Origin of the sequence: Streptomyces sp. L-9-10, from assembly GCF_004151105.1 — a bacterium.
GTDB lineage: Bacteria > Actinomycetota > Actinomycetes > Streptomycetales > Streptomycetaceae > Streptomyces.
On the sequence record NZ_PHRF01000120.1, the window covers coordinates 1 to 106,038 of the forward strand.

The 106,038-nt window shown below is 70.7% G+C and carries 97 protein-coding genes, 5 pseudogenes and 1 riboswitch; of the genes and pseudogenes, 42 read left to right on the top strand and 60 right to left on the bottom strand.

Features of this window, described 5'->3' with window-relative positions; translation table 11 throughout:
• The 3 genes from CU044_RS28045 to CU044_RS28055 all read right to left on the bottom strand — a co-directional run.
• Window positions 1–252: AMP-binding protein (locus CU044_RS28045; RefSeq protein ID WP_129771560.1), on the bottom strand; the 252-nt coding region annotated here is incomplete at its 3' end.
• A 57-nt stretch (window positions 253–309) separates the two neighbouring features.
• Window positions 310–1,665: a serine hydrolase domain-containing protein gene (locus CU044_RS28050; protein WP_240045888.1), complete on the bottom strand. Its 1,356-nt coding sequence runs from the start codon at window positions 1,663–1,665 to the stop codon at window positions 310–312.
• Between the two features lie 256 nt (window positions 1,666–1,921).
• Window positions 1,922–3,079: a DUF5808 domain-containing protein gene (locus tag CU044_RS28055; protein WP_129771562.1), complete on the bottom strand. Its 1,158-nt coding sequence runs from the start codon at window positions 3,077–3,079 to the stop codon at window positions 1,922–1,924.
• A 291-nt stretch (window positions 3,080–3,370) separates the two neighbouring features.
• Between CU044_RS28055 and CU044_RS28060 the strand changes: the two genes are divergently transcribed.
• Window positions 3,371–4,396, top strand: coding sequence for a winged helix-turn-helix domain-containing protein (locus CU044_RS28060; protein ID WP_129771563.1), 1,026 nt, complete (start codon window positions 3,371–3,373; stop codon window positions 4,394–4,396).
• A gap of 107 nt (window positions 4,397–4,503) precedes the next feature.
• On the opposite strand, the gene CU044_RS28070 is transcribed toward CU044_RS28060, so the two are convergent.
• Entirely contained in the window at window positions 4,504–4,908 is a 405-nt protein-coding gene (locus tag CU044_RS28070) for a GntR family transcriptional regulator (RefSeq protein ID WP_129771564.1), read from the bottom strand.
• A 98-nt stretch (window positions 4,909–5,006) separates the two neighbouring features.
• On the opposite strand from CU044_RS28070, the gene CU044_RS28075 reads away from it, so the two are divergent.
• The 3 genes from CU044_RS28075 to CU044_RS28085 are packed head-to-tail and all read left to right on the top strand — an operon-like array spanning window position 5,007 to window position 7,101.
• Window positions 5,007–5,375 carry a hypothetical protein gene (locus tag CU044_RS28075; RefSeq protein ID WP_129771565.1) on the top strand — a complete coding sequence of 123 codons (369 nt, stop codon included), beginning with the start codon at window positions 5,007–5,009 and terminating at the stop codon, window positions 5,373–5,375.
• Window positions 5,375–6,307: an ABC transporter ATP-binding protein gene (locus tag CU044_RS28080; protein ID WP_129771566.1), complete on the top strand. Its 933-nt coding sequence runs from the start codon at window positions 5,375–5,377 to the stop codon at window positions 6,305–6,307. The genes CU044_RS28075 and CU044_RS28080 overlap by 1 nt, the downstream gene beginning before the upstream one ends.
• The gene (locus CU044_RS28085; RefSeq protein ID WP_129771567.1) at window positions 6,304–7,101 is read left to right on the top strand and encodes an ABC transporter permease; all 798 of its coding nucleotides are present in this window, start codon (window positions 6,304–6,306) and stop codon (window positions 7,099–7,101) included. Before CU044_RS28080 ends, CU044_RS28085 begins: the two co-directional genes overlap by 4 nt.
• A 163-nt stretch (window positions 7,102–7,264) precedes the next feature.
• Here CU044_RS28085 and CU044_RS28090 read toward each other — a convergent pair whose 3' ends face one another.
• The 4 genes from CU044_RS28090 to CU044_RS28105 form a co-directional block, all read right to left on the bottom strand.
• Window positions 7,265–7,510: an MbtH family protein gene (locus tag CU044_RS28090; RefSeq protein WP_129771568.1), complete on the bottom strand. Its 246-nt coding sequence runs from the start codon at window positions 7,508–7,510 to the stop codon at window positions 7,265–7,267.
• Between the two features lie 209 nt (window positions 7,511–7,719).
• Window positions 7,720–8,529, bottom strand: a complete 810-nt coding sequence (locus CU044_RS28095) for an alpha/beta hydrolase (RefSeq protein WP_129771569.1) — start codon at window positions 8,527–8,529, stop codon at window positions 7,720–7,722.
• Between the two features lie 30 nt (window positions 8,530–8,559).
• Window positions 8,560–10,047 (bottom strand): aldehyde dehydrogenase family protein, encoded by a 1,488-nt coding sequence (locus CU044_RS28100; protein ID WP_129771570.1) that lies wholly within the window; start codon window positions 10,045–10,047, stop codon window positions 8,560–8,562.
• Between the two features lie 436 nt (window positions 10,048–10,483).
• On the bottom strand, window positions 10,484–10,885 hold the full coding sequence (locus tag CU044_RS28105; RefSeq protein WP_129771571.1) for a cold shock domain-containing protein: 402 nt from the start codon (window positions 10,883–10,885) through the stop codon (window positions 10,484–10,486).
• A gap of 332 nt (window positions 10,886–11,217) precedes the next feature.
• Here CU044_RS28105 and CU044_RS28110 point away from each other — a divergent pair, with 332 nt between their 5' ends.
• From CU044_RS28110 to CU044_RS28125, 5 genes are all read left to right on the top strand, one after another.
• A complete protein-coding gene (locus CU044_RS28110; protein ID WP_129771572.1) occupies window positions 11,218–12,171 on the top strand; it encodes a winged helix-turn-helix domain-containing protein in 954 nt (317 codons plus the stop codon).
• Window positions 12,172–12,372: 201 nt separating this feature from the next.
• Window positions 12,373–12,549 carry a hypothetical protein gene (locus tag CU044_RS38800; RefSeq protein WP_165371989.1) on the top strand — a complete coding sequence of 59 codons (177 nt, stop codon included), beginning with the start codon at window positions 12,373–12,375 and terminating at the stop codon, window positions 12,547–12,549.
• Window positions 12,546–14,951 (top strand): TOMM precursor leader peptide-binding protein, encoded by a 2,406-nt coding sequence (locus CU044_RS28115; RefSeq protein WP_129771573.1) that lies wholly within the window; start codon window positions 12,546–12,548, stop codon window positions 14,949–14,951. The genes CU044_RS38800 and CU044_RS28115 overlap by 4 nt, the downstream gene beginning before the upstream one ends.
• A 205-nt stretch (window positions 14,952–15,156) precedes the next feature.
• Window positions 15,157–16,338: a histidine kinase gene (locus CU044_RS28120; RefSeq protein ID WP_240045889.1), complete on the top strand. Its 1,182-nt coding sequence runs from the start codon at window positions 15,157–15,159 to the stop codon at window positions 16,336–16,338.
• A 35-nt stretch (window positions 16,339–16,373) separates the two neighbouring features.
• Entirely contained in the window at window positions 16,374–16,985 is a 612-nt protein-coding gene (locus CU044_RS28125) for a response regulator transcription factor (RefSeq protein WP_129771575.1), read from the top strand.
• Between the two features lie 84 nt (window positions 16,986–17,069).
• On the opposite strand, the gene CU044_RS28130 is transcribed toward CU044_RS28125, so the two are convergent.
• On the bottom strand, window positions 17,070–17,684 hold the full coding sequence (locus CU044_RS28130; RefSeq protein ID WP_240045890.1) for an NADH oxidase: 615 nt from the start codon (window positions 17,682–17,684) through the stop codon (window positions 17,070–17,072).
• Window positions 17,685–17,873: 189 nt separating this feature from the next.
• Between CU044_RS28130 and CU044_RS28135 the strand changes: the two genes are divergently transcribed.
• On the top strand, window positions 17,874–18,281 hold the full coding sequence (locus CU044_RS28135) for a CoA-binding protein (protein ID WP_129771577.1): 408 nt from the start codon (window positions 17,874–17,876) through the stop codon (window positions 18,279–18,281).
• 31 nt (window positions 18,282–18,312) lie between these two features.
• Here the strand turns inward: CU044_RS28135 and CU044_RS28140 are convergent, their stop codons facing one another.
• Entirely contained in the window at window positions 18,313–19,185 is an 873-nt protein-coding gene (locus tag CU044_RS28140) for a 2-dehydropantoate 2-reductase N-terminal domain-containing protein (protein WP_129771578.1), read from the bottom strand.
• A 70-nt stretch (window positions 19,186–19,255) separates the two neighbouring features.
• Here CU044_RS28140 and CU044_RS28145 point away from each other — a divergent pair, with 70 nt between their 5' ends.
• Window positions 19,256–19,885, top strand: a complete 630-nt coding sequence (locus CU044_RS28145; RefSeq protein ID WP_129771579.1) for a TetR/AcrR family transcriptional regulator — start codon at window positions 19,256–19,258, stop codon at window positions 19,883–19,885.
• Window positions 19,886–20,126: 241 nt separating this feature from the next.
• Here the strand turns inward: CU044_RS28145 and CU044_RS28150 are convergent, their stop codons facing one another.
• The gene (locus tag CU044_RS28150) at window positions 20,127–20,681 is read right to left on the bottom strand and encodes a YbaK/EbsC family protein (protein ID WP_129771580.1); all 555 of its coding nucleotides are present in this window, start codon (window positions 20,679–20,681) and stop codon (window positions 20,127–20,129) included.
• 44 nt (window positions 20,682–20,725) lie between these two features.
• Entirely contained in the window at window positions 20,726–21,298 is a 573-nt protein-coding gene (locus tag CU044_RS28155) for an XRE family transcriptional regulator (RefSeq protein ID WP_129771644.1), read from the bottom strand.
• A gap of 586 nt (window positions 21,299–21,884) precedes the next feature.
• Here CU044_RS28155 and CU044_RS28160 point away from each other — a divergent pair.
• The 5 genes from CU044_RS28160 to CU044_RS28180 all read left to right on the top strand — a co-directional run bounded on the left by CU044_RS28160 (window position 21,885) and on the right by CU044_RS28180 (window position 26,477).
• Window positions 21,885–23,711: an ATP-binding protein gene (locus CU044_RS28160; RefSeq protein WP_129771581.1), complete on the top strand. Its 1,827-nt coding sequence runs from the start codon at window positions 21,885–21,887 to the stop codon at window positions 23,709–23,711.
• A 118-nt stretch (window positions 23,712–23,829) separates the two neighbouring features.
• The gene (locus CU044_RS28165; RefSeq protein ID WP_129771582.1) at window positions 23,830–24,249 is read left to right on the top strand and encodes a roadblock/LC7 domain-containing protein; all 420 of its coding nucleotides are present in this window, start codon (window positions 23,830–23,832) and stop codon (window positions 24,247–24,249) included.
• Complete coding sequence (locus tag CU044_RS28170; RefSeq protein ID WP_129771583.1) at window positions 24,246–24,605, top strand: DUF742 domain-containing protein; 360 nt, start codon at window positions 24,246–24,248, stop codon at window positions 24,603–24,605. The genes CU044_RS28165 and CU044_RS28170 overlap by 4 nt, the downstream gene beginning before the upstream one ends.
• A complete protein-coding gene (locus CU044_RS28175; RefSeq protein ID WP_129771584.1) occupies window positions 24,586–25,200 on the top strand; it encodes an ATP/GTP-binding protein in 615 nt (204 codons plus the stop codon). The genes CU044_RS28170 and CU044_RS28175 overlap by 20 nt, the downstream gene beginning before the upstream one ends.
• Complete coding sequence (locus CU044_RS28180; protein ID WP_129771585.1) at window positions 25,197–26,477, top strand: cytochrome P450; 1,281 nt, start codon at window positions 25,197–25,199, stop codon at window positions 26,475–26,477. The genes CU044_RS28175 and CU044_RS28180 overlap by 4 nt, the downstream gene beginning before the upstream one ends.
• An 80-nt stretch (window positions 26,478–26,557) precedes the next feature.
• Here the strand turns inward: CU044_RS28180 and CU044_RS28185 are convergent, their stop codons facing one another.
• Window positions 26,558–27,778 (bottom strand): cytochrome P450, encoded by a 1,221-nt coding sequence (locus CU044_RS28185; protein ID WP_129771586.1) that lies wholly within the window; start codon window positions 27,776–27,778, stop codon window positions 26,558–26,560.
• A 161-nt stretch (window positions 27,779–27,939) separates the two neighbouring features.
• On the opposite strand from CU044_RS28185, the gene CU044_RS28190 reads away from it, so the two are divergent.
• Complete coding sequence (locus CU044_RS28190) at window positions 27,940–28,470, top strand: gamma carbonic anhydrase family protein (protein WP_129771587.1); 531 nt, start codon at window positions 27,940–27,942, stop codon at window positions 28,468–28,470.
• Between the two features lie 94 nt (window positions 28,471–28,564).
• On the opposite strand, the gene CU044_RS28195 is transcribed toward CU044_RS28190, so the two are convergent.
• Together CU044_RS28195 and CU044_RS28200 are read right to left on the bottom strand one after the other, a co-directional pair.
• Window positions 28,565–29,218, bottom strand: coding sequence for a DedA family protein (locus CU044_RS28195; RefSeq protein ID WP_129771588.1), 654 nt, complete (start codon window positions 29,216–29,218; stop codon window positions 28,565–28,567).
• A 63-nt stretch (window positions 29,219–29,281) separates the two neighbouring features.
• Window positions 29,282–29,734 carry a DUF4442 domain-containing protein gene (locus CU044_RS28200; RefSeq protein ID WP_240045891.1) on the bottom strand — a complete coding sequence of 151 codons (453 nt, stop codon included), beginning with the start codon at window positions 29,732–29,734 and terminating at the stop codon, window positions 29,282–29,284.
• Window positions 29,735–29,828: 94 nt separating this feature from the next.
• Between CU044_RS28200 and CU044_RS28205 the strand changes: the two genes are divergently transcribed.
• Together CU044_RS28205 and CU044_RS28210 are read left to right on the top strand one after the other, a co-directional pair.
• Window positions 29,829–30,923: a hypothetical protein gene (locus CU044_RS28205; protein ID WP_129771589.1), complete on the top strand. Its 1,095-nt coding sequence runs from the start codon at window positions 29,829–29,831 to the stop codon at window positions 30,921–30,923.
• Window positions 30,924–30,979: 56 nt separating this feature from the next.
• The gene (locus CU044_RS28210) at window positions 30,980–32,320 is read left to right on the top strand and encodes an MFS transporter (protein ID WP_129771590.1); all 1,341 of its coding nucleotides are present in this window, start codon (window positions 30,980–30,982) and stop codon (window positions 32,318–32,320) included.
• Here CU044_RS28210 and CU044_RS28215 read toward each other — a convergent pair.
• Window positions 32,282–33,127 carry a fused MFS/spermidine synthase gene (locus CU044_RS28215; RefSeq protein ID WP_129771591.1) on the bottom strand — a complete coding sequence of 282 codons (846 nt, stop codon included), beginning with the start codon at window positions 33,125–33,127 and terminating at the stop codon, window positions 32,282–32,284. The two genes, CU044_RS28210 and CU044_RS28215, sit on opposite strands and share 39 nt — an antisense overlap.
• A gap of 97 nt (window positions 33,128–33,224) precedes the next feature.
• Window positions 33,225–34,394, bottom strand: coding sequence for an elongation factor Tu (gene tuf, locus CU044_RS28220; RefSeq protein WP_129771592.1), 1,170 nt, complete (start codon window positions 34,392–34,394; stop codon window positions 33,225–33,227).
• A 336-nt stretch (window positions 34,395–34,730) separates the two neighbouring features.
• Between tuf and CU044_RS28225 the strand changes: the two genes are divergently transcribed.
• Entirely contained in the window at window positions 34,731–35,459 is a 729-nt protein-coding gene (locus CU044_RS28225) for a VTT domain-containing protein (RefSeq protein WP_129771593.1), read from the top strand.
• 17 nt (window positions 35,460–35,476) lie between these two features.
• Here the strand turns inward: CU044_RS28225 and CU044_RS28230 are convergent, their stop codons facing one another.
• The 4 genes from CU044_RS28230 to mutA form a co-directional block, all read right to left on the bottom strand.
• Window positions 35,477–36,541 carry an enoyl-CoA hydratase/isomerase family protein gene (locus CU044_RS28230; RefSeq protein WP_129771594.1) on the bottom strand — a complete coding sequence of 355 codons (1,065 nt, stop codon included), beginning with the start codon at window positions 36,539–36,541 and terminating at the stop codon, window positions 35,477–35,479.
• 104 nt (window positions 36,542–36,645) lie between these two features.
• On the bottom strand, window positions 36,646–37,641 hold the full coding sequence (meaB, locus tag CU044_RS28235; protein WP_129771595.1) for a methylmalonyl Co-A mutase-associated GTPase MeaB: 996 nt from the start codon (window positions 37,639–37,641) through the stop codon (window positions 36,646–36,648).
• 4 nt (window positions 37,642–37,645) lie between these two features.
• Entirely contained in the window at window positions 37,646–39,895 is a 2,250-nt protein-coding gene (scpA, locus tag CU044_RS28240; RefSeq protein ID WP_129771596.1) for a methylmalonyl-CoA mutase, read from the bottom strand.
• Window positions 39,895–41,778, bottom strand: coding sequence for a methylmalonyl-CoA mutase small subunit (gene mutA / locus CU044_RS28245; RefSeq protein ID WP_129771597.1), 1,884 nt, complete (start codon window positions 41,776–41,778; stop codon window positions 39,895–39,897). The genes scpA and mutA overlap by 1 nt, the downstream gene beginning before the upstream one ends.
• A 357-nt stretch (window positions 41,779–42,135) precedes the next feature.
• Between mutA and CU044_RS28250 the strand changes: the two genes are divergently transcribed.
• Both CU044_RS28250 and CU044_RS28255 read left to right on the top strand, forming a co-directional pair.
• On the top strand, window positions 42,136–43,008 hold the full coding sequence (locus CU044_RS28250; protein ID WP_129771598.1) for an undecaprenyl-diphosphate phosphatase: 873 nt from the start codon (window positions 42,136–42,138) through the stop codon (window positions 43,006–43,008).
• 106 nt (window positions 43,009–43,114) lie between these two features.
• On the top strand, window positions 43,115–43,294 hold the full coding sequence (locus tag CU044_RS28255; RefSeq protein WP_129771599.1) for a hypothetical protein: 180 nt from the start codon (window positions 43,115–43,117) through the stop codon (window positions 43,292–43,294).
• A 37-nt stretch (window positions 43,295–43,331) separates the two neighbouring features.
• Here the strand turns inward: CU044_RS28255 and CU044_RS38805 are convergent, their stop codons facing one another.
• The 3 genes from CU044_RS38805 to CU044_RS28265 form a co-directional block, all read right to left on the bottom strand.
• A complete protein-coding gene (locus tag CU044_RS38805) occupies window positions 43,332–44,147 on the bottom strand; it encodes a hypothetical protein (protein WP_165371990.1) in 816 nt (271 codons plus the stop codon).
• Window positions 44,051–46,618: a trypsin-like peptidase domain-containing protein gene (locus CU044_RS28260; protein ID WP_129771600.1), complete on the bottom strand. Its 2,568-nt coding sequence runs from the start codon at window positions 46,616–46,618 to the stop codon at window positions 44,051–44,053. The genes CU044_RS38805 and CU044_RS28260 overlap by 97 nt, the downstream gene beginning before the upstream one ends.
• A 166-nt stretch (window positions 46,619–46,784) precedes the next feature.
• A complete protein-coding gene (locus CU044_RS28265; protein ID WP_129771601.1) occupies window positions 46,785–47,417 on the bottom strand; it encodes a TIGR00730 family Rossman fold protein in 633 nt (210 codons plus the stop codon).
• A 370-nt stretch (window positions 47,418–47,787) separates the two neighbouring features.
• Here CU044_RS28265 and CU044_RS28270 point away from each other — a divergent pair, with 370 nt between their 5' ends.
• Both CU044_RS28270 and CU044_RS28275 read left to right on the top strand, forming a co-directional pair.
• On the top strand, window positions 47,788–48,246 hold the full coding sequence (locus tag CU044_RS28270) for a pyridoxamine 5'-phosphate oxidase family protein (protein ID WP_240045892.1): 459 nt from the start codon (window positions 47,788–47,790) through the stop codon (window positions 48,244–48,246).
• A 33-nt stretch (window positions 48,247–48,279) separates the two neighbouring features.
• A complete protein-coding gene (locus CU044_RS28275; protein ID WP_205124117.1) occupies window positions 48,280–51,696 on the top strand; it encodes an amino acid adenylation domain-containing protein in 3,417 nt (1,138 codons plus the stop codon).
• A 94-nt stretch (window positions 51,697–51,790) separates the two neighbouring features.
• On the opposite strand, the gene CU044_RS28280 is transcribed toward CU044_RS28275, so the two are convergent.
• From CU044_RS28280 to CU044_RS28305, 6 genes and pseudogenes are all read right to left on the bottom strand, one after another.
• Entirely contained in the window at window positions 51,791–53,050 is a 1,260-nt protein-coding gene (locus CU044_RS28280) for a cytochrome P450 (RefSeq protein ID WP_129771603.1), read from the bottom strand.
• 157 nt (window positions 53,051–53,207) lie between these two features.
• Window positions 53,208–54,226: pseudogene (locus tag CU044_RS28285) on the bottom strand (proline racemase family protein).
• A gap of 5 nt (window positions 54,227–54,231) precedes the next feature.
• Window positions 54,232–55,173, bottom strand: a complete 942-nt coding sequence (locus CU044_RS28290) for a dihydrodipicolinate synthase family protein (protein ID WP_129771647.1) — start codon at window positions 55,171–55,173, stop codon at window positions 54,232–54,234.
• A 69-nt stretch (window positions 55,174–55,242) separates the two neighbouring features.
• Window positions 55,243–56,742: pseudogene (locus CU044_RS40095) on the bottom strand (FAD/NAD(P)-binding oxidoreductase); the annotation flags it as partial.
• Entirely contained in the window at window positions 56,723–57,022 is a 300-nt protein-coding gene (locus tag CU044_RS28300) for a (2Fe-2S)-binding protein (protein ID WP_129771604.1), read from the bottom strand. The pseudogene CU044_RS40095 and the gene CU044_RS28300, both read right to left, overlap by 20 nt.
• Entirely contained in the window at window positions 57,019–58,200 is a 1,182-nt protein-coding gene (locus tag CU044_RS28305; RefSeq protein ID WP_129771605.1) for an FAD-dependent oxidoreductase, read from the bottom strand. The genes CU044_RS28300 and CU044_RS28305 overlap by 4 nt, the downstream gene beginning before the upstream one ends.
• A gap of 240 nt (window positions 58,201–58,440) precedes the next feature.
• Between CU044_RS28305 and CU044_RS28310 the strand changes: the two genes are divergently transcribed.
• Window positions 58,441–58,899: a nuclear transport factor 2 family protein gene (locus CU044_RS28310; RefSeq protein WP_193564095.1), complete on the top strand. Its 459-nt coding sequence runs from the start codon at window positions 58,441–58,443 to the stop codon at window positions 58,897–58,899.
• A 113-nt stretch (window positions 58,900–59,012) separates the two neighbouring features.
• Window positions 59,013–60,590: an apolipoprotein N-acyltransferase gene (gene lnt / locus CU044_RS28315; RefSeq protein ID WP_129771606.1), complete on the top strand. Its 1,578-nt coding sequence runs from the start codon at window positions 59,013–59,015 to the stop codon at window positions 60,588–60,590.
• Here the strand turns inward: lnt and CU044_RS28320 are convergent.
• Together CU044_RS28320 and CU044_RS39795 are read right to left on the bottom strand one after the other, a co-directional pair.
• Complete coding sequence (locus CU044_RS28320; protein WP_129771607.1) at window positions 60,511–61,419, bottom strand: Gfo/Idh/MocA family oxidoreductase; 909 nt, start codon at window positions 61,417–61,419, stop codon at window positions 60,511–60,513. The two genes, lnt and CU044_RS28320, sit on opposite strands and share 80 nt — an antisense overlap.
• Before the next feature lie 132 nt (window positions 61,420–61,551).
• Window positions 61,552–61,686: pseudogene (locus tag CU044_RS39795) on the bottom strand (monooxygenase); the annotation flags it as partial.
• 31 nt (window positions 61,687–61,717) lie between these two features.
• On the opposite strand from CU044_RS39795, the pseudogene CU044_RS28330 reads away from it, so the two are divergent.
• From CU044_RS28330 to CU044_RS28340, 3 genes and pseudogenes are all read left to right on the top strand, one after another.
• Window positions 61,718–62,074: pseudogene (locus tag CU044_RS28330) on the top strand (TetR/AcrR family transcriptional regulator); the annotation flags it as partial.
• A 32-nt stretch (window positions 62,075–62,106) separates the two neighbouring features.
• A complete protein-coding gene (locus tag CU044_RS28335) occupies window positions 62,107–62,646 on the top strand; it encodes a DinB family protein (RefSeq protein ID WP_129771608.1) in 540 nt (179 codons plus the stop codon).
• 189 nt (window positions 62,647–62,835) lie between these two features.
• Entirely contained in the window at window positions 62,836–63,306 is a 471-nt protein-coding gene (locus tag CU044_RS28340; protein WP_240045893.1) for a hypothetical protein, read from the top strand.
• Window positions 63,307–63,375: 69 nt separating this feature from the next.
• Here the strand turns inward: CU044_RS28340 and CU044_RS28345 are convergent, their stop codons facing one another.
• The 8 genes from CU044_RS28345 to CU044_RS28380 all read right to left on the bottom strand — a co-directional run bounded on the left by CU044_RS28345 (window position 63,376) and on the right by CU044_RS28380 (window position 70,995).
• The gene (locus CU044_RS28345; protein ID WP_240045894.1) at window positions 63,376–63,942 is read right to left on the bottom strand and encodes a hypothetical protein; all 567 of its coding nucleotides are present in this window, start codon (window positions 63,940–63,942) and stop codon (window positions 63,376–63,378) included.
• A gap of 175 nt (window positions 63,943–64,117) precedes the next feature.
• Window positions 64,118–64,810, bottom strand: coding sequence for a uracil-DNA glycosylase (locus tag CU044_RS28350; protein WP_129771611.1), 693 nt, complete (start codon window positions 64,808–64,810; stop codon window positions 64,118–64,120).
• 168 nt (window positions 64,811–64,978) lie between these two features.
• A complete protein-coding gene (locus CU044_RS28355; protein WP_129771612.1) occupies window positions 64,979–66,559 on the bottom strand; it encodes an ABC transporter substrate-binding protein in 1,581 nt (526 codons plus the stop codon).
• Between the two features lie 105 nt (window positions 66,560–66,664).
• A complete protein-coding gene (locus tag CU044_RS28360; RefSeq protein ID WP_129771613.1) occupies window positions 66,665–67,453 on the bottom strand; it encodes an SDR family oxidoreductase in 789 nt (262 codons plus the stop codon).
• A gap of 17 nt (window positions 67,454–67,470) precedes the next feature.
• Window positions 67,471–68,232, bottom strand: coding sequence for a 3-oxoacyl-ACP reductase FabG (gene fabG, locus CU044_RS28365; protein WP_129771614.1), 762 nt, complete (start codon window positions 68,230–68,232; stop codon window positions 67,471–67,473).
• Window positions 68,233–68,462: 230 nt separating this feature from the next.
• Window positions 68,463–68,846: a DUF3037 domain-containing protein gene (locus CU044_RS28370; RefSeq protein WP_193564096.1), complete on the bottom strand. Its 384-nt coding sequence runs from the start codon at window positions 68,844–68,846 to the stop codon at window positions 68,463–68,465.
• Window positions 68,843–69,712 (bottom strand): HipA family kinase, encoded by an 870-nt coding sequence (locus CU044_RS28375; protein WP_129771615.1) that lies wholly within the window; start codon window positions 69,710–69,712, stop codon window positions 68,843–68,845. The genes CU044_RS28370 and CU044_RS28375 overlap by 4 nt, the downstream gene beginning before the upstream one ends.
• Before the next feature lie 149 nt (window positions 69,713–69,861).
• Window positions 69,862–70,995: an NAD(P)/FAD-dependent oxidoreductase gene (locus tag CU044_RS28380; protein ID WP_129771616.1), complete on the bottom strand. Its 1,134-nt coding sequence runs from the start codon at window positions 70,993–70,995 to the stop codon at window positions 69,862–69,864.
• A gap of 302 nt (window positions 70,996–71,297) precedes the next feature.
• On the opposite strand from CU044_RS28380, the gene CU044_RS28385 reads away from it, so the two are divergent.
• From CU044_RS28385 to CU044_RS28405, 4 genes and pseudogenes are all read left to right on the top strand, one after another.
• Complete coding sequence (locus CU044_RS28385; RefSeq protein WP_129771617.1) at window positions 71,298–72,137, top strand: helix-turn-helix transcriptional regulator; 840 nt, start codon at window positions 71,298–71,300, stop codon at window positions 72,135–72,137.
• 94 nt (window positions 72,138–72,231) lie between these two features.
• On the top strand, window positions 72,232–72,924 hold the full coding sequence (locus CU044_RS28390; RefSeq protein WP_129771618.1) for an SDR family oxidoreductase: 693 nt from the start codon (window positions 72,232–72,234) through the stop codon (window positions 72,922–72,924).
• Window positions 72,925–73,573: 649 nt separating this feature from the next.
• Window positions 73,574–73,879: pseudogene (locus CU044_RS28400) on the top strand (prolyl oligopeptidase family serine peptidase); the annotation flags it as partial.
• An 80-nt stretch (window positions 73,880–73,959) separates the two neighbouring features.
• Window positions 73,960–74,445, top strand: coding sequence for a Rieske (2Fe-2S) protein (locus tag CU044_RS28405; protein WP_129771620.1), 486 nt, complete (start codon window positions 73,960–73,962; stop codon window positions 74,443–74,445).
• Window positions 74,446–74,661: 216 nt separating this feature from the next.
• Here CU044_RS28405 and CU044_RS28410 read toward each other — a convergent pair whose 3' ends face one another.
• Complete coding sequence (locus CU044_RS28410; protein WP_129771621.1) at window positions 74,662–75,579, bottom strand: LysR family transcriptional regulator; 918 nt, start codon at window positions 75,577–75,579, stop codon at window positions 74,662–74,664.
• A 73-nt stretch (window positions 75,580–75,652) separates the two neighbouring features.
• Here CU044_RS28410 and CU044_RS28415 point away from each other — a divergent pair, with 73 nt between their 5' ends.
• A complete protein-coding gene (locus tag CU044_RS28415; RefSeq protein ID WP_193564097.1) occupies window positions 75,653–76,660 on the top strand; it encodes a DMT family transporter in 1,008 nt (335 codons plus the stop codon).
• An 87-nt stretch (window positions 76,661–76,747) separates the two neighbouring features.
• Here CU044_RS28415 and CU044_RS28420 read toward each other — a convergent pair whose 3' ends face one another.
• Window positions 76,748–78,079, bottom strand: coding sequence for an aminotransferase class I/II-fold pyridoxal phosphate-dependent enzyme (locus CU044_RS28420; protein ID WP_129771623.1), 1,332 nt, complete (start codon window positions 78,077–78,079; stop codon window positions 76,748–76,750).
• A 35-nt stretch (window positions 78,080–78,114) separates the two neighbouring features.
• Between CU044_RS28420 and CU044_RS28425 the strand changes: the two genes are divergently transcribed.
• Complete coding sequence (locus CU044_RS28425) at window positions 78,115–78,816, top strand: pyridoxamine 5'-phosphate oxidase family protein (protein WP_240045895.1); 702 nt, start codon at window positions 78,115–78,117, stop codon at window positions 78,814–78,816.
• Window positions 78,817–78,916: 100 nt separating this feature from the next.
• On the opposite strand, the gene CU044_RS28430 is transcribed toward CU044_RS28425, so the two are convergent.
• From CU044_RS28430 to CU044_RS28450, 5 genes are all read right to left on the bottom strand, one after another.
• Entirely contained in the window at window positions 78,917–79,882 is a 966-nt protein-coding gene (locus CU044_RS28430) for an EamA family transporter (protein ID WP_240045896.1), read from the bottom strand.
• Window positions 79,883–80,067: 185 nt separating this feature from the next.
• Entirely contained in the window at window positions 80,068–81,051 is a 984-nt protein-coding gene (locus tag CU044_RS28435) for an EamA family transporter (RefSeq protein WP_129771625.1), read from the bottom strand.
• Window positions 81,052–81,157: 106 nt separating this feature from the next.
• Window positions 81,158–81,709 (bottom strand): Clp protease N-terminal domain-containing protein, encoded by a 552-nt coding sequence (locus CU044_RS28440; protein WP_129771626.1) that lies wholly within the window; start codon window positions 81,707–81,709, stop codon window positions 81,158–81,160.
• A gap of 305 nt (window positions 81,710–82,014) precedes the next feature.
• Window positions 82,015–82,641 (bottom strand): PadR family transcriptional regulator, encoded by a 627-nt coding sequence (locus CU044_RS28445; protein ID WP_129771627.1) that lies wholly within the window; start codon window positions 82,639–82,641, stop codon window positions 82,015–82,017.
• A gap of 189 nt (window positions 82,642–82,830) precedes the next feature.
• Window positions 82,831–83,484 carry a class I SAM-dependent methyltransferase gene (locus CU044_RS28450; RefSeq protein WP_129771628.1) on the bottom strand — a complete coding sequence of 218 codons (654 nt, stop codon included), beginning with the start codon at window positions 83,482–83,484 and terminating at the stop codon, window positions 82,831–82,833.
• A gap of 269 nt (window positions 83,485–83,753) precedes the next feature.
• On the opposite strand from CU044_RS28450, the gene CU044_RS28455 reads away from it, so the two are divergent.
• From CU044_RS28455 to CU044_RS28465, 3 genes are all read left to right on the top strand, one after another.
• On the top strand, window positions 83,754–84,128 hold the full coding sequence (locus CU044_RS28455) for a hypothetical protein (RefSeq protein ID WP_129771629.1): 375 nt from the start codon (window positions 83,754–83,756) through the stop codon (window positions 84,126–84,128).
• Window positions 84,129–84,354: 226 nt separating this feature from the next.
• Window positions 84,355–84,972 carry a hypothetical protein gene (locus CU044_RS28460; RefSeq protein ID WP_240045897.1) on the top strand — a complete coding sequence of 206 codons (618 nt, stop codon included), beginning with the start codon at window positions 84,355–84,357 and terminating at the stop codon, window positions 84,970–84,972.
• A 217-nt stretch (window positions 84,973–85,189) separates the two neighbouring features.
• A complete protein-coding gene (locus CU044_RS28465) occupies window positions 85,190–86,011 on the top strand; it encodes a PhzF family phenazine biosynthesis protein (RefSeq protein WP_129771630.1) in 822 nt (273 codons plus the stop codon).
• 98 nt (window positions 86,012–86,109) lie between these two features.
• Here the strand turns inward: CU044_RS28465 and CU044_RS28470 are convergent, their stop codons facing one another.
• Complete coding sequence (locus CU044_RS28470; protein ID WP_129771631.1) at window positions 86,110–86,910, bottom strand: CPBP family intramembrane glutamic endopeptidase; 801 nt, start codon at window positions 86,908–86,910, stop codon at window positions 86,110–86,112.
• A gap of 182 nt (window positions 86,911–87,092) precedes the next feature.
• On the opposite strand from CU044_RS28470, the gene CU044_RS28475 reads away from it, so the two are divergent.
• The gene (locus CU044_RS28475; protein WP_129771632.1) at window positions 87,093–88,895 is read left to right on the top strand and encodes a substrate-binding domain-containing protein; all 1,803 of its coding nucleotides are present in this window, start codon (window positions 87,093–87,095) and stop codon (window positions 88,893–88,895) included.
• 91 nt (window positions 88,896–88,986) lie between these two features.
• Here CU044_RS28475 and CU044_RS28480 read toward each other — a convergent pair whose 3' ends face one another.
• On the bottom strand, window positions 88,987–90,510 hold the full coding sequence (locus CU044_RS28480; protein ID WP_129771633.1) for a glutamate--cysteine ligase: 1,524 nt from the start codon (window positions 90,508–90,510) through the stop codon (window positions 88,987–88,989).
• A gap of 503 nt (window positions 90,511–91,013) precedes the next feature.
• On the opposite strand from CU044_RS28480, the gene CU044_RS28485 reads away from it, so the two are divergent.
• A complete protein-coding gene (locus CU044_RS28485; protein ID WP_129771634.1) occupies window positions 91,014–91,622 on the top strand; it encodes a hypothetical protein in 609 nt (202 codons plus the stop codon).
• Between the two features lie 314 nt (window positions 91,623–91,936).
• Window positions 91,937–92,143, top strand: a complete 207-nt coding sequence (locus CU044_RS28490) for a DUF5999 family protein (RefSeq protein WP_030353035.1) — start codon at window positions 91,937–91,939, stop codon at window positions 92,141–92,143.
• Between the two features lie 131 nt (window positions 92,144–92,274).
• Here CU044_RS28490 and gcvP read toward each other — a convergent pair whose 3' ends face one another.
• Complete coding sequence (gcvP, locus tag CU044_RS28495) at window positions 92,275–95,160, bottom strand: aminomethyl-transferring glycine dehydrogenase (protein WP_129771635.1); 2,886 nt, start codon at window positions 95,158–95,160, stop codon at window positions 92,275–92,277.
• 177 nt (window positions 95,161–95,337) lie between these two features.
• A riboswitch (glycine riboswitch) is annotated at window positions 95,338–95,435 on the bottom strand.
• Between the two features lie 123 nt (window positions 95,436–95,558).
• Between gcvP and CU044_RS28500 the strand changes: the two genes are divergently transcribed.
• Window positions 95,559–95,957 (top strand): PRC-barrel domain-containing protein, encoded by a 399-nt coding sequence (locus CU044_RS28500; protein ID WP_193564098.1) that lies wholly within the window; start codon window positions 95,559–95,561, stop codon window positions 95,955–95,957.
• Here the strand turns inward: CU044_RS28500 and CU044_RS28505 are convergent.
• The 10 genes from CU044_RS28505 to CU044_RS28550 all read right to left on the bottom strand — a co-directional run bounded on the left by CU044_RS28505 (window position 95,852) and on the right by CU044_RS28550 (window position 105,830).
• Window positions 95,852–97,405 (bottom strand): DNA polymerase IV, encoded by a 1,554-nt coding sequence (locus tag CU044_RS28505; protein WP_129771637.1) that lies wholly within the window; start codon window positions 97,403–97,405, stop codon window positions 95,852–95,854. The two genes, CU044_RS28500 and CU044_RS28505, sit on opposite strands and share 106 nt — an antisense overlap.
• Before the next feature lie 47 nt (window positions 97,406–97,452).
• Window positions 97,453–98,022 carry a MerR family transcriptional regulator gene (locus CU044_RS28510; protein ID WP_129771638.1) on the bottom strand — a complete coding sequence of 190 codons (570 nt, stop codon included), beginning with the start codon at window positions 98,020–98,022 and terminating at the stop codon, window positions 97,453–97,455.
• A 179-nt stretch (window positions 98,023–98,201) separates the two neighbouring features.
• On the bottom strand, window positions 98,202–98,675 hold the full coding sequence (locus tag CU044_RS28515; protein ID WP_006123076.1) for a bifunctional nuclease family protein: 474 nt from the start codon (window positions 98,673–98,675) through the stop codon (window positions 98,202–98,204).
• Window positions 98,676–98,728: 53 nt separating this feature from the next.
• The gene (locus tag CU044_RS28520) at window positions 98,729–99,466 is read right to left on the bottom strand and encodes a MerR family transcriptional regulator (protein WP_165371993.1); all 738 of its coding nucleotides are present in this window, start codon (window positions 99,464–99,466) and stop codon (window positions 98,729–98,731) included.
• Window positions 99,467–99,482: 16 nt separating this feature from the next.
• Window positions 99,483–100,367: an FHA domain-containing protein gene (locus CU044_RS28525; protein ID WP_129771639.1), complete on the bottom strand. Its 885-nt coding sequence runs from the start codon at window positions 100,365–100,367 to the stop codon at window positions 99,483–99,485.
• A gap of 82 nt (window positions 100,368–100,449) precedes the next feature.
• The gene (locus CU044_RS28530) at window positions 100,450–101,238 is read right to left on the bottom strand and encodes a DUF881 domain-containing protein (protein ID WP_129771640.1); all 789 of its coding nucleotides are present in this window, start codon (window positions 101,236–101,238) and stop codon (window positions 100,450–100,452) included.
• 5 nt (window positions 101,239–101,243) lie between these two features.
• Window positions 101,244–101,576, bottom strand: a complete 333-nt coding sequence (locus tag CU044_RS28535) for a small basic family protein (protein WP_023543062.1) — start codon at window positions 101,574–101,576, stop codon at window positions 101,244–101,246.
• Window positions 101,573–102,502, bottom strand: a complete 930-nt coding sequence (locus CU044_RS28540) for a DUF881 domain-containing protein (RefSeq protein WP_129771641.1) — start codon at window positions 102,500–102,502, stop codon at window positions 101,573–101,575. Before CU044_RS28540 ends, CU044_RS28535 begins: the two co-directional genes overlap by 4 nt.
• A 110-nt stretch (window positions 102,503–102,612) precedes the next feature.
• The gene (locus CU044_RS28545; RefSeq protein ID WP_129771642.1) at window positions 102,613–105,108 is read right to left on the bottom strand and encodes a mannose-1-phosphate guanyltransferase; all 2,496 of its coding nucleotides are present in this window, start codon (window positions 105,106–105,108) and stop codon (window positions 102,613–102,615) included.
• Between the two features lie 113 nt (window positions 105,109–105,221).
• The gene (locus tag CU044_RS28550; RefSeq protein ID WP_129771643.1) at window positions 105,222–105,830 is read right to left on the bottom strand and encodes a CDP-alcohol phosphatidyltransferase family protein; all 609 of its coding nucleotides are present in this window, start codon (window positions 105,828–105,830) and stop codon (window positions 105,222–105,224) included.
• Window positions 105,831–106,038: the final 208 nt, after the last annotated feature.

Below are 106,038 nucleotides of genomic sequence, written 5' to 3' on the forward strand. Positions count from 1 at the left end.
CACAGCAAGCATCGCCACCACCACATCCACCGACCGCTCCAACAACAACCCCACCCGCGACTCCACACCCACACCACACCCCACCAACACCCGAGCCAACCGACCAGCCCGCTCATCCAACTCCCCATACGTCAACGACACCTCACCACACACCACAGCCACCGACCCCGGCGACTCCGCCAGCCTGTCCCCGAACACACTCACGATCGATACGTGCTGGACTGACGGCATCGACTGCCCACCCTCGAACATTGTTGTTTTCCCCGTATATCTCGTGAATGTGTCGCCGTGGGCGCCGGGCGCCGGCCTTCAGCCCTGGCGTCGCAGGGCCCGGCCGCCGTACTGGAGGCCGGCGACCGGTCCGCCCGCACGCTCCCTGACGAACCGTCCGATGATCGGCAGGGCGTCGTGGACGCGGTCCCGTGCGACGAAGAGGTCGTCCTCGTGGATCGTGAGCAGGTAGTCCGAGTAGTCCTCGCGTGTGAGGAAGAGTTCGCCCGAGCCGTCGGCGACCACCATCAGCAGCAGATCACCGTTCGTATAGCTGCCGAGATAGTCGGCGAGGTCGCCGACCTGCGGGGCCTCGGGATGCGGCAGGCTGTAGTGACCGAGGTCGAGCCCGTTCGCGCGCAGCTCCCCCACCAGGTCCTCCCACAGCTTGGGCCCCGCCGTGGAGTTGGTGGTCACGGCGAGCGCCGTGCTGCTGCCGGGATGGATACGGAGGTTGCAGGTGGCGCCGCCCACCGCTCCGTCGTGGCCGAACCACGCGTCGTCCCCGCTCCTGTGGCACATCAGGCCCAGGCCCCAGGCGTCCGCGAGGCCGAACGGTTCGGCGTCCGGCACGCTCTCGCGCATCTGGAGGATCGCGTCCTCAGGCAGCAGTTGGCGGTGGGCGAAGGTGTCACGGTCGTCGAGGTGCAGCCGGGCGGCGGTGACCAGGTCCCGGGCGCTCCCGGCGAGGCCGCCGGCCGCCGCCAGGGAGAGCGCCGTCATATGGTCGACCGGCTCGGCTTCGTCGCTGCCCGCGCGTATCGCGTGCCCCTCGGCCCTGGTTCTGACCGGTTGGTCCGCCCCGGGCCTGGGGTCGTGCAGGAACACGGGCTCGATGCCCAGCGGGCGCAGCAGGCAACTGTCCATCGCCGTCCACCAGTCCATGCCGGACACGGCTTCGATGACGGAGCCGAGCAGGCAGTATCCGGTGTTGGAGTACGAGAACGCGAGGCCGGGCGGGAAGAGGTTCGGCTCTTCCCCGCAGACGGTCGCGAAGCGCCGGTACGAGGGGCCGCGCATGTCGGCGTACTCGATGCTGTCCGCCAGACCGGCTGTGTGGCTGAGGAGTTGACGGACCGTGCCGGTTCCGATGAGCGGATTGGTCGTGTTCTTCAGCTCGGGCACGAGTCCGGAGAGCGGTTCGTCGAGGTCGAGGTCGCCGTCGGAGACGAACTGCATGGTGAGACCGGCGGTGAAGAACTTCGTCACGGAGCCGAAGGGGAAGGCGGTGTCGGCTGTCACCGGGTTCTTCGTCCGGACGGATTCGACTCCGACCGTGTGCTCCGTCAGGGCGCCGTCGCGGTAGAGGGCCAACTGCGCGCCCGTAACGCGATGTTCGCGCGCGAGCTCGTCGAATATCTCCGCGACGCGGCCCGGTGATCCGCTCGTACCCACTGAAGACTTCCCCCCGCTGTCCGGTGTCTCATCGTCCCCAGGCTCTCCCTCCGGCCCCGCTTCCGCAATCATCTTCGACGGCAGTGGAAACCCCCTGGTCAGAGGGGTTTTACTCATTCAGTGCCAGCCGAAAGGGCCGCCCCGGACAATCCGGGACGGCCCTCCTCGCCACGTACGTTTCCGAGCTGTCCGAGCCATCCGAGCCCTTCCGGCTCCCCGGCTCCCCTCGGCTCCCCCGGCTCTCTCGGCCCTCCCTCTATCGCACGGTGACGGACACGACCGTCGCTCCCGCCGCGATCGCGAGCACCGCCGCGGAGATGATCAGGAACCGCGGATTGCCGACGTTGACGGTCCAGCCCACGCCCACGCGCCGGGGCACGAGGATGGCGGGATCATCGGCGTTGACGTAGACGACGCCGGCTCCGTACCAGTGGCGGTCGTCGTCACGCGGCACCAGCCCGGTTCCCTCGTCCGAGCCGCCGGAGCCGCCCGTACCGCCCGAGCCGTCCCCGTTCTCCAGTGCCAGCCGGCTGCCCCCCGGGCCCATGCGTACGAGCGGAACGGACACGGCGACGGCCGCGAGCGTCGGTACGCCGATGACCAGCGTCAGCACGGCGCCGGAGCGGCTGTCGCTCCACATCATCCCGGACAGCCCGAGCAGCATGAGGTTGAGCAGCGCGGCGACGCCCAGCAGGCTGCGTGCCGTCACGCTGAGGTAGCGGCGGTGCTGGGCGGCGCTGCTCCGGGGCCGTGAGACATCCAGGTCCGCGCGGGCACGCAGTACGGCGGCGACCGTCCCGATGACCGCGGCGGTCAGCAGGATCTGGGCGAAGACGAGGCTGTACGCGGTCCAGAAGGTGGTCGTGATCTCGCGGTACACGGTCCCGCTCGACGAGCGTTCCGGGAGTGCCAGCATCTCGGGCAGCCGCGGGTAGACGATCGCACCGGCGACGGCGGTCACGACGATCACCACGACCGAGGGGATCGTCCAGGCCCAGGGGAGCCGTACGGGGTCGGTGCGCAGGGAGGTGTCCATGACCACGCCCTGCCGTACGTTCTCGTACCAGTTGCCGCGCTCCTTCGCGCGGGCGAGGGCGCGGTGCGCGCTCAGCCACAGCGTGGCGGCGATGACGCAGAGAACGACCGCCGCCACGCCGCCGACCGCGACGCTGTCCAGTACGGCGCCGATGGCGAGAGCGGCCACGGTGACGATGAGGGTGGCAGGCAGTAACAGGGCGCGGTAGCGGCGGCGTTGTTCGCTCACTTCGGGGGCGTCCGCCTTGTCGGGTGGGACCCGTACGCCGAAGGGAACCGCGTGAGGGTTGAGCAGTGGGCTCGGCGCGGCGTAGAGGGCGGCCCCCAGAGCCAGCAGGATCCCGGAATTGACGAGCAGGCTGACAAGCACGGTGTTCACCTAATCCAATTTCTCGCATCGGCCGCCTGTCTTGCAAGCGCCTTCGGCCAGGACTGAAACCCGCAGGTCGAGCGGGCTTCCCCGGGAATTGTCCCGGAATTATTACCGATCGGTATTCGATGCACGGCCATGTGCCCGTCGTGCATCATGGCCATGTGTCACGGCGCACGACTGACCTGGAGTTCCAGGAAAGCGCGAACGGGGGTTCACTCGGGCATGAGGAGAGGGGAGCGCAGAAATGACGGGCCGGCGGGTCACACACAGAGAATTCATTTCACCTTCAAGGACGTAATGAATTTTCGACTGCGGAGACCTCTCGGGCCCGTCCCCGAGTCGCTTTTCGCGCTGGGGGTTCTCCACCGGAATACCGACGACGCGTTCTCCGAATGGCGCAGAGCCGTCAAGGTCAGACAGGGCCGGCGCCTCCATCAGCTGCTGGGTCTGGCCGAGAGCCTTGCCGCCTCCCCCGGTCTGCTGTCGATCACCCTGTCGGCGTCGGGAAAGGTGAGAGTCGACGTCAGCGGCCTTCCGTCCGGCCAGGCGTCCTCCGCCCCAGCGCCCGCGACCGCGGCGCCCACCGCCCAGGCTCCGTCCGCGCAGCCGCCCTCCGGCCAGGCCTCCTCCACCCATCTTCCGGCCTTTCTCCGCGAGTTCGCGGACGAGGCGATCCAGCCGTACTGGCCCCGGATCCACAGTTTTCTGGAGAGCGAGCGCGAGGCGAGCGGCCGGCTCATGTTCACCGGCGGCATGCACGAGCTGTTCCGGGCCGTGGACGGGAGGATCCACTGGCAGCCGCCCGTCCTGACGATCCCGAGCGACCGGGCGCTGCCCGGCGAGGTGCGGCTGCGAGGTGCCGGCCTGCTGCTGGTGCCCTCGCTCTTCCTGTCCGGCCCTCCGCGTCTCTTCCTCAACGAGGCCGCGCCGGAGCGGGCGCCGATCCTGGTCTACCCGGTACATCCCGACCCCATGATGGCCTCCGCCCTGTGGAACCTCACCCAGCCGAAAGAGTCACTGTCCGCTCTTGTCGGGAGCACGCGCTCCGCGGTGCTCCAAGCGCTCACCGAGAGCCGTACGACGACCGAACTCGCCCAGTATGTGGGGGTGTCCGCCGGTTCGGCGAGCCAGCACGCGAGCGTGCTGCGCAACGCCGGGCTGGTGTCGACGACACGGACGCGCAACTACGCCATCCACACGCTCACACCGCTGGGCGAGGCACTGCTGAAGGGTCCGGCGCTCGGGCCGCCCCCACGCCCCTCCTGTTCCCCCGCGCCCCTGCCGACCCGCCGGAGCCTTCCCGGCCCGCCGGAGCCCACCTGACCGACGGACCCGCTGGACCCACACGCCCCACAGGCCCCACTCGGCCTGCCGGACCCGCCGGACGCGCTGTACCTGACGGTCCCGCCGGACCCGATAGGGCTTCCTCATCACCCGCCACCCCCCTCGCCCTGCTTGGCGAACCCCTCCAGGGTCGTCCGTACGTACGTCAAGATCTCCTCCTCGGGAACGCCTCGCACCATCGCTTCGGCCAGGAGCGTGCGCAGCCGCTGCTCCCAGTCGACCCCCACCCGCAGTTCCGCCGTCGCCCTCCACACGTCCGGGTGGACCACCGCCCCGCTCTTGCGGTTGATGCGGATGATGCCCTCGCGGCGCAGCAGGTCGTATGCCTTGTTCACGGTGTGGAAGTTGATCGCCAGGTCGACGGCGAACTGCCTGGTGGAGGGCAGGGACGCGCCGGGCTCCAGCATGCCGTCGGCGATGGCTTCCACCACCCGGTCCCGGATCTGCTGGTAGATCGGGACCTCACTGTCGAGATCGAGTACTAGATGCACAAGCTCACTCTATCTGATATACAACTACTAGAACAGATGGCCACGGCAGGACCGCAGACCGGATCCCGGAGCGGGTCCCAGAGGGAGGGATGGATCTCATGGCAGAGCTGAAGATTTCCGGCGCGGAGCTGACGGTCGAGTTCAGCCGGCGGGAGCAGACCTGGCTCCACCGCAGCTCACTGACCGTTCCGCTGGCGAGTGTGCGCCAGGTGACCCGGGTCGACCGTCCGCTGAGCGTCGCCCACGGCACCCGCAACGGCCTGGTCGTCTCGGGGTTCGCCAAGATCGGCTTCTGGGGCGTCATGGTCGGGCCGCGGCAGCTCGTGGCCGCCTATCGCGGCAGGCCCGGTCTGCATATCCTGCTCGACCGCACGCCCGACGGTGAGAAGGTCGATGAGCTGGTCCTCTCGCTCGACGACGCGGACCAGCTCGCCGAGCACCTCGGACAGCGTATGGGGAAGAGCTGATGAATCAACCGAACTACCGGATCGAAGTGACCGGCCTGACCAAGCGGTTCGGGCCGGTCACGGCTGTGGACAGTCTCGGCTTCTCCGTGGAGCCGGGCGTCATCACCGGATTCCTCGGCCCCAACGGGGCCGGCAAGACCACGACCATGCGCATGATCCTCGGTCTGGTCACGCCGACCGCGGGCACCGCCACCATCGGCGGCAAGCGGTACGGGGAGCTGCACCGGCCCTCCGAGATCGTCGGGGCGGTCCTCGACGCCTCGGCGTTCCATCCCAATCACTCGGCACGCGACCATCTGCGGATCTACCACACCATGGGCGGCCACCCGGCGGGCCGTGTCGAGGAGTTACTCGACCGGCTCGGCCTCGCGCACGCCGCGCACCGCAAGACCCGCACCTTCTCCACCGGCATGAAGCAGCGGCTCAGCCTCGCGACCGCGCTGCTGGGCGATCCCCAGGTGCTGCTGCTCGACGAGCCGAGCAACGGCCTCGATCCCGAGGGCATCGCGTGGCTGCGCCGCTTCCTGCGTGAACTCGCCGACGAGGGCCGCACCGTACTGGTGTCGAGCCATGTGCTCAGCGAGGTCCAGCAGATCGTGGACGACATCGTGATGATCCGGCGCGGCAAGCTGGTCGCGGCCGGCCCGCTGCGGGAGATGGAGCGGTTCAGGCCCTCGACCGTACTGGTCCGCTCCCCCGATGCCGAGGCGCTCAGGAAGCTGCTGCTGCGGGGCACGTCGGACGGGGTGGCCGCGCAGAGCGTCGAGACGGGGCACGACGGCGCACTGCGGGTGCATGGGCTCGCGACCGCGCAGATCGCCGATCTGGCGTCTGCCGCGGGACTTCGGGTGCATGAGCTGCTCACCGAGGACACGAGCCTGGAGCAGTTGTTCTTCGAACTGACCGCAGACCGCGAGGGGGAGGCCCGATGAACGCGTTGATCAAGGCGGAGTTCCGCCGGCTGCTGGCCACGCGCCTGTGGCTGTGGGCGCTGCTGACCGCCGTCGTCCTGGGCGGTGGCATGGTCGGACTGCTGACCGCCGTCGGACCGGAGAATTTCTCGCCGCCCATGCCGGGGCTGGAGACGAAGGACGGCGTCCTGTCCGTCTTCGGGATGCTGGGCTTCACGGTCTTCGTCCCCGCCGCGCTGGGCACCCTGGCCATGACGTCGGAGTACCGGCACCGTACGGCCACCTTCACCTTCCTCTTCGCCCCGCAGCGCTGGCAGGTGCTCACCGCCAAGCTGGTCACCTTCGGAGTGGCCGGTCTGGTGTACGGGCTGGTGCAGACCGGCAGCGCGGGCGTGGGGTTCTTCGGGGCGCTCGCCGCCCGCGGGGTCACTCCCGGGCTGGGTACCGGCACGGTGATCGAGCTGCTGCTCAGACTGGCGCTGACGATGGCGGTCTACACCCTGCTCGGGGTGGCGATGGGAGCGCTGATCCGCAATCAGATCGTGGCTCTCGCCGTGGTGATCGGCTATCTCTACATGGGTGAGCTGATCCTGATGATGATCCCCGGGGTCAATCTGCTCTACCCGCTGCTGCCCGGTGGCGCGACGGCGTCGCTCACCAGCTTCACCTATCTCGCTGATGTTCTGGCGGACGAACTGTCCACGAGTCCGGTGTCGTTGCTGTCACCGGTGGGCGGCGGACTGCTGCTGGCGGGTTACGCTCTCGTCGCGGCGGCCGTGGCCGTACTGGTACCCATGCGACGGGACGTGGTCTGACGGCCGGACCGCGGGTACGGACGATTGCCGGTCTCCCTTCCCCCGGCGATCGCCTGTACACGCAAAGGGCGGGTGCCCCGGACCGCATTCCGGGGCACCCGCGTTGCTCCTGCTCCACTTGTGTGGCCGATGGTGGCCGGGCGCGGCTGTGGCGCCCGACGGGTCAGGCGGGGACGCCGGCCTTTCCGGCCGGTACCGTCTCGCCCTCCATCTCCCGTATGAGGCTGGCGGGCCGCATGTCCGTCCAGTTCTTCTCCACGTAGTCGAGGCAGGCCTGCCGGCCGTCCTCGCCGAAGACGACCGTCCAGCCGTCCGGGACGTTCGCGAAGGTGGGCCACAGCGAGTGCTGGTTCTCGTGATTGACCAGTACGTAGAAGGAGCCGTTGTCGTTGTCGAACGGGTTCTCCATGAGTTTTCCCTTCCCCAAGTCCGGGTTCCGGACTTCCCCCGGCCCCCCGCGGCATGATCTCCCAGCCGCTTCAGCCGGTTCAACTGTTTTGCCTGGGCCCAAAGGGTCCCGGCCGGAACCTGATATTCGATGTGTGCCAATTGGCGGATGGACGGTGCGTGAGTGGTGCGTGGACGGTGCGGTGTCGCGATGTGCCTGACCTCGGCGGATCAGCCGTTCCGCGCGAAGAATTCGAGCAGTGCGGCGTTGACTCCGTCGGGGCGTTCCAGATAGCCGTAGTGACCGGCATCACGGATCTCCGTATAACGGGATCCCGGTATCGCGTCGGCTACTTCACGGCTGAAGTGCGGGGGCAGTATCAGGTCGTCCGAGAAACCGATGACGAGGCAGGGCCTGTCGATTCCCCGGTAGGCGGCGAGCCGGTTGGTGGTGATGTCGATATCGAGCTGGGCACGGTACCCCGGCAGCTGCGACACGGGCGCGAGTTCGAAGATGTCCAGCCAGTCCTGGACCTCCTTGTCCTCGCTCAGGGTCGCGGGCGACAGGTTCTGGAGGGCGCGGAGGGTGGCCCCGTACAGCGGTGTCATCGTGCCACCGTTGTCGTGGAACTCCCGTTCCGCCCGCGCGTGCGCCCGGCGCATGAAGTCCGTGCGCCCCCGTGTCGCCATCAGTACGAGCTGACTGACCAACTCCGGTCGGGCCAGGCAGAGTTCCTGAGCGACATGGGCGCCCAGGGAGGTGCCCACGAGCCGGCAGGGTCCGAGGCCGAGCCGCTCGATGAGCCCCGCCGTGTCGGCGACCAGGTCCTCGATGGTGAAGCCCTCGGCGCAGGCGTCGGTCGGCGGGATGCCCCGGTTGTTGAAGGTGATCACCCGGTAGCCGGCCGCTGTGAGGGCGGGCACCTGGTGGAGGTGCCAGGAACGGCCGCCCGCACCCGAGCCCATCACCATCACCACCGGTTCCCCCTGGCCGGTGTCCTCGAAGCTGAGGTTGATTCCGTTGATGCGGCTGATCGCCACGTACGCTCTCCGTTCTGCCGTGGTTCCGGATCAGGCGTCGGCCACCGACAGGGCGGCCCGTGCCCCTGGGACTCGCGCGTCCGCGTCCCGCGCACCCACCTCACGGGCGTCCGTGTCACGCGCATCCGTGTCACGCGCGCCCTCCCAGTACGCGCCGAAGAGCGCCGCCTCGTCGGGGACGCGTGCGGGGATGGGCCTGGAGACGGTGGTGTGGTTGAGGAAGTGCCGCCAGGTGACGTTGCCCGCGACGCTCGATCCTCCCCAACTCCCGCTGGAGAGCGTGGTGGTGAAAGGTACGCCGCTGGCCAGGCTGCCGGTGTTGGTCATGGTCGACTGGTTCACCACGACACGGCAGTGTGAGACGGCCTCGGCCAGCCGCATGACCCGGTCCGCCCTGGCCGTGTGCACGGCGCAGCTGTGCCCGAGGCCGCAGCGCTCCGAGATGTTCTGCACCAGCCGTACGGCCTCGTCGAAATCGGTGTAGACGGAGACGGTCAGCAGGGGGGACAGTTTCTCCCGCAGCACCGCGGAATCCTGCCAGGGGTCGGCGCAGCGGACGACGAGGACGGTCACCTTCTCCGAGGCGTCGAGGGTGACCCCGGCGGCCCGTGCGATGTCCGCGGCCGGGCGGCCGATCATCTCGCGGTTGAGTGTGCTGCCGTCCGGCCACAGCAGCCGGACGACCCGGACGGCCTCCTCCTCGGTGCAGAGATGGGCGCCGGCGCGTGCCAGTGTCTCCTCGAACGCGGCGGCGATGGAGTGGTGCACGAGCACATTGCTCTCGGACGAGCAGGAGGTGCCGTGGTTGAACCCGGCCCCGTGCTGGATCTTGCCGACGGCGTCCTCGAGGTCCGCGGTCTCGTCCACGATCACGGTCGGGTTGCCGACTCCGGCGCCGATCGCCGGCGTACCACTGCGGTAGGCGCGCCGTACCGTTCCCGCACCGCCTATGGCGACGACGGAGTCGGCGGCGGCCATGAGCTGTTCGCCGGGCTCACGGCCGGTCACGGGCAGGCACTGCATCAGGTCGGGAGGCGCCCCGATCTCCGCGAGCGCGGCGCGCATGACGTCCAGGGTGGCGAGTGCGCTGCGGTGCGCGCGCGGATTGGGGCTGAAGACCGCCGCGTTCCGGGTCTTCAGCATCGGCAGCGCGTTGCAGATGATGCCGGGGGCCGGAGCCGTCGCGGGGCTGGCGACGGCGATCACCCCGAGCGGTTTCGCGATCTTGACAAGCCCCAGATCCGGCTGTTCCTCGACGACACCGACGGTCCGCGCCCCGTGCAGATCGTTGAGGATCCCCAGCACGCGTCTGCGTTGCAGGGTGTACAGGTCTTCGATGTCCCCGAGTCCGGTCTCCTCGTGGCTGAGGCGGGCGAGTCCGCGTGCGGTCTCCTCCCGGTAGCAGTGCCAGCCGACGGCCATGACGGCCCTGTCGGTGTCGGCCTGCGACCATGACGCCACTTCCGCAACCGCCGCTCGGGCTCGGCGTACGGCTTCCTCCACGGATTCGCTGATCACAGCTACTCCCCTACGGCGGTCGCTGAGGCGCGGCCCCTGGAGCACAGTGACGCGCCTTCATCCCGGCAGGTCGTCCAGCAACTCCCGACCTCCCGCAGAGAACTTCACGTTCCTGCCCGGACAACGTAACCACAGAGAAACCGGAGCGGCCACAGTTTCTGTTGACGGCAAATGCCCTGTATTCACGGGCCCGGCGGGACTCCCACCGGACTGTTCATTTTGGGCTCGGCCAAAACTCCCTATGCGGAAGTCAATTCTGTGCGATGCGGAATTCCGCGGAATTCCGGTCCCCGGGGCGGCTGAGCGGAAGAAGCACCGGCCCGCCGGCCGAGGGGGGCGGCCGACGCACCGGTCGACCGACGCACCGGTCGGCCGCACGGGGGCGGCCGACGCTCACCCGTCGGTGAGGACCGGTGCGCGTCGGCCGCCCCGACGGTCAGTGACCGATCCACCCGTGCGTACGGGCCAGTTCGATGATCCGTGCGCGGATCCGCTTGATCTGATCAGCCGTCAGAGTGCCGTCGGCGTCGAGGAGTACGTCGGTCAGCTCGCTCCGGAACCCGGCGGCGCCCGACCGGCCCTCCGCCTCTCCGCCGTCCGCTCCCAGCTGCTCCGGCCTGCGGCCCGAGGGCTGATGGATCAGGCGGATCTCCGACGCCTTCGGGCCCTTCTCGCCCATCTCGACGAAGAACTCGACGTCCCTGCCCGCCTGGTAGAGGTACTTCTCGTCCAGCAGATCGTTCGCGTGCATGAACACGTCCTCACCCCCCTCGTCCGGGTTGATGAATCCGTACCCACGCGTCTCGTCGAACCGCTGGATCTTCCCCGTCTTCAACACAACCGCACCTCCACGACCGCCACAACCAACCATGATTCAGCCCGATCAGGATGCTACGTCGCACGCCGCGGCGCCACCCCTGAAGAATTCATGATCCGGGCAGTGAATCGACCATGACGGTTCAAGGACGCGGACACTGTCTGCACAGCTCAGGCCGTGGCACCGTCGGCGGTGAGTCCCGGTTCCTCCCCCTTGGTGCACGCCATACCGGTGTGACCTCCGGAGGACCGGGCCAGCGATCCGCGCCCGCCGTGCCCACCGCGCACCGGCGAGCGTATTGTCGGCCGCACTGCCGACGCCACGGATTCACCACTTGCTTACGGGGGCGTTACATGCAAAGGATCCATTTCACCGCGGCAGATCTTGCCCGAACCCGGCTGCAGAGCACACTCGGACCTGTCGCCGAGGGGGTCTTCGCGCTCGGTGTGCTCACTCAGTCCCGCAACGCCGACTACGCGCGATGGCGAGGCGACGTACTGGGCCGGCTCCGCGAGACCTCCTCCCTCAACAGACCGCTCGTCCCGCTGCTCCGGGCCCTCAAGGCGCCGGACGACCTGCTGTTCCTGCTCGACTCCTCGCCGGACGCGGACACCTCGGCGCTCGCCGCGCTCTCCCTGACGCGCACGGACGCGACCCGGCTGGCCGTGGACATGTGGCGGGCCGGTGTCGCGCCGTACTGGGACAGCATCCTGGAGCGGCTCGACAGTGAGTGCGACGCGCACGGACGTATCGCCATGACAGGCGGCGTCGAGCAGTTACTCGCCACGCTGCACCCCCGGATCGTGTGGAATCCGCCGGTGCTGGAGATACACGACGGGCTGGAGCTGGACGTCCATCTCAGGGGCCAGGGCCTGCTGCTCAACCCGTCGGCGTTCCTGCCCGGCCTGGTCGGCCGCGTCATCGCCTCCGAACGGGACAGCGACCAGCCCGCGTTGGTCTTCTCCGTACCGCCCGATGTCGCGGGTCTGTTCGCGATCCCGGACGACCCGGAGATCACCGGCGGACAGGCGCTCAGCGCACTCGTCGGGCAGACGCGCGCCGCCGCCCTGCGCGCGCTGACCAACACCTGCACCACCAGCCAGCTCGCCGCACGGCTCGGCGTCTCCCCCGGCAGCGCGAGCCAGCACGCCTCGGTGCTCAGGGAGTCCGGGCTGATCACCACCCGACGGGTACGGAACTGCGCCCTCCATTCGGTGACACCGCTCGGAATGGCGCTCCTGGGCGGCCGGCTGCGGAAATCCCCTTCCACGGGCCGTCTGGGTACGCGCCGGGCCTCCGTGAACTGAGCCGCCGCTCCGGAAGAACGTAGGGTCGATCCGTATTTCATCTCCATATGCTTTGGCTGTCGGTAAACAACCCCGCACCGAACGTGAGAACTTCATATGCTGGCAGTGAATGCGGGACTGTTTACCCGTCACATCGCTGTGCGCAGAATCAATCCCGCATGCCGCACGACAACTGACAGCAATGAAAGGGGAACAATCGCCATGAGCAACGCCATCACCTCCCTCCTCGGTTCCGAAGGACCGGCGGCCGGGGGGCGTCATCTCGTCATCGAGGACCTCGACTCGATGCCCGAGCAGGGCGTCGCGCTGCTGAGTATCTGCATCAACGCCTCTCCCGTCGCCCCGGCGTTCCACGGGCACGAGCAGCACCAGGGATGACAGAGGCGGGGGGGAACGGCTGGTGGCCGTCGGCCGGCGACGGCGCGCGGCTCGGCTTCAAGAGCCATCTGCGCGCGACGATGGTCCCGGGAGAGGCGGCCTATCTGGTGTCCCAGCGCGGTGTCACCGCGCTGTACGGGGATCACAGCGAAGTGCTGGTACCACTGCTCGACGGCAGCCGCAGCCCTGACGAGGTACTGCGTGACGCGGCTCCCGCGCTGACCGCCGAGGAGGCCGCCGCCTCGCTGCGGGCCCTCGACGCGGCGGGACTGCTGCGGCTGCGCCCGGCCACGGCGGAGGGCGCGGCGGCGGTGCCGGACCCGGCGGCGGCGCACGGCTCGGCGGTGGCGCGGGACTCGGCAGCGGTACGGGACCGGGCCGCACCGGAAAACCCCACCGCACCCCCCCGCACCGATCCGGCCGCCGAGGCCTACTGGGATCTGGCCGGGCTGGACGGCGCACGTACGCTGGACACGCTCGCCCGGACGTCGGTACGCCCGGTGGCCCTCACCGACATCGATCTGCGGCAGGTCGGCGCCGCCTGCCGCGCCTCGGGACTGACGCTCGCGCCTCCGGACACGGACGCGGACCTCTCGCTCGTCCTGTGCGACGACTATCTCTCCCCCCGGCTGCGCGAGGTCGATGCCGGGCATCGCGCGGCCGGGACGCCCTGGCTGCTGGTGGGAGTGGGCTCTGCGGCTCCCTGGATCGGGCCGGTCTTCCGTCCCGGCCAGGGCCCGTGCTGGCACTGTCTGGCGACCCGGCTGCGTGGTCACCGCTCCTCCGAACGCCCCCTCCAGCGCGCCCTGGGCCTGGAGGGACCGCCTCAGCGTCCGCACGCCACACTGGCGGCGGGCAGGGCCATCGCCGTACAGCTCGCCGTGCTGGAGGCCGCCAAGTGGCTGGCGGGCGTACGGACGGCCTCCCACGGCTCCGTGAACACACTGGACACACTGGGGCTGCACACCACGGCCCATCCCGTGGTGCGGCTGCCGCAGTGCGCGGCCTGCGGGGATCCAGAGCTGGTGGCCCGGCGGGTCACCGCTCCGTTCACGCCGGTGTCGCGGCCCAAGGCCGTACAGGACCTCAACGGCCACCGGGCTCTGACACCCGGTCAGATGATGAAGCGCTACGGGTCGTTGGTGGATCCCGTGACCGGCATCATCAAGGAGATCCGGCGCGCGCCGGGGAGCCCGGAGTTCGTCAACGCCTTTCTCTCCGGCCAGAATCTGGCCATGCGCAGTGGGACGCTGGCGGGGCTGCGGGCCGGGCTGCGCTCCCTCAGCGGGGGCAAAGGGCTGACGGACGCGGAGGCCCGTACGAGCGCGCTGGGTGAGGCGGTGGAGCGCTACAGCGGGACCCGGCAGGGCGACGAGCCGGTCGTCCACGACTCCCTGCGCGCCCTGGGCGAGGCGGCGATCCACCCCAACTCCTGCCAGTTGTTCGACGAGCGGCAGTTCCGGGACAGGGAGCGGTGGAACGCGGGCGGCAACCGGCTGTACCACGTACCACCGCGCTTCGACGTGCGCCGCCCCACCGACTGGACCCCGGTGTGGTCGCTGACCGGACGGACCCAACGCCTGCTGCCGACCTCCATGCTGTACTTCGGCGAGGAGGAGTCACCGGACGGCCTGAGCGCCGACTCCAACGGCAACGCGGCCGGCAGCAGCCCCGAGGACGCCCTGATCCAGGGGTTCCTGGAACTGGTGGAGCGGGACGCCGTGGCGCTGTGGTGGTACAACCGGACCCGTCAGCCCGGTGTCGATCTCGACGCGTTCGGCGAGCCCTACATCGAGCGGCTGCGCGAGGGCTACCGTACGGTGCGCCGCGAGGTGTGGGCGCTGGACGTGACCTCGGACCTCGGCATTCCGGTGATCGCGGCCCTGTCCCGGCGTACGGACAAGCCCGCCGAGGACATCGTCTTCGGCTTCGGCGCGCACTTCGACCCGCGACTGGCGCTGCGCCGGGCCCTGACGGAGATGGGCCAACTGCTGCCCCTCGTCAGCGAGGTGACGGCCGAGGGCGACGGCTACCGCATCACCGATCCCGAGCCGCAGGACTGGTGGCGTCACTCCACGGCCGCCAACCGCCCGTATCTGCGGGCGGATCGGGGCGTACCGGCCCGGGGGCCGCGCGACTGGGCCTACGTCCCGACCGACGATCTGCGGGAAGACGTCACCGCCATCACGGAGTTGACGCGCTCGCACGGGATGGAACTGCTCGTACTCGACCAGAGCCGACCCGATCTGGAACTCCCTGTTGTGAAGGTGATCGTCCCGGGGCTGCGGCACTTCTGGCCCCGGTACGCGCCCGGCCGCCTGTTCAACACACCGGTGGAGCTGGGGAGATGCGCCGAACCCACGCCATACGGCCGACTGAACCCCATACCACTATTCGTATGACCTCTACTAGCGGACGCGTAAAGTCCGAGTAACGGAACGACGATTTCGTCCCGGCACCGCCCGATCTCAGCACATCCTTCACGACGATCACTTAGGCTCTTCACGTAGTACGGAGGTTCGACGGGGAAGGCTGCGAAGACACACCATCATGCGAAGTCGCGATGACGGATCCACTGAGAAAGTCCGGCCGGGGGAGAAGGACGAGGTGACGCGCGGCCCCACGACGCCACCGGATCTACCGGCTCCTCAACTGGCCCGCGTCATCCTGACGATCGCTCTTCTCGGCTATCTGAGCGTCACCATCATCAATCTCATGGGAGTGGACCACAGTACGTTCTCTCTCACCGCCTCCCTCACGGGCATGCTGCTCATTTTCCTGTTGCAGCTGAGACACTCCAGTCCCGCGGCCCGACGGGCGCCCACCTGGCAGAAGTCGCTCACACTCGGCACCCAGGCGCTGCTCACCTATCTGCCGATCGCGGCCTTCCACTCACAGTGGGGGGCGATGGCCGGTTTCCTCGCGGGATCCCTGCTGCTCCTGCTGCCCGGCCGACGGGCGTGGTTCGCCTACGGCGCCGTGGGGATCAGCATGGTCATCCCCCCGGTCGTGGACCGTCTCCCACTGCGCGAGGCGTTCTATCTGTGCCAGTCGACGCTGCTGACCGGACTGGTCGTGTACGGGCTCTCCCGGATGGCCGAGCTGGTACGGGCGCTGCACGACACCAGAATCGAACTGACCCGGATGGCGGTCACCCAGGAACGCCTGCGTTTCGCACGGGACTTGCACGATCTGCTCGGCTACAGCCTCTCCGCGATCACCCTGAAGAGCGAGCTGATCCACCGGCTGGTCCCGACGCATCCGCGCCGCGCCATGGACGAGATCAGTGAAGTCCTGGCGATCTCACGGCAGTCGCTCGCCGATGTGCGTACGGTCGCCAGCGGGCTGCGGGGGCTCTCGCTGGAACAGGAGCTGGGTTCGGCGCAGTCCCTGCTCGCCGCCGCCGATGTGCGCGTGCGGGCCACCATCCGGCTCGGGAAGATCAGCCAGCAGGTCGACACCGTGCTCGCCGCCGTGCTGCGGGAGGCGATCACCAATCTGCTGCGGCACTCACGCGCGGGTGTCTGTGACATCGAGGCCGTTCAAGAAGGCGGGTGGGTACGGCTGTCCGTGCTCAACGACGGGGTCGACCCGGCGTACCGCGACTCCTCACCGCACAGCGGCAGCGGTCTGGGAAACCTGGAGACACGGCTCCGGGCCGTGTCGGGCCGCCTCTCCGTCGCACGCGGCGCCGACGGCACCTTCCAGCTGATGGCCGAGGCGCCCGCCCATCTGATCAGAGGAGTGCCCGATGTGGACGACGTCTACGCCCAGGACTCCGCGGCCTGAGCGGCCCCACTGGATCCGAGGAGGAGACCCCACGCATGGCGATCCGCATTCTGCTGGCCGAAGACATGAACATGGTCCGCGGAGCGCTGGTGGCTCTGCTGAACCTGGAGAGCGACCTCAAGGTCGTCTGTGAACTGGAGCGCGGCGACCACATCCTGCCTGCCGCGCTGGAACACCGCCCCGATATCGCGATCATCGACATCGATCTGCCGGGGATCGACGGACTGACGGCGGCCGCCCGGCTGCGGGAGTCACTGCCCGAGTGCCGGACACTGATCCTCACCAGCCTGGGCCGGCCGGGAACGCTCCGGCGCGCACTGTCGGCGCATGTCTCCGGCTATCTGCTCAAGGACGCGCCGCCCCAGGAACTGGCCACGGCGGTACGGCGGGTGGTCGCCGGTCACCGGGTGATCGACGCACAGCTCGCGCTCTCGGCGTGGGACGGCGCCGAGTCGCCGCTGACCGAGCGGGAGACGGAGGTGCTGCGGATGGCGGCGGAGGGGTCGGAGGCCAATGAGATCGCCCGGGATCTGCATCTGTCACCCGGGACCGTGCGGAACTATCTGACGACGATCGTGGCCAAGCTCAACGCGCGCAACCGCGTGGACGCGATCAGGATCGCTCAGGAGGCGGACTGGCTGCTGTGAGAGCGTGCCGCTGTGAAAGCGGCACGCCCCCGCGCCGCCGCCCATCGCGCCGCCCATCGCGGCGCCCACTCGCCGCCCCCGCGCTCAGGCGAGGTGGCCGTCGAAGTCATCCACCGGTATGGCCATACCGGCCGCGGCCAGATACTCGATGATTCCCCGGGTCACCGCCCTCGGCAGCGGCAGCGCGTCCGACGCCTGGTCCGGGGTGATGGGCCAGGCCAGCATTCCGGCCACCCACGCCGCCTCGGGGCGGTGCAGCAGCACCCGGTGCGGCGAGCCGACCGACTCCAGCGCGAACCCCGCCGCTTCCAGGGTGAACGACACCCCGCGCGGCATCCGGACGGGGCACTTCGGCGGCAGCGATACGGGGGTGAAGGGAGCGGGCCGGGCGACGGGGAAGACCGAGAGCAGCGGCCCCTTCAGATCGTCCAGACCGAGCGTACGGACCACCAGGTGGGAGAGCCGCTTCAGCACCGGCAGCAGGACCAGATAGGTATGGGCCCGGGGCACGACACTCCCCGGCCGGGGTTCGAGATTCGCGAGGAGCACGGGCCCGAGCTGCATCCGGCGCAGCGCCTCGTGGACGACCGGGTGCGCGTCTCCGATGCGCTCGGTCCCCCACCGCCCGGTCAGGACGAGCGTCTGGCCACCGGCCTCCGTGGCGACGGCGACATCCTCGCTCAGCGACCAGAGGTTCACTGTCCGATGCTCATCCGCCGTTCCCATGCTGCCCCTCGATTTGAAACGGCCAGGTACCGATCAGTATGTGGGGGCCGGCGAGGCCGGGGGGAGCGAGGATGTCACGAATCCGATGTGGAGATTTCACGCGGGGGGCGCGAGAGCGGCGCCTTGCGGAATGACCAGGCGCGGCGGTCCGTTGTCCAGGTCATGTACGCAGACACGGAGACGATCCGGAAGATCCTCACGCGGAGCGGCGACACCTGGGCCGTGGTCGGGCTGTCCGACAACCGGTCCCGCGCGGCCTACGGCGTCGCGGCGGTGCTCCAGCGCTTCGGCAAACGCGTCGTGCCGGTCCACCCGAAGGCCGAGCGGGTCCACGGCGAGCAGGGCTACGCCTCGCTGGCGGACATCCCGTTCCCGGTCGATGTCGTGGACGTCTTCGTCAACAGCGACCTGGCGGGCGCGGTAGCGGACGAGGCGGCGGCGATCGGGGCGAAGGCGGTCTGGTTCCAGCTCGGGGTGATCGACGAACAGGCATACGACCGCACCCGCGCGGCCGGCCTCGACATGGTCATGGACCGATGCCCGGCGATCGAGATCCCGCTGCTCGGCTGATTCCCGGGACGCGAGAACACAAAAAGCCGGCTCAGCGGGCTCCCACAGGGGCACGGAGCTGTTCGGCCAGCCGCTCGAGTTCGGCCGCCGTGGCAGGCGAGGGGTCGTTGAGTCCGCTGTGCACGGCCGTCGGGCTCTTCAGGAAGCGCCGGAGCACGGCCACAAGGAACCCTTGCGGCAGAGCCCGCAACGCGGTGAACGCGCGGGGTACCGGTGGTGTCCCCATCGCGGCGAGGTTCTGCCGCATGAGGTGGAGCATGCCGCGGACCGCGTCCGGGGCGTCGGCCAGCGCCACCGGGCCGCCCGCCGCGTATACCGCCTGACCGAGCGGGACCTCGAACGCGGCGTGCGTCCTGAGCCAGGCACCCATCCGCGGCTCGGCCTTGGCGTTGATCCCGGCGGTACGGAACGTCTCCACGATCCGTACGAGTCGCTGGGTGGTACGGCCGTCGGGCTCACCGATCGGCATCGCGACCCGGCGGGTGATGAGATTGGTCTTGCGGTAGCGGACCACGTCACCGTCCATCGTGCCGCCAGTCGCGGGGAAGCCGAGCAGCACCCGCTCGTGGCCGATCACCGCACCCAGCGTCTCCGGGCCGGCTGCCCAGTTGAGCAGGAACAGCACGTCACCCTGGACGCCGGCGAGTGATTCAAGCACCGCATCCACCTGGTGGGTGCGGACGAAGACGGTGATCAGGTCGTACGCGCCGTCCGGGTGCTCGATCACCGGTACCGGCACCCGCCTGACAGCTGAGTTGTCTTCCTCGGCGAGCTGCACTCCCTGCCGGCGCAGGGCGGTCAGGCGCTCGCCCCGGGCGAGGAGCGAGACGTCGTGGCCGGCCTCGTGCATGCGGGCGGCGAACAGGCTGCCGCAAACTCCGGCGCCGTACACGAGCAGTTTCATGACAGCTCTCTTTCACACGTTCGTTTGAATCATACGTTCGTTTCATTGAAACATATGTAGAGTCCCTCGTGTGGCGACCCCAGACACCCGCACCCAGATCCTCGACGCGGCCGAGCACCTCTTCGCCGAGCACGGATACCGCGGCACCTCGGTCCGCGCGATTACCAAACTCGCCGGAGCGAACCTGGCCGCCGTCGGCTACCACTTCGGCTCGAAGGCGGAGCTGATGGCCGCGGTCGCCCGCCGCGTGAGCGAGCCCGTCAACGCTGCCCAGTGCGCCGGGCTCGACACATTGCTCGCCCGGACCCCCGACCCGTCGGTCGGCGAACTGGTGGAGGCATTCGCGGGGCCGCTGTTCGACGAGATGCCGGCCGGCGACGAGGGCGGCGCCCGGACGTCCCGGCTGATCGTGACGATCCTCAGCGACCCGGCCGAGGAGGCACGCAGCTGGACCGGCCCGGCCGAGGACTCGGTCCGCGAGCGCTACCTCGCGGCCTTCGCGCGCGTACTGCCCGGCCTTTCCCCGGAGGAGCTGTGGTTCCGGATGCGGGGGATCCTTGCCGTGACGGTCGTCGACCGCCTTGAGGCCCACCAGCAGCCCTCCCCTGGCTGCGCGTCCCCGGTAGCGGGCGAGGCGGCCCGGCGATGGGCGATCACGTTCCTGACGGCGGCGGTGAGTGCGCCACCGACCCGAATCTGACGACCCAATACAGACGACCGCGACAGACCATCGCGATGCGTACGTCCTGGGCCGAACTCGTCCATGCAGACGATGACTTCGGGCTCGCCGCGCAGGTTTTTCAGCCCCCGTTCCTCCCGGGGCCCAACGCTTCTGCTCTCCGGGTCCCGCCGTCGGACAGCCGCACGCTTGTCGTCCTCGTCCGACCCTCGATGAGATCCGTCGACGTCAACTGTCAGATCGGCTGCTTCCCGGATCTCGGTCAGACGCCCAGGCCCTCCAGAACCACCGCGCCCGGCAGGCCGCCGAAGATCTTGCCCGGGACGATCAGCTTGCCGCGGCGTCGGCCGCTGCCGATCAGGACCCATTCCGTGTCGAGCACCGCGGAGTCCACCAGCAGCGGCCAGGACGCGGGCAGTCCGATCGGCGTGATGCCTCCGTACTCCATGCCGGTCTCGCCGACGGCGGTGTCCATCGCGGCGAAGGAGGCCTTGCGCGCGCCCAGTTGCCGGCGGACCACGCCGTTGACGTCGACGCGGGTACGGGAGAGGACCACACACGCCGCGAGCGTCGACTCGCCGCCCCGCTTGCCCGCCACGACCACGCAGTTCGCGGACTGGTCGAGGAGTCCGGGGCCGTGGTGCTCGGCGAAGACCGCCGTGTCGGCGATCGCCGGGTCGGTGTCGACGTACACCAGCTGCTCGGCGGGGACGTCGCCACTCCAGGCGCGCACGGCGTCGGCGACGGGCGGCGTCAGTTCTTCGAGGCAGTCAAGGGCCGGTCTGGCGTTGTCGAAGTTTCCCACGGGAGCGCGCATGGACAGTACGCTAACAGCCGTCCCACCAGCACGGACCGGGTGTCTCAGCGTGCGGGCGGGATCGAGACGGACATGATCATTTCGACGGTCTCGGTGCCTTCGTTGCGGTAGATGTGCGGCACGTTCGCCTCGAAGACCGCCGAGGCGCCCGCCGGTACGGTGTGCGCCTCGCCGTCGACGACGAGGGTCAGTGCGCCGGTGGTCACATGCAGCAGTTCGGCGGTTCCCGACGGATGCGGGTCGGAGGAGCTGGAGTCCCCCGGCCGCAGGATCCACTCCCACAGTTCCAGCGGTCCGCGGGCCTCGGTGCCGACGAGCAGCGTGGTCCGGCTGCCCGCGGGCGTGGACCACATCCGGACGGCCTGGCTCTCCGGCACGATCCTGACCTGCGGGCCCTGCTCGTAGTCGAGGAGGGTCGTGATCGAGACACCGAGCGCGTCGGCGAGCTTGACCGTGGTGCCGACGCTGGGGTTGGTACGAGCCTGCTCGATCTGGATGATCATCCCGCGGCTGACCCCCGCCCTGGCCGCCAAGGCGTCGAGGGTGAACCCCCGTTCACCGCGCCAGCGCTTGAGATTGCGGGCGAGCGACTGCGTGAGCTGGTCGAGGTCCGACACGTTCCGTCCAATATTCAATGAGGAAGTGCAATGGGCCGCACTATGGTGTGGTACACCCCACCGTTCATCGCACTGTACTGCGAGGCCCCGCGCGACCGCACCCGCCGCCCTGACCACGCGGCGACACCCCGGAGCGACGTACGGTGAGGCTCACCCCAAAGATGAGTGCCCCCGCGGTCCCCGGAGCGGGCTCAGGGCGGCCAATATGACCGTACGGTTGGCTGAAAGCAGTTGACCACACCGAGCCTCAACGGACCGTCGGCGGGCGTCCGGAGCTCCGAACGGGCATCAGTATCCCGGCTTCGGGCACGGCAGACGCGGATTTCGCGCATATGACAGGGGCTACAGCGGTTCACCGTATCTACCATGCCTCTCCTGGCCGGTGGGTGACTTCGGGACGAACTCCCCCGTTGAGTGGGCTCCAGCCGATCTGTGTGTTCCATGAGCTCGCGGCGTGGTTAGCATGAGCGCCACATGTGGTGCGGAAGATCGCCGTCCCCATCGGTGTCAGATCCCGCCCGTGCGGCCGAAGCGCGCTGGTCGGCCGTCTATATCCCCCGCACTCAAGCACCCGAGGGACCGCGGAATGTCAGTGCCTGTCGCCCCCCGCCCGCGCCGCATACGCAAGGCACGGTCTCTGCCGCTCGCCGTACCCCTGGGTCTGCTGGTGGTGGCCGCCGCGGCGGGAGGCGCCGTGGCCGCGACGGCGCCCGCGGCGGCCCGTACCTGGGTGGCCGCCACCGTCGCCACCGCCTGGCTGTGCCTGGCGGTCACGACCGTCACCTCCGCGCTGCTGCTGCGCCGCGGCCGGCGCGGAACGGCCACCGCCGAGCACGAGACGCGGGCCGCGCAGACACGGCTGACCCAGCTGGGCGCGGAATCGGCGCACCTGCTGAACGTGACGCTGCCCTCGGTGGTCAAGCGGGTCCGGGACGGCGTGGGCGCCGACGAGACGCTGGTGTCCATCCCGGGTCCGTCCGATCCCCAACTGCGGCGCCTGCTGGAGATGTTCACCACCGAGGTCGCCGACTCCGCACGGCGTTCGGCCGACGCGTCGGCCGAACGCGACAGAGCCGTCGCCCAGCTGACGCGGGCCGCCGACGAGCTGGATCTGCTCACCTCCAAGACGCTTCCCGACGCTCTCGGCGGCCTGCGCTCCGGCGGTTCCGCGGACACCGTGCTCGGCACCGTCGAACAGCCCTCCGACCCGCGGCTGCGGGTCCTGCTGGACACGACGGTCCGGGACTTCGCCATCAGTGAGCGACGGGCCGCGGCGGCACAGGCCGCCAGCGCCAAGGCGCTGAGCCGGGTCCAGGCGAAGGCCGTGAGCATGCTCGCGGATCTGCGCGAGATGCAGGACCGCTACGGCGAAGAGGTCTTCGGGGACCTGCTCAAGCTCGACCACAACACCTCGCAGCTCGGACTGCTCACCGACCGGCTCGCCCTGCTGATGGGCGGCCGCGCGAGCCGCGCCTGGAACAAGCCGATCGGCATGGAGAGCATCCTGCGCGGCGCGGTGGGCCGGATCTCCGCGTACCAGCGGGTCAGACTGCACTGTTCGAGCCGCGCCGCGATCGCCGGATTCGCCGCCGAGCCCGTCATGCACCTCCTCGCCGAACTCATGGACAACGCGGCGAACTTCTCCCCGCCGATCGACGAGGTCCATGTCTATGTCGAGGAGCGCACCGCCGGGATCGTGGTGACCATCGAGGACAGCGGGCTGAAGATGGCCGCCGCCGCGATGCGGCGCGCCGAGGAGTCCGTCTCGGGACGGGTCACCGACCTGGCCATGCTCCAGGGCACCCGGCTGGGTCTCGCCGTGGTCGGCCGGCTGGCCGCCAAGTACCACATCAGCGTCAACTACCGGCCGTCGTCCCGTGGCGGTACGGGCGTCGTGGTCCTCTTCCCGCCGCAGCTCATGGCCCAGCAGCGCGGTGTGGCCCCGGAGCAGTCCCTGCGGCGCCCGGCCCCGGCCGCGGAGGCGGCGGCTCCCGCCGCCCCGCCGGTCACTCCGGCTCCCCGGACCCCGGCGGCCCCGCCCCGCTCGTCCGCCCCGTCCGCCCCGTCTGCTCCGGCGGTCTCCCCCGCGCTGCCCGCACCGTCCGCCCCGGTGGACGGCCCCCGCGTGGCGACGCCCAACGGTCTCCCGGTCCGTCCGCCCGGCCGCACCATGGCCGCCGCCGACCGGGGCCGGCCGCAGCCGGAGTCGGAGCGCGAGGCCGTACAGCCGGGCCGTGACGCGGGCTCGCAGTTCGGGGCCTTCCACCGTGCGCGCCGCGCCTCGGAGGACCGGCCGGGCTCCGGCGACGCCACCGGCGGGGCCGGCACCGCCGGCACGTCCGGCGCCGACGACGTGTCCGAAACCGGCGGTACGCGGGGACCTGACGGCACATCCGGGACTCCGGCCGAATAAGGGCCGCCCTCTCCCCGTACGGCGCCCGGGGTCTTGGCGCCCTTCCCCACCCGGAACGCGAGATTGGAGGCACGGGCAGGTGACCGGTCCGCCGGGTACCACCCGCCCCACGCACACCATGCAGACCACTGACAACAGCCTGACCTGGCTCCTCGAGAGCCTGTTGGAACGCACCCCCGGCACCCGGCACGCCCTGGTGCTCTCCCGTGACGGGCTGAAGCTCTGCTGGAGCCGTCATCTCACCCTGGACCAGGCCGACCAGCTGGCGGCCATCTGTTCCGGCATCCAGGCGCTCGCCCAGGGCGCCTCGGTGGAGTTCGGCAACGGCACCGGCGGTGTACGGCACTCGATGACCGAATTCCACGGCGGGCTGCTGTTCATCGTGGAGGCCGGGGACGGAGCGCATCTCGCGGTCGTGGCCGAGGACGGTGCCGACCCGGGTGTGGTGGGCCATCAGATGACCGAGCTGGTCGAGCAGATCGGTGAGCATCTGCGGGCCGAGCCACGCGGGACGGTCCAGGAGAGTTCCCCGTCATGACCCCCCGCCGGCCCGTCGACACCGGGGATCCCGACCGGCTGTACACCGTCACCGGTGGCCGCAGCCGGGTCGACGACGACTCGTTCGATCTGGTCACCCTGATCGTCAGCGAGTGCGAACCGACGTCGGGGATGCAGTCGGAGCACGTCCGGATCCTGGAACTGTGCCGCCATCCCACGGCGGTCGTCGAGATCTCCGCGGAGCTGAAGCTGCCGGTGACGGTGGTACGGATCCTCCTCGGTGATCTCGTCGCGACGGGCCGGATCACCGCCCGGCATCCCCGTGCGGCACGCTCCGCCGAGCTGCCCGACTCCGCCCTTCTGAAGGAGGTGCTCCATGGACTCCGCAACCTCTGAGCTTCCGGCCCGTACCCCGCTGGCCGACGCCGCCGAGACCGGTCTGAAGATCGTCATCGTGGGCGGATTCGGGGTGGGCAAGACCACCCTCGTACGGTCGGTGAGCGAGATCCGGCCGCTCAACACCGAGGAGGTCATGACGCAGGCCGGGATCGGTGTCGACGAGACCGCCGGGCTGACCACCAAGACCACCACGACCGTCGCCTTCGACTTCGGCCGGATCAGCCTCAACGACCGCATGGTGCTCTATCTGTTCGGGGCGCCCGGACAGGAGAGATTCTGGTTCCTCTGGGACCGGCTCTTCTCGGGCACGCTGGGCGCGGTCGTCCTCGTCGACACCCGGCGGATGAGCGAGTCCTGGTACGCGATCGACCGGCTGGAGCACCACAGGACACCGTTCGTCGTCGCGGTCAATCGCTTCGACGACGATGTCTCGGCATTCTCACTGGCGGAGATCAGGCAGGCGCTCTCGCTGCCGGATCACGTCCCGCTGATCGACTGCGACGCACGGGTGCGTTCGTCCGGCAAGAACGTACTGATCACCCTCGTGGACCACCTCTACGAACTGGCCATGGCCCGGGAGATGACCCCATGACCGATTCCGCGGACCCCTCCCCCGACCACGCCGTCCCGCCGCCCGGCTGCCCCGCGCACGCCGGCGTGCAGGACGAGGCCGTGGCGCTGAGCGGCCTGGAGTACCAGCAGACCCCGTCCCAGCTGTACCGCACCCTGCGCAGGGAACACGGCGCGATCGCGCCCGTCGTGCTCGACGGGGGCATCCCCGCCTGGCTGGTGCTCGGCTATACCGAGGTCTCGTATGTGACCAGCCATGACGAGCTGTTCGCCCGTGACTCGCGGCGCTGGAACCAGTGGCCGTCGATCCCGCCCGACTGGCCGCTGATGCCGTTCGTCGGCTATCAGCCGTCGGTCATGTTCGCGGAGGGCCCGGAGCACCAGCGCAGGGCCGGCGTGATCACCGACGCGCTGGAGGCCATCGACCAGTTCGAACTGGCCCATACCTGCCGCGGGATCGCCGAGGGGCTCATCGACGACTTCGCCGGCAGCGGCAACGCCGAGCTGATGACCGCGTTCGCGCACGCGCTGCCGATGCGGGCCGTGGTCCAGCTCTGCGGGATGCCGGCCGACGGCGTCGACACCGACGACCTGGTCCGCGATCTGCGGATCTCGCTGGACGCCGCCGAGGGCGATGACCCCGTCGCCGCCTATGTGCGGGTGATGGAGCGGATGCGGCAACTGGTCAAGGACAAGCGGGACCAGCCGGGTTCCGACCTCACCTCCCGGATGCTCAGCCATCCGGCCGGGCTGACGGACGAGGAGATGGTCGTCGACCTGATCACCGTCATCGCCGCCGCGCAGCAGCCGACGGCCAACTGGATCTGCAACACCCTGCGACTGCTGCTCACCGACGACCGGTTCGCGCTGAACGTGTCCGGCGGCCGGCTCAGTGTGGGGCAGGCGCTGAACGAGGTGCTGTGGCTCGACACCCCGACACAGAACTTCATCGGCCGGTGGGCGGTGCGCGACACGCAGCTCGGCGGCCGGCACATCAAGGCGGGCGACTGTCTGGTCCTGGGGCTGGCCGCGGCCAACACCGATCCGCAGCTCTGGCCGGAGGGCCATATCGGCCAGGAGAACTCCGCGCATCTGTCGTTCAGCAACGGTGAGCACCGCTGCCCCTACCCGGCCCCGCTGCTGGCCGATGTCATCGCGCGCACCGCGGTCGAGACGCTGCTGGAGCGGCTGCCCGACGTGGTGCTCGCGGTCGAGCCGTACGAGCTGACGTGGCGGCCGTCCATCTGGATGCGGGGGCTGACCGCGCTGCCGGTGAGCTTCACCCCGGTCGTGCAGTAGCGAAAGCCGTACCGGCCGTACGCCCGCGGGCGTACGGCCGCCGGGCCCGGTCGTTCCGGGCCCGGCGGAGGCCGTCAGTCCTAGGCAGGGGTGAAGCGCACGGGCAGTGTCCGCGGTCCACGGGTGAACACGCCCTGTTCGACCGGGTCGAACCCGTCGGCGAGACGGATGTCCGGCATGGCGTCGAGCAGTTGGTTGACGCCGGTCTCGACCTCCGCCTTGGCCAGCAGGGCGCCGACGCAGAAGTGCCGTCCGAGCGCGAAGGCCAGGTGGTCGGCCGCCGCGGAGAACGCGGTCGTCGTGGTCAGGTCGTCCCGGAAGATATTGAAGCGGTCCGGCTCCTGGTAGCGCGAGCCGTCACGGTTGGCCGCGCCGATCAGACAGGTGACCGTGGCTCCCGCCGGTATGGTGCCCCCGCTCACCTCCACGTCCTCGGCGGTCTGCCGCATGATCATGTGCACCGGCGGGGTGAACCGGAGCGTCTCCGCGAAGGCCCGGTCGATCAGCGTACGGTCCCGCTGTACGGCCGCCAGCTGGTCGGGGTGGAGCAGCAGATTCGCGAAGACGCTGGCGATCGCCTTGTCGGTGGTCTCACCGCCGGCCGCCAGCAGCAGGCTGCAGAACGCCTTGATGTCCTCGTCGCTCATCCGGACGCCGTCGACCTCGGCGGCGCAGAGCGTGGAGAGCAGATCGTCCCCGAGGTTGTCGCGCCGCTCGCGGATGATCGGCAGCATGTACGCGGCGAACTCGACGCGGGTGCGCTCCCCGGCCGCCGCGACCTCCGCGTCGCCGGAGAGGTTGCCCAGGAAGGCGATGACCGCGGTGTACCAGCCGTGGAACCGGGCGTGGTCGGCCTTGTCGAGGCCCAGCATGTCCGCGATGACGTTGACGGGGAAGCGGGTGGCGTAGTCCGCCACCAGATCGGCGGATCCGGTGTGCCGGAAGGCGTCGATCAGTTCACGGGAGTTGCGCTCGACGACCGGCAGGAACTTCTCGCGCAGATCGCTGCCGCGGAAGGCCGGAGCGACCAGTGCCCGGCGTACGGCGTGTTCCCGGCCGCTCAGCTGGAGGATCGTCTTGCCGTGCACGGGCTCGATCTGCCAGTCGTAGTTGTCGGTGGTGAACTCCGACTCCTTGTCCTTGAAGGCGTGTTCGACGTCCTCGTAGCGCGAGATGATGTAGCTCTTGGTGGCCTCGTGCCAGATGAGCGGTGCGCTCTCGCGCATCGCGCGGTAGGCCGGATACGGATTCGCGGCGAACTCGGGCGACAGAATGTCGGGGACCTGATGTGCGGTGGCCATGGAGCTCCTCGGTCAGTACCTGGCCCGATCGATAACGGGCGACTCAGCCAAGGTTATTGATCAACCGTCATCAGATACAGCCATCGGCGAGCCGGACCTGAGGTCAGTGTGCCTGGAGTGGTCGCTTACGGTGTAACTCCGATCAGCACGGAGGAGACGTCATGACGGAACGGGCACTGATCACCGGAGTGGGCGGGAAGGTCCCCGGCGTCGACCCCGCCGCGTTCACCGCGCCGACGTCCGTGGTGGTCGGCGACGTCACCGTGGCGGCGGGTGCGAGCGTCTGGTACCACACCGTGCTCAGGGCCGACTGCGGGCCGATCGTGGTGGGCGCGGACAGCAACATCCAGGACAACTGCACCCTGCACTGCGATCCCGGTTTCCCGCTCACGGTCGGCGAACGCGTCTCGGTCGGTCACAACGCGGTGCTGCACGGCTGCACGGTCGAGGACGACGTACTGATCGGCATGGGCGCCACGGTTCTCAACGGCGCGCACATCGGCGCGGGGTCACTGGTCGCGGCGCAGTCGCTCGTACCGCAGGGCATGCGGGTGCCGCCGGGCTCGCTGGTCGCGGGGGTGCCCGCCAAGGTCAAGCGCGAGCTGACCGAGGAGGAGCGGGCGGGGATCAGGCTGAACGCGGCGGGCTATCTGGAGCTGGCGAAGGCACACCGCGAGACGCACGGGGACTGACGGGAACGGCAGCGGCTGCCGGAGAAAGGCCGGCCAGAAAGCTCGGGCAGAAAGCTCGGCCGGAAAGGCCGGTCAGCAAGCTCGGCCGGAGAGCTCAGTCCGCGGCGGGTACGGGATCGGGCTCGCCCGCCGAGGGCTCCCGCTCCGCGGCCTTCTTGGCACGGTTCCTGAGGATGAGCATGGACGCGATCCCGATCAGCACCGCGAGCAGCAGGCCGAGCCAGGAGAAGCGCTTGAGCCATGCCTCGGCGACCACGCCCACCGAGTAGACGACGGCGGTCGTACCGCCCGCCCAGACGATGCCGCCCAGCACGTTGGCGATCAGGAACTTCCAGTACGGCATGCGCAGCACTCCCGCGAGCGGCCCGGCGAAGATCCGCAGCAGGGCGACGAAGCGGCCGAAGAAGACGGCCCACATGCCCCACTTCTGGAACGACCGCTCCGCCATGGCGATCTGGGCCTCGCCGAAGTGCTTGGGGAACTTCGCACCGAGCCGGGCGAGCAGCGGCCTGCCGCCCTTGCGGCCGATGGCGTAGCCGATCGAGTCGCCGATGATCGCGCCGGCGGTGGCGCAGGCGCCGAGGATGTACGGGTTGATGTCGCCGTGCTGGGAGGCGAGCAGCGCCGAGCTGACGAGGACGATCTCACCCGGCAGTGGGATACCGAGGCTTTCGAGCCCGATGACCACCCCCACCAGGAGATAGACACTGACCGCGGGAACGGTCTCCAGCCACTCCTGGACGTGCACCGCCGGTTCCTCTCGTTGTTTCCGCTGCCCGGTGGGCGGGTGAGGTGAGGAATCCGGCGGAGGTCAGGAATTCGGGCGAAGGGTCCAGACCACGGTCATCTCTCCGGTGACCGCTCCGTCCTCTCGGGTGAGGGTGACGGCCACCGGGAATTCGGGCCGCTCACCGGCGTCCAGCTCCGCGACGACCTCCGCCGCTGGCCGGCCCAGCGTGGCGGTGGCCGTGACGGTCCCCTTGGCGAGTTTCTTATAGCCGATGTCCGCCTTGACGGCGAGCGGGACCGCGCGCTGGAGCTGGTCGCCGAAGGCGGCGAGCACGATGGCGCCGCTCGCCGACTCGGCGAGGGTGAACATCGCCCCGGCGTGCGGTCCGCCGACGTGGTTGTGGTAGTCGGGCTGGTCGGGCAGCCGGAGGACGGCCCGTTCCCCTGTGGTCTCCAGAAACTCCAGTCCCAGGGTCCTGACCATGGGAACGGTGGCGGCGAGCATCGCGCCGACGGACATCTGATCTGCGGTCATGGAGGGCGATGTTACCTGTGAGTAGGATAGCTTCACCATCCCCTGACAGGGCGGACGTGGCAGCCGCTGCGGGGCCCCTCTATCGTTACTCGCCATGTGGCCAGGACAGCAGCCGCCCGGGGGCGAGCAGAACCCGCAGGACCAGAATCCCAATCCGTACCAGCAGCCGGGGTACCACCAGCCGAATCCCTATCAGCAGCCGGGATATCAGCAGCCGGGCTACCCGCCGCAGCAGCCCGGACAGGAGCAGCCGGGATATCAGCAGCAGCCCGGCTATCCGCAGCAGGGATACCAGCAGCCCAACCCGTATCAGCAGCCGACCGTGCCGCAGTACCCCGTGGCGGGTCAGCCCGGTCCGCCCGGTCCGGGACCGGGCGGGAAGAAGAACACGACGGTCATCGCTGTCGTGGCCGCCGCGGTGGTCGTGATCGCCGCCGCGGGCACCGCGTTCTTCGTGATGGGCGGGGACGACAAGAAGAGCGACAGGGCCGACGACGCCAAGGCGTCCTCCTCCGCGTCCCCGGACGGCGGGCCGTCCGCCGACCCGTCCGCCGACAACCCCCGGGACGGTTCCGTCGCCAAGCCGACGATCGAGGGCTGGAAGGTGGTGACCAACCCGAAGTACGGGACGCAGTTCGATGTTCCGGCCGACTGGGAGGTCGACAAACCGGGCGTGATATCCGGCTTCGAGGACGCCAAGAAGGGCGACGGTTCGCCCGTCGTCACCTTCTCCGCGCCCGCCTTCTACAAGTCCAAGTGGTGCTCCCAGGACACCGACAAGGACGGCAAACTGGAGGACAGCAGCCTCGGCGGCACCGGCACCAAGGGCGGCAGGGGCGCCAAGGACACGGCGACGGGCGCGCGGAGCGAGGCCGGCAGCTGGGTCTGGGCCGCGTTCGCCCAGGAGGAGTCCGAGGCGTCGCTCAAGAAGAACGTCACGGTCAGCGAGTCCGAGGCGTACACCACGACATCAGGGCTCAAAGGCCACTTCGCGACCGCGGCGGCCACCGGCCTCGCCAAGAAGAACAAGTGCGACACCGACGGCAAGTCGATCGCCTTCACCTTCGCCAACGCCAAGGGCGACTTCTCGACCTGGGTGCTCATCGCCAACAAGAACGTGCCGGACGAGATCCCGGACGCGACGATCAAGAAGATCATGAGCACCGTCCGGCTGGCCGGGGCCTCCTGACCGGATCGGCACAAAACCGGTTGGCACGGGGCAGCGGCCACCGGGATAGTCCCGTAGTGACCTCTCCCTCCGATGCCGACGCCGACGCCGGCCCGCGACGCCCCCGCCGTCCTCACCGCCCCGCGTGGGCCGGCCGTAACTACACACTGCTGACCGCCGCGGCGATCGCCACCAATCTGGGCAGCCAGGGCGCGCTGATCGCCTCGGCGTTCGCGGTCCTCGATTCGGGCGGCGACGCGGGCGACGTGGGGCTGGTGGCCGCGGCCCGTACGGTTCCGCTCGTCCTCTTTCTGCTGGTCGGCGGCGCGCTGGCGGACCGGCTGCCCCGGCACCGGGTGATGGTCGCCGCCAATGCCGTCAACTGCGTCTCGCAGGCCACCTTCGCCGCCCTGGTCCTCACGGGCGACCCGCGGCTGTGGCAGATGATGGTGCTGGCCGCGCTGGGCGGTACGGGCCACGCCTTCTTCAGTCCGGCCTCCGAGGGCATGCTGATGGCCAGCGTCAGCGGCGAGCAGGCGGGCCGCGCCTTCGCCCTCTACCGGATGTCGATGCACGGCGCCGGGATCGGCGGCGCCGCCCTGGGCGGGGCGCTCATCGCGGTGATCGGCCCCGGCTGGGTGCTGGCCGTCGACGCCGCCGCCTTCCTGGTGGCCGGGGCGCTGCGCGCCTTCCTCGATGTCAGCCATATCCCGCCGCGCGCGCCGGGCGCCGGGATGGTCAGCGATCTGCGCGACGGCTGGCGGGAGTTCATCGGCAGACCCTGGCTCTGGTCGATCGTCGTCCAGTTCGCGGTGGTCAACGCGGTCGTCGTGGCGGCCGAGGCGGTGTACGGGCCGCTGGTCGCCCGCGACGAACTCGGCGGGGCGGGCCCCTGGGGCCTGGCGCTCGCCGCGTTCGGCGCGGGCACCGTGGGCGGGGCGCTGGTGATGATGCGCTGGAAGCCGCGCCGGCTGCTCCTCGCGGGCACGCTCTGTGTCTTTCCCCTCGCCCTGCCGCCCGCCGGGCTCGCCGTGCCGCTGCCGGCCGCGGGGCTGGTGGTGGTGATGTTCCTGACGGGGCTCTCGATCGAGGTCTTCGGGGTGTCATGGATGACCGCGCTGCATCAGGAGATCCCCGAGGAGAAGCTCTCCCGGGTCTCCGCGTACGACATGCTCGGCTCGATCGGGATGATTCCGGTGGCCACCGCGCTCGCGGGACCGGCGGAGAGCGCGTTCGGGCGCGCGTACGCGCTGTGGGGCTGCTCGGCGCTGGTCGTTCTGCTGACGGCCGCGGTCCTGACCGTGCCGGACGTACGCCGGCTGACGCGCCGCGCCGCCGCACCGGCGGGGACACCGAAGGCCCCCGAGACCTCCGCCGTGTCAGCCGACACTGAAGGCGCCGTCGGGCGGGCGGGGTGACGGTACGGCGCCGCTGTCCCGTACCGGGCTCGCGTCCCCGATGAACCGCCGGAGCGACGCGCCGTGTTCGACCCGGGCGGGGAAGGCGTCGGCGGCGGTACGGCGCGCGAGGGCCGCCGTGTCGATCTCCGTGTGCGAGGCGACCAGGACGGCGTTGCCGAAGCGGCGGCCACGGAGCACCGAGGGCTCCGCGATCAGCGCCAGTTCCCCGAAAGCCGTGGCGAAGGTGGCCAGTTGGGAGCGGAGGAAGCCGAAGGGCGCGCCGTCGGCGAGATTCGCGGCGTAGACCCCGTCCGTGCGCAGCACCCGCGCGGCCTCGCGCGCGTACTCGACCGAGGTGAGATGGGCGGGCACCCGCGAGCCGCCGAAGACATCGCCGACGAGCACGTCCACGGAGCGGTCCTGGGCGGCTTCGAGCCAGTGGCGCGCGTCCGCGCCGTGCACGGTGATGCCGGTGCCGTCCGGTATCGGCAGCAGCTCCGTGACCAGCGCCAGCAGTCCCGTGTCCGCCTCCACCACGCTCTGCGTGGAGCCGGGCCGGGTGGCCGCCACATAGCGGGGCAGGGTGCAGGCCCCGCCGCCGAGGTGGAGCACGGTGAGCGGAGCGCCCTCGTCGCCCGCGCGGTCGACGACGTGGGCGAGGCGCCGTACGTACTCGAACTCCAGATGGGTCGGCTCGTCGAGGTCGACATAGGACTGGGGCGCGCCGTCGACCGTCAGCAGCCAGGCACGCTCCCGGTCCACATCGGGCAGCAGTTTGGCGGTGCCGCTGTCCACGGCGCGCAGGACGGGGATCGCTTCGTTCACGCTCCCATTGTGCGCTCGTACGACGGCCGCGCGCCCGCCTCCCCGGGGTACGGGGAGACGGGCGCCGCCGGAGCGGGTCCGGCCGGGCCGGAGCGGGTCAGAGCAGGGACGTGACCGTGCCGGCGCCGACCGTACGGCCGCCCTCGCGGATCGCGAAGCCGAGCCCCGGCTCCAGCGGGACGTCACGGCCCAGCTCCACGGTCAGGGTGACCGTGTCCCCGGGGCGCGCGACGGCCGTCCCGCCCAGGTCGATGTCACCGACCACATCCGCCGTACGGATGTAGAACTGCGGCCGGTAGCCGCTGGTGACCGGGGTCGTCCGGCCGCCCTCGCGGGCGGAGAGGACGTACACCTGCGCGGTGAAGCGCCTGCTCGGTACGACACTGTCCGGCGCCGCCACCACATGGCCGCGGCGGACCGCGTCGCGCTGCGTACCGCGCAGGAGCAGCGCGACGTTGTCCCCCGCCTCGGCGGATTCCATCGGCTTCCCGAAGGTCTCCAGCCCGGTGACGACCGTCTCGATGCCCGCGCCGAGCACCTCCACCCGGTCGCCGACGCGCACCGTGCCGCGCTCGACGGCGCCGGTGACGACCGTGCCGCGCCCGGTGATGGTGAGGACGTTCTCCACCGGGAGCAGGAACGGCGCGTCCGTGTACCTGACGGGCATCGGCACATACGTGTCGATCGCGTCGAGCAGCGCCTCCACGGCCGCCGTCCAGCGCGGGTCGCCCTCCAGCGCGCGCAGCCCGGAGACCCGGACGACGGGCGCCGCGTCGCCGCCGTACCCGTGCTCGGTGAGCAGTTCGCGCACCTCCAGCTCGACCAGGTCGGTCAGTTCGTCGTCGCCCGCGTCGGCCTTGTTGAGGGCGACGACGATGTGGTTGACGCCGACCTGGCGGGCGAGCAGGACGTGCTCGGCGGTCTGCGGCATGATCCCGTCGAGCGCGGAGACGACGAGGATCGCCCCGTCGAGCTGGGCGGCGCCGGTCACCATGTTCTTGATGTAGTCGGCGTGGCCCGGCATGTCGACATGCGCGTAGTGCCGGGTGTCGGTCTCGTACTCGACGTGCGAGATGTTGATGGTGATCCCGCGGGCGGCCTCCTCCGGGGCCCGGTCGATCCGGTCGAACGGCACGAACGTGCCGGTCCCCCGGTCGCTGAGGACCTTGGTGATGGCGGCGGTCAGCGTGGTCTTGCCGTGGTCGACGTGGCCCATGGTGCCGATGTTCAGGTGCGGCTTGGTGCGCACGTATGCCGTCTTGGGCATGGTTCGCGTGGTTCCTTCCAGGAACTCGAAGCTGAGAGGGACCCCCGGGCCTTGCCGACCCTCCCCCTGCGGGGTCCGCCGGACGATCCGGGAAGGGTCAGCTTCGGGCGCCGCCGAGGGGCGCCACGGGTGCGGGCGCTGCTGCCGCCGCCGCCGCGGCTGCGACTGCCGCGTACGCGAGGGGGAAACCGGCAGCCTCCGGCGCGTCCGCGACTGCGGACGGCGCTGCGGGGAAGGCGTACCGGAACATGTCGCCGATCCTGGCCCATGCCCGCCGTTCACGTCGAATGGTTTTCCCCGCCACGGGAGTTCACGTGGGTCGGTTAGCATCCCCGAATGCTCGACACCGCCCCCAGGCCGGTCCCCAGGCCGGCCCCCGAGCCTTCGCCGGGCCTCGCTGTCCGCTGCTTCCGGGTGCTGCTCTCGCCCTGGTCGCGGTTCGCCCTGCTCATCGCCGTGCTGGCCGCGGCGGGTGCGGCGGTGCTGCTGTACGAGCCGCAGAAGCTGCTGGCCGACGGCTGGCCTCCGCAGTTCAGCGGCGCGACGGCGGTGGTGCTGTTCGCCGTGGCGTACGGGCTGTGCGCCGTCGCGTTCGTACCGCGTCCGCTGCTCAGTCTCGCCGCGGGCGCCCTCTTCGGCTCGGCGTTCGGTCTGCTCGCCGCGGTCGCGGGGAGCGTACTGGCCGGGGCGATCTCCTTCGGGCTCGTCCGCTTCCTCGGGCAGGGGGCGCTGCGGCCTCTGCTGCGGGGCCGCTGGCTGCTGGCGGCCGACGGACAGCTGAGCGAGCACGGCTTCCGGTCGATGATGGCGCTCCGGCTCTTTCCCGGGGTGCCGTTCGCCGCGGCCAACTACTGCGCCGCCGTCTCCCGTATGGGGTGGGCGCCGTTCCTGCTGGCGACCGGGATCGGAACGGTGCCCAACACCGCGGCGTATGTGATCGCGGGCAGCGAGGCGTCGTCCCCGACCTCGCCGATGTTCCTGATCTCGACGGGCTTCATCGTGCTCACGGGAGTGGCCGCGGCGGTCGTCGCCTGGCGTCAGCGACACCGGCTCCGCCGCCGCTGATCCTCTCCCTCACCGGGTCACGGCGTGGCGAGTTCCAGGTCGCCGCCGGGCGGCGGTGCGGAGAAACGCGCCACGTCGGCGTCCGTGACCTCCGCCAGCTCCGTCGGCGACCAGCGGGGCCTGCGGTCCTTGTCGATGACCTGGGCCCGGATGCCCTCCTGGAGATCGGGGAAGGTCAGCGCCGCACACGACGCCCGGTACTCCTGGACGATCACCTGCTCCAGCGTGGCCGTCCGCCGGGCGCGGCGCATCGCGACGAGGGTGGCCTTCAGGGCGGTGGGCGACCGGGTGAGGAGTGTCTCGGCGGCGTCCTTGGCCGCCGGATCCCCGTTGCCACGCAGTCGCTCGATGATCTCCTCCACCGAGCCGGCCGTATAGCAGGCGTCGATCCACTCGCGGTCCGCGTCGAGCCGCCCCTCCGGCGGGGTCGTCGCGTACCGGCGTACGACCTCCCGTACGTCGTCCGCGTCCCGCACCTCGGGCCCGGCGAGCGCGGCGCGCAGTCCGGAGAGCCGGCCGGTGGGTACGAAGTGATCCGCGAGGCCGCACAGCAGGGTGTCGGCCGCGCCGATCGTCTGCCCGGTGAGGGCGAGATGGGTGCCCAGCTCACCGGGGGCCCGGGAGAGCAGGTAGGTCCCGCCGACATCGGGGACCAGCCCGATCGCGGTCTCGGGCATGGCGACGGCGGACCGTTCGGTGACGACACGTACGCCGCCGTGCGCCGAGACCCCGACACCACCGCCCATCACGATGCCGTCCATCAGGGCGACATACGGCTTGGGGTAGCGGGCGATCCGTACGTTGAGCCGGTATTCGTCGCGCCAGAAGGCGTGCGAGGCACCCGCGCCGGTGCGCGCGTCCTCGTGGATCACGCGGATGTCGCCACCTGCGCAGAGCCCGCGGTCACCGGCGCCCGAGATGATCACGGCCGTGACGTCGTCGTCGCTCTCCCACGCGGCCAGTGCCTCGTCGATCGTCCGCACCATGGGGTGGGTGAGGGCGTTGAGGGCGCGGGGCCGGTTGAGGGTGAGGTGGGCGGTGCGGCCCGCGCGGCTGGTCAGCACCGGTTCGTCGTGGGCCATGCTCTCGCTGGTTCCTTCCCTGGGCGGACGCGTCCGTGAGGCCGCGCCCGTCCAGTATGGACACGCCGTCCCGGCGGCTTCCCACCGGTTCCCCCGCGCGGGGATCAGGTACCGGCGGGGCCCGCCAGCGCCTCGATGATCCGCTCCGCGGCGAGCGTCGCGGTCAGTGTCCCGTTCCGCACCTCACGCTCCAGCGCGGGCGCCAGCTCCCGTACGCCCGGGTGTTCGCGCAGCCGGTCCAGAAGGTGGTCGCGAACCATCGTCCACGTCCAGTCGACCTGCTGGTCCCGGCGCTTGCGGTCCAGCCGGCCGTCGGCGCCGAGCACCGCGCGGTGCTGTTCGAGCCGTTCCCACACGGTGTCGAGACCGGTGCCCTCCCGCGCGCTGCAACTGAGCACCGGCGGCGTCCAGGCCGCGTCCGCCGGGTGCATCAGCCGGAGCGCGCCCGCGAGTTCCCGCGCGGCGGAGCGGGCGTCACGTTCGTGCGGGCCGTCGGCCTTGTTGACGGCGATGACGTCGGCCAGTTCGAGGACGCCCTTCTTGATGCCCTGGAGCTGGTCCCCGGTGCGCGCCAGGGAGAGCAGCAGGAAGGAGTCGACCATGTTGGCGACGGTGGTCTCGGACTGGCCGACCCCCACCGTCTCGACGAGCACCACGTCGTAGCCGGCGGCCTCCATGACGATGATGGTCTCGCGGGTCGCCTTGGCCACCCCGCCCAGCGTGCCCGCGGTCGGCGAGGGCCGTACGAACGCGGCCGGGTCCACGGCGAGCCGTTCCATCCGGGTCTTGTCGCCCAGGATGGAGCCTCCCGTCCTGCTGGAGGACGGGTCGACGGCGAGCACCGCGACACGGTGGCCGAGGCCGGTGAGCAGCGTTCCCATCGCGTCGATGAAGGTGGACTTGCCGACGCCGGGGACCCCGCTGATGCCGATCCTGCGGGCTTTCCCGGAGTACGGCAGCAGCTCGGTCAGCAGTTCCTGCGCGAGCCTGCGGTGGTCGGGCCTGGTGGACTCCACGAGGGTGACGGCACGGGCGATGTACGAACGGGAGCCGTCCAGAACGCCCTTGGTGTAGCTGTCGATGTCGATCCGTGGGGGCACGCGCTCACCGCTCTGCGCCGGAGGCGGCGTTCCCGGAAGCGGCGTCCCCGGCCGGAGCCTCGTGCCCCAGCGAGGCCGCCAGCGCGGTCAGCAGATCGCGTGCGGCGTCCGGGATGACCGTGCCGGGCGGGAAGACCGCGGCGGCCCCCGCCCGGTGCAGCTCCTCGATGTCCTGGGGCGGGATCACTCCCCCCACCACGATCATGATGTCCTCGCGGCCCTCCTCGGCGAGCTGTTCGCGCAGCGCCGGTACGAGCGTGAGGTGGCCGGCGGCGAGCGAGGAGACCCCGACGATATGCGCGTCGGCCTCGACGGCCTGCCGCGCCACCTCGGCGGGCGTCTGGAACAGCGGGCCGACGTCCACGTCGAAGCCCAGGTCGGCGAAGGCCGTGGCGATCACCTTCTGGCCGCGGTCATGGCCGTCCTGGCCCATCTTGGCCACCAGGATGCGCGGCCGGCGTCCTTCGGCCCGTTCGAAGTCCTCGACGGCCGCGCGGGTGTGCTCGACGGCCGGGGAACTGCCTGCCTCGTTCCGGTACACACCGGCGATGGTACGGATCTGGCCGGAGTGCCGCCCGTACACCTTCTCCAGTGCGTCGGAGATCTCACCGACGGTGGCCTTGGCGCGGGCCGCGTTCACCGCGAGGCCGAGCAGATTGCCTTCGAGGCCGGGGCGCGAGCCGGCCTCGGCGGCGGCGGTGAGCGCGCGCAGCGCGTCCTGGCAGACGTCCTCGTCGCGTTCGGCGCGCAGCCGCCGCAGCTTCTCGATCTGCTGGGTGCGTACGGAGGAGTTGTCGACCTTGAGCACGTCGATCTTCTCGTCGGTCTCCACCCGGTATTTGTTGACGCCGATGACGGGCTGGCGTCCCGAGTCGATCCGCGCCTGGGTACGGGCCGCGGCCTCCTCCACCCGGAGCTTGGGGATTCCCGCGTCGATGGCCTGTGCCATCCCGCCGGCCGCCTCGACCTCCTCGATGTGCTGCCAGGCGCGCCTGGCGAGGTCGTAGGTCAGCTTCTCGACATACGCGCTGCCGCCCCAGGGGTCGGTCACCCGGCAGGTCCCCGACTCCTGCTGGAGCAGCAGCTGGGTGTTGCGGGCGATACGGGCCGAGAAGTCGGTGGGCAGGGCGAGGGCCTCGTCCAGCGCGTTGGTGTGCAGCGACTGGGTGTGGCCCTGGGTGGCGGCCATCGCCTCGACGCAGGTGCGGGTGACGTTGTTGAAGACGTCCTGCGCGGTGAGCGACCAGCCGGAGGTCTGCGAATGGGTGCGCAGGGAAAGCGACTTGGCGTTCTTGGGGTCGAACTTCTTGACCAGCCGGGCCCAGAGGAGCCGGGCCGCGCGGAGTTTGGCGATCTCCATGAAGAAGTTCATGCCGATGGCCCAGAAGAAGGACAGGCGGGGCGCGAACGCGTCCACATCGAGTCCGGCGCCGAGTCCGGCGCGCAGATACTCCACCCCGTCGGCGAGGGTGTACGCCAGCTCCAGATCGGCCGTCGCGCCCGCTTCCTGGATGTGGTAGCCGGAGATGGAGATGGAGTTGTAGCGCGGCATCTTCTGCGAGCTGTACGCGAAGATGTCGGAGATGATCCGCATCGAGGGTTTCGGCGGATAGATATAGGTGTTGCGGACCATGAACTCCTTGAGGATGTCGTTCTGGATGGTCCCGGCCAGCTTCTCGGGCGGTACGCCCTGTTCCTCGGCGGCCACGATGTAGAGCGCGAGTACCGGCAGCACCGCGCCGTTCATCGTCATCGACACACTCATCTTGTCGAGCGGGATGCCGTCGAACAACTGGCGCATGTCGTAGATCGAGTCGATGGCCACGCCCGCCATGCCGACATCGCCGGTCACCCGGGGGTGGTCGCTGTCGTAGCCGCGGTGGGTCGGCAGATCGAAGGCGACCGAGAGGCCCTTCTGCCCGGCGGCGAGGTTGCGCCGGTAGAAGGCGTTGGACTCCTCGGCGGTGGAGAACCCGGCGTACTGCCGGATGGTCCAGGGCTGGTTGACGTACATCGTGGGGTACGGGCCGCGCAGATACGGCGCGATGCCGGGGTAGGTGCCGAGGAAGTCGAGCCCCGCCACGTCCCGGGCGGTGTAGAGCGGTTTGACGGCGATGCCCTCGGGGGTCTCCCAGAACAGATCGTGATCCGCCCTGCCGGTGTTTTCCTTGACGGCCGTACGCCACTGGTCCTCGGTGATCCCGGCGCTGTCGCCGGGGCCCAGCTCGATCTCGGAGAAGTCCGGGATCCCCATCACGCCACTCCCATCCGGTCGAGGACGGAGGTCAGGACGGCGATCGCGTCGCCGCCCGCGACGACGAAATCGTCGACTCCGGCCCGTACATAGGTCTCACGCTGTTCGCCGGGGCGGCCGGCGAGGAACACCTGGAGCGCGCCCGCCGCCTTGAGGGCCTGCGCGACGGGCGCGGCGCCTTCGGCGTAGAGCGTGTCGCTGGAGCAGATACAGGCGACGGCGGCCCCGCTGCGGGTGAAGGCGTCGGCGGCGGTCGCCGCGTCGACCGTCACCGGGTCATGGACCGGTTCGATGCCGCCTGCCTGGAAGAGGCTGGCGGTGAAGGTGGCGCGGGCGGTGTGCGCGGCGGCCGGGCCGAGGGCGGCCAGGAAGACGCGGGGCCGGGCGCCGGTGGCGGCGAGATGCGCGTCGGAGCGGGCGCGGAGTGCCTCGTACGCCTCGTCGCGGCGTACCACCGGCAGTCCGCCGCCGGGCGGCGCGGGCGCCGGGTCGCGTTCCACCGGGGGCTGTGAGAGCTGCGGGAACTCGCTGACGCCGGTGATGGGTTCGCGCCGCCTGGCCAGCCTGCCCGAGCGCTCCTGCCAGGTGGCCGCGAGCCGCTCGGCGATCAGTCCGTCGTGGAGCGCGGCGCGCTGGCCGCCGGCGCGTTCGATCTCCTGGAACCACTCCCAGGCGGCGTGTGCGAGCTCGTCGGTGAGCCGCTCCACGTACCAGGAGCCGCCCGCGGGGTCGATGACCCGGCCCAGGTGGGACTCCTCCAGGAGGATCGTGGAGGTGTTGCGGGCGATCCTGCGGGCGAAGGCGTCGGGCAGTCCGAGGGCGTGGTCGAAGGGCAGTACGGTCACAGCGTCCGCGCCGCCGACCCCGGCCGCCAGCGAGGCGACCGTGGTGCGCAGCATGTTCACCCAGGGGTCGCGCCGGGTCATCATCACCGGCGAGGTCACGGCGTGCTGGCGCTGCGCCCCGGTGCCGGGCCCCGCGTCGGCGCCGCACACCTCGGCCACCCGGGCCCAGAGCCTGCGCGCGGCCCGGAGTTTGGCGATCGTCAGGAACTGGTCGGCGGTCGCGGCGTACCGGAACTCGATCTGCGCACAGGCGGCTTCGACGGTGAGTCCGGCCGCGGTGAGGTCACGCAGCCAGCCGACGCCGGTGGCGAGGGAGCAGCCCAGTTCCTGCGCGTCGGAGGCGCCGCCCTCGTGGTAGGGCAGCGCGTCGACGGTGATCGCGCGCAGGCCCGGGTACTCCCGGGCGCAGAGCGCGGCGAGTTCGGCGGCCTCTTCCGTAAGGCCCGTCACTTCCCGTCCGGTACGGGCGAGTTCACCCACCGGGTCGGCGCCGAGGGTGCCGCGCGCCGCGTCGCGGGCCACCCCGCGCTCCTCGTACAGCTTCAGCAACTCCCGTGCGGCGGGCCCGAATTCGGCGCCCGCGTCGAGGGCGACCGGCGCGAGGTCGAGATAGACGCCGTCGAGGGCGGCGGCCAGTCCGGACACCGGGATTCCGGCGGAACCCACCGACAGCCAGAGGGAGGTGACCCCGTTCTCCAGGTCGGAGAGCACTGCCTCGTTGGTGCGTACGGGATCGGGGAGCGTATGGCGCTGCCGTACGTCCCAGCCGGAGACCGCGCCCCCTTCGGGTCGGCCGCCTCTGGTGAACGGCGCGAAGCCGGGATAACCGGAGTCCCCGGGCGCGTCGTCGGCGGTGTACAGCGGACGAGTGGTGAATCCGTCCTGGAGCGCGGTGGACAGCGCGTCCTCGGCGGCCGGCCCCGAGAGATCCCGACCCGACTTGCGCAGCACGCCTGCCACCAGGCTCTGCCACTGCTCGCGGGTCGCATCGGGGAACTCGGCGGCCAGGGAAAGCCCGTCGTCAGGGAGGACCGTCATGCCCAGATATTAGGGCAGCCCGGCGAACCAGCAGCAGAGCACAACGCTGTGACCTTGCCCTCGCCCAAATGACTTGAGTGTAGGTCATTCATGGCGCGAGATATGCGCGAGGCGGACCCGAACCGGACGCGACCCGCACCCGGTACGAGCACCCGGGACAAGCAGGGGCCACCCACGTCCCGTCACCCTCAAGACGCTACGCTGCCCACCACCACATCAGCGAAGAGCCGGCATGAGTAGGACTACTCACCCCTCCATATGATCGAACCCGCGTTTCGACCGTCACCCCTCAGTCCGTCACTGCCCCGCTGTTCCGCAGGCCAGTGCTTGATCATCTCTTGGATGGCGTAGTTCCCCATGTCTTGGTTCGAATCTTTCATCCTCGGGCTCGTCCAGGGGCTGACCGAGTTCCTCCCCATCTCCTCCAGCGCGCATCTGCGGCTGACGGCGGCCTTCGCCGGCTGGCACGACCCGGGCGCGGCGTTCACCGCGATCACCCAGATCGGTACGGAGGCGGCGGTCCTCATCTACTTCCGCAAGGACATCGCCCGAATCGTTTCCGCGTGGTGCCGCTCGCTGGTGGACAAGTCGATGCGCGGTGACCACGACGCCCAGATGGGCTGGCTGGTCATCGTCGGCTCGATCCCGATCGGTGTGCTCGGTGTGACGCTGAAGGACCAGATCGACGGGCCGTTCCGCGATCTGCGGCTGATCGCGGTCACGCTGATCGTGATGGGCGTCGTGCTCGGTGTCGCGGACCGGCTCGCGGCCCGTGACGAGACCGGCGGCAAGCACCGCGCGATCAGGGAGCGCAAGTCACTGCGGGACCTGAGTGTCAAGGACGGTCTGATCTTCGGCCTCTGCCAGGCGATGGCGCTGGTGCCCGGCGTCTCGCGCTCGGGCGCCACGATCAGCGGTGGCCTGCTGATGGGGTACACCCGTGAGGCGGCGGCGCGGTACTCGTTCCTGCTCGCGATCCCGGCGGTGCTCGCCTCGGGCGCGTTCGAACTGAAGGACGCCGGCGAGGGACACGTCGCCTGGCCGCCGACCATCTTCGCGACGGTCATCGCCTTCATTGTCGGATATGCCGTTATCGCGTGGTTCATGAAGTTCATCACCACGAAGAGCTTCATGCCGTTCGTGATCTACCGGATCCTGCTCGGCATCGCGCTCTTCGTCCTGGTCGGCACGGACACGCTGAGCCCGCACGCGGGCGAGTCGGCCGGCTGATCCGGGCCGCCGGGGGCGGCCGTGCGGGGAGTGTGTGAGCGAAGTGTGAGCAAGGACGCTCCCCGATCGGCACCGGGAGGTGCCCGCCGCCCCCTACGCTTGCCACATGTCCTCTTCCTCCGCTTCCGCATCCCCGGCATCCGACGCCGTCGCGGCCAATGAGCGCATCCGCGCGCTCGTCGAGGCGGCCGAGACGTCCGACGGGACATGGCCCGCGGAGGCGTACGAGGTCCTGCTGCTGGAGTGGGCCGCGGCCCTCCACGACAGTGTGGACGAGGCCGCCTAGAACGCCTCCTGGAACCCCGTCCGTTTGACCGCCCCGGTCAGGAACAGGGCCGCTGCGACGGGGTTCCCTCCGGCAGCAACTTCCGTTCGGCTTCCGTGTAGTCGCGATCCGCGGCGGCGCACAGGGTGCGGAACTGGGCGCCGGGGCTCAGGTCGAAGGTCTGGCGCAGGCGGCCGGTGTCGACGGTCAGGCGATGGCCGCGCACGAACCCCGAGATCCAGTCCCCGCCCGCGACCGGCAGAGCGCCGACGGCTCCGTCGCCCGTCAGGTCGTAGATCTGGACCTGCTTCTTGTCGAAGAGGTACGTGACGACGCTGTCGCCGGGGCCGAACCCGATCAGGACGTCGTTGCTCGCGCGGGGCACGCTGCGCGTGTGTCGCTTCCCGCGGTCGACGTCCCACACACTCACCTGCCCATCGGTGTTCGCCACGGCGAGACGTGAGCCGTCCGCGTCGAAAGCGAGCGCACCGGCCAGGGAGTCGACGCCGAACGGCACATTGACGGCCGTTCCCGTCAGTGTGTCGACGCGTCGGGGAGTACGGACGTCCCACAGCAGGATCTCGCCGCGCTGGGTTCCCGTCCTGGTGACCGCGGCGACCTGTCCGGGGTGCCCGGGACGGGCGATGAGCCGGCTCTTCGCGAGGATCTCGCTGGTGAGGCCGGTGCCGGCCCAGTTCGGCGCGGGGTGGACGAGGAAGGGCCGGGTGCGCACGGCCGCGTCGGCGGCGTCCACGCGGGCGAGCCTGCCGTCCACGGTCAGCAGAGCGATCTCGCTTCCCTCCAGCGCGGCGACACTGTCCACTTCGCCGCCCCGCAGCTCGTCGACACTGTCGAGTTCCTTCGCCTTCGGCACGATGTCGTCCAGCGGCACGCTGTCGCGCAGGTCCCGCACGGAGTACGACCGGTGGAGGTTGCCGCTCTCGCCCCACACCACGATCCGCTCCGAGTCGCCCGTCCACGTGGGTATCCAGTCCGCCGGGCCGGCGGGTGGCGGCAGTGACACCGACTGGTGGCGGGTTCGGGAGGCGTCGAGCACCTCGAGGCGCCGGTCGGAGACCAGGGCGACGAAGCGCCCGTCCGGCGACACGCTGTACTTTCCCGAGTCGGCCCGGAACCGTTCGCCGCCCACCGGTTCGGCGCGCACCGCCATCGGTGCAGCAGGGCCTGGCCGGTCTTGGCGGTCCGCCTGGTGTTCCAGGCGGCCAGGGCGAGCTGCAGCGCGGTGGCGGGGTCGCTGCCCGGCCGGTCCTCGGCGGCCTGGGCGAGCAGGCCCGCGGCCTGGGTGCGCAGTTGGTCCTCGGCCGTCCTGAGGCTCTGCCAGGTGGAGAGCGCCAGTACGACGGCGAGCACCGTGAGGACGGCCAGCGCCCCGACCGCGGCCTGCCTGAGGCGGGCGCCGCGCCGTGAGTGGCGGCGGCTGAGCAGGATGTAGCCGCGCTCGGCGGCGGAGATGTCCTCGATGTGCCCGGCCAGCCGGTGGCCGGCCTCGGCGAGGTCCGTTCCGCTCAACAGGCGTGCGGGTTCGTGGTGTTGTGTCTGCCATCGCTTCAGATCGGTCCGGAGCTGCTCCTGCCAGGAGCGGAAGTCACGGGAGTCGACGAGCCACTGCCTCAGGCGTGGCCAGAGCGCCGTCAGCGCCTCGTGCGCCAGGTCGACCATCTCCTCGCGCTCGCCGCCGCCCGGGGCCGGGGAGAGCACGACGAGCTTGCCGGGGGCCAGCTCCCGTGCCACGTGCAGGAGTTCGGGCGCGAGGTCGGCGGTGCGTGTGGGGCTGCGGGAGAAGGTGTCACCGCCGGCCGGCCGCGCCAGCTGTACGAACAGCCGCCGGGCACGCTCCTGTTGGTCCCGGGTCAGCTCGGACAGGGCGTCTTCCGCGTAGCCGACGAGGGCGCCCGCGACGCCGCCGAGGTCTCCGTAGGCGGCGTGGGTGAGCATCGAGCGGGAGCGCCGCTTCCACAACTCGGTCAGGGCGAACTGGACCAGCGGCATCCGGCCGGGCTCGTCGCCCGCGTCCGCGACGATCCGCTCCGGCAGCCCCGGCTCGAACCACAGCCCCGGCACGGCGTCGACGGGCGCGGTCACCGCCCGTTCCAGGTTGTCGGCCGCGAGCGGAGCGATGAACTGCACGGCGTCGCTGACGAGGTCGGAGGTGCCGGCCGTCACCAGCACGTCGAGGGAGTCGGGCCGCGTGGTGGCGACGACGCGCGGCACGGCCGTGCCGTCCTTGCCCGCCAGAGCCGCGAACAGTCCGAACAGACGGCGGACGGCGGCGGGTTCGGCAGCGCCCGCGTACTCCTCGAACTGGTCGACGAAGATCACGTGTCCGGCGCTCGCTCCCCGGGCGAGGACCCTGCCGCGCAGCTCGGCGGTCACATCGTCGCCGGAATCGAGGAGCCCGGCCAACTCCTCGGCCTTGACGAGCCGTCCGACCTCGCCGAGGCCCGGCTCCAGGATTCCGGTCAGCGCGCGGGCGAGCACGGCTGCGGCCCGTACCCCGGGCACGGGCCGCAGCTCGGACACACTCATTCCCTCGGCCCGCAGCAAGGGCAGGACCCCCGCCCGTACGAGGGACGACTTGCCGCATCCGGAGGGCCCCGCCACCAGCGTCACCGGCCGCCCGCGCACGGCCTTGTGCACGCGGGCGGTATCACTGTCGCGCCCGTGGAAGAACTCCGCGTCGCCCTCCGTGAACGGCGCGAGCCCCTGGAACGGGCAGACCGGCCGCAGTGTCCGTTCGTCGACCAGCTCGGCCGACGGCAGCAGATACGCGGTGCGCTCGCCCCGGTGTGCGGCGACCGTCATCCCGACGACACCGTTCTGCTGGTCGTCCCAGACCGGCGCCCCGCTGAACCCCTCCGCGATGCGCGGCCCCGGCTCCTGGGCCTCCATCTGCACCCAGCCGGAGCCCTGTCCGGCACGCAGCGTGCCCGAGGCCCATATGCCGTCGTCGGCGCCGGCCGGGTAGCCGAACGCGCGGAACGTGTGCCCCCATACGCCCGTACCGTCGACGAGCGGCACCGGCCTGGCGCCCTCGACCGCCACGTCGAGCCGGAGCAGCGCGACATCCGATCCGCCGCTCCGCCAGGACACCACCGTCGCCCGCGCCCGGGGTCGGCCTCCCAGCAGGGGAAAGTCGAGGTCCACGGGGGTGCCGGGCGCCCGTTCCCCGGCATCCGGCACCCCGAGTGCCCCGGCGACGACATGAGCGCAGGTGCACAGGACGTCGGGGGCGACGAGGAACCCGGCGCCGATCACCTCACCGGCGGCCGAGAGGATCCTTGCCTGCGACGCGTCAAGGACATCGCTCCCCCGTAGCGCGACCATGGTCCCCCTTGCCCGACGTGTCACGTACCACCCGACACGCCAGCATCCCCGGCGCGATCGCCGCGCACAACTCGCCGCGCGGGGAACCCGGTTGACGCGGATCCCGGGTGATCCCCGCGCCCGGCGTCCTTGTCGGTTCCCGTCGCGGACCTGACCGTCGGTTCGGTCAGGTCGCGGCGGTGGGGGCCACCGGGGCCCTGGAGGCCGCCGGCGGGATCGTCGGCCGCTCGGGCCGGGGCTCGGGGCCGACCAGGCAGTCGAGGGCCTCCTCCACCCCGGACGCGACCTGGATGACGAAGCGTTCCTCCTGACTGATGAAGCCGTCGGAGACCATGTTGTCCAGGAGCGTGAGCAGCGGATCGAAGAATCCGCCCCGGTTGACCAGGACAAGTGGCTTGTGATGGATGCCCAGTTGGTTCCAGGTCGCCACTTCGAGCAGCTCGTCGAGCGTGCCGAGGCCGCCCGGAAGCACCGCGAAGCCGACCGCGAGGCGGTACATCAGCGCCTTGCGCTCATGCATCGTCTCCACGACGATCACTTCGGTGCGTGACTCGTCCGGCTGTTCGCGTTCGTACAGCTGACGGGGGATCACACCGGTCACCGGCGCCCCGGCGTCCAGCACGGCATCGGCGACCGCGCCCATGATGCCGACACCGCCCGCGCCGTAGACCAGGCCCGTCCCGCGCTGCGCCAGCGCCTCCCCGAACTCGGTGGCGAGCCTCAGATGCTGGGGGCGGGCGCCCGGCCGGGCGCCGCAGAACACACCGACTCGCTCCACCCGCGACGCTGGCATGGTCATATCCGTCTCCGTCTCTCCAGCCCGGCCTGATCGACACTTCCCGATCGACACTTAACGTATCCGAACGGCTACGTTAAGCGAAGAGGGCCTTTCTCGCCCCCGCTCACCGACGCCCACCCCAGGGCTGATTAATAGCACTAAACCCCCAAAGGGATTACTTACCGGGTCATGTGGCGCAGGCGAGGGCATACCGGTGGGGCGAGACGATTGCTGCGGAGTACGGCGGAAGCGGTACGACCCGCCCGCGGCGTGGCGGCGGGACCTCCCCGGCCGCGGTGAGCCCGGCTCCGCTGCTCTCCCTCTTTACTGCCGGGGCCATGACGGTCCACCGGCCCGGAGCGAGATGTGGAGGCTGTCGATGGTGCCCGCCATGCGGAGTGACGAACGCGAACGGTTCCTGGCCGACACCCATGTGGGTGTCCTGGGAGTCACCGACCCCCGAGGAGTCAGAGCGCCGCTGCTCGTACCGGTCTGGTACCGGTACGAGCCGGGCAAGGACGTCGTGGTACAGACCGGCCGGGCGTCGCTCAAAGCGCGGCTGATGAAGGAGGCCGGGCGGTTCAGTCTGTGCGTCCAGGACGAGACCGCCCCCTATCGCTACGTCAGCGTGGAAGGTCCGGTCACCTCCGTCGCCGATCCGATGGACCCGGCGGAGCGCGAGACCATGGCGCATCGCTATCTGGGGGCCGCCGAGGCACGGGACTACCTCGCGGGGACGCGGGACCAGCTCATCGAGGACATCACGTTCCGGATGCGCCCGGAGCGCTGGCGGAGCGCCGACTTCGCCGCCTTCGCCGCCGAGTTCGCCGGTGCCGACGGCCCGCGCTGATCCGCCCCCGACAGCGCTGGAAGGCAGGACCGCATGACCGACACCGGCCCCCGCACGGACGGTATCGACAGCCACCCCGACCCCACGACCGGCCGCGACGGACCGGCCGTCACGCCTCTCCCCCAGGGCTTCGCGCGTCCGCCGAGCCCCGGCCGTCCACCGGACCTCGGCCGTCGGCCGGACCCCGACCGGGCTCAGGATCCCGGCCGGACACGGGACTCCGGCCCACCGGACCCCGGTTATCCGCGGAACAGCAGCCTCCCGGAGCTGTTCGAAGCGCGTGCCGGGGCCGCCCCCCAGGCCCCGGCGGCCCGCTACCGGGACCGCGTCATGACGTACGGCCTGCTCAGCACCGCCTCCGACCGGCTCGCGGCCCGGCTGGTCGCCGCCGGTGTCGGACCGGGCTCGGCGGTGGGGGTGTGCGGCAGCCGCTCGCTGGAGGCGCTGGTCGCGTTCCTGGGCATCCTCAAGGCCGGTTGCGCGTATGTGCCCCTCGATGAGGACCACCCGCCGGCCCGGCTGCGGGCGATGGCCGAGGACGCGGGCGTCCATGTCGCGGTCGTCCTGCCGGGCAGCACCCGCCGTATCCGCGGTCTGCACACGCGCGTCGAGCTCGGCCGGGTCACCGGCACCGTTCCGCCGGACGCGCCGGACGCACCTGACGCGGCCGATGTCCCGGACACCCCGGACATCCCCCCGCCGCCGTCCCCGGCGGCGACCGACCGCGCCTACGTGATGTTCACCTCCGGCTCCACGGGCAGGCCGAAGCCTGTCGCGATCGCGCACCGCGGGGTGGCCCAGTTGGTGCTGTCGGATCCGCGGCTGCCCCCGCCGGGCCCAGGCGACGGAGTGCTGCACGGCTACGGCCTCTCCTCCGACGCCTCCACGATCGAGATCTGGAGCGGACTGCTCGGCGGCGCCTGTCTCGTCCTGGTGGACCGCGAGGAACTGCTCGCTCCCGCCGTCCTGGAGGAGCGTTTCCGTACGCACGGTGTGACCGTCGCCTACCTCACCACCAGCGTCTTCCACCATCTGGCCAGGACCCGGCCCGGCGCCCTGCGCGGACTGCGGTTCGCCTCCGCCGGCGGGGAGGCGATGGATCCCGGCCTCGCCCACGCCGTACAGACCGCCTGCCCCGGCACGACCGTCGTCAACTTCTACGGACCCACCGAGAACAGCGTGGTGTCCACCGCGTACTTCCTGCCGAAGCTGACCGGTGACGAGACCCGCGTCCCCATCGGCCGTCCGTTCGCCACCTCCACCTGCCGGGTACTGCGCCCGGACGGCACACCCACCGCGCCGGGCGAGGAGGGCGAACTGTACGTCGGCGGGGACGGCCTGGCGCTGGAGTACATCGGCGACGCCGAGCTGACGGCGGAACGGTTCGTCAGCTCGCCTGACGTACCGGGCGGCCGGCTGTACCGGACCGGTGACCGCGTCGTATCGGGGACCGACGGCCTCCTGGAGTACCGGGGGCGGCTGGACCGGCAGGTCAAAGTGCGCGGCCAGCGCATCGAACTCGACGAGGTCGAGGCGCGGCTGCGCTGCCACTCCGAGGTCGGCGAGGCCGTCGTGGAACTCCGCGACGGAGTCCTGGCCGCCTATCTCACCCCCGCGCGGCCCGGCGGCACCGTTCCGGTGGACGCGCTGCGGACGTACTGCGGACTGTGGCTGCCCGCCCAGGCGGTGCCGACCCTCATCGCGCGGGACCGGTTCCCGGTGACCAGCGGCGGCAAGGTCGACCGCACACGCCTGCTGGCCGAGTCACGGCACGGCGAGGTGGGCGCGCCGCGCGGGGAGTCACGAGCGGACGGAGAAGTCGGGAAGTCACGAGCGGACGCCGCGAACGGACCGGGTCGGCGCCGGGAGCCCCGGTCCGGCCCCGGAACGGAGGCGGAGGGTCCGCTGGAGGCGCTGGCCGAGGTGTGGCGGCTGGTGCTGCGCGTACGGCCCGCGCCCACGGACAGCTTCTTCGCCATCGGGGGCGATTCCCTGCTGGCGGCCGAAGTGGTGGCCCGTACGCTCGCGTTGCTGGATCTCGACGCGGCGCTCGGCAGCAGCCTTATCCGGGCCCTGCTCACCGACCCGACGCTGGAGGGTTTCGCGGCCGCCGTCGGCGCCCACCTCGGCCGGCCGGCCGGCGCGCCGCGACCGGACGCCCCGTCGCGGACGCCACGGACGCCAGGGACCCGGCAGGCCCCGGACGCGGAGGTCGACTTCGTACGCGAGACCGCGCTCGGTTTCCCGCTGCCGCCCGCCGGGACGCCGGTCCCGCGGCCCGGCGAGCCCTCGGACGTCCTGCTCACCGGCGCCAGCGGTTTCGTCGGCGCGTTCCTCCTGGACCGGCTGCTGCGCGACACGACGGCCCGTATCCACTGCCCGGTACGTGCCTCGGGCGCGGCCCACGCGGAGCGACGCGTCCTGGCCGCGCTCACCCGTTACGGCCTAGGCGCGGACGACACCGCACGGCGGCGGCTGGTCTGCTTCCCCGCGGACCTCGCGGCTCCCGGACTCGGCCTGTCCCCGGAGCATGCCGCCGGTCTGGCCGGGTGCCTGGATCTGATCGTGCACAACGGCGCACGGGTCAACTTCCTCTATCCCTACAGCGCCCTGCGGGCCGCCAATGTCGAAGGCACCCGCGAGATCATCGGACTGGCGGCCCGCCGCCGCGTGCCGGTGCACTTCCTGTCCACGGTGGCGGTCCTCGCCGGCTTCGGCACCGCCGGTGCGCGGGAGGTCGACGAGGACGTGCGGCTGGACCACGCGGACCGGCTCACCATGGGCTACGCCGAGAGCAAGTGGGTCGCCGAGGGCCTGCTGCGCAACGCGGCGGAGCAGGGGCTTCCGGTCGCCGTCTACCGTCCGTACGAAGTGACCGGGGACCGGCTGCACGGCGCCTGCAACACGGAGACCGCGATCTGCTCGCTGTTCAAGACCATCGCGGAGACGGGGCTCGCCCCCGACATCGCGCTGCCGATGGACTTCGTGCCGGTGGATCATGTGGCGGAGTCCGTGGTGCACATCGCCACCCGGCACCGGGCGAAGGACCGGGTCTACCACCTCACCAATCCCCGCCCGGCCGTGCTGCGCGACGTACTGGACCGGATGCGCGTGGCGGGATGCGAGCTGCGCATGCTGCCGTACGGGGAGTGGGTGGGCGAGCTGGTACGTCATGTCGCGCTCCATCCCACCAGCCCCACCGCGCCCTTCGTGTCCCTCTGTGTGGACCGGGCGAACCAGGGCGACATCTCGGTCAAGGAGATGTATCTGGAGGGCGTCTTTCCCCGGCTGAGCCGCCGTAATACCGAAGCGGCCCTGGCCGGGAGCGGGCTGGACTGTCCGCCGGTGGACGCGGTGATGCTCGACCGCTATCTGGAGTACTTCTTCACGTCGGGCTATATGACGCGTCCCACGGTCGCACCGGCCGGCGCGGCGGCGGTGGTGACGTAGGCGGGACAGGGAGTGGGGCGGGGAGCGGAGTGGGGCGGGGGCGCACTCCCCCGCCCCACCCGCGCCACCGCCCGTCGAGCCGGGGTCCGACCCGTCACCAGCGCACCGGAATCGTCTCCGGGAGCAGTACGGCGTGGTCCTGCCGCCAGCGGATCCGGTCCGGCGCGACGGCCAGCCGCAGCCCGGGGAGGGTGTCGAGCAGGGCACGCAACGCCACTTCGGTCTGCGCCCGGTTCAGCGCGGCGGCCGGACAGAAATGCCGGCCCTGTCCGAACCGGAGATGCGGCGTCGACGGCCGCCTGTCGATGTCGAGCCGATCCGGGGAGTCGAAGACGGCGGGGTCGCGGTTGGCGGCGTCGATGGAGATCAGCACCAGCTCACCGGCGCGAACCGGGACTCCCCCGATCTCGGCGTCCTCCCGTGCGATACGCGCGATGGAATCGCCCAGCATGACGGACCACCGGTACAGCTCCTCCAGAGTGCCGGGCAGCGCCCGCGGCTCCCGCCTCAGCCGGGCGGCCAGCTCCGGGTCGCGTGCCAGCACCAGTCCGCAGAGGGCCAGGAAGCCGGCCGGATTCCCGAGTCCCGACACAAAGAGGAACAGCGCGATCTCCACCATCTCCTGATGGCTCAGCGGATGGCCGGAGGAGCGGTTCAACAGGGCGAGGCGGCCGAGGAGCCCTTCCGTGCCGATGCCCGTCATCCAGTCGTCGAAGCGCCTCAGCGCCTTGGTCCAGTCGGCGAAGAGGTTCTCGTCGGCCATTTCTCCCGTACTGAGCAGACGGAACCAGCCGGCCAGTTCGGGGGCCGCCTCGGTGGGCAGTCCGAGCAGTTCGCAGGTCACGTGGGAGGCCCACGGGAGGGCGAAGTCGACCACCAGATCGCCCGGTTCGGCGCTCTCGTCCGCGTTCCCCTTCCCGTTCCCTCTCCCGCTCCCGTTCCCACTCGCGTTCCCGTTCTCGGCCGCCTTCGCCTTCATCGTGGTGAGCAGCGTGTCGGCGATGTCGCGTACCCGCTCCAGGGAGACATGCGTCTGCCGGGGCCCCATGCCCTTCACGGCCTCGTCCCGCAGCCCCGCCCGCCGCAGCATGGTCATCGTGCCGACGACGCTGAGCGGCGGCGCCGAGCTGTCCTCCTGCGGCATGTCGGGGTCGGCGATCAGACTGCGGCTGAGCCGGGGGTCCTTCAGCGCCTCCCGCGCGGCGGCGTAGCCGGTCACGAGCCAGCCGCGCGCTCCGGCGTTGGTGACCACACGGGTGACGGACTCCTCCACCACGAATCTGCCCAGCTCACTCGCCAGGGCGTCGCCGCGGAAGCTGAAGGGATAGTGCGGGATGTCACCGACAAAGCTCATGACCACCGTCTCCTGTTCGCTGGGCGGGCCGGCCGGAGGACGACAGCCCGAGGAATCCGAAAGGGGCTTTCCGTCATACATTCCCGTGATGGCGGCATACACCCGATATCGGAACAGGAGCGGCGCAAGACCACTCTCAGGGGGAGTGCTCGTGCGGTCAGAGTTCGAAGCCTTCGGGGAACGGGTCGTCCGGGTCGTAGTGGTACTGGGCGGTGCCGGTGATCCAGGCGCGGCCCTCGACGGTGGGAATCACGGTGGTCAGGCCGCGAGTCGCCGCCGGCCCCCCGAGGACGCCCTCTTCGACGAGGCGGCCGGTGAAGTGCGTACCGATGAAGGACTCGTTGTCGAAGTCGGTGTCGAGGGCGAGTTCGCCACGGGCATGCAGCTGGGCCATACGGGCGCTGGTGCCGGTGCCGCAGGGCGAGCGGTCGAACATGCCCGGGTGGATGACCATGGCGTGCCGGGAGTGCCTCGCGTCCGACCCGGGGGCGGCCAGATACACATGGTGGCAGCGTTGATCTCGGGGTTGAGGGGGTGGACGGGGCGGTCCTGGTCGTTGACGGCGGCCATGATGGCGAGGCCCGCGTCGAGGATGCGCCGCTTCTCCGTACGCGCGAACGGGATGCCCAGCTTGTCCAGGTGGACGATGGCGTAGAAGTTGCCGCCGAAGGCGAGGTCGTACGGGACGTCGCCCCAGGGTTCGGCCCGTACCGTGCGGTCGAGGCCGAGCGCGAACGACGGTACGTTGCGCAGGACGACCGACTTCGCCGCTCCGTCCGTGACCCGGACGCGGGCGACGACCAGCCCGGCGGGGGTGTCGAGGCGGATGGTGGTGACCGGTTCCGTGACCTCGACCATGCCGGTCTCCACGAGGACGGTGGCGACACCGATGGTGCCGTGACCGCACATCGGGAGACAGCCGGAGGTCTCGATGTAGAGGACGCCGTAGTCGGCGTCGGGGCGGGTGGGCGGCTGGAGGATGGCCCCGCTCATCGCCGCGTGGCCGCGGGGCTCGTTCATCAGGAACGTACGGATGTGGTCGAGGTGTTCGATGAAGTAGCGGCGCCGGTCGAACATGGTGGCGCCCGGCACCACACCGACACCGCCGGTGATGACCCGGGTGGGCATGCCCTCGGTGTGGGAGTCGACCGCGTGGAAGACCCGGCTGCTGCGCATACGGTTTACCCGAGCCCTTCCGCGAGCGCCTTCTCGGTGGCCCGGCGCACGATCTCCTCGTGCTCCGGGGTGAGCGGAACACGCGGCTGGCGGCAGGGACCGCCGTACCGGCCCACGAGATCCATGCTCGCCTTGATCGCCTGCACGAACTCCGTCCTGGAGTCCCAGCGCAGCAGCGGGTGCAGCGCCCGGTAGAGGGGAAGCGCGGTCTCCAGATCGCCGGCCGAGGCGGCGCGCCACAACGCGACCGAGGCGCGGGGGAACGCGTTGGGATAGCCGGCCACCCAGCCGGGGGAGCCCGCGACGGCCAGTTCCAGCGCGACATCGTCGGCTCCGCACAACACGTCGAGACCGGGGGCGAGTTCGGCGATCCGGTAGATACGGCGGACGTCGCCGGAGAACTCCTTCACCGCGACGATCAGTCCCTCGGCGTGGAGTTCCGCGAGCAGTTCGGGCACCAGATCGACCTTGGTGTCGACGGGGTTGTTGTACGCGACGACCGGCAGGCCGGCCCTGGCGACCTCGCGGTAGTGCGCGACCACGGCGCGCGGATCGGCCCGGTAGGAGTTCGGCGGAAGCAGCATCACGGCGGCGGCGCCCGCCTCGGCGGCCTGCTCGGCCCAGCGGCGGGCTTCGTCGGCGCCGTAGGCGGCCACTCCGGGCATGACCGTGAAGCCCTCGGGGGCGGCCTCGACCGCCGTGGTCACCACACGGGCGCGCTCTTCCGGCGCGAGGGTCTGGTACTCGCCGAGCGAGCCGTTCGGGGTGACGCCGTCGCATCCGTTCCCGGCGAGCCACCTCACATGCTCGGCGTAGCCGTCGTAGTCCACCCCCAGCCGGCCGGCGGAGCCCTCGCGCAGGGGCAGCGCCGTGGCGACCAGCACGCCGTGCCAGGGCTCGCGCCGGGTCGTTCGCTCGTGTGGTCGTCCGGTCGCCGACGCGTTCATCTGACCTCCAGGGGGACTCTGTTGATCCGGTTGGTGCGGCCGGGCGGCGGGTTCCGCACCCGCGGCGAGGGCGCCGAGCGGAAGCGGCTGGGCGATGGGCCTGCTCGCCGTGGAGCGCAGATCGTCCTCGGCCGGTGCGCGTCCGGTGCGCGCGGCGACCAGACAGCTGGTGGCGTAGCCGCAGACCCGCCCCTGGCACAGCCCCATACCGGGGCGTGCGAAGAGCTTCACCGCACGGGAATCGGTGGCGCCCAACTCCTCGACGGCCTCGGTGATCGCCCCCGCCGTGACGTCCTCGCACCGGCACACCACGGTGTCGTCGTCGATCCACCCCGTCCATCCCGGCCGCACCGGATACGCCTTGTGCAGGGCGGTGGCGAAGGAGCGCAGCGTCGCGCGCCGGTGCGAGAGACGGAGCACCGCCGCAGGGTCAGGGGTGGCGCCGGCCGTCGCGTACGCGGCGTGGAGCCCGGCGAGCCGGCCCTCGGTCACGGACAGCTCCGCGCCGCCGACCCCGCAGACCTCCCCGGCGAGATAGACCCCCGGAACCGTGCTGAGCTGCCGGCCGTCCGCCGTGGCGACCAGGCTTCCGTCGATGTCGCGGCGCGTGTCGCAGCCGAGCTGGAGCGGGATCTCGATCTGGGGCGTGAAGCCGTAACCGACGGCGAGCGTGTCGCAGTCGACGCGGCGCTCGCTGCCCGGCACGATCCGCCACCGCGCGTCGAGCGCGGCCACCGTGACCGCGGAGACCTCGTCTTCGCCGTGGGCGGCGACCACGGTCGTACGGGTCCGGTAGGGCACGCGGTGGCACAGCAGCGTACGGAGGAGTCCCGCGCCCTCGGCGAGTCTGCCGGGGTTACGGGCCACGGCGAGCGGATGCCGTACGAAGGCGGTCGGCCGCCCGGCCTCGAAGACCCCGACGATGTCCGCGCCCGCCTCGGCGAGACCGGCGGCGACGGTGAGGAGGAACGGACCGGTGCCGGCGACCGCGATCCGCCGGCCGGCGCGTACGCCCTGTCCCTTCAGCAGCGCCTGCGCGCCGCCCGCGGTGAAGACGCCGGGCAACGTCCAGCCGGGGAAGGGAAGTTGGCGGTCGTAGGCACCGGTGGCGACCAGGACCGTACGGCTGTCGACGACCCGCCCGGCGCCGCCGCGCGGGGTGCGGGCGGCGACGGGGTGCGTGGCTACGGTCTGTGTGGCCACCTTCTGTGTGACGACGGTCTGTGTGGCGACGGTGTGGGTGCGGAACCCGCCGGGGAACTCGTCGGCGGTCCGTTCGACGTGCCAGACGGAGTGTCCCGGCAGGTAGGCGATCCGGTCGGCGTGCTCGCTGAGCCCGTGCAGGAGCCGCCGGAACTCCGGCCGGCCGTGCTGCGAGGCGCCGCTGTCGCCCTGGCGGTGGCGCCAGTACTGGCCGCCTGGACGCGGGCCCGCGTCGATCAGGGCGACGCGGGCCCCGGCGGTGGCGGCCGTGACGGCGGCGGCGAGACCGGCCGGACCGGCACCGAGAACGGCGAGATCGTACCGGTCGCGCCGTGCGGCGGCGGGCTCAGCACGCGAGGTCGTCATGGCCCGCCCCCTCCTGGGTACGGACCTGGTCACCCGGCGCGGCCTCGATCAGGCAAGCCCGTTGATTCGGCTGACCGTTGACGGTGACCAGGCAGTCGAAGCACACGCCGATGCCACAGAACACACCGCGCGGAGCGCCGCCGACGCGGGTACGGCGCCAGGAGCGGTGCCCGGCGGCGATGAGCGCGGCGCCGATGGTCTGGCCGGCCGAGGCGTCGATCGTCAGGTCGTCGAACCGGAAGCGGAAGGGGAATCGGGGGGCCTCGTCCTCCGCGCTCACGCCGCCGCCACCTCCTCCCCGAACCGGTCCGGGCGGAACGGCGTGAGATCCAGGTCGGGTTCGGTACCGGCGATGACCTGCGCGATCAGATGTCCGGTCGCGGCGGACAGCCCGATCCCGGCGCCCTCGTGCCCTCCGGCGTGCAGGAGCCCGGGGGCACGCGGGTCGGCGCCGATGACCGGCAGATGGTCCGGGCAGTAGGGGCGGAATCCCACGTAGCTTCGCAGGAGCCGGACGTCGGCGAGGAAGGGGAAGACGGCGATGGCCTGCGCGGCGAGCGTGCGCAGGACCGGCAGCGACATCGAGCGGTCGAAGCCGACGCGCTCGCGGCTGGCCCCGATCAGTACGGTCCCGGCCCGGGTGCCCTCGACCACGACCGAGCTCTCCAGCCCGGCGTCGCCGCTGGCCACGTTGGCGACGTACTCGGCGGTGTACACCTTGTGCCGGATGACCCGGGGCAGGGGCTCCGTGACCAGGATGAAGCCCCTGCGCGGCAGCACCGGAACCGGCGCGCCCGCGAGTCCGGCGGTCTGTCCGCTCCAGGTACCGGTGGCGTTGACGATCCGGCCGGTGTGGATCACGGGTGTCGTGGGCGAGTCCGTACGGACACCGGTGAGGGTGCCACGGCCGTCGCGTACGAATCCGACGGCCTCCGTCCCCGTCAGTACGGTGGCTCCGCGACCACGGGCGCGCTGGAGCAGCCGGGCCGCCGCCAGCATCGGCTGGACCTGGCAGTCCTGTGGGTAGTACGCGCCGGAGACCACGTCGGGCGTGAGGTGCGGCTCCAGGCCGGCGACGTCGCCGGAGGACACGTCGACCGCGTCGATTCCGGCCGCGCGCTGACGGGCGGTGAGCTGCCTGAGGCCGTCGGCGGTGGCCCGCGAGGCGGCGACCACGACGCCGCCTTTTCTCTGGTACTCCAGTCGCCCGGCGCCCACGTCCTGGGCGACCTCGCTCCAGAGCCGGGAGGAGAGCAGCGCCAGATCGAGTTCGGGTCCCGGCTCCTTGTCGGAGAGCAGGATGTTGCCCTCGCACGCGGCGGTGGTACCCGCGGCGATCGCGCCCCGCTCGATCACGGTGACGCGAAGGCCCGCCGCGGAACAGTAGTAGGCGCAGGCGGCACCGACCATGCCCGCCCCGATGACAACCACGTCGGGAGATCTCTCCGAGCCGCCCATGTCCGTAGCATGCCATGTGGCACCGGGGCGCACCATGGTCCGTCGGCCCACTCGGCGGGCCGTGTCAGCGAGCCTTGTCGGCGGGCCGTATGAGCAGACGTTGTCAGTGGACCCGTTGTCCGGCCGGATCCAGGGGCCCGTCCTCCTGGACGGCGCCGAATGGGCCACGTAGGTGTCCGGAAGTCGATCTGACCACTCATGGCCCTTGGCCTGGGGCTCCCTCTGCCGGAGACTGAACCGATGACACAGCGTGTGGATCTCGCGACCGTGATGGACCGTCTGGCGATCGAAGACGTGATCACCGGCTACGCCGTGGCCATGGACGACGCCGACTGGCCCGGGTTCCGTGCCCTGTTCACCCCGGACGGCCGCGCCGACTACACGGCGGCGGGCGGTATCGAGGGGACGGCCGCCGAGGTCGCCGACTGGCTGGCGGGCACGCTGCGGCCCTTCACCGTCCGTCAGCATCTGATCGTCAACCGGTGGCTGCGCATCCAGGACCTCGGGGGCTATCCGGGCGACCGCGCCGAGCTGCGGGCCGACTATCTCAGCCCCCTGCGGCACGAGTCGGGCGAGGACCTGATGAGCGGCGGCGGCTTCACGTTCGGACTGCTGCGCGGTGAGGACGGCTGGCAGCTGCGCACCGTGGTCGTCCAGGAGAAGTGGCGGCGCTCCTCCGTACCGGCCGGCCTCGGCTGACCTGCGGGAGCCGCGCCGGACGCGCTTGCTCCGTCTCCGCTTCGGTTCCCCCGATCGGGGGAAGGGTCTGCTACGCGGACGGGAGTTCGGGGTGATCGTCGAGGAGGCGCTGTATGCGAACGGCATCGCCGTGGTGGCGCGGCGCGTCCGCCGTGGCCGCCGGCGCGCTCCCGGCCCTCGCTTTTCCCTCCCCCTCTCTCTGGTGGCTGGCGTATGCCGCGCTGGTGCCCTGGATGCTGCTCATACGGTCCGCGCCCACGGGCCGCCGCGCGGCGTTGGACGGCTGGCTGGGCGGTCTCGGATTCGTCATCGCCGTGCACCACTGGCTGATACCGAGCCTGCATGTGTTCATCGTGGTGCTGGCGGCGCTGCTGGGGCTGCTGTGGGCGCCGTGGGGGTGGCTGGTGCGCGCCGTGCTCGGCGGGGCGCCGTCCGCGGGCCGCGCCGCCGTCGCGCTCACCGTGCTCCCGTCGGGCTGGCTGATGGTCGAACTGGCCAGGTCCTGGGAGGGACTTGGCGGGCCGTGGGGGCTGCTCGGCGCCAGCCAGTGGGAGGTCTCCCCCGCGCTGCGGCTCGCCTCGGTGGGCGGGGTGTGGCTGGTGAGTCTGCTGGTGGTCGCGGTGAACACCGCGCTGACCCTGCTGGTCTCGGTGCCCCGGGCACGCGCCGCGGCGGCCCTCGGCATCGTGCTGTGTGCCGTCACCGTGGCGGCGGCGGTGTGGTGGGCCCCGGAGCCGGGGCGGTCGGGCCTGGCGGCGGTCGCGGTGGTCCAGCCGGGCGTGGTCGCCGGCGCGGACTCCGTGGAACGCCGTTTCGCGCGCGGCGAGGAGCTGACCCGCACCCTGGCCGGACAGGATCTCGATCTGGTGGTGTGGGGAGAGAGCAGCGTCGGCGCGGATCTGGCGGCACGGCCCGATCTGGCGGCACGGATCGCCGTACTGTCCCGCACGGTCGGCGCCGAGATCCTGGTCAATGTCGACGCGCGCAGTACGGATCCGGCGGGCCGGGCGGGGATATTCAAGCGCGGTGTGCTGGTGGGGCCGGACGGTCCGACGGGCGATGTGTACGACAAGATGCGGCTGGTGCCCTTCGGCGAGTACATCCCGGCCCGTGCCGCGCTCGGCTGGGTGACCTCGGTGGGCAAGGCGGCCGGTGAGGACCGTATCCGCGGCACCCGCCCGACAGTGATGGTGCTGCCGGGCGAGGGCAGGGGCGGACTGCGTTTCGGTCCGCTGATCTGCTTCGAGTCGGCGTTTCCCGATATGAGCAGGCGGCTGGTGAGGGACGGCGCGCAGGTGCTGGTGGCGCAGTCCTCGACCTCGTCGTTCCAGGGCAGTTGGGCGCCGGAGCAGCATGCCTCGCTGGCGGCACTGCGGGCGGCCGAGACCGGCAGGGCGATGGTGCACGCCACGCTCACGGGCGTCAGCGCGGTGTTCGGCCCCGGGGGTGAACGGGTCTCCGGGGCGATCGGTACGGACCGTTCGGCCGCCGCCGTCTTCGACGTCCCGCTGGCCCGGGGCACGACCCTCTACACGCGCTTCGGCGACTGGGCGGTCCATGGCGCGCTGGTCGTCCTGGCGGCGTTCTTCGCGGTCGAGGGCGCGCGGTCGCTCAGGCGGCGGACTGGTCCAGCGCCTCTCGTACCACCCGCTCGCACAGCTCGTGAGTCAGCAGTGCGTCCCTCGCGCTGAGCGTCTTCCCGGCGCGTACGGCGTCGAGGAACGCCAGGACGCACTGTTCGACACCGCGCTGGCGGGCCACCGGAACCCAGTCGCCGCGCCGCCGGACGCTCGGCTGCCCCTTGTGGTCGATGATCGTCGCGAGATCGTGGACGGCACGCTTGGTGTCCTGTCCCGACACTTCGAGGATCTCCTCGGTGGAGCCGCTCAGCCGGTTCATCACGCCGATCGCGGTGAAGCCGTCGCCGGAGAGCTGGAGCACGACATGGTGCAGCAGTCCGTTCCTGACCCGCGCCCGTACGTCGGTGTGTTCGACCGGTCCCGGAAGCAGGAAGCGCAGCGTGTCCACGACATGGATGAAGTCGTCGAGGACGAAGGTGCGCGGCTCCTCGGGGAGCCCCACCCGGTTCTTCTGGAGGAGGATCAACTCGCGTGGATGCTCCAGACACTGCGCGTACCCGGGCGCGAAGCGGCGGTTGAAGCCGACCGAGAGGCTCACGCCCCGCTCCTCCGCGAGGCGCACGATCCGCTCGGAGTCGGCGAGGTCGTACGCGATCGGTTTGTCGACATAGGTCGGTACGCCCGCCTCCAGGAGCCGGGTGACGATCTCGGCGTGCACTGCGGTCGGGGCGTGCACGAACGCGGCGTCGAGGCCCTGGGCGAGCAGCGAGTCGAGATCGGTGTGGCACCGCTCCGCCGGGATGTGGTGGACCTCGGCGGTACGCGTCAGGGTGGCGGGGGTACGGGTCTGCAGATGCAGCTCGACCCCGGGCAGTGTGGTGAGCACCGGCAGATACGCCTTCCGCGCGATGTCGCCGAGCCCGATGCAGCCGACCTTCACAAGGGCCTCCCCAGCCTGTCCTCACACGTCACACGTCACACGCCGAGGCCCGTCACACGCCGCCGACAGCCGTTGAGAGCCGTTGAGAGCCGTCGGCAGTCGTTGACATGCGGGTTCGCGTGTCCGTCCGCGTTACTGACGCGGTGTCCCGGAAGCATACGTGTGCTCAGGAGGCCGCCAGTCGGCGATCCCGGCGAAGCCGCGCAGGATGAGTCCGGGCCCGAAGCGGGAGACGGCGACGATCAGCGCGTCCCGTACGGCGACGGCGACCGGATTGCCGACGGCCGTCATCGCGCGGCACCGCTATCTGACCGGCCACCCCGAACTGCTCGTCTCCCGTTACGAACTGGCCCTCGAAGCCACTCGCCGACCGGAGCTGCGGGCCTTCTACGACGCGATGGGGCAGCGCTTCCGCGAGCCGATGGTCGCGATGATGACGGCGGCGGGCTCCGCCGAGCCCGAGCGGCACGCGCTGTCGCTGGTGGCCTGGTGCGAGGGGCTGATGTTCTCCTGCGCGGCGGGCTCGTACCACGATTCCGTGCCCTCCCTGGAGGCGCTGCGCCTCGGATTCGGCGAGCTGCTGCGCGGAATGCCCGGAACTCCGGACGAGGACCGGCCCGCCCCTGACGGGTCCCGGTCCGCCCCGGAGGAATAAGCCCTCGCCACATCGGCGGGTCGTCCATGAGGATGTCGGTCATGACACTCACCGAGGCCACGCCCGAACGCACCGAGCCCTCTCCCCTCGCCGGCGAACGCGAGATGCTGGAGGGCTGGCTCGACTACCACCGCGAGACCCTCGCCCAGAAGTGCTCAGGACTGGACGGGAAACAGCTCAAGGAGGCGTCCGTTCCGCCCTCCGATCTGACCCTGCTCGGTCTGGTACGGCACATGGCCGAGGTGGAGCGCGGCTGGTTCCGCAACCGGCTGGCCGACGAGCGAGCCGCGCCGATCTACTTCACCGACGCCGACCCGGACGGCGACTTCCACGCCGGGGAGACCGACACCTGGGAGGAGGCGCACACCACCTGGCGCGCCGAGATCGCCCACGCCCGCGAACTGGCCGCGCCGCACTCCCTCGACGCTCTCGGCGCCGGACCGCCCAGCCGGGACACCGGCGACCCGTTCACCCTCCGCTGGATCTACACCCACATGATCGAGGAGTACGCCCGGCACAACGGCCACGCCGATCTTCTCCGCGAGCGGATCGACGGCGCGACGGGCGACTGACCGATCGCTCAGCCGCTCGGCCGCGCCGTCGGCTGACGGGCCGCTCGGCCGGCTGACCCGGCCGAGCGAGCGGCGAGCGGGCCCGGCGTCACCCGTCCGGGCCAATCCGCGCTCTTCCGCTCCCCAACAGCGCCCCCAACCAGCAGAGTTGCCCGGGTGCACCGAACCAACCGAACGAGAAGCGCGGCGATGATCCTGATGGGGGTGGCGGTCACCGCCGTCTCCGGATGCGTGGCCGTGGAGCCGCATCCCTCGCCCGGTCCCTCGCCGCGCCCGGAGACGAGCAGCGGCATCCAGGGCCCGGGAGCGCCTGAGCCGCTGATCATCGAGGCCCCGGCCAAGGAAGCGCTGGAGGCGGCCGTCCCCCCGCCGGCCCCGGGGGCGGCTCCACGCTCCTCCGCCGGGGCCCGCCCGCCGGCCCAGGACGGATCGGCGGGCCGTGACCGGCCGGCGGGCCAGGACCGGACGAAGGGCCCCGAGCGGCCCCCGGCCGCGTCCCGGCCGGAGCGGCGGGCCCAGGACCACCCCGAGGAACGGCGTCATTCGGCGCCGTCGTCCGCACCGTCCATCGCCGATGTCTGCGCCCTCGGCGAGAGGTACGGCAAGTGGCCGGAGGACAGCCCCCAAGCTCGCATCTGCCGTGACACGTACGGCGATTGAACGGCCCCCATACGCAACCCCGAGGACGCAACCCCGACGCCCGACGCCTACCCCGCGCCGCACCCGCTGTCACCGTCCGCGCAACAGCCGCTCCAGCCGGTCGATCCCTGCCCGGACCCCGTTCACGTCCCCCTCGTGCCCCAAGGCGTCCGCCGCGTCACGCGCCCGGTCCAGATGGAGCCGCGCCGCCTCCGGCCGCTGGAGCTTCAGATAGTCGGCGGCGAGATTGAGGTGGAGCGACGGATAGAAGGCCCGTACGACCGATGAGGCCCCGGGCACCCCCTCCCGGGCCTCAGCCAACCGGTCACCGCCGGTCCCGCCGTCGTCCCCCCGGTCACCGCCGGTCCCACCGTCGTCCGCGCCGTCGTCCCCCCGGTCGCCATCCGCCCGGCCACCCGCCCGGTCACCGGTCGCCGGCTCCTCCCCCAGCCCGGCAGCGGCTGTCAGCGCCCTCAGGTCCCAGGCCAGTTCATCGCCCGGGTCGTCCTGCGTATCCGCCATGTAGTGCGCGAGGGCGCAGCGGTGGAACGCGTCGCCCGCCTCCCCCAGCTCCGTCCAGAGCTCACCGAACCGGTTGCGTGCCTCCTCGCGGTCGCCGCCGTGGAGAAGCATGACCGCCTGCCCGATCCTGGTCATGACGGCGTCCTCCGACGCCTCCTGCCGCTCCCTCACTACCGCCGCCTCCGCATGCCGTCCATGGGCCGCCCACATGCCGTCCAGTACATCCGACGAACATGACGCTATCCGGCATGACGGACATTGGCCTTTCAGGCTCGGGCGGACAGCCCGAGCCTGTCGGCCGTCCCGTGGATCAGGCGCGGTCGTCGAGGTCGGGGATCCGCCAGTCGATCGGGTCGTGCCCCTGCGCGGCGACGGCCTCATTGATCTGCGTGAACGGCCGCGACCCGAAGAACTTCTTCGCGGAGAGCGGCGAGGGGTGCGCGCCCTTCACCACCACATGGCGCTCCGTGTCGATCAGCGGCAGCTTCTTCTGCGCGTAGGCGCCCCACAGGACGAAGACCGCCGGGTCGGGCCGCTCGGCCACGGCGCGGATCACCGCGTCCGTCACCTTTTCCCAGCCCTTGCCCTTGTGGGAGTTGGCCTCACCCGCGCGGACCGTCAGCACCGCGTTGAGCAGCAGCACACCCTGCTCGGCCCACGGCATCAGATAGCCGTTGTCCGGCACCGGGTGGCCCAGCTCCTCCTTCATCTCCTTGTAGATGTTCCGCAGGGAGGGAGGGGTCCTGACACCGGGCCGCACCGAGAAGCACAGGCCGTGTCCCTGCCCCTCCCCGTGGTAAGGGTCCTGGCCCAGGATCAGGACCTTCACCTTGTCGTACGGAGTGGCGTCGAGCGCCGCGAAGACCTCATCGCGGGGCGGGTAGACCGGCCCCTTCGACCGCTCCTCCTCGACGAAATCGGTGAGCTCCTTGAAGTAGGGCTTCTGCAGCTCATCGCCGAGGACGCCGCGCCAGGACTCGGGCAGCATGTCGGTGTCGGTCACGTCAACAACCTCCGGTAAGCGATCACTTGTGCAGCACTGAACCTACCGGGGACCACTGACAACGGCCTCCGGCTGCCGGGAGTCGGCAGCCGGTGACACCACTCCGAACGTCCTGAACACTCTGAACGTCCTCAACGCACTGACCGCCTTGACCGCCCTGAACGCCCCCTACCAGCTGGCCTTCCGGTTCAGCTCCCACATCTGCATGACCGTCTGCGGATCGAGGGCCCGCTCACCGCCGCCGATGTCCTCGGTCGACGCCACGTACAACCTGCCCTGCCACAGCGGGAGGAGCCGTACGTCATCGACGAAGATCTCCTGGGCGCGCTCGAACTCCGCGTTCACCGCCGCGCGGTCGCTCACCCGCCGGGACCGGGGCAGCAGCTTCTGGGTGATCTCCGGGCTCTCGTACGGCGTGCTCAGCGCGTTGTTCGTGCCGACGAAAGGCGCGATGAAGTTGTCCGGGTCCGGGAAGTCGGGGAACCAGCCGCGGCCGAAGACGGGGTACTCCCCCTTCTGGTAGCCGGCCTGGAACTGCTTCCACGGCTTGCTCCGGAGGGTGATCCTGAACAGCCCCGACGCTTCGAGCTGGCGCTTGAGCTCGGTGAACTCCGCGGCCGTCCCCGACCCGTAGCGGTCGGTGGTGTACCAGAAGGTGAGGGGCACGGGCCCGGTGATGCCCGCACCGTTGAGGATCGCCCTCGCCTCGTTCACATCGGGTTCGCCGTACCGGTCGAAGAAGCCGGTGGTGTGCGCGAAGATGCCCTTGGGGACCATCGAGTAGAGCGGCTCGGCCGTGCCCCGGTAGACCTTGGCCACCAGCGCGTCGCGGTCCACGATCTGGGCCACCGCCTGACGTACCGCGAGCTTGCCCGCCGCCGGATCCGCGGGGTTGAACACGAGATAGCGGATATCGGCACCGACGGTCTCGACCAGTTGAAGATCCTTGGTCTCCGGCCCCTTGTGTTCGAGTGCGACGACCTGCTCCGAGGTGAGCCCCCGGTAGATGGCGTCGATCTTCTTCTTCCGCAGAGCGCGGAAGACCGTGTCGGAGTTCTTGAAATACTGGATCGTGACAGCGTCGTTCCGGTGTTCCGCGAATCCGCGGTAGTCCTTGTTCCGGGTCAGCTCCGCCCTGTCCCCGCTGGTGTACGAGTCGAGTACGTACGGCCCCGAGCCGGTGATCCCGCCGTCCTGTCGCAGCCTGTCCCGCGGATACGAGGCCGGCGGGACGAGGGACATCGCGGGCGTGGCGAGGATGAACGGGAAGGTCGCGTCCGGCTTCCGCAGCCGGAAGACGACGGTGTCGTCCCCGCTCGTCTCGACCGTCCGGAGGGATTCCAGCAGACCGGCGGGGCCGCCCGGCACGTTGATCTTCCGGATCCGGTCGAAGGAGTGCTTGACGGCCGCCGCGTCGAGCGGATCGCCGTCGGAAAACGTCAGGCCGTCGCGCAGCACGCACCGGAAGACCTGGTTGGCGGCGTCGGTGAACTGGCATTTCCGCGCCGCGTCGGGCTGCGGATACGAACTGCCGGTCGGAAAGCTCACCAAGGTCTGGAAGACATTGCGGAACATCTCCCAGGAGTTGTCCCAGGACGCCGCCGGGTCGAGCGTGCTCGGCTCACTCGTCGTGCCGACGGTTATCCTTTGTTCGGCCTCCGCGTCATCGTCCGAGAACAGGCCGCATCCCGCGAGCAGGGACATGGCCGCCACGGCCGCGGCGGCCCGCCGAATTGTCCGGTCGAACACGTGCACGCTCCTTTTCAGCCATGGATCGGCAGACCATACCGCAGCGCCCACCGGATCAATACGCCGATCCGGTGGGGCTTTTGGGGAAATTGACGCCGGGAATCGTCACCCCACTCCGGCGTTGAGGAAGATGCCCCCGTCGACGACCAGTGTCTGTCCGGTGATCCAGTCGGACTGGTCGGAGGTGAGGAACGCGGCGGCGCCGCCGATGTCCTCCGGCACCCCGAGCCGTCCCATCGGGTAGGCGGCCGCGGCCTCCGCCTCCCTGCCCTCGTAGAGCGCCTGCGCGAACTTGGTCTTGACCACGGCGGGCGCGATGGCGTTGACCCGTACCGCCGGCGCGAACTCGTGTGCCAGCTGAAGGGTCAGATTGACCATGGCCGCCTTGCTCATGCCGTACGCGCCGATGAAGGGGGACGCCGAGATCCCGGCGACCGACGCGATGTTCACGATCGCGCCGCCGTTCTCCTTCTGCCAGGCCCGCCAGGTCTGCTGGGCGAAGCCGAGCGCCGAGATGACGTTCGTCTCGTACACCTTGCGGGCCACGTTCAGGTCCATCTCGGCCATCGGGCCGAAGACGGGGTTCGTCCCCGCGTTGTTGACCAGGAAGTCGACCCGGCCGAACGCCTCCATGACACGCGCGACGGCCGCCGCCTGGTGCTGCTCGTCGTGCGCCTTGCCCGCCACTCCGATCACCCGGTCGGAACCGAGCCTCTCCACGGCCTCCTTGAGCGCGTCCTCGCCCCGGCCGGTGATGCACACCCGGTCGCCGCGGGCGACGAACGCCTCGGCCACTCCGTATCCGATGCCCCGGCTCGCGCCCGTGATCAGGGCGACCTTCCCGCTGTCCGGCACCTGCCGCTCAGACTCCGGCCGCCGCGTCCGCTCCGTCATGTCCGTTGCCCCCGGCCTCAGTTGAGCGGTCCGCCGGCGACGTACATGACCTGGCCGGAGACGAATCCGGCCTCCTCGCCCGCGAAGAAGGCGATGGCGTTCGCGATGTCCTCCGGCCTGCCGACACGCTGCACCGGGATCTGGCTCGCCGCCGCGGCCTGGAACTCCTCGAAGCCCATGCCGATACGGGCGGCGGTCTGGGCGGTCATCTCGGTGACGACGAAGCCGGGCGCCACCGCGTTCGCCGTGATGCCGAACTTGCCGAGTTCCTTCGCGAGGGTCTTGGTGAAGCCCTGGAGACCGGCCTTGACCGCCGCGTAGTTGGCCTGGCCGCGGTTGCCCAGCGCGGAGCTGGAGGAGAGGCTGACGATACGGCCGAACCCGGCGTCCACCATGTGCTTCTGACACGCCTTGGCCATCAGGAACGCGCCCTTGAGGTGCACGTTCACCACGGTGTCCCAGTCGGACTCGGTCATCTTGAAGAGCAGATTGTCCCGCAGCACACCCGCGTTGTTGACCAGGATCGTCGGCGCCCCCAGCTCGGCCGCGACCCGTGCGACGGCGGCCTCCACCTGCGCGCCGTCGGAGACGTCGCAGCCGACGGCGAGTGCCGTGCCGCCGGCCGAGGTGATCTTCTCGACGGTGTCCTTGCACGCCGCCTCGTCGAGGTCGAGTACGGCGACGGCGCGGCCCTCCGCCGCCAGCCGTACCGCGGTGGCGGCGCCAATACCACGCGCCGCCCCGGTCACGATGGCTACGCGCTGCTCGGTGGTGGACATCCCTGTTCTCCTCGCCCTAGGCTCCTGCGGCTCCCGATCACCAAGACCCCTGAGCAACCGCTTAGTAGGTCCAGCAGAGAGACGCTAGAAGCCACGGCACGTGGTGTCAACGGCCGACCGCGCCGATGGCGGGATCCGGAGCCGACATCACACCGGCACCACACACCACCGGCGGGTCACGTCGCCCGCGTCACCTCGCCCGCGTCACGCCGACCTCGCGAGCGGTTCGTTCAGCGCACCAGCAGATCGAGCAGCCGCTCGGCCTCCGCCCCCGGGTCGTCCGTCAGTCCGGTGTGTACCGGACCGGGCTGTACGACGGTCGAGCGCGGCGCGATCAGCCACCGGAACCGCCTGCCCGCGTCATCGTCCGCCGCCTGCCCGGCCGCGTCGCCGCCGCGGCATACGCTCTCGACCGCGTGCAGCGCCGCCCGTACCCCCACGACATCCGCGTCCGGGTCGAGGATCATCAGCTTGGCCTCGTCCAGATGGGTCCTGGCCGAAACGTAGGACCGGGCGCGGCAGTAGACCAGTACGCCCGCGTTGAAACACTCACCGCGCTCGACGCGCGGCACGACCCGCAGCAGCGCGTACTCATAGACGTCCTTCATGCTCACTGGCCGCCGTCCTTGGCGCTCTTCTCGTCTGCCGTCCGCCGTGTGGTCCGCTCTCCGGGCGTCAGCCGGGCGGCCAGCCAACCGGGCGCCCGTGACGGGCCGTTCGTGGTGGGCGCGTCGAGAATGAGGCGCTCGTGGATCGTGCCGGCCCGCGCGAGCAGAGGCTCCACATACGCGCGGCGCAACGCGTCGGTGGAGTCGAAGCCGGGCTCGTCGACCAGCCACTCGTCCGGTACGTCGGCGGCGACCTCCGTCAGCAACTCCTCGGTGACCAGCGGCGCCAGCTCGGCGGCGGCCGACGCGATGTCGGGGCCGAAGGAGGCGAGCACATGGTCGGAGGCGTTGTACGGCTTCGCCGCGGAAGCCGGCGCGCCGGGCCAGTTGTGGTGCCAGATCATGGTCGCGCCATGGTCGATGAGCCACACGTCACCATGCCAGACGAGCATGTTGGGGTTGCGCCAGGAGCGGTCGACGTTGTTGATGACCGCGTCGAACCAGACGATCCGCCCGGCCTCCACCGGCCCCACCTGGTAGGCCAGCGGATCGAAGCCGATCGATCCCGGCAGATAGTCCATGCCGAGGTTCAGTCCACCGCTCGCCTTCAGCAACTCCTGCACTTCCTGGTCCGGCTCGGAGAGTCCGATGACGGGGTCGAGCCGCATACTCACCAGTTCGGGGATCCTCAGCCCCAGCCTGCGGGCCAGCTGTCCGCAGATCACCTCCGCGACCAGGGTCTTGCGGCCCTGTCCCGCGCCGGTGAATTTCATGACGTACGTACCGAGATCGTCGGCCTCGACAATCCCCGGAAGCGAGCCGCCCTCACGCAAGGGCGTGACATAGCGAGTCGCTGTGACTTCGGTGAGCATTTCCCCAGGTTATACGGCTGGGGTGCCTTATGATCCACGGAATATCGCACAGGGTCCCCATTCCGGCACATCGCCACGATCACCTCCGGGGAGGGTCCGGGGAGTCTCGCCCGCACCGTTTCCTCTCCACAACGGACCTGCGAGGTTCTTCAGTCGAGGCCGGAGAAGGAACGGAAGAGGTGTTCGGCGAAGGCAGGGTCGTGTTGGTTGTCGATCAGGTGCTGGATGTACCCGTTGGGATCCAGGCGCGCTGTGGTCAGGGTGCTTTCGTAGGCCGGGGTGAACTCCTCACGCAGTTGTTGGGCGTATTTCGACAGGGCGGCATCCGCCTGCTGGGTGTCGTCGAGGGGGAAGTCCAGGCGCTCGGCGAGCATTTCGGCCTGGATGAAGGCGTCGGTGATCCCCCGCCCGGGTGTGGGGTCCTTGTTGTGCGCGGCGTCACCGACCAGCGCCCATCCGGGGCCGTGCGGCCGGCGGAAGAAGTTGGGGAGGTCCGAACAGCAGTACAGGCGGTCTTCCTGTTTTCCTTCGGCGAGTTGCCGGTCCAGCTCCGTCGACGACTGCCTGGCCATCTCCCGGTAGGTGTGCTGCCGGTCGTCGTGGGCGGGGATGGTACGGGAGACCTGCACGGATACGAGGGTCAGCCCGTCCTGGGTGGGAATGCAGCCGGCCCCCATGCCGTGTCCGGTGTAGATCTGCACACCGGGGTCGGGGATGCCGCTCCAGTAGGAGTAGTAGACACGGGTGCTGCGGGGATCCTGCCGCACGAAGGGTGCGTGGGCCAGGCGGGCCACGGTGGAGTTCCGGCCGTCGGCGCCGATGACCAGGTGGGCGCGGGCCAGGGTGGTGGAGCCTCGCGGGGTGCCGTGGCGCACGCCGGTCACCTTCCCGTCCTCCCACTGCAGATCCACGACCGTGGTGCGGGGACGGAACTCGGCGCCCGCGCGGATGGCTGCCTGCACCAAGAGGTGGTCCAGGGCGTAACGGCGGGGAGCGCAGCCCCCGGTGATCGTCCCGAGGGCGGGGGCGGGGCCTGTGAAGCGGGCACCGGGAAAGCTGAGGGACAGGCGGGTCAGCAGCGGCGCGCCTGTGGCGAGTACCTCGCCCAGGAGGCCCCACCGTTCCAGGCGGGCCAGTCCGGGCTGGTGGATGTAGAGAGTGGACAGGGTGTCGCTGGGGAAGCGGGCGCGGTCCAGCAACAGGACCCTGCGGCCGGTACGGGCCAGCAGCAGGGCGACGGCTGCTCCGGCACAGCGCGCGCCCACCACGATCACGTCGTACATGTCGGGCCCATCGGGAAGTGGTGCGCCGCGACGGCGGTCGCGGGTCTGGTGTGCCGCCGGCCGAGGTCGGAGAGGATCTCCAGGGGCCAGGTGCCGTTCACGTCGTGCCTCCTCGGGGCGGTCGCCCGGTTCAACGACGGCGGCCGACGGAAGTGCCGTACCGCGCCGAGACGGCACCCCGCGGAACCGCGCCTTCCGCCGCTGGGCCCGTGCACCTGCCCGGGTCGGCCAGGGGGGTCATTTTCTTCCCAGGAAGATCGTGACTCTCCCGTCCATGCGGCGGACCTGGCACCGTGGAGGACATGAAGGGTGCGAAGGAGAATAAAAGCCGCGAGCTTGCCGCGTTCCTGCGTGCTCGCCGCGGTGAGGTCTCCCCCCGGCAGGCCGGGCTGGCCGTGCGTGAACACTCGCGGAAGGTCGCCGGGCTGCGCCGGGAGGAGGTGGCGGGCCGGGCCGGGATCAGCGTGGACTACTACACCCGCCTGGAACAGGGCCGGCTTCCCGCACCGTCCGGGAGCGTCCTGGACGCGCTCGCCCACGCTCTGCTGCTCGACGACGACCAGCGCGACTACCTGCGCCGGCTGGCCGACCTGGCCCCTGCCGCGCGCCACCGGCGCACCCGGCCGCAGCTGGTGCCGGGGCCGGTACGGGCCGTGCTCGCCGATCTGGGCACCACGCCCGCCGTGGTACTGGGACGGTTCACGGACATCCTGGCCTGGAACCCTCTCGCGGCCGAGCTGCTGTGTGATTTCGGCGCCGTCCCCGAAGCGCGGCGCAACTTTCTCTGGCTGACGTTCCTCGACCCGGGCATGCGCGAGCGGCTTCCGGACTGGCATCTGTCGGCCGGGGAATGCGTGGCCTATCTGCGCATGGACGCCGGTCGCCACCCGAGCGATCCCCGTCTCGGCGAACTGGTGGAGCAGCTCAGCACCGCGGACTCGGAGTTCCAGCACTGGTGGGCCACCCACCGGGTCTCCGGCAGGAGCTTCGGCAGCAAGCGGATCCTGCATCCGACGGCCGGCGAGATCCGGCTGGACTGGCAGGTCCTCACCATCGCCCAGGAGCGCGACCAGTTCCTCGTGGTCATGCCCGCCTCCGACGAGGACAGCGGCCAACGGCTCAGGGCCCTGGGCACACCGTAAGAACGCGCATGGCACGACCATGCGCCACACCTCTGGAAGGAGGCCGAGGCGCGAGGCCCCCGAAACGCGCGGGGCCCGGCGCCTCCACAAACCCATGACCACCACACTCATCACCGGAGCCACCCGCGGGCTCGGCCTGGAGACCGCCCGCAGGCTGACCGCGGCCGGGCACACCGTCTACCTCGGCGCACGCGACCTGGAACGCGGCCAGGAAGCCGCCCGGCAGACCGGCGCCCGCGCGATACAACTCGACGTCACCGACGAGGAATCGGTGCGGGCCGCCGCGAAACTGGTCCGCGAGGAAGCCGGAACACTCGACGTCCTCATCAACAACGCAGGTATCGCAGGCACCTGGGATCCACCCGCCGAGATCACCGCCGCCGCCATGGAGACCGTCTACGCCACCAACGTGTTCGGCCTCGTCCGCGTCACCCACGCCTTCCTGCCCCTCCTGGGCACCAGCGGCCACCCCGTCATCGTGAACGTCAGCAGCAGCGGCGGATCCCTCACCCGCTGCGGCGACCCCACCAGCCTCGAAGCGACCTTCCCGATGGTGGCCTACTGCTCGTCCAAGACCGCCGTCAACATGATCACCGTCCAGTACGCCAACGCCTTCCCCCAGATGCGGATCAACGCGGTCCACCCGGGAAGCATCGCCACCGACTTCAACCCGCGCGGCGAGCGGAGCGCCGAAGAGTGCGCCGAGTTCATCGTCCGCATGGCCGCCGTCGGCCCCGACGGCCCCACCGGCGCCTTCCTCGAAGACGACGGCCCCGTCCCCTGGTAGGAGCGGCCGGGCAGTTCCACGCGCTCGCCGTCGATGACAGTCTTGAGGGTGGCGTCCACGGCTGTCACCAACCTCTGTGTCCGGTGCACCCGGACTTCGTTTCGGCCGCGTCCCTGAGCCGGTGCACCCAGTCCTTGAGGCCGGCGTCATCTCCGGTATCCAGGTGGCCCAGCCGCGGCGACGGTGATGACGTGCAAGAGCGGGTGTCGTGTGTGCAGCGAATCCGGCATCGGGTGCTCCTTGGGTGGTGGTGTGACGAGGACCTGGTCCTCGGGCGGGGAAGCGGCGGTGTTCGAGGACTGCGGCGAGGGTGCAGACGGGGTCAGGCGTCACGTTCCGGGGACGATGACGACCTTGCCGAGGACTGTGCGGGACTCGGCGAGCGCGAGCGCCGAGGCGGCGTCGGCCAGCGGAATCTCCGCGGCGATCCGCGGGACCAGGGAAACGGTCGGCCACCAGCCGCAGCACCTGGGCGAGGTCCTCGTTCAGCCGACGCTGCCAGGACTCCCTGCAGCGCTTGCCCGCCCAGTAGTTGTAGAAGTGCGCGCTCTTGCCGTTGGGCAGGGAGTTCCACGCGGCGAGCCGCGCGAACAGCTTCAGCACCGGCAGCCGCGAGTTGCCTTCCTCGTCCTTCGTGGCCGCGGTGCCGTACGACACGTACTGGGAGGAGCGCTATCTCGGCCATCCGGACATCCAGCCGGAGAACTACGACCGCTGTTCGCTGATCCCCTACGCGGACAGGCTGACCCGGCCGCTGATGCTCGTCCACGGGCTCGCCGACGACAATGTGTTCCCCGCCCATACGCTGCGGCTCTCCGCCGCGCTGCTCGCCGCGGGCCGGCCGCACACCGTACTGCCGCTGCCGGGGGCGGGCCATCTCGTCACCCGGGTGGGGCAGGCGGACACACTTCTGCGCCACGAACTCGGCTTTCTCAGGGAGTCTCTCGGTATCTGAACATCGCGGCGGGTATAGCCGTACCTATCGCTGAGCGGCCGACCGGCCGACGCGGAGCCCATCAGGGATCGGAGCTCGGTATGACGGGAACGCAGGGGACCGCACGGATCGTCACACGCCGGACCGTGGTCGCGGCGGCGGGCGCGACGGGGCTGGCGGCGGCGCTGGTCGCGTGCGGCTCGGACGCTCCGGCGGAGTCGGGGGCGGGGACGGAGTCGGGGTCCGCTGCCGGGAAGTCCACCACACCCGACGACAGCGCGGGCAGCGGCGCGGGCCCGGCCGACGCCCTCGCGAAGACCAGCGAGATCCCGGAGGGCGGCGGGATGGTCTTCGCCGACCAGGGCGTGGTGGTCACCCAGCCCACGGCGGGCGAGTTCAAGGCGTTCTCCTCGAAGTGCACCCACGCGGGCTGCGCCGTGAAGGACATCTCCGACGGGATCATCCACTGCCCCTGTCACGGCAGCCAGTTCAGCGCGGCGGACGGCAGTGTGAAGGCCGGACCCGCGACACAGCCGCTGCCGGCGACACCGATCAAGGTCACCGGGGACTCGATCACGCTCGCATGACCTGACGCGTGTCCGGGCGCCCGTGCCACACATGCCCGTGCCACACATGCCCGCACCGCGGATGCCCGTAGCCCGGATGTCCCTACCCCGGGCGTCCGTGGCCCGGACGCCCGCACCCATGACCGGCGGCCGGCGGGCTTCACTTTTCGTCGGCAGAAGGTGAAGCCTCCGGCCGCCCCACCCCGTTCCGTCCTGTTCCGCCTGTTCCGTCCTCGGTCAGCCGCCGACCACCTGGTTCGCGGCCCCGGCCGCTTCCCGCAGCGCCTCGACGGCGGCCCGGATCGACGGACGGCGGTCCGCGTCCGTCCGCCACACGGCGTAGACATGCCGGCGCATCCGCTGCCGTACGGGCACGACCGCCACACCCTCCGGCACGGCGCCGCGTCCCAGCCGGGGCGCGACGCAGACCCCGAGTCCCTCCGCGATCAGCGCGAGCTGGGTGTGGTACTCCCCCGCGAGATGCGCGATCCGCGGCTCGAACCCCTTCGAGCGCAGCGTGAACATCAGCCACTCATAGCAGAATTCGCCTTCCGGCCAGGAGACCCAGGGGTCGTCCGCGAACTCCTCCAGGTCCACTTCCGACCGGTCCGCGAGCGGATGGTCCGCGGGCATGGCCACATCGGGGACGTCGTCGAGCAGATGCGCCGTCGCCAGGCCGCCCGGCACCGGCAGCCGCTTGTTGCTCCAGTCCAGCACCACGGCGAGATCGAGATCGCCCCTGACGACCCCGCGGATCCCGGCCTCCGGCTCCAGCTCCCGCGACCGGACCCGCAGCTCCGGATGGCCCTCGCGCAGCGCGCGGATCGCCAGCGGGAAGAGCCCGCGGGCGGCCGTCGGGAAGGCCGAGATCCGCACTTCCCCGACCACCCGGCCGCGCTGCGCCTCGATGTCCGACTGGGCGACCTCGACCTGGGAGAGGATCCGCGCGGCGTGGTCGGCGAGCAGCCGCCCGGCGTCGGTGAGCCGTACGCCGCGCCCGTTCCTGGCCAGCAGTTGCTGGCCCACCTCACGCTCCAGTTTGGCCATCTGCTGGGAGACGGCGGAGGTGGTGACGTGCAGTCCCTCGGCGGCGCCGCTCACCGAGCCGTGGCGGGCCAGGGCATCCAGCGTGCGCAGGCGCTCCAGATTCAACATGTAAGCAATACTAATCAGAATGGTGGACATAATCTCGCTTGTTCTACGAGATGCTCCACGCCAGGCTGTCCGTATGAGCACCGCCACCCCGCCCCGTCCCGGGCCGGACCCCGCCTCCCCGTCCCTCGCGATTCCGGCCACGTCCGCTGCCGTCGATCCGGCGCTTCCGGGCACCCGCCGCACCTCCCCCGCCGTGGACTGGCGCATCCGGTTCGCGGTGCTCGCGCTCATCTGGGGCTTCAGCTTTCTGCTCATCAAGGTGGGCACGCACGGCTTCGCCCCCTTCCAGGTCACCTTCGGCCGACTGTTCTTCGGTACGGCGGTCCTGGCCGTGGCGATGGCGGTGAAGCGGGACCGCCTGCCGCGCGGGCTGCGCACCTGGGGGCATCTCGCCGTCGCGGCGTTCTTCCTCAACGCGCTGCCGTTCTCGCTGTTCGCCTACTCCGAGCTGACGATTCCCTCGACCCTCGCGGGCATCTGCAACGCCACCTCGCCGCTCTGGGGCATGGCCCTGTCGCTGGTCGCGCTCTCCGAGGACCGGCCGACCCGGCGCCGGGTCGCCGGACTCGGCCTCGGCTTCCTCGGTGTGCTGACCGTGCTGGGCGCCTGGCAGGGCTTCTCCGGTCTGGATGTCACGGGTACGGCGATGGCGCTGCTCGCCTCGCTCAGCTATCCGATCGGCTGGATCTACGTACGCCGCACCCTGGCGGGCGACAGCAGCTCCCATCTCTCCCTGACCGGCGCGCAGCTCTTCCTCGCCACGCTGCAACTCGCGCTCGTGACACCGCTGTTCACCACCATGCCGACCTCGTTCCCGGCGGGACCGCTGCTCGCCGTGCTCGTACTCGGCGCGCTGGGCACCGGTCTGGCGATCCTGCTCCAGTACGGAGTGGTCGCCGAGGTGGGCCCGACGACGGGCCAGATGGTCACGTACTTCATCCCGGTCATCGCCACGGCGGCCGGGGTCACACTCCTCGGCGAACAGCTGAGCTGGAACACCCCCGTCGGCGCCCTGATCGTCCTGGCCGGGGCCGCGCTCACCCAGAGCAGGCCCAGGAAGCGGCCCGCGCCCCGGCCGTAGCCGCACACGCCCCCACCGGGCCTCGGCCATGGACGGACACGCCCCGACCACTTCCCAGCCGTGGCCGCACGCGTCCCCGCTCGCGCCTCAGCCGTAGCTGCGCGCGGGCGCCGGGCCGGCCGCCGATGCCACCGCGTCGGCGACCGGCCCGATGTCGTCACCGGTCATCTCCGACACCGTCAGCCGTACGCCGGGCGGCGTGGCCATCCGGAAGCGCGCTCCCGGCGCGACCGCCCAGCCCGCGTGGAGCAGCCGCGCCACCGCCCCGGTCTCGTCGGCCACCGGCACCCAGACATTCATGCCGCTGCGTCCGTACGCCTCGACGCCCCGCTCCGCCAGGGCCCGTACGAGCGCGTCGCGCCGTGCGCCGTACGACCGCGCCACGGCCGGCACGTCCACGGCGCCCGAGGACCACAGCTCCACGACGGCGCGCTGGAGCAGCCGGCTGACCCAGCCGGGCCCGAGCCGCTGCCGCCCCGCCACCCGGTCCACGGTCAGGGCGTCCCCGGTGAGCACCGCGATCCGCAGATCCGGTCCGTACGCCTTCGCCGTGGAGCGTACGAACACCCAGCTGCTCGTGGTCCCGGCGAGCGGGTGCAGCGGCAGATCGACCATGCCGTGGCCGTGGTCGTCCTCGATGAGCAGCACCTCGGGACGGTCGGCGAGCAGGGCGCGCAGTTCCCTGGCGCGGGCCGCCCCCACCGAGGCGCCGGTGGGGTTCTGCGCGCGGTCGGTGACGATGACCGCGCGGACGCCGGCCCGCAGCGCCCGCGCCAGCCCGGCGGGGAGCGGTCCCTGGTCGTCGACACCCATCGGTTCGGGCCGCAGCCCGAGCGCGGGCACCAGATCCAGCAGCCCGCCCCAGCCCGGGTCCTCGACGGCGACCGCGTCACCCGGGCGCAGATGGGCCGCCAGTACGCGTTCGATCGCGTCCAGCGCTCCGGAGGTCACGGCGAGCGGTCCGGCCGGCACCCCGTCGGCGTCGAACCCCGCGCGGGCGAGCCGGGCGAACTCCGGGTCGACGGGCGCCTGTCCGTAGAGCCCCGGATGTTCCGCGTGGTGCCGCGCGGCGGCGGCGAGGGCGTCGTGCAGCGGAGGCAGCAGCGCCGGATCGGGGTTGCCCTCCGACACATCGCGTACGCCGGGGGGCGCGTCGACCCGGATCGAGCCGCGCGCCGTACTGGCGGGGCGGGCACGCACCCTGCTCCCCCGGCGTCCCGCCGTCTCGATCACCCCGCGCTCCCGCAGGCTCCGGTAGGCGGCGGCGACCGTGTTCGGATTGACGCCCAGCTCCGTCGCCAACTCCCGCATCGGCGGGAGGAGCTGGCCCGGGGCCAGCTCTCCGGAACCCACCGCGCGCTCCACGTCGGCGGAGATTTCCGCCGCGCGCCGACCCGAAACCCGATACTCTCCTAGCACAAAGAGGATTATGCACTAGTGCAATGGAGAACGCAATGCCGGAGAGCACCGCCGCCTACCAGCCCACGCCACGCACCATCCCCACCCGTTCCCGGGAGCGGGCGGCCTACGACCGCGAGCTCGTGCACGGGATACTCGACGAGGCATACGTCTGCCACCTCGGCTTCGTCCGCGACGGCGCTCCGGTCGTCCTGCCGACGCTCTACGCCCGGGTGGACGAGCGGCTGTACGTCCACGGCTCCACCGGTTCGCGTCCGCTGCGCATGACGGCGGCCGGCGGCGGTACGGAGCGCGCGGACGGCGAGAACGGGGCCGACCCCGGCCTCGCCGTCTGCCTGACCGTGACCCATGTCGACGGTCTGGTGCTGGCGCGCTCCGCCTTCCACCACTCGATCAACTACCGCTCCGTCGTGGTCCACGGCGTCGCCCGTCAGGTCACCGACCCCCAGGAACGGCGCACCGCGCTCGACGCGATCGTCGACCATGTCGTACCGGGCCGCTCCCACGACTCACGCCCGGCCAACGCCCGTGAGCTGGCCGCGACCGCCGTGATCCGGCTCGATCTCGACGAGGTCTCCGCCAAGGTCCGCACGGGCGGCCCCAACGACGATCCCGAGGACATGACGCTGCCGCACTGGGCCGGGGTCGTGCCGCTCGCCCGCGGGTACGGCGCGCCCGTCCCGTCCGACGATCTCGACCCGGCCATCGCCCTGCCGGACTATCTCTCCGTGCCCTGAAACGAACCACGGACGAGACCACGGACGGCACCGCGGACGACACCAAGAAGCCGACCAGGAACGAGACCCCGGACGGCACCGCGGAGTGCGGGCGGCGGCGTCAGACGATCGCCGCCGCCCGGCGCCGTACCGCCGCGAGCCGGGCCTCGGCCACCGCGAGACCCGTCACCGCCGCGAGCAGCAGGACCGTACCCAGCAGGGTCGCGGCGGTCAGCCGCTCACCGAGCAGAGCGACCGCGATCACCGCGGCGCTCACCGGTTCGAGCAGCATGATCACCGAGACGGTCGCGGCCCGCACCACCGCGGCCCCGGCGAAATAGAGGGCGTAGGCGAGCGCGGTCGGCACGGCCGCGACGTACACCAGCAGCCAGACCACCCGGGCCGGTTCCACGGTGTGCGGCAGCAGTCCCTCACCCCAGGCGACCGGCAGCAGCAGGACGGCACCGATGGCGAACGCCCAGGCGGTGGTGGCCATCGAGTCGCCACCGCCGCCCTCGCGCCCCAGCCACCGGGTGAGCAGGGTGATCCCCGCGTACCCGGCGGCGGACAGGATCGCGAGCGCCACACCGGCGGGGCGTACGGAGCCGCCCTCACCGCCGAGCACCAGCACTCCGAGCCCGGCGAGGGCGCCCGTCACGGCGACCAGACCGCCGACGCCCAGCCGCTCGCCCATGGTGACGCGGGCGCCGAGCGCGATGAGGACGGGACCGGCGCCGAGGGTGACGACCGTGCCGACCGCGAGACCGGTCGCCTCCACGGCGGCGAAGTAGGCGCTCTGGAAGACGGTGAGGCCGATACCGGTACCGAGGATCCGGAGCAGCCGCCGCCGACGCGGTTCCGCGGGCGCGGGCTCCCGGCGCCGCCGCAGCGCGAGCGCGCCGAGCAGCAGGACGAGACCGCCCAGGCAGCGCCAGAAGGAGAGCGCGAGGGGGCCGAGGTCGCTGACCCGGTAGACCAGCGAGGCGGCGGCGCCCGCGGTCCCCCAGGCGACCCCGGCGACGATCAGGAAGAACAGACTCCGTCCGACGGGCAGGCCGGAAGGAGCGGAGGAAACAGAAGAGGACACGTGACGTCTCCGTGTGAAGAGCGGGATGGTGTGGGTCGCTCAGCTCCGACACGCGGGCAGCGACGAACCGCTCGGGACGGACCGCCGATACGGCGTGTCCTGTCCGAGCCCGGTCTTCGTCAGCGGATGGCCGCCCGCGTTACGACGCGGGAGGCGGAAGAACGGTCAAGTGCATGATCGGCACCCTACGTCGCGGTGTGTCCGGTGGACAACCGCGCCGGGTCGCCCGCCCCCGTACCGCTCGCCATCGGCCCGGAAGGCGCCTTCGGCGTCGACGACTGGGCGATGAACGCGCCGATCAGCACCACGACGCCGCCGATGATCTGCGGCGCGGAGAGATGCTCCCGCAGCAGCACCCAGGCCAGTACGGTCGCGACGACCGCCTCCAGACACGCCACCACCCCCGCCACCTGCGGCGAGAGCCGGCGTACGGAGATCACTCCGGTCACGTACGCGAGCACAGTGGCGATCAGCACGATCCAGCCGAGCAGCAGGGCCGCGGCCACGCTCGATCCGCCCATGTCCGCGCTCCCGCCGAGCAGCGACCAGTCCATGCCCCAGGGCCGGGCGACCACCGTCAGTACGACGGCCCCGACGAGCAGTCCGTACGCGATCACGCCCAGCGGATCGGCCGCGTTCTCCCCGTCGGCGCCCTGGTCGGAGAGGACGAAGTAGCCGACCTGGCAGCAGGCGGCGGCGAGCGCGAGAAGTACGCCCACCGGGTCGAAACCCAGCCCGGCCCAGACCTCGACCACACAGGCGAGTCCGCCGACCGCGAGAACGACCCCGACCGCGGCGGCGCGGGTCACGGGCCGCCGCTGGACGAACCGCACCCAGAGGAGGACGAGCGCGGGGGCCAGATACTCGATGAGCAGCGCGACCCCGACGGGGATACGGGAGATCGCGGCGAAGTAGCAGGCCTGTACGCCCGCGACGGCCAGCAGGCCGAATCCGGCGAGCAGCACGGGCCGTTGCCGTACCAGCGCCCGATGGCGCCAGGCCACCGGAAGCATGACCAGGGCGGCGCCGGTGACCCGTAGCCACACGACATGGAGCGGGTCGAGCCCCGCCTCGATCAGTGGCTTGGCCGCCACGCCCGAACCGCCGAACGCGAACGCCGACGCCAGGGCAAGGCCCAGGCCGGCGCTCCTCCCCTGAGACATGCGCATGACGTCATCATGACAGCCGACGTCAGGAGCGTCACCTTCATGACACCTGTCGAGACAGGTGATGTCCGCCGGGACGGCATGACGCGGCGGGCCGAATCGCCCGTGGTCAGACCGACCGTGACGTACCGGACAGCCGCCCGGACAGCGACCGCGCGTCCACCCCGGCCCGTTCGAGGACATCGACCGCGCGGCACTCCCGGTCGGCGGAGAGCGCGGCGAGCAGATCGAGTCCGCCGGCCCGTGGCTCACCACGCCGCTCGGCGCGTTCCAGCGCGCCCGCCATGGCGGTGACGGCCGGGGGCGACCAGCCCGTCACCGGACGGTCCGGTACCACGGGCACGGCCCCGGAGTCCTCCACGGTTCCCTGCCAGCGCAGCCCGTAGCCGATGCTCCGCTGGACGAGATAGCCCAGCACCCGCGCCAGCTGGCGGCCGCCGCCGAACACGGCCCGTACCTCGGGGTCGGTCTCCAGCAGTGAGTGCAGCAGATGGGCGGTGTCGATCTGCCGGTCACCGTCGCGGAGCGCCCTTCTGCGCGCGCCCGAGACGACGGATGCCAGCTCCGGGGTCAGCCGGGCCTCGACATCGGCGCGTGCGGACGCGGTATCGGGTCGGTTCGGTGCGGACTGTTCCGGCACCCCCGGAGATGGGCTTTGCACCCTCTCACCCCATCAGTCCCAGGCTCCCGGAACATCCCCGGCGGGGAGCATTTCCGCGTCCCACCGGAGTTGGGCACCTCCGGACCGGTCGTCCTCCTTACGAATGAGATCGCCCCCGCATCTCCCCCGGGGAAGCGCGCCGCCTTGCTTCCGCGCGACGGACAGGGGCACGGGCGCGCGACGGACAGGGGCGCCGGGGCGGGGAATCGCCGGGCAGAGACGCGGCGGGCAGGAACACGAAGAGGCCCCGCGGCGCCTCGGGTACAGGCACGGCCGCGGGGCCTCCGCTACGCAGAGAAGCGCGCTCAGTCCTCATCGGCGAGGATCAGATAGAGCTTCTTGCGCGATTCGGTGATGACCGCCAGAGCCTTCTGACGCTGCTCGGGCGTACCGGTCTTCCAGACCTGTCCGAACGCCTCCATCAGCCCGAAGCCGGCCTGACGGATCTCGTTCATCGTGTCCCAGTCGATACCCCGGCCGGCCTCTTCCCACGGGGCCTCGGGCCCCGATTCGGCTTCCGCGCGCCCGGTCTCGGTGAGCGTGAACAGCTTCTTGCCGCCCTCGCTCTGGCTGGTGATCAGCCCCTCGTCCTCCAGCAGCTGGAGCGTCGGGTACACCGAGCCGGGGCTGGGGCGCCAGGCCCCGCCGCTGCGCTCGCCGATCTCCTGGATCATCTCGTATCCGTGCATGGGCCGGTCCTTCAGCAGGGCCAGGATCGACGCGCGCACATCACCGCGCCGCGCCCGTCCCCTGCCGCCGCCGCGCCCGCGGCCACCACCGAAGGGGCCCCCGAAGCCGGGCCCGAACGGACCGAAGGCCCCGCGCCGCCCCTCGAAGTCACCGCGGCCCGGGTGGCCGGGTCCGCAGTTGCCGGGCCCCGGACCGGGTCCGCCCCCGTGCTCGTGTCCATGGTCATGTCCATGTGAACGCATCGCTCTCACTCCCTACATCGTTGATCTGTCGCGATGCGTCAACGATATATCGGAACAGGTCGCTCGGCAAGCAGCAAGCCTGTTCGGTCTCTGTCGATCCGGCCTCTGTCCCAGGTGACCTGGTTCGCCTGCGCGACCGCGCGGCGCGGGTCGGTGTCGGTGTCGGTGTCGGTGTCGCAGCGCGGCTTCTCAGCCGACGGTGACCGGCGGTTCCGCGATGCCGATGAAGTTCCCGGCCATGGGCCGGATGCGGACCGACCACCCCTGAGCCGTGAGGTCGTCCGTGAGCGTCTGGCCGTCGTGGAACACCTTCACGATGCGGTACTGGCTGCCGTCGCCGAGCCGGCGAAGCGCGGTCGGGGTCGGCTGGTCCGCGAGGACTTCCTCGTAGGCGGCTGCGGCGGGGCCGTCGTCGATGAAGACCGCTTTGCCGCCCGGCGCGAGCGCGGTGGCGACGGTGTTCCAGAAGTCGGGCAACCGTGTCGGCGGGACGTGGGAGAGCCAGAAGGCGAAGAACACGGTGTCGTAGCGCCGTGGTGGCTGCCACTGGAACAGGTCGGCCTCAAGGAACTGGACGGTGGGGGATGCGGTGCGCGCACGGGCGAGGGCCAGCACTTCGGGTGACGCGTCGACAGCCGTCACGGACCGCGCCCGCGCGGCGAGCCTCGGGGTCCATTGGCCCGTTCCGCAGGCCAGCTCCAGCGCGTCCCCGGCGATCGGGAGGTCATCGACGGCGGCCAGTAATCGCCGCAGGTCTTCGTACTCCGCGTAGGGCCGGTCGTACTCGTCCGCGCCGGCCTTGTAGTAGGCCATTTGCTCTGCCAGGAGAGCGTCGTCGTTCATGCGGGTTCCTCTCGTCCGGGTTCGGTCGGAGCCAAGTGCGCTCGGCTCACCGGCTTGGTCGCCACTGACACTGTCGGCTTTCACCTCTGAGTAAGGTCAAGTGCCTTGAGGGCATGGGGTCGGGACCGTCAGCAGATGAAGCGGGCCGCTCCACGCGTCGACGACGGCGTGACGGTGGTCCTGTCGGCGAGGTCCAGCCGGACGGCTCGGGGCCGGATCCCTCCGAGATCGATGCCATGCCACCGAAGTTCGACCGCAAGTGAGGGATGATGAGCCGCCGTATAACTCAAGGTGTACTGATCGTCGGCTCGATCGGCGTCTTGATCAACATCGTGGACGCGATCGGGACGGGGAGCCCGGAGCCGCACGATGCCTTCGCCGCGGTGGTCGCGCTCGGTGCGGGGGCTGAACTGCTCAAAGAGCGGCGGCCCAGGGCTGCGAAGGTGTTGTATGCCGTGACGTCGGTGCTGCTGGTAGTAGCCGGATCCTTCGCGGGTGCCCCGGCGTGGGCCTCGCTCTTCAGGGGCACGGCCTATGACTGGCTCGACCTCGTACTCGGGGCGCTGGTCGTGCTTTACGTTGCCGTCGCCGCGGGTCAGCTGCTCGCGCACCTGTCCCGCAGAGCATCGAGGTCCCGGCTGTGACCACACCGGCCGGCACCGCGGATGAAGTCTGGGCGAGGGGCTCGGTGGCGGAGGCAGCAGGACGAGCGCCCCGTCGAACACCGGTGAGAACGGCCCGACTTCACTGAGACGAGCCAGTTTCCCTCCCGGCGATCCGGTTCCCACTAAGGTCATGGCTGCTCCACAGCCCGGCGCCACACGACCGTCGTGCGGCGCTTCGCCGACCCGTTGATTGGACTGGTGTGAAGTGAAGATCGTGTATCGCCATCTGCTCGGCCGTTCCTTAGTGGTGGCGCTCCGGAAGCGGCTCACCGCCGCGATGGGCGTAGTCGCACTGCTGGCGGCCGTCCTCACCGGCACGGCCGCCGGTACGGCCAGTGCGGCGCCCCAGGCGGCGCCGGTCGCCGCCGCCGAGGCGGCCCCCGGGTGGGTCTGCCCCGGTACGCCCATACCGCCGGGTTACGTGATCACCAGCCGCGCGGCGAACGGCTGCAACGGTGCCGGCTCCTGGTACATGCAGCCCGCGCAGGACGGGATCTGGATCTGTGCCACCTCGCCGATCCCTCCCGGCTACGTGCTCACGCTCCACACCGCCAACGGCTGCAACAGCAACATCGACACCTGGTTCATGCAGCTGGCCCGGGACGGCCAGTGGGTCTGTGCGGGCTCGCCGATCCCCACCGGTTACGTGCTCACCGGCTACATCAGCACGGGCTGCGGCAACATCGGCATCTGGTTCCAGCAAGTGGCCCGCGTCGGCCAGTACATCTGTCCCGGCGTGCCCGTGCCGCCCGGCTTCCGTACCGACGCCTACAACGCGAGCATGTGCGGCGGCCGCGGGGGCTGGCTCCTGCTCAGCGCCTGATCCGGACGGATCCGCCGGAGGGCACCGCGTGGTACGCGGTGCCCTCCGGCGTCGCACGCGCGGGTGGAACCCCGCCGGCCCCCGGCGACCAGGGTTCGGTGACCGGGGGTTCGGCGGCTGACGTTCGGCGGCCGAGGTTCGGCGACTGACGTTCGGCGACCCGGGTTCTCCGGGAACACGCCGCTGCCGGTCTTTCCGTACCTTCTACGCTCCGTCCATGCGTATTCGAATCGTCGACGCCTTCGCCGACCGCCCCTTCACGGGCAACCCCGCCGGGGTCCTCCTCCTGGACGCCGCCCGCTTCCCGGACGACGGCTGGCTCCAGCGGGTCGCCGCCGAGGTGAACCTGTCGGAGACCGCCTACGCCCATCCCCTGCCGCCCGGCGGCGACGCCGACTGGGCGCTGCGCTGGTTCACCCCGGCCACCGAGGTGGATCTGTGCGGCCACGCCACCCTGGCCACCGCGCATGTGCTGCGCTCCACCGGACGCGCGAGCGGCGCCCTGCGCTTCGCCACCCGCTCCGGGGTCCTCGGTGCCGTCGCGCACGAGGACGGCTCGCTCACCCTCGACTTCCCGACGTCCGCGCTGACGCCCGTACCGGTCCCGGACGGGCTCGCGGCGGCGCTGGGCGCCGAGCCGGTCGCCGTCCACGACACCTCGGAGCACATCGGCGATCTGCTGGTCGAGCTGGCCGACGAGCGGGCCGTACGCACGCTCACCCCCGACCACGCCTCGCTCGCCGCGCTCTCCCGGCGCGGTGTGATCGCCACCGCCGCCGCCGAGGACCCGGTCCGGGGCTACGACTTCGTCTCCCGCGGCTTCTTCCCCGCTGTCGGGATCGACGAGGACCCGGTGACCGGCAGCGCCCACACGGCGCTCGCCCCGTTCTGGTCGGCGCGACTGGGCCGTACCGAACTGACCGGCCTCCAGGCCTCCGCCCGTACCGGTCTCGTCCACACGTCACTGCGCGGCGAGCGGACCCTGCTCACCGGGCGTGCGGTGACGGTCATCGACGGCGAGCTGCTCAGCTCCCCCTGACAACGGCGAATGGGGCGTACGGACATCCCGTACGCCCCATCCCTCACCACCTCGTCCGCCGGACATCAACGCCCGACGCGAACCACCGCCCCGCGCGGCTACACCGTGGGCAGCCAGCCCACCTTCCCGGCCAGCAGCGCATACCCGACGAACGCCCCGATGTCGAGCAGTGTGTGGGCCACCACCAGCGGCCCGACCCGCCCCCAGCGCCGGTACAGCAGGACGAACACGACGCCCATCACCATGTTGCCGATGAAGCCGCCGATCCCCTGGTACAGGTGGTACGAGCCGCGCAGCACCGAGCTGGCCACCAGCGCGGCCATCGGCGTCCACCCCAGCTGGCCGAGTCTGCGCAGCAGATAGCCGACGACGATGACCTCCTCCAGCACGGAGTTCTGCGCCGCGGAGAGGATCAGCACCGGAAACTTCCACCACACATCCGGCAGCGATTCCGGCTCCACGGTCAGGTTGAAGCCCCCCTCCTGCATCGCCAGATAGAACGCGAGCCCGGCGCTCCCGATACCGGCCGCGATCAGTGTGCCGCGCCCCAGATCGGGCCAGGGCCGCCGGACGTCGAAGCCGATGGCGCGCAGCCCGCTGCCCTCCCGCGTCAGCAGATGCGCGACCAGCAGGACCGGCACCAGCGCCGTACAGATCCCGAAGAGCTGCCAGGTGAGGTCGAGCCACGGCCGGCCGGGGGCCGCCGATGTGTTGAGCTTCGCCGCCTGGTCGCTCAGCGCCTCCGGTCTGGTCAGCGAGCCGATGAAGCTGATCAGCGCCGACACTCCGCTCGCGCCGAGCGAGAGCGCCAGTACGAGTACGGTCTCGGACCGCAACGTCCCGCGTGAGATGGCCTCCCGGGAATGGGAACCGTCCTCCAGGCCCGCCTCCGCCTGCACACCTGCCTCCAGTTGGGTAATCCCGCCTCATGCCCCACGCGGTGCCGCTAGGGTCTCGAATGCAGGTACGAAGATCGCGCGCGACAGGCCGGGGGAGCAATTCGCCGTTCGCGTGGCGAGGCTCGTTCTCGTCCACTCTTCCAGCCCTTGTACACCCTTCATGAAGGAGGGGCGCCACCGTCATGGGACGTCACAGCTTGCCCGATGCGAAGGCGACCGGCACGGGCAGGGCCCGTTCACCGCGCCGTCGCACCGTCTCCATCGCCACCGGGCTGGTCCTGGCCGTGGCGGCGGGGACGGGGGTGGTGGCACAGAGCGGTCTCCTCTCCTTCGCGGACCCCTGCGCGGACGCCCCGGTACGGCTGGACCTGGCGGCCTCCCCCGATATCGCCCCCGCGCTGCGCGCCATCGCGGACCGCGCGCGGCAGGACCGGGTGACGACCGACGGCCACTGTCTCGACGTACGGGTCGAGGCACGCGAGAACTACCAGGTCGCCGCCGCGCTCGCCGACGGCTCCGGGCCACCCGGCTACCAGGTGTGGGTGCCCGACTCCGACGTCTGGGTGGAGCGCGCCAAGGGACTGGGCGACGGCATCTCACTGACCCCGGCCGGTACGGTCGCCCTCTCTCCGGTGACACTGGCCACCGTGCCCACGGCCGCGCGTGCCCTGGGCTGGCCCCGCGAGCGCTATACATGGGCCGAACTGGCCGCGACCGCGACCGGCGACGACGGGCTGCTGCTCGGCTCGGGCGACCCCGCCCGCAGTGCCACGGGACTGCTCGCGCTCAGCAGCATCGCCGAGTCCTCGCGGCAGGAGGGCGCCGACGGCGACACCCGTACCGCCGCCACCGCCGAACTCCTCACACAACGCGTCTCCGACACCGACACGCGGGTGCTGGAGACGCTGGCGCGCGACGACTCAGGCGCGGAGAAGGGCAATCCCCGCCGCAATGAGGCGGTGCTGCTCTCCGAACAGGCCGCGTTCACCCACAACTCGGAAGGCAACGGCTCCGCGGGCCTCCAGCTCTTCTATCCCACGGACGGCGCGCCCGTACTCGACTACCCGTACAGCATCGTCGATGAGACGGAGCTGACCACCGACCAGAGCCGCGCCGCCATGCGGTTCATGGCGCTGCTCGGCGACGAGGCCGCGTACCGCACGCTCCGGGAGCACGGCTTCCGGGTGGCGGACACGGCGCTGGACTCCGCCCTGGTGCGTACGGCGGGCGGCCTCGCGCCCCAGCCGTACGACGGGAAGGACGCGGGACCGCCGTCCTCGGAGGCACTTCAGCGAGCGCTCGGCCTGTGGACGGTGACGGTGCAGAGCGCGCGGCTGACGACGGTCGTGGACACCTCCGGTTCCATGGCGGCGGCCGTGCCCGGCCGGGACGGCCAGAGCCGGATGGATGTCACGAAAGCCTCGCTGCTCCGGGCTCTCGCGGGGTTCACCCCCGAGGACGAGATCGGTCTGTGGGAGTTCTCCACCCGGCTGGACGGTGCCAAGGACTACCGCGAGCTGGAGCGAACGGCCCGGCTGGGCAAACCGGTGAAGGACGGCGGCACCCACCGGGACCGGCTCTCGGACGCCTTCACCGCGCTCAGGCCCGTGCCGGGCGGCGACACCGGCCTGTACGACACGACGCTGGCCGCCTACCGGGAAGCCGTGGCCACATTCGTCGGCGGGAAGTTCAACGCGCTCGTCATCCTCACCGACGGCTCCAACAAGGACGACGACTCGATCTCACGGGCCGAACTGATCAAACGGCTGAAGACCGTCGTGGACCCCCGCCGCCCGGTGCCGCTGATCGCGATCGCGGTGGGCCCCGACGCCGACCGGAACGAGGTCGACACGATCGCCAGGGCCACCGGGGGCGCGGGCTACGAGGTGAGCGATCCCGCCGAGATCCAGACCGTGATGCTCCGGGCGGTCATGCTGTCGGCCGGACTGACCGGCCCCGACACGACGGCGGCCGACCGCCGCTGAGCACGGCTCGCGGGCGGGCCGTGCTCAGCGGTGCACGGCCCGCCGACGGGGCGGCGGGCCGTACGCGGCACGGCCCGGCCGGCCCCGTCGCTCAGCCGATCCCGTCTCCGGAGGGCCCCGGGAACCCCAGTGGCCAGCTGTGCACCGGCTCGCCCTGGTGCATCAGCTCGCAGTAGCGGCGGGTCATGGCCGCCAGCGCGGCGTCCCGCTCAAGACCGGCCTCCAGCGCCCGGTGGAAGGTGTCCACCTGCCACGCGGCCCCGTTCATCCGCCGCTTGCAGCGCTCCTCGATCACCCCGAGATAGAAGTCGCGGTCGGCCGGCTCGATCTGCCACGCGTCCAGACCGGCGGCGGCGAGCGGCAGCAGCTCGTCGCGTACGAGCTTCACCACCGGCACGGTCGTCAGACCGGTGGCCCGGCCGGGGCGCGGCCAGCGCAGCTCCGCGTCGATGCCATGGCGGCAGGCGAGGTCGAAGTTGGCCGCCGCGTCGGCGAAGGACAGCCGGCTCCAGACCGGTCTGGCGTCCTCGGCGAGCGCGCGCACCAGCCCGTAGTAGAAGGCGGTGTTGGCGATCACGTCGGTGACGGTGGGGCCCGCGGGCAGGACGCGGTTCTCCACCCGCAGATGCGGTACGCCGTCGGCGACCTCGTAGACCGGCCGGTTCCAGCGGTAGACCGTGCCATTGTGCAGCGCGAGTTCCTGGAGCTCCGGCACTCCGCCGCCGTCGAGCACCCGCAACGGGTCCTCGTCGTCGCAGATCGGCAGCAGCGGCGGGAAGTAGCGCAGATTCTCCTCGAAGAGGTCATACGCGGATTCGATCCAGCGCTCCCCGAACCAGGTTCTGGGGCGCACCCCCTGGGCCTTCAGCTCCGGCGGCCGGGTGTCGGTGGCCTGTTCGAAGAGCGGCGGCCTGGACTCCCGCCACAGCTCCCGGCCGAACAGGAACGGCGCATTGGCACCGAGTGCCACCTGCACCGATGCCATCGCCTGGGCGGCGTTCCACACATCGGCGAACCGGTCGGGCGTCACCTGGAGATGGAGCTGTACGGAGGTGCAGGCGGCCTCGGGAGTGATCGAAGACGAGGTGCACGTAAGCCGCTCGACCCCTTCGATGTCGAGGGTGAAATCCTCGCCCCTGGCCGCCAGCATCTGTTCGTTGAGCAGGGTGTAGCGGTCGACGTCGGAGAGATTCGCGGACACCACGTCATGCCGGGTGAGGGTCGGGAGAATTCCGATCATCACGATCCCCGCGTCCACCTCACTCGCTTTGCGGTGGGCATATCCGAGGCCGGTACGGAGTTCCTCGGCAAGCTGGTCGAGAACCCGTCCGCCCAGCCGGTGCGGAGCCACGTTCACTTCCATGTTGAACATTCCGAGTTCGGTCTGGAAATCACCGCTCGCGATACGCTTCAGCACCTCGGCATTCATCATCCGGGGCATCCCGTCGGACCCCGCGAGATTCAGCTCGATCTCCAGACCCATCAGATTCTTGGGTCGGTCGAACCCCTCCTCCGCCAGGAGCCGCCCCAGCACCGCCAGGCACTGCTGCAGCTTTCTGCGGTATTTCTGCCGATCGGACAGTCCGGAACCGCCCGCCTCGACCTTCTCACCCATCGAAGTGTCCCTCCTCGATCGAGTGGGCAGCCCGCGGCACCGGGCGCTCGCGTCACGATCGATAATGCCCACACGGAGTGATCCGTAACGTCCCACCGACGCCGCGTACCGGGTACAGTGTGGACATCGGTCGTGCGGCACATTCCTATGGCATGGCGTGGTGTTCTGTATCCACTGCCCGACCGGCCGCGAAAAACGCCGACGAGTTTCGGCCGTCCGCGGCGGATCAAACGCCCCAGGCCAGACGCCTGCGTTCCGCGCTTATCAGCAGAAACTACGCAGGAGATGGACTTAATAGTGCCTTGTCCGCAATATGCAGGACAGCTAGCAGAAACATGACACGAACACGTGTCGTATAAACTCCCGTATACGAGGCAGAGAGTCGGCATCGGCCGTACAGCCATGCGCCCACCTCTGACCCCGCATGCTGACAGCGACGTCCGCACCCGCCCATGCTCCACCTCACGCGTCACCCCTGTCTCCTGAGTGAGAGGCAACCCACCATGCCGCTGCATGTTCCCCCGGCCCCCGCGCCCGCCCTGCGCAGCGTTCTCGCGGCACTCGGTTCCCCTACCGCCGTGCGCGATGCCCGCACCCCCGCCCTGCAGTCCGTCAAGGGACCCCTGAGTCCAGAACTCCCGCTGCCCGTCCATGTGCTCGACCATGTCAGCCCGGCAGCCCGGGCGACCGCTCCGGCGGGACGTACGCCACGCACCAGGCTGGCCGGCTGGCGCTTCCTGATCCGCAGCGGTGACCACGCCGTCGCGGCGGCGGACACGATGCTCACCGCGGACGGCTGGGCCTTCTCGCGCTTCTTCGAGGGGCCGTACGTGACCGCGACGGAGCGGGCCGTACGGCAGGCGGAGTCCCTGGGAATCGCGTACCAGCCCCGGCTGCTCTCGGTGCCCGAGCTCTACATGCTGACGCTCTGGCTGCACGGGGACACGGAAGCGGACGCTTCGACGGGGGCCCCCGCGCCGGCCGACATCCTGGTGCCTCTCGCGCCGGCCCCGCCGGGCATCGCGGCCCACCGTCCGCACCGCGTCGCCGAGTTGCTGCCCATGATCGGACTGCGGCTCGCGCCCGCGCCTCTCCTGCGTACGCCGGCCTGAAACCGGGGCGCGGGCAGCGCGCCCGCGTCGCGCACTCCTCCCGTACCCCGCGGCCGCTATGGTCGCGGGGTACCTTTCTGCTCATCCGGGCTAGCCCGGTCCGGCCACCCCGAACCACCCGAAAAGACAGTCAAGTTGAACTGAACCGTCCGGCTGGGTGACACGTCCTTAAGCAGAAGGAAGCGCTGTCGCGAAATCCCTGCGGATTGCCGTCCGTAGGGCAACACTAGGACTGGACCAGACGAAAACGGGGGGCGGCCTTGACCGAATCGAGCCGCAGGACACTCACTACGACACCGCGAAAGAACTCGCCCATGTGCCAGCACCAACCAGCCTGTCCCACAGCCGACTCCGCCGACCGCGACGCCGCCCGACTGATGGCTCACCATCCGGAGCAGGGCTGGAGTCTGCTGTGCAACGGCGTTCTGCTCTTCGAAGACACCGGTGAGCTGCTGCCCGACGGGAAGATCATCGCCCCGCACCGGCCGCTGCGGACCGAACAGGTGGTGACGGCGGCCTGATGCCGCCCGGTGGCGTCCGAACGCCGCCGGAATGACTGGGGCCGGCCCGGAGACCTTCCTCCGCACCGGCCCCGACGCATGTCCGGCCCCGCGAGCCGACTGCTCCGTGTCTGTCCGACAGGGCCCGGCCGTCAGTTGTCGTACGCGTCCAACGGCGGGCAGGAGCAGACCAGATTGCGGTCCCCGAAGGCACCGTCGATACGGCGCACCGGCGGCCAGTACTTGTCCGCCGCCGAGACCCCGGCGGGGAAGACCGCCTCGTCGCGGCTGTACGCGTGCTCCCACGCTCCGCCCAGCGCGGCGGCCGTGTGCGGGGCGTTGCACAGCGGGTTGTCGTCCGCGGACCACTCACCCGACGCGACCTTCTCGATCTCCGCGCGAATCGCGATCATCGCCTCGCAGAAGCGGTCGATCTCGGTCAGGTCCTCGCTCTCGGTGGGCTCGATCATCAGCGTCCCCGCCACCGGGAACGACATCGTCGGCGCGTGGAAGCCGTAGTCGATCAGCCGCTTCGCGATGTCGTCGACGCTGACGCCGGTCGCCTTGGAGAGCGGCCGCAGATCCACGATGCACTCGTGGGCCACCAGTCCGTTCGGACCGGTGTAGAGCACCGGGTAGTGCGGCTCCAGGCGCTTGGCGATGTAGTTGGCGGCGAGCACGGCCACCTGCGTCGCGCGCTTGAGGCCCTCGCCGCCCATCAGCCGCACATACGCCCAGGAGATCGGCAGAATACCGGCCGAGCCCCACGGAGCCGCCGAGATCGGTCCGACGCCCGTCCCGGGCCCGGCCGCCGGCTGGAGCGGGTGGTTGGGCAGATACGGGGCGAGGTGGGCCCGTACCCCGACCGGGCCGACGCCGGGACCGCCGCCGCCGTGCGGGATGCAGAACGTCTTGTGCAGATTCAGATGCGACACGTCGGAACCGAACCTGCCCGGCTTCGCCAGCCCCACCAGCGCGTTGAGGTTCGCGCCGTCGACGTACACCTGGCCGCCCGCGTCGTGCACGGCCGCGCAGATGTCACCGATGTGCTCCTCGAACACCCCGTGCGTGGACGGGTAGGTGACCATCAGGACGGCCAACTCGGCGCCGTGCCGGGCGATCTTGGCGTGCAGGTCCTCGACGTCGACATCGCCGTCCTCACGGGTCTTGACGACGACGACCTTCATGCCGGCCATCACCGCGCTCGCCGCGTTCGTGCCGTGCGCGGAGGAGGGGATGAGACAGACGGTACGTCCGGTGTCGCCGTTGGCCCGGTGGTACGCCCGTACCGCCAGCAGGCCCGCCAGCTCGCCCTGCGAACCGGCGTTGGGCTGGAGGGAGACCGCGTCGTAGCCGGTGACCTCGGCGAGCCGCTCCTCCAGCTCCCTGATCAGCGTCAGATAGCCCTGCGCCTGGTCGGCCGGCGCGAAGGGGTGCAGCGCGCCGAACTCGGGCCAGGTGACCGGCTCCATCTCGGTCGTCGCGTTCAGCTTCATCGTGCAGGAACCGAGCGGGATCATGCCGCGGTCCAGCGCGTAGTCGCGGTCCGCGAGCCGGCGCAGGTAGCGCAGCATCGCGGTCTCGGAGCGGTACTGGTGGAAGACGGGGTGCGTCAGATAGTCGTCGGTCCGCAGCAGCCCGTCGGGCAGCGCCTCCCCGGTGGCCTCGTCCAGCGCCTCGATGTCCCCGCTCACGCCGAAGGCGGTCCACACGGCGGCCAGTTGCGTACGGCCGGTGGTCTCGTCGCAGGCGATGGAGACATGATCGGCGTCGGCCAGGTGGAGGTTGACCCCGCCCTCACGGGCGGCGGCCACCATCTCGGCGGCGCGGCCCGGGACGCGTACGGTCAGCGTGTCGAAGTACGCGCCGTGCACGATCTCGACGCCGCCGGCGCGCAGCCCCTCGGCGAGCAGCGTGGCGTAGCGGTGGGTGCGGCGCGCGATGGACCGCAGCCCCTCGGGGCCGTGGTACACCGCGTACATCCCGGCCATGACGGCGAGCAGCACCTGCGCGGTGCAGATGTTGCTGGTGGCCTTCTCGCGGCGGATGTGCTGCTCGCGGGTCTGGAGCGCCAGCCGGTACGCCTTGTTGCCGTCGGCGTCCACGGAAACCCCGACGAGCCGGCCCGGCAGGCTGCGCGCGAACTTCTCGCGTACGGCCATGAATCCGGCGTGCGGTCCGCCGAAGCCCATCGGGACCCCGAAGCGCTGGGTGGTGCCGACCGCGATGTCGGCGCCCAGCTCACCCGGTGAGGTGAGGAGCGTCAGCGCGAGCAGATCGGCGGCGACGGTGACGATCGCGCCGAGGCCGTGCGCCTGCTCGACGACGGGCCTGATGTCCCGTACGGCCCCCGAGGCGCCCGGGTACTGGAGCAGCACACCGAAGACCCCGCGCTCGGCCACCTCGGCCGGGATGCCCTCGCTCAGGTCCGCGACGACGACCTCGACACCGGTCGGCTCGGCGCGGGTCTCGATCACGGCGATGGTCTGCGGCAGGGCGTCGGCGTCCACCAGGAAGACGCCGCCCTTGACCTTGCCGACCCGGCGGGCGAGCGCCATGGCCTCCGCCGCCGCGGTGCCCTCGTCCAGCAGCGAGGCGCCCGAGGTCGGCAGACCCGTCAGCTCGGCCACGACCGTCTGGAAGTTGAGCAGCGCCTCGAGCCGGCCCTGGGAGATCTCCGGCTGGTACGGCGTGTACGCGGTGTACCAGGCCGGGTTCTCCATGACGTTGCGCAGGATCACCGACGGCGTGTACGTGCCGTAGTAGCCGAGCCCGATCATCGGCGCGAGCACCTGGTTGCGGTCCGCGAGGGAGCGCAGCTCCGCCAGTACCTCGGCCTCGGTGCGCGCTCCGGGAAGCCGCAGCGCTTCCGTGCTCTTGATGACGTCCGGCACCGCGGCAGCGGTCAGCTCGTCGAGCGAGCCGTAGCCGACCTGCGCCAGCATCTTCGCCTGCGCCGACGCGTCGGGCCCGATGTGGCGCTGCTCGAAGGGGGTGCCTCGCTCCAGCTGGGAGAGCGGAATACGGTTGACGGTCATTGCGGAGGCCTCCTGGTCGACGCGACCTGTGAAGGGCACCGAGACACGGGTGCCCGAACGGCCTCCCCCTCTGTCATCTCGACCTGAGAGCTTCACCGGCCCGCCCGGAGGCAGCCCGGCTTTCACCGTCGGTGAGAGCGGGTGCCGTCCGACGCCCGCCCTGCTTTCCAGAGTGACCTCGTCCGTGCGGTACGGGGGCCTGAGAGATTCCGGGGAGGATTTGCTCCTTCGGCGCCTCCGGCCTTCTCTCCGGAGGACTCTCCCGCACGGGGTCAGCAGCCGCTTGCCAGCCTACCAGCGCGGCCTTCGGCACAACTTTCGAGTGGCCGACGTCCGAGTTCTGCACTTTTGTAGTATTCACAAGCAGTTGCGAGCAGTTGCGACCAGTTGGAGGGACCGTGGAGACCGACATTGATCCGCGCAGTCTGATAGGCCGCAAGGCGTTCGACCGCAACGGCCATAAGCTCGGGACTGTGGACGAGGTGTATCTCGACGACGCCACCGGAATCCCCGAGTGGGCCGCCGTCCGTACCGGACTCTTCAGCCGTGACGCCTTCGTTCCCCTCGCCCCCAGCACCCTGGCCCAGGACGGGCTGCGGATCCCGTTCGAGCGGGCGCTGATCCGGGACGCCCCCGATTTCGGTGTCGGCCGGCATCTCTCCCCCGACCAGGAACTCCAGCTGTACCACCACTACGGCCTGGCCCTCCCGGACCCCGAGTCACCCGAACGGCCCGCGTCGCTGTCCGACCGTGACTCCGAACGCGACTTCGGACGGCTGGCCGGCCAGGACGACTGACCCGCCACCGCCGGCACCAGGGGCAGCGGCTCGGACAGCTCCAGATCGGGGTCGTCGGCCCAGAAGGTCCGCACCCGTCCCGGCGCGGACCCGGGCTCCTCGAACCGTACGGTGACCCTCCGCACCCCGCTGCCCTGCACCCACCCCGCACCGAACTCCCGATGGCGTACGTCGTGTCCCGCCGGGAAACGCCGCTCGGCGGGCGCTTCCGGTACCTCCACGGGCCCGCCGCCGCTCCCGGCCCCTCCGGGCACCGCCGTCCCGACGCCGACCACCCCTCCCGAGGCCGCGCCCGCGGTCCCCGCCGCGCCCGCGCCCACCGGCTCGCGCTCCCGCTCGTCCGCCGGCGCGTGCGGGGCGGCGGCGGACTCTTCGGCCGCCGCCTGGGCGAAGAGGTCCTCCTGCGTGAAGTCCGCGAGCCCGGTCACCCCCACCCCGAGCAGCCGCACCCCGCCCGTGGTGTCCACGGACTCCAGCAGCCGCCCGGCGGCCTCCCGCACCACTCCCGGGTCGTCCGTGGGCCCGCGCAGGGTCTCCGAGCGGGTCAGGGTCGAGAAGTCGTACCGCCGCACCTTGAGGACGACGGTCCGCCCCGAACGTCCGGCCGCCCGCAGCCGCTCGACGCACCGGTCGGCGAGCCGGTCCACTTCCGTGCGCACCCGGACCCGGTCGTGCAGATCGACATCGAAGGTGTCCTCGACCGACACGGACTTGGCATCGCGCTCGGACACCACGGCCCGGTCGTCACGTCCCAGCGCCATCCGGTACAGCGAGGCGCCGTGTGCCTTCCCCAGCAGCCGTACGAGCTCGTCCTCGCCCGCCTCGGCCAGCTCGGCGACCGTGGTCATGCCCGCGCGGCGCAGATGATCCCCGGTCGCGGGCCCGACCCCGGGCAGCGTGCGCACCGGCATGGGTCCCAGCAGCGCGCGCTCCGTACCGGGCTCTATGAGCACGAGGCCGTCCGGCTTGGCCTGCTCGGAGCCGATCTTCGCCAGCATCTTGGACCCCGCCAGCCCCACCGAACCGCTGAGCCCCGTCACCGCCCTGATGTCCCTGCGCAGCCGCTCACCCGCCGCCAGCGCCGAGGCCGTGTCATCGGCCGAGCCGCCCGCCTCCAGATCCACGAACGCCTCGTCCAGGCTCAGCGGCTCCACCAGCGGCGAGAGCCTCCCCAGCAGCTCCATGACCTGCTCGCTGACCGCGCGGTAGAGCGCGAAGCGCGGCACGAGATAGGCGGCGTTCGGCGCCAGACGCCTCGCCTGGGCCATCGGCATCGCCGAGTGCACCCCGAAGCGTCTCGCCTCGTACGAGGCCGTGGAGACCACCCCACGCGGCCCCAGACCGCCGACCACCACCGGCTTTCCGCGCAGACTCGGCTTCGCCGCCTGCTCGGCGGCGGCGAAGAAGGCATCCATGTCCAGATGCAGGATCGTCGGCGCGGATCTCACACCACCGATGTTCCCTCACGCCACTGACAATCGGCCGGAGACGCGGGTCAGACAGCCCGGTCCCGCCGCCGTCTCGCCAGTTCATCGGCGGGGTTGTTGCCGATCAGTGTCTCGCCGGTGTCGATCCGCTCCCCATGGAGCTGGGACAGCGCGGCCTCGACATCCCGCCACACCACACCGACCGCGATCCCGAAGACCCCCTGGCCCCCCTGGAGCAGGCTCACGACCTCGTCGGGCGAGGAGCACTCGTAGACGGTCGCGCCGTCGCTCATGAGCGTCACCCGGTCCAGATCCTGGAAGCCGCCCGCCCGCAGATGCTGGACCGCCGCCCTGATGTTCTGCAGAGCGACCCCGGTGTCCAGGAACCGCTTCACGATCTTGAGGACGACCACGTCCCGGAAGCTGTAGAGCCGCTGGGTGCCCGACCCGTACGCCGGGCGGACACTCGGCTCGACGAGTCCCGTGCGTGCCCAGTAGTCCAACTGGCGGTACGTGATCCCCGCCGCCGCGCACGCGGTCGGACCCCGGTATCCGACCGTCTCCGCACCGGGGTCGGGGGTACTGCCGTGAAGCGGATACGGACCGCCCGCCGCCGTACTGTCGCCGCTGCTTCTCACGCCGACCCTCCGTCCTTGACCTGCCCTGTCGAAGGTAGGCAGTAGCCCGGGGTGCGTCAACGATCGCCACACTCGCCACGCCGAGTGATAATCACCCTGAGTGTGGTTTCCCGTGCCCCTTTTCGGGGAAGGGGTGACCGAATGCGCTGACAGAGCCCGGCGCAGCGCTCACCGGCCGCTCACTGGCTGTTGGTCCCGAAGTCCTCCGGAGAGATCTGGTCGAGAAACTCGCGGAACTTCTCCACCTCGTCCTCCTGCTCGTCCGGGATGGCGATGCCGGCATCGTCCAGAACCCCGTCACTGCCATAGATCGGCGTGCCCGTGCGCAGCGCGAGCGCTATGGCATCGGACGGCCTGGCGCTCACCTCGACCCCGCTCGCGAAGACCAGCTCCGCATAGAAGACCCCTTCACGAAGGTCCGTGATCCGGACCTCGGTGAGCTCCTGGCCCACCGCTTCCAGCACGTCCTTGAAGAGGTCATGGGTCAGCGGCCGGGCCGGGGCCATGCCCTGCTGGGCGAAGGCAATGGCGGTCGCCTCCCCCGGTCCGATCCAAATGGGGAGGTACCGGTCGCCTCCCACTTCACGCAGGAGCACGATCGGTTGGTTGGAGGGCATTTCCACCCGGACACCCACAACGTCGAGCTCGTTCACACAGCAACCCTAGGACGTGCCCGGCAGGTTTGGGTAGTCGGACTCCCCCATGATCAGTCCGGCAGGACCCCGAGGGCGGTCCGGACCAGAGCCGCGTGAAGGCGTGTGGAGAGCGCGGCCAGCTCCTTGGTGGTCGCCTCGGCATGGGCCCTGGTCTGCGGGTTACGGTGCCGGCGCAGCGGCGACACGACCTGTTCGACCAGTCCGGCCTCGCGTTCCGCGGCCGCCTTCATGACCCGCAGATGCCGGGGCTCCAGACCGAATCGTCCGAGATCCGAGACGAGCCGGGCCACGGTGACGGCCCCGGCGTCGTAGCCGCCGTCCGGCAACGGCGTGATGAGACCGTACGATTCCCACTCGTCGAGCAGACTCTCACCGACCCCGGCGGCGGCCAGCAGCTCGTCACGGCCGATTCGCGCGGCGGTCCGAACCCCGGACTCCGCCTCCGGGACGGCGCTCAGCGGCCCGCGCTGCGGGCTCGGCAGCTGGACATGCTCGCCGCGCCCCAGGGCGTCCAGCTGCTCCCTGATGACCTTCAGGGGCAGATAGTGGTCCCGCTGCATCCGCAGCACCCGGGCAAGCCGCTCGACATCCCCGTCACTGAACTTCCGGTAACCGGAGGGTGTCCTGTCCGGCTCGACCAGGCCCTCCGCCTCCAGGAACCGGATCTTGGAGATGGAGATGCCGGGAAACTCGTCCCGCAGCCGGGCGAGCACCGCGCCGATGCTCAGCAGCGGCCCGCCCGTGGGGGCGGTACCGGATCCGGCACCGCCCTTCGGTGTGCGCAGCATGGACCTTCCCTGAGGGTCACACGCCCCGCTGGCTCGCGTAGAAGACCAGCCGGTACTTACCGATCTGGACCTCGTCGCCGTTCGCCAGCAGGACCGAATCGATCCGCTCACGATTGACGTACGTACCGTTCAGACTGCCCACGTCCGAGACGGTGAAGCGGCCGTCGGCACCCCTGCGGAACTCCACATGGCGCCGCGACACGGTCACATCGTCCAGGAAGATGTCGCTCTCCGGATGACGGCCGGCCGTGGTCAGCTCGCCGTCCAGCAGGAAGCGGCTACCCGAATTCGGACCGCGGCGCACCACCAGGAGCGCCGACCCCGTCGGCAGCGCGTCGACCGCCGCCTGCGCCTCCGGTGTGAGCGAGGGAAGCGACGTCTGGCCGGTCACCTCGGAGTCATACGCCTCAAGACCCGAGATGGAGATCGTCGAGGTGGTCTCCGAAGCACGCTCCGCGGGCGCCCCGCCCCGCAGCGGCGCGCCACAGTTGGAGCAGAACCGACTGGCTTCGGCGTTCCGGTGTCCGCACCTCGTGCATACAGGCAAGGCCGACATAGAGGGATCCTCCTGCCGCGACTGCCCCCCGGGGACAGATGAGTCCTCGAAACCTATGCGGCCGGGACCAGCAGGGTCAACAGACGACGCGCCGGACGCCTCGCCACCCACCTGGTCGCGGAAGAGCGGACGCTCGCCGCCCGACTCCTCGCTCTGGCCATGGCGCGACGCGCGATGGCGAGCGGTGCCGCTCTCCTCGCGTGCGCTCTTGCCGAACAACTTCGCAAACAACTTCACGGGCGATTCCCCTTGACCGAAACAGACCCGCCCGTGGGGCAGGACGAACCCTGAATGAACACACCTGCCGACCCGGACATCTTGACAACGTCCGTATCCACCGGACAGTTTCCACCACGCACCACGCTGATCGTGCGCCGACCCCCCGCAACCTCATGCCCGCGTACGGCGGCTGCCATGCACCCCTGCCTCACTGCGACGACGACCGAGCGTAGTCAGGACGCTTCGCCGGTCGCAAGGCGTCCACGATGATCTTCTCAGCACGCGCCACCGTGGCTGTGGCCTGCTCCTTCTCCAGCGTCTGGACCACTCCGCCCGGAATGTTGAGGGCGGGCTCCAGATCCTGCGGCTTACCGATGACCTTGAAGACGTACGGGGCGGCGACTCGGTTGCCATCCACCTGAACGTCACCCCCCGTACCCGAGAAGTATGTATCGGCGACCACCCGCACGTCATTGACCTGGATGGCCTCGGCGCCCGCCGCCCGCAGCTCCTGGATCGCGTCGAGCAGCATGTCCGGCTCGACCGTGCCGCTGGGATCGTCGATGGTCAGCGTGATTCCGGGCCCCTGCGCCGCGACCGTCCCGGCCAGGATGCCCAGCTGCTGCTCCTTCTCCCGCGTCTGCTTGCGCGCCTCCTCCGCCTGGTCCGAGCTGGTCTCCAACTCGGTGCGCTGGGCGTCGAGACGCTGCTTCTCGTCCTCAAGGCGCTGCGTACGGTTGTCGAGTTCGTCGAGGATGCGCACCAGGTCCTCCTGACGGGCGCCCCGCAGCGCGCTGTCGTCGTTGTTCGAGGTGACCTGGATGGCGAGCCCGAGTCCGAGCACGAACAGCAGGACGGCGACGATCAGCTGGGCCCGGGTGACCCTCGGCGGCCACAGCCCCGCGGCCAACCGCTGACGCCCGGTGAGCTGTTGGCTCTCCGGCTCCGACGGGCCGCCCGTACCGTTCTCGTTCCTGGGGTTCTCTCCGCCGTTCATCGGCCTCACGCCCGGAACACATGCCGGCGGATCGCGGCAGCGTTGGAGAAGATGCGGATACCGAACACGACCACCACGCCGGTGGACAACTGCGCGCCCACGCCCAGCTTGTCGCCCAGGAACACGATCAGCGCGGCCACGACCACGTTCGACAGGAACGAGACGACGAAGACCTTGTCGACGAAGATCCCGTCGAGCATGGCGCGCAGTCCCCCGAAGACCGCGTCGAGCGCGGCGACGACGGCGATCGGCAGATAGGGCTCCACCACCGCCGGCACCTCGGGCCGGACCAACAATCCGACCACGACTCCCACGACGAGGCCCAGTACGGCGATCACGATGTGCCCTTCCCGGTGTTGGCCGCGCCCTGTCCGTTGCCCTTCCCGGCGTCGGCGGCCTTCGGCTCTGCTGTACGTACGATCAGGCTCGGCGCGGCAGGCAGGCGCACGTCTTCCTGATCCGAAATGCTGGTGCGAATACCGAAGTTCTCCTGGAGCGCGTGCAGATACTGACCGTCGGCGCTGTCCTGGAACGCGGTGCTCAGCTTCTTCCCGTCCCCCACCGCGAGCACCGTGTACGGCGGCACCAGCGGCCTGTTGTCGACCAGTATGGCGTCGCCCGCGGCCCGGATCGCGGACAGCGAGGTCAGCCGCTGCCCATTGATCGCGATCGCTTCCGCGCCCGACTCCCACAGCCCGTTGACGACGCGCTGCATATCGCGGTCGCGCACCCGGCCCGTATCGGAGAAGCCGCTGCTCTCCCGCGGCCCGTCGCCACCGGACTCGGCGTCCTTGGCGTCATCCACCACGAGCTGCACGCCAGGACCGTGCACCGGCGTCGCGCCCGCGAGCAGAGCGACCAGTTCGCCCTGGTCGCCGCCGTGAGCCCGCAGGGCCGCGCGCTGGCGCTCACCCACCTCGGCGCGCAGCTTCTCGACCGTGCTCTCCAGCGTGTCCGCCGTGGCGGTCTCCGCGTCGATCCGGCTGATGAGCTCCTCGCGCTCCTTGGCCACCACGGGCGCCGAGATCCGCGCCTGTGCCGCGCCGACGGTGACCACGAAAGCGGCCAGCACCAGTCCCGCGGCGAGGCCGAGCTTCGCCTTGAGCGTGCGCGGCAGGCCGCCTTCCTCCGCGTCTCTGCGCGCCGCCGCCTCCGCGTAGCCCTCGTCGAGGCTGTGGTCCATCACATTGTTCAGCAGCGACATCGACGCGTCGGGGCGCGGCGGCGGAGAGCCGGTGCTCCGAATGGGGGGCTGCTGCGACATGACGCACATCGTCGCACGTCGGGGCCGCTACCGCCGAATGGCCCCACCGGCGCGCCGCACGGCGGTCGATCACGCCGTACGGCACACCGGTGTCACACCCGCGAAGGGCCCTAGTGACCTGCGCTGTCCACGACCGACGACCACTCGTCGAGCAGCGCCTGCGCCGACGCGTCGTCGGGACCTTCGGCCCACAAATGAGTGACGGCCTCGGCCGGGTCGGGCAGCACCATCACCCAGCGGCCGTCGGCCTCCACCACACGCACCCCGTCCGTCGTGTCCACCTGTCGGTCTCCGGCCGCCTCGACGACGCTGCGCATGACCAGCCCCTTGACGGCCCAGGGCGTCGCCAGATCCCGGCGCAGCACATGGGCGCGCGGGATACGGGCGTCGATCTGGCTCAGCGTGAGCTGCGTACGCGCCACCAGACCGATCAGCCGCACGAAGGCGGCCGTACCGTCCAGGACACTGCTGAACTCCGGCACGATGAAGGCTCCGCGCCCGTCACCGCCGAAGATCGTGGTCTCCTCACGGCCCACCCGGGTCAGATCGTCCGGCGAGGTGGTCGTCCACTCCACCTGCGTGCCGTGGTACGCGGCGACCTGCTCGGCGATCCTCGTCGTGGTCACGGGCAGCGCCACCCGCCCGCTGCGGCGCTCGGCCGCGACGAGATCGAGCAGGACCAGCAGGGCGCGGTCGTCCTCGATGATCCTGCCCCGCTCGTCGACCAGCGACAACCGCTCACCGACGGGGTCGAACCGCACCCCGAACGCGGCCCGCGCCGAGGCGACGATCTCACCGAGCCTGACGAGGCCCGAACGGCGCGATTCGGCCGTCTCGGTCGGCCGGGACTCGTCGAGGCCGGGGTTGATGGTCAGCGCGTCGACGCCGAGCCGGCCCAGGAGGCTGGGCAGCACGAGTCCGGCGCTGCCGTTGGACGCGTCGACCACGACCTTGAGCCCGGCCTCCGCGATCCCGGTCGTATCGACATTGCGCAGCAGCGAGCCGGTGTACGAGTCGAAGACGCTGGCCGGGAAGTGCAGGTCTCCGATCTCCCCGGGGAACGCGCGGCGGTACTCCTGTCGCGCGTACACCCGGTCCAGCTTGCGCTGACCGCCCTGCGACAGGTCGGCGCCGCGCTCGTCGAAGAACATGATGTCCACGGAGTCCGGGACCCCGGGCGTGGTACGGATCATGATGCCGCCGGCGCTGCCCCGGGCCGTCTGCTGACGGGCGACCGGCAGCGGGACATTCTCCAGGTCCCGGACGTCGATGGCGCTGGACTGAAGTGACGAGATGACGGCGCGCTTGAGCGCACGAGCACCACGTGAGTGGTCACGCGCCGTGGTGACGGTGGAGCCCTTCTTCAGGGTTGTGGCATACGCGCCCGCGAGCCGCACCGCCACTTCTGGCGTGATCTCGACGTTCAGGATGCCGGAGACACCGCGCGCTCCGAAGAGATGCGCCTGCCCTCTGGACTCCCAGATCACCGACGTGTTGACGAAGGCGCCGGCTTCGATGGTCTTGAACGGGTAGACCCGCACATTGCCCTGGATGATCGATTCCTCGCCGACGAGGCACTCGTCGCCGATGACCGCGCCGTCCTCGATCCGGGCGGCGCGCATGATGTCCGTGTTCTTGCCGATCACACAGCCGCGCAGATTGCTGTGCTGCCCGATGTAGACGTTGTCGTGGACAACGGCCTTATGAAGGAACGCGCCGGTCTTGACGACGACATTGGATCCGACGACGGTGTGCTCGCGAATCTCCGCGTCGGCCTCGACCTTGGCGTAGTCACCGATGTACAGCGGCCCGCGCATTACGGCGTCGGGATGGACCTCGGCGCCTTCGGCGATCCACACGCCCGGTGAGATCTCGAAGCCGTCGATATCGACGTCGACCTTGCCTTCGAGCACATCGGCCTGGGCCTTGACGTAGCTCTCGTGCGTGCCGACGTCCTCCCAGTAGCCTTCGGCGATATAGCCGTAGACCTTCTTGCCCTCCTTCATCAACTGAGGGAAGACATCACCGGACCAGTCCACCGACACGTCGGCCTCGACATAGTCGAAGACCTCGGGCTCCATCACGTAGATGCCCGTGTTCACGGTGTCCGAGAAGACCTGTCCCCAGGTGGGCTTCTCCAGGAAGCGCTCAACCTTTCCCTCTTCGTCCACGATCGTGATGCCGAATTCCAGTGGATTCGGCACCCGGGTCAGACACACCGTCACCAGTGCGCCCTTTTCCTTGTGGAAGGCGATGAGGTCGGTCAGATCGAAATCGGTGAGCGCGTCACCGGAAATAACGAGGAAGGCATCGTCCTTCAGTGCCTCCTCCGCGTTCTTCACACTCCCCGCGGTGCCGAGCGGCTTCTCCTCGTTGGCATAGGTCAGTTCCATGCCCAGCTCTTCACCGTCACCGAAATAGTTCTTGACGAGAGAGGCGAGGAATTGCACGGTTACGACGGTCTCACTGAGCCCATGGCGCTTGAGCAACCGCAGCACATGCTCCATGATCGGCCGGTTTACGACCGGCAGGAGCGGCTTGGGCATGCTTGAGGTCATGGGGCGAAGTCGAGTACCTTCGCCACCGGCCATCACGACGGCCTTCATGTCGGAAGCGTCCTCCTTGAAGAGACGGTCTCGCCGACTTCACCCGTCTGGACAGAGGCCCCATTGACGTCGGGCGCGGGCCGGCGACACTGCACGGCACCACATCGACGAGTTCAGTCGGCCACGTTGTCCGCCTTGACAAGCCGACGGACCTGGACCACATACAGGATCCCTGCCCACCAATAGAGACTTGTACCCCAAATAGCGAACGCCCATCCGAAAACTTCAGCGAGTGACGCAAGCCAGCCACTTCCGTCACTGAGGAGCAGCAGCGGGAAGGCGTACATCAAGTTGAAGGTAGCCGCCTTGCCCAGGAAGTTCACCTGGGGAGGCGGATAGCCGTGCCTGCGAAGGATGGCCACCATGACCAGAAGCATCAGTTCCCGGGCCACGAGGGCCGCGGTGAGCCAGAGGGGAAGAATCTCCCGCCAGGTGAGGCCAACCAGGGTGGAAAGGATGTAGAGCCGGTCGGCCGCGGGGTCGAGGAGTCGCCCCAGGCTGCTGATCTGGTTCCAGCGGCGGGCGAGCTTGCCGTCGAGATAGTCGCTGACGCCGCTCAGCATGAGCACCAGCAAGGCCCATCCATCGCTCTTCGGCCCGCCGAACTCGGGGCGCAGGATCAGCCACAGGAAGAGCGGTACGCCGACGAGGCGGGCCATGCTGAGGATGTTGGGGATGGTGAGCACCCGGTCCGTCTGAACGCGAGTCTCCTGGACCTCCACCCGGGGGCCTCCTGTGTGGAACGTGCCAACGATGCCTCCTGACCCTACCCTCAGGGCCGGCGGACCGACGCAGGGGGGTGAGGAAAGGGGCAAAAGTGAGAGTGTCTGCGGAACGCAGGAATGCCCCGCACCAAAGGTGCGGGGCATTCCCATCAAAAATTGTTCGGCGGCGTCCTACTCTCCCACAGGGTCCCCCCTGCAGTACCAT

Bases quoted from the DNA above. Each gene is read 5' to 3' on its own strand.
- CU044_RS28340 (WP_240045893.1), top strand. From the start codon at position 62,836: ATGATCCTGATGGGGGTGGCGGTCACCGCCGTCTCCGGATGCGTGGCC.
- CU044_RS28185 (WP_129771586.1), bottom strand. From the start codon at position 27,778: ATGGCCACCGCACATCAGGTCCCCGACATTCTGTCGCCCGAGTTCGCC.
- CU044_RS28455 (WP_129771629.1), top strand. From the start codon at position 83,754: ATGAGCCGCCGTATAACTCAAGGTGTACTGATCGTCGGCTCGATCGGC.
- CU044_RS28280 (WP_129771603.1), bottom strand. From the start codon at position 53,050: ATGAGCTTTGTCGGTGACATCCCGCACTATCCCTTCAGCTTCCGCGGC.
- CU044_RS28380 (WP_129771616.1), bottom strand. From the start codon at position 70,995: ATGTACGACGTGATCGTGGTGGGCGCGCGCTGTGCCGGAGCAGCCGTC.
- CU044_RS28435 (WP_129771625.1), bottom strand. From the start codon at position 81,051: ATGCGCATGTCTCAGGGGAGGAGCGCCGGCCTGGGCCTTGCCCTGGCG.
- gcvP (WP_129771635.1), bottom strand. From the start codon at position 95,160: ATGACCGTCAACCGTATTCCGCTCTCCCAGCTGGAGCGAGGCACCCCC.
- CU044_RS28230 (WP_129771594.1), bottom strand. From the start codon at position 36,541: ATGGCCCACGACGAACCGGTGCTGACCAGCCGCGCGGGCCGCACCGCC.
- fabG (WP_129771614.1), bottom strand. From the start codon at position 68,232: ATGTCCACCACCGAGCAGCGCGTAGCCATCGTGACCGGGGCGGCGCGT.
- CU044_RS28270 (WP_240045892.1), top strand. From the start codon at position 47,788: ATGCGGAGTGACGAACGCGAACGGTTCCTGGCCGACACCCATGTGGGT.
- CU044_RS28080 (WP_129771566.1), top strand. From the start codon at position 5,375: ATGAATCAACCGAACTACCGGATCGAAGTGACCGGCCTGACCAAGCGG.
- CU044_RS28140 (WP_129771578.1), bottom strand. From the start codon at position 19,185: ATGAAACTGCTCGTGTACGGCGCCGGAGTTTGCGGCAGCCTGTTCGCC.
- CU044_RS28085 (WP_129771567.1), top strand. From the start codon at position 6,304: ATGAACGCGTTGATCAAGGCGGAGTTCCGCCGGCTGCTGGCCACGCGC.
- CU044_RS28305 (WP_129771605.1), bottom strand. From the start codon at position 58,200: ATGGGCGGCTCGGAGAGATCTCCCGACGTGGTTGTCATCGGGGCGGGC.
- CU044_RS28205 (WP_129771589.1), top strand. From the start codon at position 29,829: ATGTGGCCAGGACAGCAGCCGCCCGGGGGCGAGCAGAACCCGCAGGAC.
- CU044_RS28310 (WP_193564095.1), top strand. From the start codon at position 58,441: ATGACACAGCGTGTGGATCTCGCGACCGTGATGGACCGTCTGGCGATC.
- CU044_RS38800 (WP_165371989.1), top strand. From the start codon at position 12,373: ATGAGCAACGCCATCACCTCCCTCCTCGGTTCCGAAGGACCGGCGGCC.
- CU044_RS28465 (WP_129771630.1), top strand. From the start codon at position 85,190: ATGCGTATTCGAATCGTCGACGCCTTCGCCGACCGCCCCTTCACGGGC.
- CU044_RS28225 (WP_129771593.1), top strand. From the start codon at position 34,731: ATGCTCGACACCGCCCCCAGGCCGGTCCCCAGGCCGGCCCCCGAGCCT.
- CU044_RS28135 (WP_129771577.1), top strand. From the start codon at position 17,874: ATGTACGCAGACACGGAGACGATCCGGAAGATCCTCACGCGGAGCGGC.
- CU044_RS28410 (WP_129771621.1), bottom strand. From the start codon at position 75,579: ATGTTGAATCTGGAGCGCCTGCGCACGCTGGATGCCCTGGCCCGCCAC.
- CU044_RS28180 (WP_129771585.1), top strand. From the start codon at position 25,197: ATGACCGATTCCGCGGACCCCTCCCCCGACCACGCCGTCCCGCCGCCC.
- CU044_RS28115 (WP_129771573.1), top strand. From the start codon at position 12,546: ATGACAGAGGCGGGGGGGAACGGCTGGTGGCCGTCGGCCGGCGACGGC.
- tuf (WP_129771592.1), bottom strand. From the start codon at position 34,394: ATGCCCAAGACGGCATACGTGCGCACCAAGCCGCACCTGAACATCGGC.
- CU044_RS28170 (WP_129771583.1), top strand. From the start codon at position 24,246: ATGACCCCCCGCCGGCCCGTCGACACCGGGGATCCCGACCGGCTGTAC.
- CU044_RS28255 (WP_129771599.1), top strand. From the start codon at position 43,115: ATGTCCTCTTCCTCCGCTTCCGCATCCCCGGCATCCGACGCCGTCGCG.
- CU044_RS28540 (WP_129771641.1), bottom strand. From the start codon at position 102,502: ATGTCGCAGCAGCCCCCCATTCGGAGCACCGGCTCTCCGCCGCCGCGC.
- CU044_RS28405 (WP_129771620.1), top strand. From the start codon at position 73,960: ATGACGGGAACGCAGGGGACCGCACGGATCGTCACACGCCGGACCGTG.
- CU044_RS28165 (WP_129771582.1), top strand. From the start codon at position 23,830: ATGCAGACCACTGACAACAGCCTGACCTGGCTCCTCGAGAGCCTGTTG.
- lnt (WP_129771606.1), top strand. From the start codon at position 59,013: ATGCGAACGGCATCGCCGTGGTGGCGCGGCGCGTCCGCCGTGGCCGCC.
- CU044_RS28530 (WP_129771640.1), bottom strand. From the start codon at position 101,238: ATGAACGGCGGAGAGAACCCCAGGAACGAGAACGGTACGGGCGGCCCG.
- CU044_RS28360 (WP_129771613.1), bottom strand. From the start codon at position 67,453: ATGACGGAGCGGACGCGGCGGCCGGAGTCTGAGCGGCAGGTGCCGGAC.
- CU044_RS28475 (WP_129771632.1), top strand. From the start codon at position 87,093: ATGGGACGTCACAGCTTGCCCGATGCGAAGGCGACCGGCACGGGCAGG.
- CU044_RS28175 (WP_129771584.1), top strand. From the start codon at position 24,586: ATGGACTCCGCAACCTCTGAGCTTCCGGCCCGTACCCCGCTGGCCGAC.
- CU044_RS28375 (WP_129771615.1), bottom strand. From the start codon at position 69,712: ATGCTCACCGAAGTCACAGCGACTCGCTATGTCACGCCCTTGCGTGAG.
- CU044_RS28345 (WP_240045894.1), bottom strand. From the start codon at position 63,942: ATGACCAGGATCGGGCAGGCGGTCATGCTTCTCCACGGCGGCGACCGC.
- CU044_RS28250 (WP_129771598.1), top strand. From the start codon at position 42,136: ATGTCTTGGTTCGAATCTTTCATCCTCGGGCTCGTCCAGGGGCTGACC.
- CU044_RS28265 (WP_129771601.1), bottom strand. From the start codon at position 47,417: ATGACCATGCCAGCGTCGCGGGTGGAGCGAGTCGGTGTGTTCTGCGGC.
- CU044_RS28445 (WP_129771627.1), bottom strand. From the start codon at position 82,641: ATGCGTTCACATGGACATGACCATGGACACGAGCACGGGGGCGGACCC.
- CU044_RS28110 (WP_129771572.1), top strand. From the start codon at position 11,218: ATGCAAAGGATCCATTTCACCGCGGCAGATCTTGCCCGAACCCGGCTG.
- scpA (WP_129771596.1), bottom strand. From the start codon at position 39,895: ATGGGGATCCCGGACTTCTCCGAGATCGAGCTGGGCCCCGGCGACAGC.
- CU044_RS28260 (WP_129771600.1), bottom strand. From the start codon at position 46,618: ATGGTCGCGCTACGGGGGAGCGATGTCCTTGACGCGTCGCAGGCAAGG.
- CU044_RS28275 (WP_205124117.1), top strand. From the start codon at position 48,280: ATGACCGACACCGGCCCCCGCACGGACGGTATCGACAGCCACCCCGAC.
- CU044_RS28485 (WP_129771634.1), top strand. From the start codon at position 91,014: ATGCCGCTGCATGTTCCCCCGGCCCCCGCGCCCGCCCTGCGCAGCGTT.
- CU044_RS28390 (WP_129771618.1), top strand. From the start codon at position 72,232: ATGACCACCACACTCATCACCGGAGCCACCCGCGGGCTCGGCCTGGAG.
- mutA (WP_129771597.1), bottom strand. From the start codon at position 41,778: ATGACGGTCCTCCCTGACGACGGGCTTTCCCTGGCCGCCGAGTTCCCC.
- CU044_RS28490 (WP_030353035.1), top strand. From the start codon at position 91,937: ATGTGCCAGCACCAACCAGCCTGTCCCACAGCCGACTCCGCCGACCGC.
- CU044_RS28520 (WP_165371993.1), bottom strand. From the start codon at position 99,466: ATGCTGCGCACACCGAAGGGCGGTGCCGGATCCGGTACCGCCCCCACG.
- CU044_RS28415 (WP_193564097.1), top strand. From the start codon at position 75,653: ATGAGCACCGCCACCCCGCCCCGTCCCGGGCCGGACCCCGCCTCCCCG.
- CU044_RS28060 (WP_129771563.1), top strand. From the start codon at position 3,371: ATGAATTTTCGACTGCGGAGACCTCTCGGGCCCGTCCCCGAGTCGCTT.
- CU044_RS28125 (WP_129771575.1), top strand. From the start codon at position 16,374: ATGGCGATCCGCATTCTGCTGGCCGAAGACATGAACATGGTCCGCGGA.
- CU044_RS28335 (WP_129771608.1), top strand. From the start codon at position 62,107: ATGTCGGTCATGACACTCACCGAGGCCACGCCCGAACGCACCGAGCCC.
- CU044_RS28090 (WP_129771568.1), bottom strand. From the start codon at position 7,510: ATGGAGAACCCGTTCGACAACGACAACGGCTCCTTCTACGTACTGGTC.
- CU044_RS28200 (WP_240045891.1), bottom strand. From the start codon at position 29,734: ATGACCGCAGATCAGATGTCCGTCGGCGCGATGCTCGCCGCCACCGTT.
- CU044_RS28425 (WP_240045895.1), top strand. From the start codon at position 78,115: ATGCCGGAGAGCACCGCCGCCTACCAGCCCACGCCACGCACCATCCCC.
- CU044_RS28150 (WP_129771580.1), bottom strand. From the start codon at position 20,681: ATGCGCGCTCCCGTGGGAAACTTCGACAACGCCAGACCGGCCCTTGAC.
- CU044_RS28190 (WP_129771587.1), top strand. From the start codon at position 27,940: ATGACGGAACGGGCACTGATCACCGGAGTGGGCGGGAAGGTCCCCGGC.
- CU044_RS28075 (WP_129771565.1), top strand. From the start codon at position 5,007: ATGGCAGAGCTGAAGATTTCCGGCGCGGAGCTGACGGTCGAGTTCAGC.
- CU044_RS28385 (WP_129771617.1), top strand. From the start codon at position 71,298: ATGAAGGGTGCGAAGGAGAATAAAAGCCGCGAGCTTGCCGCGTTCCTG.
- CU044_RS28160 (WP_129771581.1), top strand. From the start codon at position 21,885: ATGTCAGTGCCTGTCGCCCCCCGCCCGCGCCGCATACGCAAGGCACGG.
- CU044_RS28480 (WP_129771633.1), bottom strand. From the start codon at position 90,510: ATGGGTGAGAAGGTCGAGGCGGGCGGTTCCGGACTGTCCGATCGGCAG.
- CU044_RS28450 (WP_129771628.1), bottom strand. From the start codon at position 83,484: ATGAACGACGACGCTCTCCTGGCAGAGCAAATGGCCTACTACAAGGCC.
- CU044_RS28545 (WP_129771642.1), bottom strand. From the start codon at position 105,108: ATGAAGGCCGTCGTGATGGCCGGTGGCGAAGGTACTCGACTTCGCCCC.
- CU044_RS28290 (WP_129771647.1), bottom strand. From the start codon at position 55,173: ATGAACGCGTCGGCGACCGGACGACCACACGAGCGAACGACCCGGCGC.